The 115,343-nt window shown below is 39.6% G+C and carries 110 protein-coding genes and 5 tRNA genes (2 of these 115 only partly in view); 35 read left to right on the forward strand and 80 right to left on the reverse strand.

Features of this window, described 5'->3' with window-relative positions:
- Nucleotides 1–325 carry the 5' portion of an NAD-dependent 4,6-dehydratase LegB gene (locus PTQ34_RS01585; protein ID WP_273931720.1) on the reverse strand. The gene continues 689 nt to the left of window position 1, outside the view, so 325 of the gene's 1,014 nt are visible here — the first part of the coding sequence; the start codon lies at nt 323–325; its stop codon lies beyond the left edge, outside the window.
- Nucleotides 322–2,214 carry a motility associated factor glycosyltransferase family protein gene (locus tag PTQ34_RS01590; RefSeq protein WP_273931721.1) on the reverse strand — a complete coding sequence of 631 codons (1,893 nt, stop codon included), beginning with the start codon at nt 2,212–2,214 and terminating at the stop codon, nt 322–324. Before PTQ34_RS01590 ends, PTQ34_RS01585 begins: the two co-directional genes overlap by 4 nt.
- A 116-nt stretch (nt 2,215–2,330) precedes the next feature.
- Here PTQ34_RS01590 and PTQ34_RS01595 point away from each other — a divergent pair, with 116 nt between their 5' ends.
- Both PTQ34_RS01595 and PTQ34_RS01600 read left to right on the forward strand, forming a co-directional pair.
- Nucleotides 2,331–2,876 carry an adenylyl-sulfate kinase gene (locus PTQ34_RS01595; protein WP_273931722.1) on the forward strand — a complete coding sequence of 182 codons (546 nt, stop codon included), beginning with the start codon at nt 2,331–2,333 and terminating at the stop codon, nt 2,874–2,876.
- A complete protein-coding gene (locus tag PTQ34_RS01600; RefSeq protein WP_273931723.1) occupies nt 2,866–3,507 on the forward strand; it encodes a class I SAM-dependent methyltransferase in 642 nt (213 codons plus the stop codon). The genes PTQ34_RS01595 and PTQ34_RS01600 overlap by 11 nt, the downstream gene beginning before the upstream one ends.
- A 31-nt stretch (nt 3,508–3,538) precedes the next feature.
- Here PTQ34_RS01600 and PTQ34_RS01605 read toward each other — a convergent pair whose 3' ends face one another.
- Complete coding sequence (locus tag PTQ34_RS01605; RefSeq protein ID WP_273931724.1) at nt 3,539–4,030, reverse strand: hypothetical protein; 492 nt, start codon at nt 4,028–4,030, stop codon at nt 3,539–3,541.
- 284 nt (nt 4,031–4,314) lie between these two features.
- Nucleotides 4,315–6,114 (reverse strand): biotin/lipoyl-containing protein, encoded by a 1,800-nt coding sequence (locus PTQ34_RS01610; protein WP_273931725.1) that lies wholly within the window; start codon nt 6,112–6,114, stop codon nt 4,315–4,317.
- 118 nt (nt 6,115–6,232) lie between these two features.
- Between PTQ34_RS01610 and PTQ34_RS01615 the strand changes: the two genes are divergently transcribed.
- Nucleotides 6,233–6,742 (forward strand): SCO family protein, encoded by a 510-nt coding sequence (locus tag PTQ34_RS01615; protein WP_273931726.1) that lies wholly within the window; start codon nt 6,233–6,235, stop codon nt 6,740–6,742.
- Between the two features lie 434 nt (nt 6,743–7,176).
- On the opposite strand, the gene PTQ34_RS01620 is transcribed toward PTQ34_RS01615, so the two are convergent.
- The 11 genes from PTQ34_RS01620 to murC form a co-directional block, all read right to left on the reverse strand.
- Entirely contained in the window at nt 7,177–7,569 is a 393-nt protein-coding gene (locus tag PTQ34_RS01620) for a NirD/YgiW/YdeI family stress tolerance protein (protein ID WP_273931727.1), read from the reverse strand.
- A 56-nt stretch (nt 7,570–7,625) separates the two neighbouring features.
- Nucleotides 7,626–8,288, reverse strand: coding sequence for a 3-methyladenine DNA glycosylase (locus PTQ34_RS01625; RefSeq protein WP_273931280.1), 663 nt, complete (start codon nt 8,286–8,288; stop codon nt 7,626–7,628).
- On the reverse strand, nt 8,285–9,028 hold the full coding sequence (locus PTQ34_RS01630) for a DUF815 domain-containing protein (protein ID WP_273931728.1): 744 nt from the start codon (nt 9,026–9,028) through the stop codon (nt 8,285–8,287). Before PTQ34_RS01630 ends, PTQ34_RS01625 begins: the two co-directional genes overlap by 4 nt.
- Before the next feature lie 3 nt (nt 9,029–9,031).
- On the reverse strand, nt 9,032–9,895 hold the full coding sequence (locus PTQ34_RS01635; protein WP_273931729.1) for a putative metalloprotease CJM1_0395 family protein: 864 nt from the start codon (nt 9,893–9,895) through the stop codon (nt 9,032–9,034).
- Nucleotides 9,882–12,848, reverse strand: coding sequence for a DEAD/DEAH box helicase (locus PTQ34_RS01640; RefSeq protein WP_404814896.1), 2,967 nt, complete (start codon nt 12,846–12,848; stop codon nt 9,882–9,884). Before PTQ34_RS01640 ends, PTQ34_RS01635 begins: the two co-directional genes overlap by 14 nt.
- A gap of 14 nt (nt 12,849–12,862) precedes the next feature.
- Nucleotides 12,863–13,258 (reverse strand): bactofilin family protein, encoded by a 396-nt coding sequence (locus PTQ34_RS01645; protein WP_273931731.1) that lies wholly within the window; start codon nt 13,256–13,258, stop codon nt 12,863–12,865.
- On the reverse strand, nt 13,204–14,091 hold the full coding sequence (locus PTQ34_RS01650; RefSeq protein WP_273931732.1) for a peptidoglycan DD-metalloendopeptidase family protein: 888 nt from the start codon (nt 14,089–14,091) through the stop codon (nt 13,204–13,206). The genes PTQ34_RS01645 and PTQ34_RS01650 overlap by 55 nt, the downstream gene beginning before the upstream one ends.
- Nucleotides 14,072–15,271 carry a folylpolyglutamate synthase/dihydrofolate synthase family protein gene (locus tag PTQ34_RS01655; RefSeq protein ID WP_273931733.1) on the reverse strand — a complete coding sequence of 400 codons (1,200 nt, stop codon included), beginning with the start codon at nt 15,269–15,271 and terminating at the stop codon, nt 14,072–14,074. Before PTQ34_RS01655 ends, PTQ34_RS01650 begins: the two co-directional genes overlap by 20 nt.
- 267 nt (nt 15,272–15,538) lie before the next feature.
- Nucleotides 15,539–17,086: a GGDEF domain-containing protein gene (locus tag PTQ34_RS01660; RefSeq protein ID WP_273931734.1), complete on the reverse strand. Its 1,548-nt coding sequence runs from the start codon at nt 17,084–17,086 to the stop codon at nt 15,539–15,541.
- 1 nt (nt 17,087) lies between these two features.
- Entirely contained in the window at nt 17,088–17,624 is a 537-nt protein-coding gene (lptE, locus tag PTQ34_RS01665; protein ID WP_273931735.1) for an LPS assembly lipoprotein LptE, read from the reverse strand.
- A gap of 15 nt (nt 17,625–17,639) precedes the next feature.
- Nucleotides 17,640–18,941, reverse strand: a complete 1,302-nt coding sequence (gene murC, locus PTQ34_RS01670) for a UDP-N-acetylmuramate--L-alanine ligase (protein WP_273931736.1) — start codon at nt 18,939–18,941, stop codon at nt 17,640–17,642.
- Nucleotides 18,942–19,052: 111 nt separating this feature from the next.
- Here murC and PTQ34_RS01675 point away from each other — a divergent pair, with 111 nt between their 5' ends.
- Together PTQ34_RS01675 and PTQ34_RS01680 are read left to right on the forward strand one after the other, a co-directional pair.
- Nucleotides 19,053–20,627, forward strand: a complete 1,575-nt coding sequence (locus tag PTQ34_RS01675; protein ID WP_273931737.1) for a class I SAM-dependent methyltransferase — start codon at nt 19,053–19,055, stop codon at nt 20,625–20,627.
- A 522-nt stretch (nt 20,628–21,149) separates the two neighbouring features.
- Complete coding sequence (locus PTQ34_RS01680) at nt 21,150–21,710, forward strand: type IV pilin protein (protein ID WP_273931738.1); 561 nt, start codon at nt 21,150–21,152, stop codon at nt 21,708–21,710.
- A 540-nt stretch (nt 21,711–22,250) separates the two neighbouring features.
- Here PTQ34_RS01680 and PTQ34_RS01685 read toward each other — a convergent pair.
- The 4 genes from PTQ34_RS01685 to PTQ34_RS01700 form a co-directional block, all read right to left on the reverse strand.
- Nucleotides 22,251–23,516 carry an ammonium transporter gene (locus PTQ34_RS01685; RefSeq protein ID WP_273931739.1) on the reverse strand — a complete coding sequence of 422 codons (1,266 nt, stop codon included), beginning with the start codon at nt 23,514–23,516 and terminating at the stop codon, nt 22,251–22,253.
- Between the two features lie 203 nt (nt 23,517–23,719).
- Nucleotides 23,720–24,058 carry a P-II family nitrogen regulator gene (locus tag PTQ34_RS01690; protein ID WP_273930818.1) on the reverse strand — a complete coding sequence of 113 codons (339 nt, stop codon included), beginning with the start codon at nt 24,056–24,058 and terminating at the stop codon, nt 23,720–23,722.
- Nucleotides 24,059–24,669: 611 nt separating this feature from the next.
- Nucleotides 24,670–25,815 (reverse strand): aminotransferase class III-fold pyridoxal phosphate-dependent enzyme, encoded by a 1,146-nt coding sequence (locus tag PTQ34_RS01695; RefSeq protein ID WP_273931740.1) that lies wholly within the window; start codon nt 25,813–25,815, stop codon nt 24,670–24,672.
- A gap of 10 nt (nt 25,816–25,825) precedes the next feature.
- Entirely contained in the window at nt 25,826–26,449 is a 624-nt protein-coding gene (locus PTQ34_RS01700) for a trimeric intracellular cation channel family protein (RefSeq protein ID WP_273930814.1), read from the reverse strand.
- A 119-nt stretch (nt 26,450–26,568) separates the two neighbouring features.
- Here PTQ34_RS01700 and PTQ34_RS01705 point away from each other — a divergent pair, with 119 nt between their 5' ends.
- The 11 genes from PTQ34_RS01705 to flgG all read left to right on the forward strand — a co-directional run bounded on the left by PTQ34_RS01705 (nt 26,569) and on the right by flgG (nt 35,761).
- Nucleotides 26,569–27,165 (forward strand): DedA family protein, encoded by a 597-nt coding sequence (locus PTQ34_RS01705; RefSeq protein WP_273931741.1) that lies wholly within the window; start codon nt 26,569–26,571, stop codon nt 27,163–27,165.
- Nucleotides 27,162–28,343: a molybdopterin molybdotransferase MoeA gene (locus PTQ34_RS01710; protein ID WP_273931742.1), complete on the forward strand. Its 1,182-nt coding sequence runs from the start codon at nt 27,162–27,164 to the stop codon at nt 28,341–28,343. Before PTQ34_RS01705 ends, PTQ34_RS01710 begins: the two co-directional genes overlap by 4 nt.
- Nucleotides 28,344–28,386: 43 nt before the next feature.
- Nucleotides 28,387–28,461: transfer RNA gene (locus PTQ34_RS01715), tRNA-Gly, on the forward strand.
- Nucleotides 28,462–28,589: 128 nt separating this feature from the next.
- The gene (gene flgA, locus PTQ34_RS01720) at nt 28,590–29,096 is read left to right on the forward strand and encodes a flagellar basal body P-ring formation chaperone FlgA (protein WP_273931743.1); all 507 of its coding nucleotides are present in this window, start codon (nt 28,590–28,592) and stop codon (nt 29,094–29,096) included.
- 236 nt (nt 29,097–29,332) lie between these two features.
- Entirely contained in the window at nt 29,333–29,812 is a 480-nt protein-coding gene (coaD, locus tag PTQ34_RS01725; protein ID WP_273931744.1) for a pantetheine-phosphate adenylyltransferase, read from the forward strand.
- Nucleotides 29,809–30,384 (forward strand): dTMP kinase, encoded by a 576-nt coding sequence (gene tmk, locus PTQ34_RS01730; RefSeq protein ID WP_273931745.1) that lies wholly within the window; start codon nt 29,809–29,811, stop codon nt 30,382–30,384. Before coaD ends, tmk begins: the two co-directional genes overlap by 4 nt.
- Nucleotides 30,381–30,701 carry a hypothetical protein gene (locus PTQ34_RS01735; protein WP_273931746.1) on the forward strand — a complete coding sequence of 107 codons (321 nt, stop codon included), beginning with the start codon at nt 30,381–30,383 and terminating at the stop codon, nt 30,699–30,701. The genes tmk and PTQ34_RS01735 overlap by 4 nt, the downstream gene beginning before the upstream one ends.
- Nucleotides 30,702–30,703: 2 nt before the next feature.
- A complete protein-coding gene (hisS, locus tag PTQ34_RS01740; protein ID WP_273931747.1) occupies nt 30,704–31,933 on the forward strand; it encodes a histidine--tRNA ligase in 1,230 nt (409 codons plus the stop codon).
- Entirely contained in the window at nt 31,930–33,768 is a 1,839-nt protein-coding gene (gene speA, locus PTQ34_RS01745) for a biosynthetic arginine decarboxylase (protein WP_273931748.1), read from the forward strand. The genes hisS and speA overlap by 4 nt, the downstream gene beginning before the upstream one ends.
- Before the next feature lie 373 nt (nt 33,769–34,141).
- Complete coding sequence (locus PTQ34_RS01750; protein ID WP_273931749.1) at nt 34,142–34,957, forward strand: flagellar hook-basal body protein; 816 nt, start codon at nt 34,142–34,144, stop codon at nt 34,955–34,957.
- 15 nt (nt 34,958–34,972) lie between these two features.
- Complete coding sequence (gene flgG, locus PTQ34_RS01755; RefSeq protein ID WP_273931750.1) at nt 34,973–35,761, forward strand: flagellar basal-body rod protein FlgG; 789 nt, start codon at nt 34,973–34,975, stop codon at nt 35,759–35,761.
- Between the two features lie 709 nt (nt 35,762–36,470).
- On the opposite strand, the gene tgt is transcribed toward flgG, so the two are convergent.
- Nucleotides 36,471–37,616: a tRNA guanosine(34) transglycosylase Tgt gene (gene tgt, locus PTQ34_RS01760; protein ID WP_273931751.1), complete on the reverse strand. Its 1,146-nt coding sequence runs from the start codon at nt 37,614–37,616 to the stop codon at nt 36,471–36,473.
- 84 nt (nt 37,617–37,700) lie between these two features.
- Here tgt and PTQ34_RS01765 point away from each other — a divergent pair, with 84 nt between their 5' ends.
- From PTQ34_RS01765 to PTQ34_RS01780, 4 genes are all read left to right on the forward strand, one after another.
- Nucleotides 37,701–38,441 carry an SDR family NAD(P)-dependent oxidoreductase gene (locus PTQ34_RS01765; RefSeq protein WP_273931752.1) on the forward strand — a complete coding sequence of 247 codons (741 nt, stop codon included), beginning with the start codon at nt 37,701–37,703 and terminating at the stop codon, nt 38,439–38,441.
- Nucleotides 38,441–39,577, forward strand: coding sequence for a tRNA (uridine(54)-C5)-methyltransferase TrmA (gene trmA / locus PTQ34_RS01770; protein WP_273931753.1), 1,137 nt, complete (start codon nt 38,441–38,443; stop codon nt 39,575–39,577). The genes PTQ34_RS01765 and trmA overlap by 1 nt, the downstream gene beginning before the upstream one ends.
- Nucleotides 39,578–39,661: 84 nt before the next feature.
- Nucleotides 39,662–40,789 carry a glycosyltransferase gene (locus PTQ34_RS01775; RefSeq protein WP_273931754.1) on the forward strand — a complete coding sequence of 376 codons (1,128 nt, stop codon included), beginning with the start codon at nt 39,662–39,664 and terminating at the stop codon, nt 40,787–40,789.
- Nucleotides 40,764–41,417: a sugar transferase gene (locus tag PTQ34_RS01780; protein ID WP_273931755.1), complete on the forward strand. Its 654-nt coding sequence runs from the start codon at nt 40,764–40,766 to the stop codon at nt 41,415–41,417. The genes PTQ34_RS01775 and PTQ34_RS01780 overlap by 26 nt, the downstream gene beginning before the upstream one ends.
- 65 nt (nt 41,418–41,482) lie before the next feature.
- Here the strand turns inward: PTQ34_RS01780 and PTQ34_RS01785 are convergent, their stop codons facing one another.
- From PTQ34_RS01785 to PTQ34_RS01810, 6 genes are all read right to left on the reverse strand, one after another.
- Nucleotides 41,483–42,013, reverse strand: coding sequence for a hypothetical protein (locus PTQ34_RS01785; RefSeq protein ID WP_273931756.1), 531 nt, complete (start codon nt 42,011–42,013; stop codon nt 41,483–41,485).
- Nucleotide 42,014: 1 nt separating this feature from the next.
- Entirely contained in the window at nt 42,015–42,533 is a 519-nt protein-coding gene (locus PTQ34_RS01790; protein WP_273931757.1) for a hypothetical protein, read from the reverse strand.
- Complete coding sequence (locus tag PTQ34_RS01795; RefSeq protein ID WP_273931758.1) at nt 42,530–43,531, reverse strand: hypothetical protein; 1,002 nt, start codon at nt 43,529–43,531, stop codon at nt 42,530–42,532. The genes PTQ34_RS01790 and PTQ34_RS01795 overlap by 4 nt, the downstream gene beginning before the upstream one ends.
- Nucleotides 43,532–43,577: 46 nt before the next feature.
- Complete coding sequence (locus tag PTQ34_RS01800) at nt 43,578–44,195, reverse strand: lysophospholipid acyltransferase family protein (RefSeq protein WP_273931759.1); 618 nt, start codon at nt 44,193–44,195, stop codon at nt 43,578–43,580.
- A 393-nt stretch (nt 44,196–44,588) separates the two neighbouring features.
- Nucleotides 44,589–45,878: a tRNA (N6-isopentenyl adenosine(37)-C2)-methylthiotransferase MiaB gene (gene miaB, locus PTQ34_RS01805; protein WP_273931760.1), complete on the reverse strand. Its 1,290-nt coding sequence runs from the start codon at nt 45,876–45,878 to the stop codon at nt 44,589–44,591.
- Nucleotides 45,875–46,120 (reverse strand): HP0268 family nuclease, encoded by a 246-nt coding sequence (locus PTQ34_RS01810; RefSeq protein WP_273930789.1) that lies wholly within the window; start codon nt 46,118–46,120, stop codon nt 45,875–45,877. Before PTQ34_RS01810 ends, miaB begins: the two co-directional genes overlap by 4 nt.
- A 153-nt stretch (nt 46,121–46,273) precedes the next feature.
- Between PTQ34_RS01810 and nusA the strand changes: the two genes are divergently transcribed.
- A complete protein-coding gene (gene nusA / locus PTQ34_RS01815) occupies nt 46,274–47,368 on the forward strand; it encodes a transcription termination factor NusA (RefSeq protein WP_273931761.1) in 1,095 nt (364 codons plus the stop codon).
- Nucleotides 47,369–48,076: 708 nt separating this feature from the next.
- Here nusA and PTQ34_RS01820 read toward each other — a convergent pair.
- From PTQ34_RS01820 to PTQ34_RS01850, 7 genes are all read right to left on the reverse strand, one after another.
- The gene (locus PTQ34_RS01820; RefSeq protein ID WP_273931762.1) at nt 48,077–48,796 is read right to left on the reverse strand and encodes an NYN domain-containing protein; all 720 of its coding nucleotides are present in this window, start codon (nt 48,794–48,796) and stop codon (nt 48,077–48,079) included.
- Nucleotides 48,797–48,969: 173 nt separating this feature from the next.
- A tRNA-Met gene (locus tag PTQ34_RS01825) sits at nt 48,970–49,045 on the reverse strand.
- Between the two features lie 21 nt (nt 49,046–49,066).
- Nucleotides 49,067–49,141 (reverse strand) — tRNA-Gln (locus PTQ34_RS01830).
- Between the two features lie 149 nt (nt 49,142–49,290).
- Nucleotides 49,291–49,635 carry a hydrogenase maturation nickel metallochaperone HypA/HybF gene (locus tag PTQ34_RS01835; protein WP_273931763.1) on the reverse strand — a complete coding sequence of 115 codons (345 nt, stop codon included), beginning with the start codon at nt 49,633–49,635 and terminating at the stop codon, nt 49,291–49,293.
- Between the two features lie 11 nt (nt 49,636–49,646).
- Nucleotides 49,647–50,651: a hydrogenase expression/formation protein HypE gene (hypE, locus tag PTQ34_RS01840; protein ID WP_273931873.1), complete on the reverse strand. Its 1,005-nt coding sequence runs from the start codon at nt 50,649–50,651 to the stop codon at nt 49,647–49,649.
- A gap of 11 nt (nt 50,652–50,662) precedes the next feature.
- On the reverse strand, nt 50,663–51,217 hold the full coding sequence (ruvA, locus tag PTQ34_RS01845) for a Holliday junction branch migration protein RuvA (RefSeq protein WP_273931764.1): 555 nt from the start codon (nt 51,215–51,217) through the stop codon (nt 50,663–50,665).
- 105 nt (nt 51,218–51,322) lie between these two features.
- Nucleotides 51,323–53,179 carry a flagellar assembly protein A gene (locus tag PTQ34_RS01850; RefSeq protein WP_273931766.1) on the reverse strand — a complete coding sequence of 619 codons (1,857 nt, stop codon included), beginning with the start codon at nt 53,177–53,179 and terminating at the stop codon, nt 51,323–51,325.
- Nucleotides 53,180–53,288: 109 nt separating this feature from the next.
- On the opposite strand from PTQ34_RS01850, the gene PTQ34_RS01855 reads away from it, so the two are divergent.
- Nucleotides 53,289–54,335 (forward strand): dehypoxanthine futalosine cyclase, encoded by a 1,047-nt coding sequence (locus PTQ34_RS01855; RefSeq protein WP_273931767.1) that lies wholly within the window; start codon nt 53,289–53,291, stop codon nt 54,333–54,335.
- 896 nt (nt 54,336–55,231) lie between these two features.
- Here the strand turns inward: PTQ34_RS01855 and PTQ34_RS01860 are convergent.
- The 7 genes from PTQ34_RS01860 to PTQ34_RS01890 form a co-directional block, all read right to left on the reverse strand.
- Complete coding sequence (locus tag PTQ34_RS01860) at nt 55,232–55,543, reverse strand: thioredoxin family protein (protein WP_273931768.1); 312 nt, start codon at nt 55,541–55,543, stop codon at nt 55,232–55,234.
- Between the two features lie 30 nt (nt 55,544–55,573).
- The gene (locus PTQ34_RS01865; RefSeq protein WP_273931769.1) at nt 55,574–56,845 is read right to left on the reverse strand and encodes a DUF2920 family protein; all 1,272 of its coding nucleotides are present in this window, start codon (nt 56,843–56,845) and stop codon (nt 55,574–55,576) included.
- Entirely contained in the window at nt 56,842–57,201 is a 360-nt protein-coding gene (acpS, locus tag PTQ34_RS01870; protein ID WP_273931770.1) for a holo-ACP synthase, read from the reverse strand. The genes PTQ34_RS01865 and acpS overlap by 4 nt, the downstream gene beginning before the upstream one ends.
- Before the next feature lie 2 nt (nt 57,202–57,203).
- Nucleotides 57,204–57,761 carry a flagellar basal body-associated protein FliL gene (gene fliL / locus PTQ34_RS01875; protein WP_273930779.1) on the reverse strand — a complete coding sequence of 186 codons (558 nt, stop codon included), beginning with the start codon at nt 57,759–57,761 and terminating at the stop codon, nt 57,204–57,206.
- 391 nt (nt 57,762–58,152) lie between these two features.
- Nucleotides 58,153–59,352: a methionine adenosyltransferase gene (metK, locus tag PTQ34_RS01880; RefSeq protein ID WP_273931771.1), complete on the reverse strand. Its 1,200-nt coding sequence runs from the start codon at nt 59,350–59,352 to the stop codon at nt 58,153–58,155.
- A gap of 85 nt (nt 59,353–59,437) precedes the next feature.
- Entirely contained in the window at nt 59,438–60,079 is a 642-nt protein-coding gene (locus PTQ34_RS01885) for a flagellar basal body-associated FliL family protein (protein WP_273931772.1), read from the reverse strand.
- On the reverse strand, nt 60,079–61,365 hold the full coding sequence (locus PTQ34_RS01890) for an ATP-dependent DNA helicase (RefSeq protein WP_273931773.1): 1,287 nt from the start codon (nt 61,363–61,365) through the stop codon (nt 60,079–60,081). The genes PTQ34_RS01885 and PTQ34_RS01890 overlap by 1 nt, the downstream gene beginning before the upstream one ends.
- Before the next feature lie 121 nt (nt 61,366–61,486).
- On the opposite strand from PTQ34_RS01890, the gene PTQ34_RS01895 reads away from it, so the two are divergent.
- From PTQ34_RS01895 to PTQ34_RS01910, 4 genes are all read left to right on the forward strand, one after another.
- Nucleotides 61,487–63,592, forward strand: coding sequence for a M15 family metallopeptidase (locus PTQ34_RS01895; protein WP_273931774.1), 2,106 nt, complete (start codon nt 61,487–61,489; stop codon nt 63,590–63,592).
- Between the two features lie 200 nt (nt 63,593–63,792).
- On the forward strand, nt 63,793–65,664 hold the full coding sequence (gene htpG / locus PTQ34_RS01900; protein ID WP_273931775.1) for a molecular chaperone HtpG: 1,872 nt from the start codon (nt 63,793–63,795) through the stop codon (nt 65,662–65,664).
- A 170-nt stretch (nt 65,665–65,834) separates the two neighbouring features.
- Entirely contained in the window at nt 65,835–66,662 is an 828-nt protein-coding gene (locus tag PTQ34_RS01905) for a response regulator transcription factor (protein ID WP_273931776.1), read from the forward strand.
- A complete protein-coding gene (locus PTQ34_RS01910; RefSeq protein ID WP_273931777.1) occupies nt 66,640–67,839 on the forward strand; it encodes a sulfate adenylyltransferase in 1,200 nt (399 codons plus the stop codon). The genes PTQ34_RS01905 and PTQ34_RS01910 overlap by 23 nt, the downstream gene beginning before the upstream one ends.
- Nucleotides 67,840–68,016: 177 nt before the next feature.
- Here PTQ34_RS01910 and PTQ34_RS01915 read toward each other — a convergent pair whose 3' ends face one another.
- The 20 genes from PTQ34_RS01915 to PTQ34_RS02010 form a co-directional block, all read right to left on the reverse strand.
- Nucleotides 68,017–68,652, reverse strand: a complete 636-nt coding sequence (locus PTQ34_RS01915; RefSeq protein WP_273931778.1) for an energy-coupling factor ABC transporter ATP-binding protein — start codon at nt 68,650–68,652, stop codon at nt 68,017–68,019.
- On the reverse strand, nt 68,649–69,296 hold the full coding sequence (locus tag PTQ34_RS01920) for an energy-coupling factor transporter transmembrane component T (RefSeq protein WP_273931780.1): 648 nt from the start codon (nt 69,294–69,296) through the stop codon (nt 68,649–68,651). The genes PTQ34_RS01915 and PTQ34_RS01920 overlap by 4 nt, the downstream gene beginning before the upstream one ends.
- Entirely contained in the window at nt 69,293–69,811 is a 519-nt protein-coding gene (locus PTQ34_RS01925) for a hypothetical protein (protein ID WP_273931781.1), read from the reverse strand. Before PTQ34_RS01925 ends, PTQ34_RS01920 begins: the two co-directional genes overlap by 4 nt.
- Entirely contained in the window at nt 69,801–70,382 is a 582-nt protein-coding gene (gene cbiM / locus PTQ34_RS01930; protein ID WP_273931782.1) for a cobalt transporter CbiM, read from the reverse strand. Before cbiM ends, PTQ34_RS01925 begins: the two co-directional genes overlap by 11 nt.
- A gap of 117 nt (nt 70,383–70,499) precedes the next feature.
- On the reverse strand, nt 70,500–71,258 hold the full coding sequence (locus tag PTQ34_RS01935) for a DUF4198 domain-containing protein (RefSeq protein WP_273931783.1): 759 nt from the start codon (nt 71,256–71,258) through the stop codon (nt 70,500–70,502).
- Between the two features lie 84 nt (nt 71,259–71,342).
- Nucleotides 71,343–72,413 carry a cytochrome b/b6 domain-containing protein gene (locus PTQ34_RS01940; RefSeq protein WP_273931784.1) on the reverse strand — a complete coding sequence of 357 codons (1,071 nt, stop codon included), beginning with the start codon at nt 72,411–72,413 and terminating at the stop codon, nt 71,343–71,345.
- A gap of 98 nt (nt 72,414–72,511) precedes the next feature.
- Nucleotides 72,512–73,060 carry a cytochrome C gene (locus tag PTQ34_RS01945; protein ID WP_273931785.1) on the reverse strand — a complete coding sequence of 183 codons (549 nt, stop codon included), beginning with the start codon at nt 73,058–73,060 and terminating at the stop codon, nt 72,512–72,514.
- Nucleotides 73,061–73,069: 9 nt separating this feature from the next.
- The gene (locus PTQ34_RS01950; protein ID WP_273931786.1) at nt 73,070–73,483 is read right to left on the reverse strand and encodes a DUF1924 domain-containing protein; all 414 of its coding nucleotides are present in this window, start codon (nt 73,481–73,483) and stop codon (nt 73,070–73,072) included.
- Between the two features lie 136 nt (nt 73,484–73,619).
- The gene (gene rplS, locus PTQ34_RS01955) at nt 73,620–73,976 is read right to left on the reverse strand and encodes a 50S ribosomal protein L19 (protein WP_273930761.1); all 357 of its coding nucleotides are present in this window, start codon (nt 73,974–73,976) and stop codon (nt 73,620–73,622) included.
- The gene (gene trmD, locus PTQ34_RS01960; protein WP_273930760.1) at nt 73,973–74,668 is read right to left on the reverse strand and encodes a tRNA (guanosine(37)-N1)-methyltransferase TrmD; all 696 of its coding nucleotides are present in this window, start codon (nt 74,666–74,668) and stop codon (nt 73,973–73,975) included. The genes rplS and trmD overlap by 4 nt, the downstream gene beginning before the upstream one ends.
- Nucleotides 74,665–75,204 carry a ribosome maturation factor RimM gene (rimM, locus tag PTQ34_RS01965; RefSeq protein WP_273931787.1) on the reverse strand — a complete coding sequence of 180 codons (540 nt, stop codon included), beginning with the start codon at nt 75,202–75,204 and terminating at the stop codon, nt 74,665–74,667. Before rimM ends, trmD begins: the two co-directional genes overlap by 4 nt.
- Nucleotides 75,197–75,442, reverse strand: coding sequence for a KH domain-containing protein (locus PTQ34_RS01970; protein WP_273931788.1), 246 nt, complete (start codon nt 75,440–75,442; stop codon nt 75,197–75,199). The genes rimM and PTQ34_RS01970 overlap by 8 nt, the downstream gene beginning before the upstream one ends.
- Nucleotides 75,442–75,669, reverse strand: a complete 228-nt coding sequence (rpsP, locus tag PTQ34_RS01975) for a 30S ribosomal protein S16 (protein WP_273930757.1) — start codon at nt 75,667–75,669, stop codon at nt 75,442–75,444. The genes PTQ34_RS01970 and rpsP overlap by 1 nt, the downstream gene beginning before the upstream one ends.
- A gap of 128 nt (nt 75,670–75,797) precedes the next feature.
- Nucleotides 75,798–77,132: a signal recognition particle protein gene (ffh, locus tag PTQ34_RS01980; RefSeq protein ID WP_273931789.1), complete on the reverse strand. Its 1,335-nt coding sequence runs from the start codon at nt 77,130–77,132 to the stop codon at nt 75,798–75,800.
- Nucleotides 77,133–77,208: 76 nt separating this feature from the next.
- Nucleotides 77,209–78,267 (reverse strand): alpha/beta hydrolase, encoded by a 1,059-nt coding sequence (locus PTQ34_RS01985; RefSeq protein WP_273931790.1) that lies wholly within the window; start codon nt 78,265–78,267, stop codon nt 77,209–77,211.
- A gap of 51 nt (nt 78,268–78,318) precedes the next feature.
- Complete coding sequence (locus tag PTQ34_RS01990) at nt 78,319–78,861, reverse strand: thiamine phosphate synthase (protein ID WP_273931791.1); 543 nt, start codon at nt 78,859–78,861, stop codon at nt 78,319–78,321.
- A gap of 149 nt (nt 78,862–79,010) precedes the next feature.
- On the reverse strand, nt 79,011–79,688 hold the full coding sequence (locus tag PTQ34_RS01995) for a F0F1 ATP synthase subunit A (RefSeq protein ID WP_273931792.1): 678 nt from the start codon (nt 79,686–79,688) through the stop codon (nt 79,011–79,013).
- Between the two features lie 212 nt (nt 79,689–79,900).
- On the reverse strand, nt 79,901–81,742 hold the full coding sequence (locus tag PTQ34_RS02000) for a heavy metal translocating P-type ATPase (protein ID WP_273931794.1): 1,842 nt from the start codon (nt 81,740–81,742) through the stop codon (nt 79,901–79,903).
- An 8-nt stretch (nt 81,743–81,750) separates the two neighbouring features.
- Nucleotides 81,751–82,080, reverse strand: a complete 330-nt coding sequence (locus PTQ34_RS02005; RefSeq protein WP_273931795.1) for an ArsR/SmtB family transcription factor — start codon at nt 82,078–82,080, stop codon at nt 81,751–81,753.
- A gap of 251 nt (nt 82,081–82,331) precedes the next feature.
- Entirely contained in the window at nt 82,332–83,093 is a 762-nt protein-coding gene (locus PTQ34_RS02010) for a TSUP family transporter (protein WP_273931796.1), read from the reverse strand.
- Nucleotides 83,094–83,435: 342 nt separating this feature from the next.
- Here PTQ34_RS02010 and PTQ34_RS02015 point away from each other — a divergent pair, with 342 nt between their 5' ends.
- Nucleotides 83,436–85,118, forward strand: coding sequence for an anaerobic C4-dicarboxylate transporter (locus PTQ34_RS02015; protein WP_273931797.1), 1,683 nt, complete (start codon nt 83,436–83,438; stop codon nt 85,116–85,118).
- A 363-nt stretch (nt 85,119–85,481) separates the two neighbouring features.
- Here PTQ34_RS02015 and dnaK read toward each other — a convergent pair whose 3' ends face one another.
- From dnaK to PTQ34_RS02030, 3 genes are all read right to left on the reverse strand, one after another.
- Nucleotides 85,482–87,362 carry a molecular chaperone DnaK gene (gene dnaK, locus PTQ34_RS02020; RefSeq protein ID WP_273931798.1) on the reverse strand — a complete coding sequence of 627 codons (1,881 nt, stop codon included), beginning with the start codon at nt 87,360–87,362 and terminating at the stop codon, nt 85,482–85,484.
- A 424-nt stretch (nt 87,363–87,786) separates the two neighbouring features.
- Entirely contained in the window at nt 87,787–88,347 is a 561-nt protein-coding gene (locus PTQ34_RS02025; RefSeq protein ID WP_273931799.1) for a nucleotide exchange factor GrpE, read from the reverse strand.
- Nucleotides 88,344–89,144, reverse strand: a complete 801-nt coding sequence (locus PTQ34_RS02030) for an HrcA family transcriptional regulator (RefSeq protein WP_273930742.1) — start codon at nt 89,142–89,144, stop codon at nt 88,344–88,346. Before PTQ34_RS02030 ends, PTQ34_RS02025 begins: the two co-directional genes overlap by 4 nt.
- Nucleotides 89,145–89,353: 209 nt before the next feature.
- Between PTQ34_RS02030 and PTQ34_RS02035 the strand changes: the two genes are divergently transcribed.
- Nucleotides 89,354–89,551 (forward strand): hypothetical protein, encoded by a 198-nt coding sequence (locus PTQ34_RS02035; RefSeq protein WP_273931800.1) that lies wholly within the window; start codon nt 89,354–89,356, stop codon nt 89,549–89,551.
- Nucleotides 89,552–89,718: 167 nt separating this feature from the next.
- Here PTQ34_RS02035 and PTQ34_RS02040 read toward each other — a convergent pair whose 3' ends face one another.
- From PTQ34_RS02040 to PTQ34_RS02055, 4 genes are all read right to left on the reverse strand, one after another.
- Nucleotides 89,719–89,961, reverse strand: a complete 243-nt coding sequence (locus PTQ34_RS02040) for a hypothetical protein (RefSeq protein WP_273930740.1) — start codon at nt 89,959–89,961, stop codon at nt 89,719–89,721.
- Nucleotide 89,962: 1 nt separating this feature from the next.
- Complete coding sequence (locus PTQ34_RS02045) at nt 89,963–90,991, reverse strand: DHH family phosphoesterase (protein ID WP_273931801.1); 1,029 nt, start codon at nt 90,989–90,991, stop codon at nt 89,963–89,965.
- Nucleotides 90,992–91,133: 142 nt separating this feature from the next.
- Nucleotides 91,134–93,347, reverse strand: a complete 2,214-nt coding sequence (flhA, locus tag PTQ34_RS02050) for a flagellar biosynthesis protein FlhA (RefSeq protein ID WP_273931802.1) — start codon at nt 93,345–93,347, stop codon at nt 91,134–91,136.
- On the reverse strand, nt 93,340–93,765 hold the full coding sequence (locus PTQ34_RS02055) for an RrF2 family transcriptional regulator (RefSeq protein ID WP_273931803.1): 426 nt from the start codon (nt 93,763–93,765) through the stop codon (nt 93,340–93,342). The genes flhA and PTQ34_RS02055 overlap by 8 nt, the downstream gene beginning before the upstream one ends.
- A gap of 147 nt (nt 93,766–93,912) precedes the next feature.
- Here PTQ34_RS02055 and rpsO point away from each other — a divergent pair, with 147 nt between their 5' ends.
- Complete coding sequence (gene rpsO / locus PTQ34_RS02060; protein ID WP_273930736.1) at nt 93,913–94,185, forward strand: 30S ribosomal protein S15; 273 nt, start codon at nt 93,913–93,915, stop codon at nt 94,183–94,185.
- Between the two features lie 145 nt (nt 94,186–94,330).
- Here the strand turns inward: rpsO and PTQ34_RS02065 are convergent, their stop codons facing one another.
- From PTQ34_RS02065 to PTQ34_RS02080, 4 genes are all read right to left on the reverse strand, one after another.
- Nucleotides 94,331–94,960, reverse strand: coding sequence for a LutC/YkgG family protein (locus PTQ34_RS02065; RefSeq protein ID WP_273931804.1), 630 nt, complete (start codon nt 94,958–94,960; stop codon nt 94,331–94,333).
- The gene (locus PTQ34_RS02070; RefSeq protein ID WP_273931874.1) at nt 94,953–96,371 is read right to left on the reverse strand and encodes a LutB/LldF family L-lactate oxidation iron-sulfur protein; all 1,419 of its coding nucleotides are present in this window, start codon (nt 96,369–96,371) and stop codon (nt 94,953–94,955) included. Before PTQ34_RS02070 ends, PTQ34_RS02065 begins: the two co-directional genes overlap by 8 nt.
- Nucleotides 96,358–97,119, reverse strand: coding sequence for a (Fe-S)-binding protein (locus PTQ34_RS02075; protein ID WP_273931805.1), 762 nt, complete (start codon nt 97,117–97,119; stop codon nt 96,358–96,360). Before PTQ34_RS02075 ends, PTQ34_RS02070 begins: the two co-directional genes overlap by 14 nt.
- 231 nt (nt 97,120–97,350) lie before the next feature.
- Nucleotides 97,351–98,991, reverse strand: a complete 1,641-nt coding sequence (locus PTQ34_RS02080) for a lactate permease LctP family transporter (RefSeq protein ID WP_273931807.1) — start codon at nt 98,989–98,991, stop codon at nt 97,351–97,353.
- A 267-nt stretch (nt 98,992–99,258) separates the two neighbouring features.
- On the opposite strand from PTQ34_RS02080, the gene PTQ34_RS02085 reads away from it, so the two are divergent.
- Together PTQ34_RS02085 and PTQ34_RS02090 are read left to right on the forward strand one after the other, a co-directional pair.
- Nucleotides 99,259–99,567: a F0F1 ATP synthase subunit C gene (locus tag PTQ34_RS02085; protein WP_273930732.1), complete on the forward strand. Its 309-nt coding sequence runs from the start codon at nt 99,259–99,261 to the stop codon at nt 99,565–99,567.
- Between the two features lie 197 nt (nt 99,568–99,764).
- Nucleotides 99,765–99,850, forward strand: a tRNA-Leu gene (locus PTQ34_RS02090).
- Between the two features lie 411 nt (nt 99,851–100,261).
- Here PTQ34_RS02090 and PTQ34_RS02095 read toward each other — a convergent pair.
- From PTQ34_RS02095 to PTQ34_RS02125, 7 genes are all read right to left on the reverse strand, one after another.
- Nucleotides 100,262–101,302 carry a D-alanine--D-alanine ligase gene (locus PTQ34_RS02095; protein WP_273931808.1) on the reverse strand — a complete coding sequence of 347 codons (1,041 nt, stop codon included), beginning with the start codon at nt 101,300–101,302 and terminating at the stop codon, nt 100,262–100,264.
- Between the two features lie 45 nt (nt 101,303–101,347).
- A tRNA-Arg gene (locus PTQ34_RS02100) sits at nt 101,348–101,424 on the reverse strand.
- Between the two features lie 56 nt (nt 101,425–101,480).
- Complete coding sequence (fusA, locus tag PTQ34_RS02105) at nt 101,481–103,556, reverse strand: elongation factor G (RefSeq protein ID WP_273930730.1); 2,076 nt, start codon at nt 103,554–103,556, stop codon at nt 101,481–101,483.
- A 12-nt stretch (nt 103,557–103,568) separates the two neighbouring features.
- Nucleotides 103,569–104,039: a 30S ribosomal protein S7 gene (rpsG, locus tag PTQ34_RS02110; RefSeq protein WP_273931809.1), complete on the reverse strand. Its 471-nt coding sequence runs from the start codon at nt 104,037–104,039 to the stop codon at nt 103,569–103,571.
- 145 nt (nt 104,040–104,184) lie between these two features.
- Nucleotides 104,185–104,574, reverse strand: coding sequence for a 30S ribosomal protein S12 (rpsL, locus tag PTQ34_RS02115; protein ID WP_273930728.1), 390 nt, complete (start codon nt 104,572–104,574; stop codon nt 104,185–104,187).
- 155 nt (nt 104,575–104,729) lie between these two features.
- Entirely contained in the window at nt 104,730–107,120 is a 2,391-nt protein-coding gene (gene lon, locus PTQ34_RS02120) for an endopeptidase La (RefSeq protein ID WP_273931810.1), read from the reverse strand.
- A gap of 10 nt (nt 107,121–107,130) precedes the next feature.
- Nucleotides 107,131–107,772, reverse strand: coding sequence for an outer membrane protein assembly factor BamD (locus PTQ34_RS02125; RefSeq protein ID WP_273931811.1), 642 nt, complete (start codon nt 107,770–107,772; stop codon nt 107,131–107,133).
- A gap of 190 nt (nt 107,773–107,962) precedes the next feature.
- On the opposite strand from PTQ34_RS02125, the gene alaS reads away from it, so the two are divergent.
- The 4 genes from alaS to maf all read left to right on the forward strand — a co-directional run bounded on the left by alaS (nt 107,963) and on the right by maf (nt 112,219).
- Nucleotides 107,963–110,500 carry an alanine--tRNA ligase gene (gene alaS, locus PTQ34_RS02130; protein ID WP_273931812.1) on the forward strand — a complete coding sequence of 846 codons (2,538 nt, stop codon included), beginning with the start codon at nt 107,963–107,965 and terminating at the stop codon, nt 110,498–110,500.
- Between the two features lie 149 nt (nt 110,501–110,649).
- Nucleotides 110,650–111,165, forward strand: coding sequence for a hypothetical protein (locus PTQ34_RS02135; RefSeq protein WP_273931813.1), 516 nt, complete (start codon nt 110,650–110,652; stop codon nt 111,163–111,165).
- An 8-nt stretch (nt 111,166–111,173) separates the two neighbouring features.
- On the forward strand, nt 111,174–111,638 hold the full coding sequence (locus tag PTQ34_RS02140) for a hypothetical protein (protein ID WP_273931815.1): 465 nt from the start codon (nt 111,174–111,176) through the stop codon (nt 111,636–111,638).
- 8 nt (nt 111,639–111,646) lie between these two features.
- Nucleotides 111,647–112,219: a septum formation inhibitor Maf gene (gene maf, locus PTQ34_RS02145; protein ID WP_273931816.1), complete on the forward strand. Its 573-nt coding sequence runs from the start codon at nt 111,647–111,649 to the stop codon at nt 112,217–112,219.
- A 261-nt stretch (nt 112,220–112,480) separates the two neighbouring features.
- On the opposite strand, the gene PTQ34_RS02150 is transcribed toward maf, so the two are convergent.
- Both PTQ34_RS02150 and PTQ34_RS02155 read right to left on the reverse strand, forming a co-directional pair.
- Nucleotides 112,481–114,271, reverse strand: a complete 1,791-nt coding sequence (locus tag PTQ34_RS02150) for a dynamin family protein (RefSeq protein WP_273931817.1) — start codon at nt 114,269–114,271, stop codon at nt 112,481–112,483.
- Nucleotides 114,265–115,343: the 3' portion of a dynamin family protein gene (locus tag PTQ34_RS02155; RefSeq protein ID WP_273931818.1), read on the reverse strand. It continues 982 nt past the right edge of the window; 1,079 of the gene's 2,061 nt are visible here — the last part of the coding sequence; the start codon falls outside the window, past its right edge; its stop codon occupies nt 114,265–114,267. Before PTQ34_RS02155 ends, PTQ34_RS02150 begins: the two co-directional genes overlap by 7 nt.

Below are 115,343 nucleotides of genomic sequence, written 5' to 3' on the forward strand. Positions count from 1 at the left end.
TTGTATCAAGGTAGCTATCAGGTGCGATATACGAGTAAGGAATAGCAATGAGAGCTGCTAAATGAAAGATAATATCCACGCCTTTTGTGATATTTTTACAAAAATGCGGATCTCTAATGTCGCCGCAAAGCACTTCGATATCTTTCTTTTTCACAGCCTCTATATCTTCAAGCCAGCCCCAGTAATTAAAAGAATTATACTGGCTTAAAGCCCTAATCTTTGCGCCAAAAAAGGGGCTTGCTTCGTTTTTACTCTCTTTGTAAATAAACTCAGTTAAATGCGAGCCAATAAAGCCATCAGCACCGGTAATTAAAATGTTTGTCATACTTTACTCTTTGCTAAAAAATATTTTTCAATGCTCTCATTTATTTGCTTTACAAAGCCACTTACGCTTTTAAAGAGTGCCATATCAAGCTCTAAGGCATTTTTTAGCTTTTCATTTAGCTCTATGTTTTGAACTATGATTTTGGTTAGTTCCATTTCTTTTGTTTTTATTGTAGTGCCACAAAGCTGCATAAAAAAGCTCTCAAAAAGCTTGTTTTCAAAGATTATTTTTAGCTCCCTGGCTAGCTGGGAAGTATTTTTCATCAACTCTACATTATTTGATTTTAAGGCTATTTTTATAGTCTTATCAATATCGCTAGCTTTTTTTACAAAATCTTTGCCTAGTTCTACTGCGCTTTTTAGCTTGGCAGTGTAGCTAAGCATTTTTGAGCTTTGCTCATTTACACTTAGCGGTTTTGGCACTCTAAACTTAGGTTTATTTTCATTTTTTATAATCTCACAAAGCTCTTTAAAAGGCTTTTCTATCGCACCTTCTATCCTAGAACCACCCTCTGTGCAGTTATAGGCTGGGGTTTTATTCTTTTGAAACAAAAGCTCAAACTCTTTTCTAAACACTCCCCAAACAGCAGTGCTTAGCACCTGTCCTTTACCACCATAAGCTAGGGCTTGTTCTAGTTTGTCATATTTTTCATTTGCCACTCTTTTGTATGCGTGACCATCTGCGTGAGTGATATTATCATTTCCAAAGGCTAAATCTTGACCGATAAGCACGATTTTTTCATGCTCTAATGCCACAGCCAAATCATAGCCCAAATGTGCGCACGAATGCCCACCGCTTAGATAACCAAAGTCATTGTCCTTAAATCCTAGCTCAAAATTTAGTGGCTTTAAAACAAGGCTATAATTGCGAGCTTTTACATATTCTACACTTTTTTTATGCGTTAGACTTGAGAGCATAAAAATAGTATCATCATCAAAACTAGAAACTGGACTTTCAAAAAACTTAGATGTAAGCTCTATTCTCTCTAGTGATACCACAAAATCTGGCTTTATGCCGTGTTTTTTTAGTATTTCATAGCTAGAATCAACGCTTATTATCGTGGCTTTATCTTTTATTTCTTTTAGCAATTCTAGCTGTTTTGTTAAACTTGGCCCAGTTGATACTATTATTGCGGTTTTTACTTTGTTTTTTCTTTCTTTTATGATTTTTGATAGTGGTATGCCAGCTAACATATCTGGGATATTAGCCAAAGTTTGATTTATGCCTGTCATCGTATCATCAGCATCTGCTCCATAGCACTCTAGCTTCCATTGAAACATTTGCACAAACTCCTGCCCTACCTTTGCAAAATCCTCTAAAAATACATTATAAGCAGGTGTGTTTATAAGCAGTTCAAAGATATTGCAACTTTTAAACACTCCATCAAGACCGCAAAGGTCGCAATACATGCTAAAATCGCACACATCGCTACTCAAAATCACAAGGCGATTTTTTAAAAGCCACGCACTAAAATCGATGAAGTTTAGCACTATAAAAAGCACCTGGATATCTGGTTCAAAGACGATTATTGTTTTATGGTTTTCATTAGTAAGCAATGCTGAAATAAGCGCACCATTTCCTAGTCCATACATAAAAATCGCAGGATATAAAAAATACTTACCGCCTAGCTCATTTAACCTAGCTTTAATCTCGCTTTTTGGGTCATTATAAAGCCTTGCTCCACTGCCAAAATCTATATTAAGGCCAAGCAAATCATCATCAAAAATTACCTTATAAGTGTGATTCCCCCTAGTTTCTAAAAGCTTTTTAGCCAAAGCCCTTGAGTAGCTATCAATGGCGATTAGGTTTTTCTCAAAAGTATCAAGCGAAGAAAAATCGCCTTTTGCACAGATTTGTTTTATTTGTTCTTCGTATTCGTAGCTGTTCATTGTATTCCTTTTGTGATTTTCAAGCAAAATCCGTGCCAAATTCTAGTTTATAAGCGATTTTAAAGAATTTAAAAGGCAAAATTACTTGATTTTTACAAGACAAACATGGGACAAAAATGGGACAAATAATCTGGATAAATGGTCTAGCTGGTGCTGGTAAAACTACCACCGCAAAAGCACTTTGTGCTAAACTTGAAGAACTTCACGCAAAAGGCGAGCTAAAAAGCAAAGGCGTGATTTACACAGACGGCGATGATTTTAGAGAGGTTTTTGAGCATAGTTTTGGCTACTCAAAAGAAGCTCGCATAAACATAACTAGAAAAAAAATTGCTCTTTGCGTAGCACTAGCCAAGCAAGGCTTTTGCGTGGTTCACACCGCTATTTCACTCTTTAATGAGTGCTACAAGCACAATAGAGAACTCTGCGAAAAAAATCATCTAAAATACATTGAAATCTACATAAAATGCCCGATTGAAGTGCTAGAAAAAAGAGATCAAAAAGGGCTTTATAGCAAAGCAAAAGCTGGACTTCAAAAAGATGTAGTAGGCGTGGATATTGCCTACGATGAGCCAAAACCAAACATAACAATAAATGGCGCAGGCAATTTGGAAGAAAATATAAAAGAAATTTTAAAATTTTTAGGATACTCAAATGATAGATGATAGAGTATATTGGGATAAATTCTATAGCTCAAAACACGATGAAATAAGCAATCCTAGCTCATTTGCTAAATTTGTTTTTGATAATTTTTTGTATGATAAAAGTGGGGCTAGACTTGTGGAGTTTGGCTGTGGAAATGGTAGAGATAGCTTGTTTTTTATAAAAAACAATATAAATGTTACAGCTATTGATAGTTCAGATGTCAGCATTTCAAAACTTGAAATTTTTAATAACAAAAGTGATACAAACTTTATTTGTGCTGATTTTACTTCTGATTTAGAGATATATAAACAAGGTTTTGATTTTTGTTATTCTCGTTTTACTTTGCATGCTATAAATGATGAACAAGAAAAAGCACTTTTTGAAAATATCGCAAAAATGCTAAATAAAAATGGACTTTTTTTCATAGAAGCACGCTCCATAAATGACGGAAAATTTGGTCACGGAGAAGCTGTGGGCAAAAGGGAGTTTATACTAGATGGACATTACAGACGCTTTATAGATAAAAACATTTTAAAAAATAATTTAGAAAAATTAGGTTTCAAAATTGTAAGTTTAGAAGAAAGTTCCGATTTTGCACCAAAAAAAGGCGAAAACTGTGTTTGCTTAAGAACGATAGCAAAGATTTCATAAACCTTACAAGCCTAGCAAAATAACTAGGCTTTTACAAATTTTCCTTATTATTCACCACTTTTTCAAGCACAAATTTTTCTAGTTCGCTGCTTGAGATTTTCTCTTTTAAGGCCTCATTGTAGATATTTTCTATGATTTTGCTGTATTTTTCATACTCAAAAAAAGCAAAGTGTAGCTCCCACGCCTGTCTAATACGCTTAGCTGAGATTTCTTTTCTAGCCCAGCGCTTAAATACATCAAAGCCCACAAACACAGCCGAGGTTATAAGCATCGTGCTTATAATGCTAAAGTGTAAATCAATATTTTTAAAACTACTGTGTAAAACTAGAATTCCAAGTGTTAAAAGCACCACGCAAAGCAAACCATAAATCAAATAAAGCCAAAAGTAATTAAAGCGAAAGTTTAGCTTAGCAGGATCAACTAGCATGCCCTCATTAAATAGCGCATTTGCCTCAAGTAAATTCCCAAAAAGCACCGGCTGGCTAGAAGTCACAAAGATTTTATCAAGTATAAAGTTTTTCATTTTTTATTCCAGTTTTTGTAGCAATATTATTTTTAAGGAATTCTAGAATTCCTTAACAAATTTCACAAAGAATTCTAGAATTCCCTAAGGGTTGTGTCATCCCCCAGCCCCTTTGGGGGATCTCATCATAAATAATCTAAAATTCCGCAATAACGGAATTTTAGAATTCCCTAGCACAGAGATCCTCGGGTCAAGCTGGGGGATGACATAGTATGGAATTCTAAAATTCCTAAGCATAATTCTAGAATTCCCTAGAAAATTTCACAATAGAATTCTAGAATTCCCTATTTTAGTTTTACAAGCACATCGCCTGTGCTAACAGTTGCGCCTTTTTGCGTTAGTATCTCAGCCACTTCTCCATCCCTAGGGCTTTCAATCGGTATTTCCATTTTCATAGCTTCTAGCACGATTAGGCTTTGACCTGCTATTACTTTATCCCCTACTGCTACTTGGACTTTAAAGACATTTGCGCTCATGCTTGCTACTACTTCATTTTCGTTGCCCACAGCCTTTTTGCCCTCTTTTTTAGGCTCAGGTTTTTTGCCCACCGGCGTACCTTTATCAGCCTCTAAATCTACATTATAAGTAGTGCCATTTACGCTGATTTCATTGCCATCTACGCTTACATGGTATTTGTTGCCATTTACGCTTACAAGGTATTTTCCATCTTTTGCGCTATTATTTTTGCGTATCATTACCTTAGCTTCACCTTTTAAAAACGCCACGCCTTTTTGCCCACAAGCTGCTACGATGAAAAGATTTTCATCAGTTTTTTCAATGCCGTTTTCTTCTAAAACTTTAGCAATTGAGCTTAGCTTTTTGCTCTCATCACGGTCAGCTATATCGATAGCTGCTTCTTTTGTAGGCTCTAAGCCAAGCTGCTCACTAGCGATTTTTACGATATTAGCATCAGGTTCTACTGGGGTCTTGCCAAAGTAGCCTAGCACCATTTTTCCATATCCTGGAGCAATTTTCGCCCAATCACCAAACATTACATTATTAAAAGCTTGTTGGAAATAAAACTGACTAACAGGCGTTACGCTCGTGCCAAAGCCACCTACTCTTACTACCTCACGCATAGCCTTTATTACAGCTGGGAATTTATCCAAGATTTTATTATCTCTCATCATTTGAGTATTTGCTGTAAGAGCCCCACCTGGCATAGGTGAAAAAGGTATGAGCGGGCTTACTTGCGTAGCCTCAGGCGGCAAGAAATAATCTTTTAAGCACTCATTTAAAACTTCTTCGTATTTTAAAATCTTTTCAGGCTCTAAGCCGCCTAGGTCATAGTTCTTGCCCTTAACAGCGTGTAGCATTGTAAGTATATCAGGCTGGCTTGTGCCTCCGCTTACTGGGCTAGCAGCTAGGTCTATTCCACTAACTCCTGCTTCAAGAGCTGCTAAGTAGCACGCTACACTAACGCCTGCTGTCTCGTGCGTGTGAAGGCGGATGTGAACTCCATCCCCTAGCAAAGAGCGAGCCATTTTTATAGTTTCATATACTTTTTGTGGGCTGCTTGTGCCGCTTGCGTCTTTAAAACACACGCTATCATAAGGAATTCCAGCATCTAGAATTTCACGCAAAATTCTCTCATAAAAAGCCGCATCATGTGCTCCTTCTAGCCCTGCTGGCAAATCCATCATAGTTACTACTACTTCGTGTTTTGCGCCATGTTTTTTGATACTCCCAGCACTGAATTCTAGATTTTTAACATCATTTAGCGCATCAAAGTTGCGGATTACATCAGTATTGTGTTTAGCAAACATTTTTGCGTGCAAATCTACTATTTCACGGCTTCCAGTATCCAAAGTCACGGTATTTACACCACGGCTTAGAGTTTGAAGCACAGCGTCCTTGCCAGCTGCTTCACGGAATTTATCCATCATATCAAAAGCATTTTCATTTAGATAAAAAAACAAGCTTTGAAATCTCGCACCACCGCCAAACTCAAAGTGGCTAATGCCAGCCTCACGCGCTGCGCTAACTGCTGGTAAGAAATCGTTCATAGCTACCCTTGCGCCAAAGACGCTTTGAAAGCCATCACGAAAAGTAGTGTCCATAATATCAATGTATTTTTTTGCCATATTTTCCCCTTAAAAAATTTTTTGCGAGATTTTAGCAAAAAATTCGCATATTTTCTTAATAATTTGGTAATTTTTTTGCTTTTTGTGTATAATTTACTCAAAACTTCAAAGGTAAATTGTGAAAAAAGTCTTAATTTTACTTTTTTTAGCCCTTATTTTTCTAGGTCTTGGTGCTGTTTTGGGAGCTAGTAAATACGATTTTAGCGCAAAAAGCGTTCGTGGCGAGTTTGCTCTTTCTCGCCTTGATAAGCCTGCTTTGCTCTACTTTGGCTACACAAACTGCCCTGATGTTTGTCCTGCCACGCTATACTTGCTAAATAACGCCCTTGATGAGCTAGGACTTGATGCGCAAATCATCTTTATAAGCGTGGATAAACAAAGAGATAGCCTAAAAGCTTGTGATGAGTACGCCAAACACTTTCGCGCTGATGCTATCTGCGTAGAGCCAAAAAACTTTGAAAAAGTCGCCAAAGCCTACGATGTGAAGTATAAAATAGAGAGCAAAAACGGGCAAATCAGCGTCGCTCACTCGCCCTATGTCTACGCTCTAAAAGACACCCAGCTCATAACTGTGATAGAAAACCTAGCTCAAAAAGCCCTAAAAAGAGAGCTTTTAAAATTAAAGTAGTTTTTTTGTTTCACATCCGCTGGTTGGGATTAGGGGTATTTTTAGGGAATTCTAGATTTTGCTTAGGGAATTCTAGAATTTCCTACTATGTCATCCTCGGGCTTGACCCGAGGATCTTTATATGGAATTCTAGAATTCTCTGTGATGAGATCCCCCGATCAAGTCGGGGGATGACACAAGGCTTGGGAATTCTAGAATTCCTAGTGATTTTTGACTAGGAATTCTAGAATTTTGCTAGAAATTCTAAATTTAGTTTTAGGGAATTCCAGAATTTATTTTGGGAATTCTAGAAGTTATTTAGAGAATTCTAGAATTTATTCTAGGGAATTCTAGATTTTATTTTAGGAATTCTAGAATTTATTTAGAGAATTCTAGAATTTATTCTAGGGAATTCTAGAATTCCTTGGACTTTTATCTAGAATTCCTTAGAGAGTTTAATTTAGTTTTTTTATAAATTTCACATCGATTTCATTTTTGCGATAAATCTCGCTATCAACCTCGCCGTAGATTTCTACTACATCATTTGGGCCGACTGAGAGACCATACCATTTATCATCATCAATCTCTACTATAATGACGCCGGTGCTGTCTTTAAACTCATATTTTTCGTGTGCTACTTGGCGGATGATATTGCCTTTTAGCGTTACCATTGTATCATCCCAAGCTTTTAGCGCGCCTGCTACTGTGTTTGCGCCTTGTGCTTGTGGGCCTGTAAAGCCGCCATAGTTGCCGCCATAGTTGCCTTGATTAGCTGGGGCTTTAGCATCTTGGAAACCTGCTCCAAAAAGACTCAAAACTAAAACTGAACTCAAAAGAACTTTTTTCATTCTTACACCTTTTAAAAAATTTTATGAAATTATAGATTTTTTTTGTTAATTTGGTGTTAAAGAAGAGTTTTTAGAAACTCTTTTGCCTCATTATCAAAAACTTTGCCTTTTAAATGCGCTTTACAAAACTCAGTTGTAAGTGCGTGAAAATGCGCACACAGCAGTGCCTCGCTTAGCTCCTCACCTGCGCCGTCCTTTGCGCCAGTCTCGCTTAAAACCCCTTCTAAAAACTCCCTACCCTCTTCATAGCTCTCAAACTCATAGCCAAGCTCATTTAAAAGCCTTGCGCTATAGCTATCATATACCATATAGGCACGCTCGCAAGCAAAGCAAAGCACGCTATAAACGCTCTCGCTGCCAAGTCCTTTTTGAGAAAAAAGCCACTGCTTGCTAACATTTTGCTTAAAACTCTCAAAATCACCAAAATCAGCGCAAATTGCCTTAGCAAGAGAGTTTAGGCGTTTTGCCTTGGTGTTATAAAAGCCAGCTGGTTTAATAAGCTCTGCTAATTTTGTGGTGGGAATTCTAGCTAAACTCTCCAAGCTATCCACGCCATAATTTCGCAGATTATTTAGGGCTTTTAGAGCGTTTTCAAACTTCGTATTTTGCCCCAAAATTGCGCCTATTACCACCCAAAACGAGCCATAATCAGGCCACCACTGCCTAGCACTTAGGCTGATTTTGCCAGCTAAGGCGGTGTATAGCTCACTAGCACTCACAGCTGTCCGCCATACATCGCAAAAAACTGCTGCGCAGCACGAGGCGAGCGAAGGGCTTTGCTATCACTAAAAGTGCGAGCTAGCTTGTGCATATTTTCTTTTCTATCCTCATCCCAGCTCTGCGCTTCAAAAAGCTCATCGCAAAAGCCGATATAATCGCTAAAATCCATCTCATAAAAACTAATACAAAGCCCAAATCTATCAGCCAAAGAGAGATTTTCTCTCATTCTTTCTTTATTTATAAGAAAATTCTCGCTATTTTCTTCGGTTTTTAGAAAATGCCTGCGGTTTGAAGTAGCGTAAAATAGCGCATTTTGTGGCACTTTTTCAATGCTTCCTTCTAAAAGTCTTTTTAGCTCGCTTACATCACTACCGCTACTCTCAAAGCTCATATCATCACAAAAGATAATAAACTTAAAGCTTTTTGCTTCCCTAACCACGCACAACACATCATAAAGCGAGCCTAGTTCAAACCTGCCAAGCTCTATTAAGCGTAAATTTTTATCCATGTATTTACAAAACACAGCTCGCACCAAGCTAGACTTGCCGCATCCCATCTCGCCCCAAAGTAGCGCATTATTTGCACCCTTGCCTTCTATGAAGCGTTTTGTGTTTTCTTTTAGCAGTCTTTTTTGCTCCTCTATGCCATAAAGGCTTTTTAGCTCTGTGATTTGGATATCATGCACAGCACAAATCTTACCAGAGCGCACAATTGCAGCTTTTATTTTATGCCAGTTCATTTTTTATCCTATTAAAGCAGCTAGGTCCACGCCAGCGCCAATTACGCTTTTTTGGTTATTACTAGCAATTTGCGAGTTTATAGCAGGATCGCTTATAGCTGCGTAGTAGCCACCTGTGCTACTAGGCTGATTTATACTAGGAATTCTAGAATTCTCTGCGGAATTTGTATTAGAATTCTCTGTGGAATTCCCAGCGGAATTCCCAGCGGAATTTATATTAGAATTCTCTGCGGAATTCTCTGTGGAATTCACAGCAGAATTCTCTGCGGAATTCTCTGTGGAATTCTCTGCGGAATTCACAGCATCACCGCTAGTCTCATTGCTATTATTTGTGTTTTGCGAGTTTTGCGCCATTTTTTCTTGCATTATTTGAGCCCTTGCGCTCATCTCCATACTAGCAGCCTGAGCGGCTACTTTTAGATCTTGTGGGCTAGGATCAGCTGGAGCTAGGGCTGCTCTGCGTATAGTCTGGGCTTTATTTAGGCTCTCTTGTGGGGTGTTACCCTCGCCTGTGCTTATACCTACCTCGCCAGCTACGGCATACATTTTGTTATCTGGGCCTCGCTCATAGGTATAGCTAGCAGGACTTGTAAGCCCACCGCCTGCTGCCATATGCGCTGCTTCGTGGGCACGGACATTAGTATCAGCAGCTTGGAGCTCGGTTACTATTCTTTGCTCTTCTAGGCTTAGTTCGCCTATATTTTTTTGCCCTGCGTTTTTATCATTGTTTTGTGTGTTATTTTCAGCATTAGCAGTTTTATCTCCGCTTGAAACTGAGTTATCAACATTATTTTCTACATCATTTGCTTTGTTGTTAGACTGCGCTGGAGTGTTATAATAGTTCATAGCATAGCTAGTTATTTGCATTTTTACTCCTTAGGTGATTTAAAATCGCTTCTATTATATCATCTTCGTCTTTGCTTTTTGCTTTTATTATGGTTTTTTCTCCATTTATAGGCGTAAAGCTGATGTTTTGCTCAAAATTGCTAATAGCTTTTATACCAAGGCCTTTGGCTAGGATTTTTATTATAATTACATCCAAAAACTGCTTTGTAAAGATATCAAGCCTGCCAAAGCGGTCTTCTATTTCTGCGCCTATTTCGTATACTTCATCCACGCTAGCGCATTTACTAAGCCTGCGATAAAGCTCTAAGCGCACTCTATTAGAATCAATTAGCTCGCTATTTATAAAAGCATTTATGCTTAGGCGGATATCGACATTTTGGCTTTCTTTTTGAGTGTTTTGCTCATCATTTTTTAGGGCTAAACAGCGATTTATCTCGCTTTCTAGCATTTTTAGATAAAGACTATAGCCGATTGCTTCTATATGACCGCTTTGAGCATCGCCTAGGATATTTCCACCACCTCTGATCTCTAAGTCATGATGGGCAAGCACCGCCCCTGAGCCTAAAAACGAGTTTGCTTCTAGAGCTAATAGTCTTTTGCTAGCCTCAGCTGAGATTTGGGCATCCTCAGCTACAAGAAAATAGCAAAAGCCCTGAGCTTTGCTACGCCCTACTCTGCCACGAAGCTGATGCAAATCAGCTATGCCAAATTTATTTGAATTATCTATAAAAATCGTATTTGCATTTGGCAAGTGAATTCCACTTTCTACAATGCTAGTACAAAGTAGTAAATCATATTTTTTATCAGCGAAGTTTAAAATCTCTTCTTCGCTAGTTTTGGCATCCATTTTGCCATGAAGTACTAAAATACGCAAGGTAGGCACGATAGCCTTTATCTCTCTTTGCAAGCGAGGCAAATCAGCAATTAGGTTATGAACATAAAATATCTGCCCACCACGGCGCAACTCACGCATGATGGCTTCTTTTATCGCAGTTTCATTCCACTTTAGCACAAAGGTTCTTACATCTTGGCGATCAAGTGGAGGTGTAGTGAGGCTAGAATATGTTTTTACCGAGCTTAGAGCCATATTTAGCGAACGAGGTATTGGCGTAGCACTCATTGAGAGTATATGAGAGTTTTGGCTAATTTGTTTTAGTTTTTCTTTTTGTTTGACGCCAAATTTATGCTCTTCATCTATGATAATCACGCCTATGTTTTTTGCCTCTAGGCTAAGCAGGGAGTGAGTGCCGATAACCACTACTGGCTCTCCATCTGCTAGGGCTTTTTTGGCTTCGTTTTTGTGCTTTGTGCTAGAAAATCTATCTATGCGGTATACTTTTATACCAAAGGGCTCAAAGCGAGCTTTTAGCGTGGCGTAGTGCTGTGAACAAAGCAAAGTAGTAGGCACAAAAAATAATGCTGCTGCCTTGCTAGAAACACTAGCAAAAATTGCATTCATTGCAACCTCAGTCTTGCCAAAGCCTACATCGCCGCTAAGTAATCTATCCATGACTTTACCACTTTTAAGGTCGCTAAAAATCGCATCTACTGCGTTTTGCTGATCTGTGGTGTAAAGAAAGCCAGCCATTTTTTTAAACTCGGCGTATTTATCGCTGGCCTCAAGCACCTTAGCATCTATTAGCTCACGCTTTGCAGCTAGTTCGATGATAGCATTTGCTATGGCAAAGAGTTTTTCTTTTACCTTTTCTTTTATCTTAGCAAAGCCACCTTTGCCAAGCTTGTCTATTTGTGGGACTGAGCCTGAGTTTGCGATGTATTTATCTATTAGATTTAGATTGCCAGCTGGCAAAAGCAGTCTATCTCCACCTTGATAGGTGATTACTACAAACTCTTGCGTGACGCCTAGCACTCTGGCTTGCTCTAAGCCTACAAAACGCCCTATACCATAATCTTCGTGAACTACAAAATCACCTGCGTTTAGCTCGCCTATTACTACGCTTGCTTTTTTCTCTCTTCGTTTGGTATTTGGACGGTTTAAAGATACGATTATTTCATCATCGCTTATGATATTTATCCACGCTGGGCTTTGTTTTGTTTCTAGATTTTTATTTTCATTAAGGTTTAGTGCTCTTATGGCACTATCAGTAGCGCTTAGCAAGGTGATTTTTTTGTTGCTGTGAAAGTCAAAAAAGCCAGCATTTAACTTTGGCTCGAAGTCTTTAAATCTCTTTGGCTCTGGTATAAAAGGAATTCTAGAATTCCCTAACTCTGCGTTATTTTTAGCTATATCCTCACTAGCAAAAATACAGCAAAACTCACTAGTAAAATCAACTAAATCATCAATATACCATAGTCCGTAAGAATTCAAGTTTTGCTCTATAAAATCAGTTTGTAAGTGGGAGATTTGCTCGCTAAGTCTCTCAAACTGCTCACTACTAAAACTAGCCACAAAAGGGGTTATGCTAAACTCTTTTAGCTCATTATCGCTTTTTTGCGTAGCTTCATCAAAGCTTTTAATACTCTCAATCTCATCAAAATCAAGCAAAATTCTCACAGGCTTAGAGCTAGCTACATCAAAAATATCTATTATCTCACCTCTAAAACTAGCCTCAGCCTTATCTTGGACGATATCAACTAGGCTATATCCACAGCGTAGCAGTTTCTCTCTTAGCTCCTTTATATCAAGCTTATCGCCTAATTTTAGCCTAATTTGTTCTAAGTGTTTTTTAGCTGGTAAAGGGTGGCCGATTGTATTTGCTGGGCTTAAAATCAGCTTTTTTTTCTTTTCTAGGTTATAAAAATGACTTAGAGTTTCGCTGATTTTAAGCAGTTCTGCGCAAAATGCCCTTAAATCATCGCCTTTTTTTGCCACAAACTCAGGCAAAACAAAGCACTCATAGCCTAGATACTCTCCTACATGAGCGGCTAAAAGTGCTTGCGCATAAGAGTCATATATAATCACATCAGCACAGCTTTTTTGCTCTTTTAGATACTCAAAAAGCGCTGATTGTATATTTGTCATTTTTTTTACTCTTTATCTGGTTCTATTGTTTGGTAACTAGAGCTTAGCTCTTGTTCTATATACTTACAATGCCCGATAAAACGGCCACTAGGCTCACAGCTAAGCTCGTAAACTTCCATATCACCCATCAAAGTAGCCCCAGCAAGGATTTCTATGCTATCAGCTACTACATTACCTCTAATCTCTCCGTTTATAACGATTTTTTTAGCCTTTACATCGCCTTTTAAAATGCCATTTTTGCCTACTACTACGCTATCAGTTGAGACTACATCGCCTTCTATGGTGCCATCTACATATATCATAGAATTTAGAGTTAAATTTCCTTTGAAAATCGCCCCCATGCCGATTATTGTGCTTTGTTTGTTATTTGAGGCGATAGCAGTTTTACCAAAGATTGCCATTGTATTTGTCCTTCCTTTTGGAATATATCTTTATAGTTTTCTTGTTTCCAATTTACAAAGTTTATAGGATTTAACGCTTTTGAGATAAAGCGAATCTCATAGTGTAGATGTGGCCCTGTGCTAAGTCCGCTGTTTCCACTATAAGCTATTATATCACCTTTTTTCACAAAATCACCTTGTTTTACAGCATATTTTCCATTTAAATGTCCATATCTAGCACCAAAGCCAAAGTTGTGCCTGATTTCTACCATGTGTCCATATCCTGGCTGCATACCAGCACTTAGCACCACGCCATTTGCCGTAGCATAAATCGGAGTGCCTACAGGCATGGCAAAATCAAGCCCTGCGTGCAGTTGCTTATAATGTAAAACAGGATGTGTTCTATATCCATAATGATCGCTTATGCGGCCTTGCCCACCTGTTGGGTCGCCATTTGGAATTCCATCAAAAAGCGCCTTTGTCTCAGCCACTGAGAGCATGATTTTTTCAATATCTTGCACAAAGGTAGCATTTTCTAAGCTAGTGTTTAGATCCACGCCGTATTGCTCGCCTAGTTCGCTGATTTTGCCTTCAAGTCTTTCTAGTTCTAGCTGGCTAGCTTGTTTGGCTTCATTTATCATGCTATTTTGGCGTTGTAAATCGCTCATTAGCTCTTTGGCTTCATTTGTAGTTTCTAGCAAATAGCGAACATAAAAAGTAGTAAGCACGCCAATTAGCACAAAAACAAGCACGATATAAAGCGCAATTCGCTTTATTACATCGCCTAAAACAAAGTTTCTAGACCCATTTAGATCTGTTATGGTGATCATAAATTTATTTTTTCTTAAACCCATTAAAATCCTTTAAAAACTCGCCTACTAGCATAAAAGAACCAAAGACTAAAAAGTTATTTTTCCTTGATTTTAACTCTTTTAAAAACTCTGTTTTATCAAAATCACAGCAAGGAATTCCTAATTCATTTGCTATTTTATGAGCATTTTGCGTGCCAAGTTTGCGCCAGCAGCTCTCATAAGTGTAGAGTAAAATACGCTTTAAGCACGGAGCTAAAATGCTTAGCACGGCTTTTATATCCTTATCATCAAAGCTGTTAAATACTAGCGTTGTTGCCCTTTTACCAAAAGTAGAGAGTAAATGCGTTTTTATAGCCTTTGCGGCGTGTTCGTTATGCCCTGCATCAATTAGCAAGTTTGGATAGATTTTTTGCGCTCTGGCTTGTAGGTCAAACTCGCTCATTTTTGCTAGCACGCTTTTATCCCACTTTGCGCCAAGGCTTTTTGCGCTAAAAAGCGCAAGGGCGAAGTTTTGGCGCAAAAAAATACTTTTGTGTTTTAGATAAATCTTGCTAGCATTGCTAGTAGCGCATTTAGGCGCGATTTTTAGGCTTGCTCCTTTTTGCTTTGCTATATTTTTTGCTATATCAAGCCTAGCAAAAAACGCAGATATTATAGCGTTTTTGCTCATCGCATTTAGCTTGGTTGTAGCAATGCTATCCAAACTATCCCCTAAAAAAGCCCTGTGATCAAGTCCAATGGGCGTAAAAATGCTAAGGGCTTTTGGCAGAGCATTTGTCGCATCATGCTCACCACCAAGCCCAGCCTCAAAAATCCACTCATCACAATCTCTAAAAAGGACGCAAGCTAGCAAAGTCGCCCACTCAAAATAGCTAAGCCCCGCTATAAAATGCTCTGCGCTAGTTTTTTTAAAAATCTCTAAAAGCTCTTTGTGAGCAAGTTCTAGCTCATCATCACTAGCCAAAGCTCCATTAAGCCAAAATCTCTCGTTAAAATCAAAAATATGAGGGCTGGTGTAATGCCCTACTTTTTTGCCATTTGCCTTTAAAATAAGGGCTAGAAAACGCCCAGTGCTGCCTTTGCCGTTTGTGCCTATTATATGTATGATGGGCTTGATTTCTAGCTCATTTTTTATAGCCTCAAAGGCACGAGGAAAGCGACTATAATCAATCTCATCATAATAAAGCGGCTTGGCGTTTAAAAACTCTTTTAGACTTTTCATAAACTTTCTTTAAAATCTTTACAAAACCCTTAGGAATTCTAGAATTTCCTAAATAAAATCTAGAATTCCTAGATAAACTTTTTAAATTCCCTTAGGGAATTCTAGAATTCCGTCTAAAATTCCGTTCAAAATTCCCAAGGTTGTGTCATCCCCCAGCTTGACTGGGGGATCTCATCATAGAGAATTCTAAAATTCCGTCAAAATTCTCTAACACAGAGATCCTCAGCTCAAGCTGGGGGATGACATAGTAGGGAATTCTAGAATTCCCTAGCTTTCTAAAACCTTTACGCAGTTTCGCCCAGCTTTTTTGGCAGCGTAGAGCATTTCATCAGCTTTTTCCATACAGCTTATACGGCTTTTTGTTTGCGTGCGTGAGGCTATACCGCAGCTTATAGTTACATTAAACTTACTTTGTTTGTAAACAAACTCATATGAGTGCACATTATGCAGTATTTCGTTTGCGTATTTTTGCGCCTGCTTTAAATCACAAAGTGGCAAAATCGCTACAAACTCCTCTCCACCATATCTTGCTACCACATCGATTTGGCGCGACATTTTGTGTAGGATACCCCCTATTTTTGCTAGTATTACATCACCTGCGCTGTGTCCGTAAGTATCATTTATATGCTTAAAGTGATCAATATCAAAAAAGCATATACAATATTCTATATCTTTATTTATATAATCTTCTTCAACTCTGTTAAGCTGTGCTTCTAAGGCTCGCTTGGTATAAAGTCCGGTTAAAAAGTCATTTTGCGCTTCTTTGGCTGATTTTTCTAGCTGTTCTTGAAGCTCTCTTATTTGATCTTTAAGCGATTTTATCGCACGCTTTGAGTCATTTAGCTTTACTTCAAAGTCTCTTAGATTTGTGCTAATCGAGTTTGCGACATTTTCTAGTTTGTTTTTTACATTTTTATACTCGCTGCTGCCACCTAGATCCTCTAGCTCTTTGCGTATATCACCTAGCTTGTTATTTTGCTCTAAGCCTAGCTTTTTTGAGTAGGCTTCAAGCTCGTTTTCTATGTCTACTAGAATTTTATCTAGGCCCGAGATTTTGCTTTCAAACTCATTTCTATCAAGCCCTATGCGCTTATTTATGAGATTTTTGATATCGTCTTGCATATTTGCATTTTCTATTAGCTCAGGCATATCACGAAGGCGTTTGCTAAGGCTTTCTAGCTCATCATCCATCTTTGGAGTAATGCTTGGCAAAAGCGAGTGTAAAATTAGCTCAGCTATTAAATAATAATCCTTTGAGCCTGATATTTCAATATTTGAGCTCATTAAAGCATCAATTATGCCTTTTAGATCATCGCTTTTATTTACGCCGTATTTTTTAAGATCATCAATATAGCTATCATCGTAGTTTGCGATAAAGCTTTGCCATTTTTCACGCAGTATTTTTAGGTTTGTATCGCTAGGATTACTCTCTAAAGTGCTCATTGTGCGACTTGCTAGATCGGTTGCGTCTTTGTTTCTTAGCAGTTTTATACTATTTAGTATGCTTTTATTTAGAGAGATTAGATCAGGGGTGATTTTGCCGCCACTCTCGCTGCTAGCTCTATTTAGTCTAGAGATGAGATAGGCGATAAACTCAGATTCTGTTCTCATCGGCATTCTAGAAATTTCATTTTGCAAATGCTCATTAAGGCGAGATATATAGCCTTGTAGCTTTTGGCACTCTGGGCTGCTTACACCCTTGCTAGCAGCTACTTTACAAAAGAGCTGAGCGTAGTTTTCTGGGGTTAGTGTGATTTTATTTAGAGCTGCTTCTTTTATAGTATCTTTGATGACTTCGCCAAGTAAAGTTGCCATCTTAGTCCTTTTTTAGCTTATAGCCTTTTAGGGCTAGTTTTGCGATTAGTTCATCAAAGCTTTCTTTGCTAGCCTCAAAGATAGCATTATAGCGGTCTTGATTTGTGATTACGCTATCTGTGTAGATTGTATCTAGCACTTGACGGTTCATACGAAAGTAGCTTTTGCCAGTGGCTATGATACTTAGTGGCTCGCCGCTGCTTAACTTTACTTTATAGTCTATGCTTACTTGCGCTTCATAGGCATTTACAAAGCCAAATCTATCAAAAGAAGTAGGCACAAAAACTACATTTGCGATATTTGCTATTATCACTGTATCAGCGTCGCTTTGGCTAGAGAGGTCTCTATTAAGGCGCTTTATTACAGCTTCTCTAATGCCATCTTTTATAGCCACAGAGTTTGCTGGGTCGCTCTTTTTTATTACCACATCTACATAGACATTCTCAGCAATTATTTCTTTTGTTAGCACGCTAACAGGCTTGTATCCACAGCCTAGTATCATCAAAACTCCAAAAAATATTATAAGTTTTTTTAGCATTTTTTTTACCTTATTTTATTTGCCTCTAAGCTGAGCTGAGATATCCCCAGCCCCAAAGCCTATTACAAGTCCGTCATTTAGTATATGAGCCACGCCAAAGCTGTCTTTAAAAGCGATAAAATCGCCCTTGCGCTCTATTCTTTCAGCAAAGGTCGCTGTGCTAAACTCTGCTTTTAAATCCACATCATTTGGCTCCTCACCAGCCGCAAAAACTGGCAACACAACTAGCTCATCAGCTCCGCTAAAACACTGCTTAAAGCCATCTAAATTTGCCTTTAGTCTAGTATAGCGATGTGGCTGAAATATCGCTGTAATCTTGCTAAGCCCTAGCAAATCAGCATAAAGCCTAGCTGATTTTAGCGTGGCTGCGATTTCTGTTGGGTGGTGTCCGTAGTCGTCGATTAAAGCGTAATTTGGACTAGCTACAAGTATATCAAAGCGTTTTTTTATGCCTCTATAATTTTTTAGCCGCTCCCTTATAAGCTCTAATCCCACCTCGCAGTTTGCCCCAAGCACTGCTAGTGAGGCATCCACAGCGATATGCTTACCAGCCCCATACGCCTCAAAACGCCCAAGACCTTTTAGATTAAAGCTAGTAAAGGGCTCATTATCACGCAAAATCACCTTTATATCGCTAATATCGCCTTCATTTAGCCGAATGCTATCCATCTTAAGCGTGCCTAAAAACTCATCATCAGTATTTATCACACGCACCTTCGCACGCTCCAAAAAGCCCCTATATGCCGCATGAAACTTAGCCAAGTCATAATCATAATGCTCCATATGCTCAGGTTCTGCGTTTGTAACTATTGCTAGATAGGGATTTGAGTTAAGAAAACTTGAATCACTCTCATCAGCTTCAAAAATCACATTTTCGCTTTGTTCGTATTTCATATTTGAGCCAAACTGCTTTGAGACTGCGCCTATTATCACGCTACCATCAAGCAGGCTTGCTAGCATTGCGCTTGTGGTGCTTTTGCCATGTGCACCAGCTACGGCAAAGACCTTTTTATCTTTTAGCACCAAAGGCAGGGCTTCTTTGCGTGAAAGACACTCTATACCAGCATTTCTAGCAGCTTCTAACTCTATATTATTTGGCTTTATAGCAGCTGAGTATACGACAAAATCAGGACTAGCATCTAGCACGGCTTGTTTACTATGTGGCACGCTTATTTTCATGCCAGCTTCGCTAAGCTCTTTTGTAACTTCGCTTTCTTTTATATCACTGCCACTTACTACAAAGCCTTGTTCAAACAAAAATCTAGCAATAGCTGAAATTCCAATGCCACCGATGCCGATAAAATGGACTTTTTTCATAAACAATCCCCCAAAAATAAAGCCTTAATTCTAGCGCATTTTCTCTAAGTTTTAGCTTTTGTAAGCTAAAATTACACAAAAATCTAGAATTCCTAAGACAAAAGGCAAAAAATGAAGCAAAAAGTAATAGCCACTTATGAGAGCACGCCATATACTAGTAGGGCTTTTAAGGCTAGTTCGCCGCTGCGCTTAGAGGCTATTAGTGCGCTTTTTGGCTTTAAAAGTAAGGAGCTAGGGAGTTGTAGAGTTTTAGAGCTAGGTTGTAGCTTTGGAGCAAATATTATTTATGCTGCATTAAATGCGCCTAGTGCAGAGTTTGTAGGCATTGACATCAGTCCAGTCCACATCCAAAAAGCCCAAAAAATCGCCAAGGATATAGGCGCAAAAAATCTAGAATTCCTTGAAGCTGATATTTGTGAAATCATAGCTGATGAAAGAGCATTAAAAAGTCTAGGAAAGTTTGATTATATCATCGCTCATGGGCTTTATAGCTGGGTAGATGATAGAGTAAAGGACGCTCTTTTTATGCTTATTAGCAAAACTCTTAGCCAAAATGGCTTAGCCTATGTTAGTTTTAATGCCTATCCAGGCTGGAAACAGCGCGATATCTTGCGTGATCTCATGCTTTTTAGCACTTCACATTTAGAGCGTGATGATGAGAGACTAAGTCGCGCAAAAAGCGTCCTAAAGGCACTTTTAGGCTACGCAAACAGCTTTGATGAAAATAGCGAGCAAAGAGCAGTTTTTAGCAAGGCTTTTTTAGAGCATGCAAAAGACATCTGCGAGCTTTATGATGATTTTTACCTTATGCACGAGCATTTTGAGCTCTCAAACGACCCAAAATATTTAAGCCAGTTTGTCACCCACGCTAGCAAGTTTGATCTTGCTTATTTGCTTGATAGCTCACTCTCGGCTAGCTTTTTTGACGCAAGGAATCAGGTCTTGCTTCGCCCTAGCTTAAGCGAAAGGATAAAAGCCGAGCAATACAGCGATTTTCTTAGTATGCGCTGTTTTAGAGCTGCTATTTTATCGCACTCAAAGCTAGCAAAAGCACGTGAGAGCGCACTGCTTGGCAGATTAGAGAGCTTAGAGCTTAAAAGCGTTTATTACAGAGGGGATTTTGATATAGCTCGTCACGAAATAACAGCCAAAAATGGCAGCGTAGTGCTAAATACTAGCGCAAAAGCCCTAGCGCAGGCTCTAAATAATTTTTATCCAAGCTTTGCTAGCATTAGCGAGCTAGCAGACGCTATAAATACTGAGCCTAAAAGTATTTGCGCTTTATTGCTCCAGCTTGTTTTTATAGGTGCTGTTGAGATCAGCGCAAAAAAACTAGAATTCCCAGCTTATGAAAAGGGCAAAACTAGGCTAAAAGAGAGTTTAAGGGGATATTTAGAGTATTTTGCCACTACTTCTAAGCCAAAAATCAGCCTTGCTGGCTACATGGGCGAGATTTTAAGCCTTGAGCCTTATGAGGCACATTTAGCCTTGCTTTTTGATGGTAAGCGTGATATAAAGGAGCTTTGTGATGATTTTATAAGCTATTTAGAGAAAAATAATATAGATTTAAAAGACGAGCAAACAGGACTTTTTGGGCTTAGAAAAGACTATGATTTTATGCTAAATTACACAAAGCAAATAGCCAAAACCCTACAAAACTCCGGCTTTTTTGAGAAAATTGAGTAGAAAAAAAAGATTAAACAATTAAAATAAACTTAAAAATCTAGGAAATTCTAGTTTAGGGAATTCCGTCATTGCTAGAATTCCGTCATTGCGAGCGAAGCGAAGCAATCTCATTCAAAATTCCGTTCAAAATTCCGTCTAGAATTCCATCATTGCAAGGGAGAATTCTAGATTTTAGCGGGGTTTTAGGGGCGGTAGCCCCTAAGGGTTTAGGGCGTAGCCCTTATTAAATTTGCGAGCTGGGCTAGATTTATCTAGCCCAAAAGCGAGCTAAAAAAGAATTCTAAAATTCCGTCCAAAATTCCGTCATTGCGAGGCTTTGAAAAAGCCGAAGCAATCTCGTTCAAAATTCCGTCTAGAATTCCCTAAAATAAATTCTAGAATTCCCTAGAATAAATTCTAGAATTCCCTAGCAAAAATACTTCAACAAAAAAATACTTTAATAAAACTTTAATAAATTTTAAGCAAAGTTTATTAATTAGAATAGTATAATGCGGATACATTTAATATTCAAAGGAGTTAGCCATGAAAAAGGGCTTTACAATGATCGAGTTGATCTTCGTGATCGTTATCTTAGGAATTCTAGCTAGCGTAGCCATCCCTCGCCTAGCTAGCACAAGAACTGACGCTGAAATCTCAGCTGCTGTCGCCAACATACGCACACTAATAGGTGATCTTAGTAGTTACTATGCAGTAAAAGGAAGCTTTACTGACGCAAAATGGGGAGATATCACAAATGTGCCTATACATTTTAGTCGTAACAGACCTGTAAGTAACACTAAAGTTACTGAGGGTGATGATGATGGTGCAGTTTACTTATCAGCTGGTGGCACAGACTGTATAGTGATTCGGGTAAGAGCTAACACTACACCAGTTTGCATTGAGATTGCCAAAGTACGCAACAATGTGGGCAAAGGTATTTGCCCAGAAATTATAGAAGCAGAACCTATAAAAGCTTTTCTTGATGCAAAAGTACCGGGTGTTACTCCTCTTGAAAGAGATGGTGCTGGCATAATAGCTCTCGGCTCAAGCATAAGCATTTATCAAGAAGCAACAACAACAACACCACCAACAACAACACCATAAGCTAAAATATTTAGCTTAAGTAGCTAGGGAATTCTAGAATTCCCTAGCTACTTATGTCATTGTCCGCCTTGACCGCTCTGTGTCATTATCCGGCTTGACCGGACAATCTCAAACCTTTTATCATCCCCCAACTTGCCCCTATGATCTCATCACAAATAATCTAGAATTCCGTCATTGCGAAAATTCCGTCATTGCGAGGAGTGAGTAAAACGAACGACGAAGCAATCTCGTTCAAGGCTTAATAAATGAGATTGCTTCGGCTTTTTTAAAGCCTCGCAATGACGCAGGGAATTCTAGAATTCCAGATAGAGATCCTCGGGTCAAGCCCGAGGATGACATAGTGCGCCTTATTTAGCTATGGAATTCTAGAATTCCAAAAAAAAAGACACCCCCTAACCCCCAGAAAATCTAGAATTCCTAAAACTAAATCTAGAATTCCTAGAGATTGCTTCGCTTCGCTCGCAATGACGAGAGCTCTAGAATTCCCTATAGAGATCCCCCAAAGGGCTGGGGATGACATAGTAGGGAATTCTAGAATTCCTAGCATAGTCTCTCGCTGTGTTCGCTGATATCAAGCCCTATTCGCTCATCTGTGCTACTAGCTCTAAGAGTAAAGAGCTTATCTACCACAAAAAATAGCACCCAGCTTAGCACACCACTATAAACGATAGTTACTAGCACACCAATAACCTGCGCCTCTAAGCTAGCCTCTACGCCCTCTTTGGCAAAAAACGCTACCAAAACACCGCTAATCGCGCCACCTATAGCGTGAATTCCAAAGGCATCAAGGCTGTCATCTAGGCGCAATTTTGGCTTTAAAATCGCCACAAAATAAAAGCAACAAACGCAGGTAATGCAGGCTAAAAACATCGCTGAGAGCGTGCTTACATAGCCTGCTGCTGGCGTGATAGCAACCAGCCCACAAAGTGCCCCAGAACAAAAGCCAAGAGCTGAGGGCTTTTGAGAAAAAATGCGCTCACAAACCAGCCAAGTTATAGCCCCGCTAGCTGCGCTTGCGTGCGTTACGAGCAGTACCATACCAGCCTGGGCATTTGCGCCAAGGGCTGAGCCAGCATTAAAGCCTATCCAACCCACCCAAAGTAGCGATATACCAAGCATTGTTAGCACTAGATTATGCGGCGGCATGGCTTCTTTTTTATACCCCACACGAGCGCCTAGCACCAGAGAGCCAACGAGCCCTGCTATACCTGCGTTTATATGCACCACAGTGCCGCCAGCGTAGTCTAGTACGCCATCATTAGCCAAAAATCCCGCCGGCGACCACACCCAGTGCGCAGTAGGCGCATACACGACCACCAGCCACAGCGCGATAAAAAGCATAAAAGGCACAAAACGCACACGCTCAACGACTGAGCCAGTAATAATAGCGCAAGATATCATCGCAAAAGTCATTTGAAACATTATATACACGCTCTCAGGGATATTTGGCGCAGCGGGGGAGCTCATATCAACAGCCAAAGAGCTAAGAAAAGCCTTGCTAAAATCACCAAAAAACGCATTTTCCCCACCAAAAGCTATGCTATATCCACAAGCTATCCAAAGCACGCTAGCAACGCTAATTGCGCCAAAGTTTAGCATGATGACTGAGAGAATATTTTTCTTTCTAGTCATGCCAGCGTAAAATAAGGCAATGCCTGGTAAGCTCATCATCAAAACAAAAGCAGAACTTACCATCATCCACGCAGTATCAGCTGGGATGATGCTAGTTTGCGCTAGGCTTTGTTCTGTGCTTTGGTTTGCCAAACACTGCGCGAATGTTAAAAGTAAAATTACAAAAAGCTTCATTTTTTATCCTTAAAGTTTTATAAATATATTTTTTATTTTGTCTAAAATTAGAAAGTGTAAAACTAGACAAAATAGCAATTCTAGCATCGCGCCTCAGATGTGGCGAAAGCAAGTGAGTGCGAATGAGGCGCACTGAGCGTGCGCCGCAGTGAAGCACGAGCGAGCTTTCGTCGCAGATGAGCTGCGAGGCGAATTGCTACAGGCTAGATAGCATCATCGCCACTTTCACCCGTGCGAATGCGTATCACTTGTTCTAGATTTCTTACAAAAATCTTACCATCGCCTATGCCGCCGGTTTTTGCGCCTTTGATTATCGCCTCAATCGTTCGTTCGTATTCAGCGTCACTGCAGGCGATTTCTACCTTTATTTTAGGGATATACTCTACTAATACCTGAACGCCACGGTAGTTTTCAGCATGTCCTTTTGTATTGCCAAAGCCTTGAACTTCGCTTATGGTGATGCCCTTTATGCCTATATTCTCTAGCTCACTGCGAACATCTTCTAGCTTGTATGGCCGTATAATCGCTGTTATAAGCTTCATTTTCACTCCTTAATTTAAATTTTTAGAATTATAAAAAAATAATTATAAAAATATTCTTAAATAAATATTTTTTCTAAGAGTTTTAAAAATTAACTAAAAAATCATATAATTACGCCATAATTCTGCGCTAATAGCTTTTTGAAGTTAATGCTAGTTTAGGGAATTCTAGAATTTCTAGAGTTTTTAGGGGTTAGGGGGTATTTTTAAGGAATTCTAGTTTAGGGAATTCTAGATTAGGAATTCTAGATAAAATCTAGAATTCCTAGAGATTACTTCGCTTCGCTCGCAATGAAGAAATTTAGGAATTCAAGTTTAGGGAATTTTAATTAGGGAATTTTAATTTGGGAATTCTAGTTTGGGAATTCTAGATTAGGAATTCTAGATTTTTGCTCGCTTTAGTGGGGCAAGCCCCACTGCTCGCAAATGTTATAAGGGCTACGCCCTGAACCCTTAGGGGCTGCCGCCCCTAAAACCCCACTAAAATCTAGAATTCTCTTGCTTTATCTGCGTTTTTGGAGAAATTCTAGTTTAGGGAATTCTAGTTTAGGGAATTCTAGAATTTCTTAAAAGATACCCCCTAACCCCCAGAAAACTAGAATTCCTATAAAAAATTACACAGAAGCAATGGCTTTTTTAAGCCTTTTAAAGCCCTTTTTCATCTCTTTTGCGCTGATATTTAATGGCGGCAAAAAGCGCAAAGTAGCCTTGCCAGATTTTAGTATCAGCAGACCATTAGCCAAAGCAGCGTTAAAAATCTCTCCAAGCTTACTCTCATCTTTTAGCTCCAGCCCTTGCATGAGCCCAAGCCCCACGCGGCGTTTGATGATGCCCCCAAACTCGCTAGCAATGCTCTCTAACCCACTCTCAAAAGCCCTGATATTCTGCTCTAGCTCGCCACTTTCACGCATGCCCTCAAGCTCATCCAGCACAAAAAGCGCAGCTGCGGTGCTAAGAAAATTGCCCCCAAAAGTGCTACCATGATCGCCAGCCTCAAAAATATCATGCCTACACGCACAAGCCCCTATCGGCACGCCGCCAGCTAGACCTTTGGCAAAGGTAATGATATCAGGATGAATATCATAAAGCTTACTTGTAACAAACTCTCCTGTGCGGTAGCAGCCACACTGAACCTCATCTGTGATAAGCAAAATTTTATTTTGCTGGCAAAATCTAGCTAGATTTTTAACCGCAGTTTTATCAAGCGGATTTATGCCGCCCTCGCCTTGGACTAGCTCGATGATGATAGCTGCTGTGTTTGCAGTAGCCTTTGTCATCATCTCATCTATACTCGCACAAAAGCTAATATCCTCAGGATAAGGCGCAAAATGCTCAGGGTGAAACTTATCTTGTCCGGTTAGCTTTAATGTAGAAATCGTGCGTCCGTGAAATGAATTAGCAAGGCTGATAATGCCGCTTTTGCCGTGCTTGTAGCCCCATTTGCGAGCTAGTTTTATCGCACACTCATTTGCCTCAGCACCACTATTGCCAAAAAACAGCGAATAATCCCCACCAAGCAATCTGCTCATCTTATGCGCTAGGCGTTCTTGCGGTTCTATGCGGTAGATATTTGAGGTGTGAATTAGCGTTTTTGCCTGCTTTGAGATGACCTTAGCAAGCCCTTTGTGACCATGACCCAAAGAGCACACGCCTATACCGCTAGCAAAGTCTATGTATTTTTTGCCACGGCTGTCTTTTAGCACAGAGCCCTTGCCTTTTACAAAGCTTAGATCAACTCTAGCGTAGTTTTTCATTAGCATTTTTTCTCCTTTAATTTTCGTAGTTTATCTTTGGTAATTGCCAGTTTTTATAGTATGCTATAAGGCGCAAAATCACCCCAAAGGCACACAGCACAAACATCGTAATAATGCCATCAAAGCCTAGATGATAAAGCCCAAAATAAATAAGCCCCACAAGCAATGAAACCGTGCCGTAAAATCCAGTATTTAAAAGCCAAGGAATTTCATTTAATAAAACATCACGCAAAATTCCCCCACCAACGCCATTTACAAAAGCGATTAGCACCACACCAAAAATATTTAGCCCAAAACCCAGCGCAACCACAGCCCCAACGATAGAAAAGCTTACTACATCAATAGCGTCAGTTGCTATAAAAATAAGGCTTTTTTCTAAGCCCTTGCGACTAGATTTGTGAAGTCCAAACACAGCTGAAAACAGCATCGCACCAAGCACCAGCAAAACTGGCATATAATGCGTAAAGCTATAAAGTTCACGCCCCACAAGCACATCACGCATAATCCCACCGCCAAGTGCTGTAAGAAAAGCAGCGATAAAAATGCCAAGCAAATCGCAAGCCCTACGCACCGCAAACAAAAATCCACTAATGCTAGCTGAGATAATTCCTATATATTCAACAATTAAAAAGCTCTCCATTTTTTGCTTGCCTTTTAAGGGGTTTAAAAAAAGTTTATTTTATCAAAATTAGCACAATTTTTGTTATAATTTGGCGTTTTTTTAAAAATTTTATATTTTTTTAGCAAAGTTAGGTAAAAATGGATGCAATTGTAAATTTTTTAACAGATATGGTAGCTAGCTGGGGATACACTGGAATCGTGCTTTTAATGGCATTAGAGAGTTCATTTTTCCCTTTTCCTAGTGAGGTGGTGATGATACCAGCTGGAATTCTAGTAGCGCAGGGGCAGATGAGTGCTGTTTTGGCGGTGCTTAGCGGTATTTTTGGCTCGCTTTTAGGGGCTATATTTAACTACTATTTATGCTACTTTTTTGGGCGAAGTTTAGTAGAAAAATATGGCAAATTCGTAGGCATCAGCGAAAAAAAGATGAAAAAATTTGAAGATTTTTTTGAAAAACACGGAGAGATTTCAACCTTTTCTTGTAGGCTTTTGCCAGCAATTCGCCAGTATATCAGCCTCCCAGCAGGTCTAGCAAAGATGAATATTTGGCGTTTTTGCGTTTTTACTAGCCTTGGGGCTGGCATTTGGGTAGCAATTTTAGTAGCACTTGGAATGCTTTTTAGCGCAAATAAGGCTTTGATTGATGAGTATTTGCATTATATAGTAATTATCTTAGCCCTTTTTGTTTTTGTGCTTTGTTCTATTTATTTTTACAAAAAACGAGTGAAATCATGAAACAAGTTAGTGAAGTTTTTGATCTTATTTCTAATCTAGAATTCTTTAGAGATACTGAGACAATCAGCATTTTCAAGGCTTTTGGCAGAGTGAGTTCAAAAGACATTTTTGCTAGGCGTGATTTGCCACTTTTTGATAACTCAGCCTTAGATGGTTATGCTTTTGATTTTGCTAGCAAAGATGAGCCTTTAGAGATTGTAGGTAGCGTTTTTGCTGGCGATGAGCCTAGTTTTGAGCTTAGAAGCAATCAGTGTGCTAAAATCATGACTGGCGCAAAATTTCCAAAAGGCGCAAACTCGGTTGTAGCCTTTGAGGATGCTAGCTTTGATGAGCGTGGCTTTTTGCTAGTGCCAAAAAATACTAAGCAAGATAATGCTAGAAAGCTAAAAGGCGAGGAGGTTAAAAGTGGCGAGCTACTTTTAAAATCTGGCAAAAAGCTAGGCGCAAAAGAGCTAATGCTACTTTCAGCGCAGGGCATTTGCCAAATTAGCGTATTTAAAGAGCCAAAAATCGCCCTACTTTGCCTAGGCAGCGAGATAAAAGAGCCTTGGCAAAGTGCTAGCCAAAATCAAATCTACAACGCAAACGCCGCTGGCATCATCACATTACTTGGCACAAAGGGCTTTGCTTGCGATTATTTAGGTATAATAAAAGATAGCAAAGACGCTCTAAGCCTAGCCCTACAAAAAGCTCTAAAATATGATATAATCATCACCACAGCAGGTGCTAGCAAGGGTGAGGCTGATTATGCAAAAGAGTGTTTGGAAGCTTTTGAGTTCTCTTGTTTGCTTGATAGCATTAACTTTCGTCCATCAAAGCCAACAAAGATTTTTAGGCGTGAAAATAAAATCGCTATTGCCTTGCCTGGCAATCCGCTCTCAGCCTACGCTGCGTGCTTGCTTTTTGTTTTGCCTATTTTGCGTAGGTTTTGTGGCGAGCAAAAGTGCTTGAATAAAAGCTATGAAGCAGTTTTAAGCGAAGATGTGAAGCTAAATCCTGCAAGGGATAATCTGCTAATTGGCAAAGTAGAAAAAGCTGTTTTTAGTCCTTATAATGCTGGGAAATTTAGTCCATCGCAGATAATGCCACTTGTGCGAAATAACGCTATATCCGTCATCCCAGCAGGCACAGCCGAACTAAAAGCAAAAAATTTGATAAAATTTTATAAAATCTATTGACAAAGGTAAAATAAAATGCTACAATTCCACTCACATTTGAATTGCGGGAATAGCTCAGTGGTAGAGCACAACCTTGCCATGGTTGGGGTCGCGAGTTCGACTCTCGTTTCCCGCTCCATTTTTTTACTTCTTTTTTTATTTTCCACCGCTTTTTCAATTACGATTAAAGAAGCTTTAAGCCAGCAACTTAGTGAGCGTTTTGCAGGTATTTCTATCTTTGCTCTAAGCATAGAACAGCCAAGAGATGTGCCAAGCGATATCGCAAGCTACAGACTTGAAAACATAATCATCACAAGCATAAATGGCGCAAAAGGCGGCGCAAAAGCTACTTTTAGCAAGGATGGTGCTGGGCTAAATATCAACTTCAAGTTTGAGATGAGTGCACAAATGCAAGTGCTCTTTGCCACCACTGATATAGCAAAAAACGAAGCTATCAGCGAAGCAAATAGCAAAATCTTGCCAATAGAAATACAAAACTACGACCAAATCATGCTTAAAGAGATCCCAGCTGGCAAGCTAGCCAAAAACAATATAAAAGCCGGTGCGCCGATACGCCAAAACAATATCCTAAGCCCAAAAGATGTGCTGCGTGGTGATGAGCTGATAGTAGAAATAAGAGATGGTGGGGTGAGCGTGCAAACAACAGGCATTGCCACAACTGATGCAAATATCGGCGATGTAATAGAAATCCGCATGGGTTCAGCTCGCCAAAAAGCGCAAATCACAGCCAAAAATAAAGCCGTGATAAAGTAAATCTAGGGAATTCTAGTCTAGGAATTCTAGTTGAAAATCTAGGGAATTCTAGTCTGGGGAATTCTAGTTAAAAATCTAGGAATTCTAGAATTCCCTAGATTTTTGCGCTGTTTTTTGGGGGTTATGTGGGTATTTTTTAAAAAATTTTAGAATTCCTAGTAAAAATTTTCAAAAAACTTATAAAAATATCGCAAAATTTGTGTAAAATTTGGGGCTATAAAAATCAAAGGTGTAATTTGAAATGTATTTATCCTGGGACTTTTGATCCTATTACAAACGGACATATTGATGTGATTAAACGAGCTAGGCGTGTGTTTGATAAGGTCGTGGTGGCTGTGGCAAAAAGCGATAGCAAAAACCCAGCTTTTAGCCTAAAAGAGCGAATTGAATTAGCAAAAATCGCTACGATGAGCATTGAAGGCGTTGAAGTGCTAGGCTTTGATAACTTGCTAGTCGATTTCGTGCGAGCTCAGGGTACAAATGTCGTCGTGCGTGGGCTAAGGGCGGTTAGCGACTTTGAGTATGAGCTACAAATCGGCTATGCAAATGCTAGGTTAATGGAGGATTTTGAGACTATATATTTTATGCCAAGCTTACAAAATGCCTTTATTTCAAGCTCTATTGTGCGCTCTGTGCTGAGCCACGATGGCGATATCAGCTCACTTGTGCCAAGTAGCGTAAATGAAATGATAAAAAAACTTAGGAATGCGCAATGATAGTGTATTTTGAAGGCATTGATGGGGTTGGCAAAAGCACGCAAATAGCCCTTTTAAAAGAGCAGTTTAAAGATGCCATTGCTACTTGCGAACCGGGTGGTACTGAGCTTGGCAAAAAGCTTAGAGAGATGATTTTTAAAGGTAAGATTTGCTCTAAGGCTGAGCTATTTTTGTTCTTAGCTGACCGCGCACAGCACTATGCTAGCGTGCTTGCGCCAAACAAAAATGCTCTTGTTTTAAGCGACCGTGGCTTTGTCTCTGGCATTGCTTACGGCGCGGATAGTGCCCCGATTGATGAGCTGGTTTATCTTAATAAATTTGCTCTAAATAATGATTTTGAAGCTAAGTTTGTGTTTTTTAAAGCTGATGAAAAGCTAATACACGAAAGACTGATGAAAAGAGCCGGCAGCGATAGCATAGAAAAGCGTGGAATAGAATATCTTATGAGAGTTCAAGGCTACATGGAGATTGTGCTAAAAGACCTTGAATTAAATTATATAGAAATAAACGCAAATGATGAAATATCAGCGATAAATGCTAAAATAGTTGATTTTATAAAGGCTAATTTATGACTCCAAAGGCTAGCATTTTTGCTGGTGTAAATGGCGCTGGCAAGACCACTGCTTACTTTGAGCTAGTAAGCAAATCAATAGACCTTGGCAGGCGCATAAACGCTTGTAAAATCGCTTGGAGCATAGGTGATCACAAAGACCCTGCCACGCAGATGAGAGCATCACGCATTGCGCTAACACTGCGCAAAATGTATCTAGATGAAGCTAGAATTTATGATAATAGCGATACTTTTAAACTAGTAGCACAAATAAAAAATTCTAAAATTCTAGAATTCAAACAAACTAAGTGGCTAAAAGAACTAAATATAAAGGAATAAAAATGATAAACTCGCTTCGTGGTATGAGAGATTTTTTAGATAATGATGGGGCTTTGTATGAGCGTGTGGTAGGTGTTTGTGCGAAGGTAGCACAAAACTTTGGCTTTACTTTTATTGAGACACCAAAGCTAGAAGAAACCGCACTTTTTCGCCGCTCAGTTGGCGAGAGCAGCGATATAGTAGGCAAAGAGATGTATGAGTTTAGCGACAAGGGCGGAGAGAGCATTTGCTTGCGCCCTGAGGGCACAGCTGGGGTTGTGCGAGCATTTTTACAAGCCAAGCTTGATAAAGCTGGCGGCATAAAGCGCTGGTTTTACCATGGCTCTATGTTTCGCTACGAACGACCGCAGCGTGGTCGTCAGCGTGAGTTTCATCAGTTTGGCATAGAGTGTTTTGGCATAAGCGACGCGCGCGAAGACGCTGCTATCATCATACTAGCAAAAAGAATTCTAGATGAGCTTGGCATAAAGGCTACTTTGAAGCTAAACTCGCTGGGAAATAAAGAGAGTATGAGCGAGTTTAAAACAAAGCTAGAAAGCTACGCAAAGGGCTGCGCTAACGAGCTTTGCGAGGATTGTGCTAGGCGCATAAATACAAATATATTAAGAATTCTAGATTGTAAAAATGAAAAATGTCAGGCTCTTTTAAAAGATGCTCCAAGCGTGCTTGATAGCCTTGATGATGAGTGTAAAAAGGACTTTGAGCTAGTCCAAAATCTGCTAAAAAACGCTGGCGTAGAATACGAACTAGATGATAGGCTAGTGCGTGGGCTAGATTATTATAGTAAGAGCGCATTTGAGTTTGTAAGCGATGAAATAGGCGCAAAAGCAGCTGTTATCGGCGGTGGGCGATATGATGGGTTAATTAGCGAGCTTGGTGGCAAGCCTACACCTGCTGTTGGCTGGGCTATGGGGATTGAGCGCATAATGGAAATTTTAGGCGCAAAAGAAAGTGCCACTCAGCGTGATGGCATTTATCTTTGCGCCTTGGAACCTACTTTCATTGATGAGATTTTCGCACTTGGCTGTGAGCTTAGAAAAACTCATAAAGTAGAAATCAGCTACGAGGCAAAAGCTCCAGCAAAGCACTTGAGCCTAGCTGATAAAAAAGGCGCAAAAGTCTTTCTCTGTCTTGGCAGCGATGAGAAGGCAAAGGGCGAAATCTGGTATAAAAACCTAGAAAATAAAAGCGAAAAACACATTAAAATTAGCGAGTTAAAGGGGGCATTATGAGAGATGATTATGGATTAAATATTTGGGCAAATGGTGATTTTATCATAGAAAAAGGCAAAATCTGTCTAAATACACCTAGCAAGCCAGCCTTACAAGACATGATAGAAAAAATCCGTGAAGACGGCATAAGAGGCCCTATTTTGCTGCGTTTTCCGCACCTTATAGCTAAACAAATAAGCGAACTTTATACAAACTTTAAAGCCGCTATGAGCGAGTTTGACTATGGTGGCAACTTCTGCGCTGTCTATCCACTAAAAGTAAATCAATACCCAGGCTTTGTAGGAAATCTAGTAGAAATTGGCAAAAAATACGGCTACGGCTTAGAGGCTGGAAGCAAGGCTGAGCTACTTCTAGCCATGGCATACAACGAGCTTGGCTCGCCTATTACGGTAAATGGCTTTAAGGATAAGGAGCTTATTAATCTTGGCTTTATCGCAGCTGAAATGGGGCATAATATCACTATCACAATCGAAGGTCTTGGCGAGCTAGAGACTATAATTGAAACTGCTAAAAACCGCTTTAAACCAAAGCCAAATATCGGTCTGCGCATTCGCTTACATAGCGGCGGCAGCGGTATTTGGGCAAAAAGCGGTGGCATAAACTCAAAGTTTGGACTAACATCAACCGAGCTAATAGAAGCTGTCAAACTGCTTAGCAAAAATGGCCTAATAGAGCATTTTAACATGATTCACTTTCACATCGGCTCGCAAATAAAAGAAATCGGCCCACTAAAAAAAGCCCTACAAGAAGCCGGCAATATCTACGCAGAACTACGCAAAATGGGCGCAAAAAACCTGAGTGCTATCAACCTTGGCGGCGGCCTAGCTATAGAATACTCGCAGTTTAAGCACAAAGAGACCAAAAACTACACGCTAAAAGAATACGCAAATGATGTCGTTTTTTTGCTTCAAAACATAGCCGCGCAAAAAAACGAGCCTGTGCCTGATATATTCGTAGAAAGCGGCCGCTTTGTAGCAGCAAGCCACGCTGTGCTAACTGCGCCTGTTTTAGAGCTTTTTAGCCAAGAATACAGCGAAAAAAAACTCCAGCTAAAAAAGAAAAATCCACCACTCATAAGCGAGCTACACGACCTATACACAAACATAAATAAAAGCAACGCAATCGAGTATCTCCACGATGCTACCTCGCACCTTGATAGCGTGCTTACGCTCTTTGATCTAGGCTATGTAGATTTAGAGGACCGCTCAAATGCTGAAATACTCGTCCATCTAATCGTACGAAAGACAATTAGCATTCTAAATGACAAGGACGACTACGCCGACCTTCGCCGCATCCAAAACGAAATTCAAGAGCGCTATCTAGTAAATTTTAGCATTTTTCAAAGCATGCCTGATTTTTGGGGGCTTAAACAGCATTTTCCTATCGCTCCACTTAAGCACCTTGATGAGCGCCCTACGCTCTCAGCTTCTATTTGGGATATCACCTGCGATAGCGACGGCGAAATCGGCTTTGATAGCAAGGACAATCCGCTTTTCCTACACGATATAGATATCAGCAAAGAGCCGTATTTTCTAGGCTTTTTCTTAGTTGGTGCGTATCAAGAGGTGCTTGGCATGAGTCACAATCTTTTTACCCACCCAACAGAAGCTATAATCGTGCCAACTGAGAATGGCTATGAGATAAAAGAGCTAATAGAAGCCCAAAGCATAATGGATATTTTATATGACCTAGACTACGATATAGACGCTATCCGCAGCGAGCTAAACCGCCGGATAGAAGCCTCAAATAGCGTGAGCGAAAAAGCCAAAAAGCAGATTTTAGGCGAGCTATATCTATTCTTAAACGCAAATGGATATTTGCGAACGGTTCAGTAATTAGGGAATTCTAGAATTCCGTCAAAATTCCCTTGCCTTGTGTCATTCTCGGGCTTGACCCGAGAATCTCTGCTCTAGAGAATTCTAAAATTCTCTGCGTCATTGCGAGGCTTTGAAAAAGCCGAAGCAATCTCATTAAATCGCCGTCAAAATTCCCTTGCCTTGTGTCATTCTCGGGCTTGACCCGAGAATCTCATCACAAAGAATTCTAAAATTCCGTCAAAATTCCCTAGCTTTCTACTGCCGCTGCTGCAAAGCCCAAAGGACAGCGCGAGTTTAGAATTCCCTAGGAATTCCTAGGGAATTCTAGAATTCCCACGACTAACTGGAACACATTTTGCTTGATAAGCCTAAAATATTTTAGGATTTGCTTATGAATAACGGCTATTATCAAGCCACAGGTGCGATGGTTACGCAGTTTAACCGCCTTGATGTAATCACCCAAAACCTAGCAAATGTAAACACCATAGGCTACAAACGCCAAGATGTGGTTATCGCTGATTTTGAGCGGATTTTCAAAGAAACGCGCGATGAGCTGCCACTAGATAATCACACAAAAGACGCCGCAAAGTTCCTAGCTCGCAGCATAGATAGAGTGCCAAATATCAATGATGTCTACACGGACTTTAGCGCAGGTGGCTTAAAAGCTAGCACAAACGCTCTTGATGTGGCTATCGTGCGTGAGGATGCATTTTTACTCGTCCAAACTCCAGCTGGTGAGACTAGACTAACAAAAAATGGAGCACTAACCCTTGATCCTGATGGCTATATAGTCACAAAAGAGGGCTATAGAGTGCTAAATGCAGGCTATGAAGCCCTGCCTGATAACGCTCGTGGCATCCAAGTGCCAAATAATGTTCAAATCGCAATCACGCCAAATGGCGATGTATACGGCGATGAAGTCCAGCTAGGCAGGCTCTATATCGCTCAGCCAAGAGACCTTCGCACGCTAAAGCAAGAGGGCGATAATCTCTACATCCCAGCCTACCCTGAGGATGTAACTGACACTGAAAATAGCGGTGCCTTGCGCCAAGGCTTTGTGCAGATGTCAAATGTAAATCCAGTCACGCAAATGGTAAATCTCATCGAAACCCAGCGCCTAGTAGAGAGCTACCAAAAAGTAATGACAACGCACATGAACGACCTGAACAACGAAGCAATAACAAAACTAGGCTCAATTAGAGCCTAAATAAAAGGATAAAATATGGTAAGATCACTATTTACAGCTGCCACTGGCATGATAGCACAACAAACACAAGTAGATGTTACCTCTCACAACATCGCAAATGTAAATACAATGGGATATAAGAAAAATAGAGCTGAGTTTGCCGATCTAATGTATCAAGTAATGAGCTATGCTGGCACGCCTACAAGCACGACTACCACGCACCCAACTGGCATCGAAGTAGGACTTGGCGTGCGTCCGCAGGCGATAACAAAAATTCACAGCCAAGGGTATTTTAAAGAAACTGGAAATAACCTTGATATGGTAATTGCTGGCAATGGCTTTTTTCAAGTACAAATGCCAGATGGCACCACAGCTTATACAAGAAATGGTGCTTGGAAGCTAGATAGTGATGGAAATATCGTAAATGACGACGGACTACAATTAGTGCCAAACATCACAATCCCAGCTGATGCCACGCAAATCGCTATCGGTATAGACGGCACTGTAAGCGTGCTCCAGCCAGGTGCGCAAGAAATGCAACAAGTAGGACAAATCGAGATAGTAAACTTCATAAACCCAGCCGGACTTCACTCAAGTGGCGATAATCTATTTTTAGAAACAGGCGCAAGCGGCGCGCCTATCATAGGAATAGCCGGTCAAGACGGACTTGGACAGATAAAACAAGGCTTTGTAGAGATGAGCAATGTCCAGCTAGTAGAGGAAATGACCGAGCTAATCACCGGTCAGCGTGCCTACGAAGCAAACTCAAAGGCGATCACAACCAGCGATGCTATGCTCCAAACTACAAATGAATTAAAACGATAATGCTTAAAAATGCTTAAAAATGCGCTTATAAAATTCCTTAGAATTTTTTGGCTTTTTTGGAGGTGCGGGGGTATTTTTACCCCTAGGAATTCTAGATTTATTCTTAGGAATTCTAGAATTCCCTACTATGTCATCCTCGGGCTTGACCCGAGGATTTCATTTAAAATTCCGTCATTGCGAGGGAGCAAAGCGACCGAAGCAATCTCTCTAGGAATTCTAGAATTCTCGTCATTGCGAGCGAAGCGAAGCAATCTCTAGGAATTCTAAATTTATTCTTGGAATTCTAGATTTATTCTTGGAATTCTAGATTTATTCTTGGAATTCTAGATTTATTCTTGGAATTCTAGATTTATTCTTGGAATTCTAGATTTTTGCTCGCTTTTAGGCTAGATAAATCTAGCCTAGCTCGCAAATTTTATAAGGGCTACGCCCTAAACCCTTAGGGGCTGCTGCCCCTAAAACCCAGTAAAAATCTAGAATTCTCTTGCTTTATCTGCGTTTTTGGGGGAATTCTAAATTTTGCTTAAAAGAAACCCCCTAATCCCCCAGAAAACTAGAATTCCTAGAATAAATCTAGAATTCCTAGAGATTGCTTCGGTCGCTTTACTCCCTCGCAATGACGCAGAGAATTCTAGAATTCCATATAGAGATCCCCTATTCAAGCTGAGGGATGACATAGTAGGGAATTCTAGAATTCCTAAGGCAAAATCTAAAATTCCCCTGCTCTATCGCTATAAAACTTCGCTCTAAAAGCATCAAAGCGCTTTTGTATAATCGCAGCTCTAGCCTCGCTCATAAGATTTAGATAAAAATGTAAATTATGCAAGCTTGCTAGGCGGTAAAAGGTAAGCTCTTTTGCTCTAAATAAATGGTGTAAAAACGCCCTGCTATAATGCTTGCAAGTATGACAAGAACAAAGCGGATCAAGCGTACTCTCATCGCTAGCAAAACGAGCGTTTTTAATGCTAAGCTTGCCAAAGCTCGTATAAAGCGTGCCATTTCGTGCGTTGCGAGTGGGCAAAACGCAATCAAACATATCCACGCCACGATAAATATTTTCTATTAAATTCTCAGGCGTGCCAACTCCCATAAGATAGCGTGGACGGCTCTCATCAGTGTGCGGGATAGTGTTTTCTACGCACTCATACATATCATCAGCGCTCTCACCCACGCTAAGTCCGCCGATAGCAAGCCCATCAAAGACTCTGCCATTTTTAGCTCTCATATCAGTTAACTCGCTAGCGCAATGCTTGCGAAGCTCTTTGTCTGTGCCACCTTGGATGATAGCAAAGAGATTTTGGCGAGCGATTTTTTCATCATTTTGCGAGTTTTGGGCGTGATATTCAAGGCTGATTTTTGCCCATTTTAGTGTGCGATCCACTGCTTTGCTAAGTCTTTTTATATCAGCTGGCAAGGCGACTAGATCGTCTAAGACCATCATTATATCGCTACAAAGAGCATACTCCATGTCTAGCACAGAAGTCGGGGTAAAAAAGTGAGTGCTGCCATCAATGTGGCTTTTAAACTTTATGCCGTTTTCATCTGCTTTTGAATTGCTACTTAGCGAGAAGGCCTGAAAGCCGCCGCTATCTGTTAAAAACGAGCCCTTAAAGCCAGTAAAGCCGTGAAGTCCGCCCATTTTTTTCATCACCTCTGAGCCTGGGCGAAGATACATGTGGTAGGTGTTTGCTAGGATTATCTTTGCGCCAAGCGTGTTAATGTCATCTGTATCAAGGCTTTTTACCGCCCCACAGGTGCCAACAGGCATGAAAACAGGCGTCAAAATCTCACTATGAGCTGTTTTGATAACCCCAGCTCTTGCGGCGCCGTCTTTTGCGTTTATTTGAAATTCCATTATTTACCTTAAAATCTAAAAAATTCGCAAATTATAGCGCAATCTTGCTATAATCGCAAAAATTTTTATAAAAAAGGTGAAAAAATGAAAATCGCACTCATAACTGGGGCTAGTTCTGGCTTTGGGCTAAGCCTAGCAAAAATGCTTGATAACGCAGGATTTGCCGTAATCGCCTGTGCTAGAAGATTAGAAAAACTCAAAGAGCTTCAAGCTGAGCTTAAAAATCCAAGCTTAGTTTACGCCCTTGATGTGCGTGATAAAAATGCTGTGTTTGAGGTAGCAAAAAACCTACCTAAACAGTGGCAAAATATTGAAATTTTGGTAAATAACGCTGGGCTTGCCCTAGGGCAAGAAAGCTTTGAAAACGCTAGTTTAGAGGACTTTGAGATTATGATTGATACGAATATCAAAGGACTTCTTTATACCACAAAGGCGTTTTTACCGCACTTAGAGCGTGGCGGAATAATCTTTAATCTTGGCTCAGTGGCTGGGGCTTATCCATATCCTGGAAGTCATGTCTATGGCGGCACGAAGGCTTTTGTGCGGCTCTTTTCTCACACCTTGCGAAATGATCTAAAAGGCAAGGATATAAGAGTTACTACAATAGCCCCAGGTATCGCAAAGACTGAGTTTAGCGAAGTTAGATTTAAAGGCGATAAAGCTAGGGCTGATGCTGTGTATGATGGCACAAAATATCTAAGCGCAAATGATGTTGCTAAGGTAATCTGCGATATCGTAGCCCTACCAAAGCATGTAAATATAAACTACTTAGAGGTTATGCCAGTTTCACAAAGCTGGGCTGGATTTGCCTTTGAGGGCAAGTGATGAATACTGCGCTTTGTAGCTCTTTTGGCTCTTGTGCGAGCTGTGTTTTGGAGCTTGATTACAAAAGCCAAAAAGAGCTAAAAATCGCCCGCACAAAAGAGCTTTTTAGTGGTATTTGGCAGGCTTGCGGTTTTGCTGGTGAGTGCTGTTTTTTTGATACAAATGAGAGTGGCTTTCGCTCGCGCGCTGAGTTTAGGCTCTGGCATGATGAGAGCGGAGTTCATTACGCTATGAATGGGGCGGATAAAAAGCCTGTGATCATAGAGACTTGCTCTATTGTGGATACTAAAATCTCAGCTCTAATGCCAAGGATTTTAGAAAAAATAAATAGGAATTCTAGTTTAAAAGAGCGTATTTTTGGCTGTGAGTTTGTAGCTAGCAGTGATGAAGTGCTAGCGATTTTGCTTTATCACAAGGATATAGAGAGTATAAAAGCCGAGCTTGAAAACCTAGCTAACGAGCTTAAAATAAGCTTAATTGCTCGCTCAAAGGGTAAAAAACTTGTCTTTGGCTCTGAGATTTTAAATCAAAAAATAACTGTGAATTCCAAAACTCTAAGCTATAAAATCAGCCCTGATGGCTTTATCCAGCCAAATGCTAGTGCTAATGAAAAAATGCTAAATTTCGTGTATTCAAAACTTGCTAATCATGATAAAAAGGATCTTTGCGAGCTTTACTGCGGGCATGGTAATTTTAGCGTGGCACTTGCGCCGCTTTTTCGCAAGGCTTTAGCCACTGAGATAAACAAAGCTAGCACTGCTCTAGCAAAGCAAAACGCAGAGCAAAACGGCGTGAAAAATCTAGAATTTGCTAGGCTAAGCGCTGATGAGTTTGCCAAGGCTTTGCGCGCAGAGCGTGAGTTTAAGCGCTTAAAACACTTAGAGCTTAGTAGCTATGATTTTTCACATATTTTGGTTGACCCGCCCAGAGCAGGCTGTGATGAGAGCGTGCTAAATCTAATGATGGAATTCCAAAATATCATTTATATTTCATGTTCTCAGGCTAGTTTAAGGCGTGATTTAGATCTTTTAGTAAAAACGCATAAAATCACAGATTTTGCGCTCTTTGATCAGTTTGCGCATACTAATCACATTGAAAGCATTGTTTTACTAAAAAAAATAAAATTTTTAGCCTAGGAATTCTAGAATTCCTTTTTAAGTGCTAGAATTTAGAAAAAATCAGCAAAAATATGCTAGACTACACTCTTGGTGATTTAAAAAATGGAAAATGTAAAAAAGGCTTTGGTTTGCGACTGGCTTGATGTGTATAGCGGTGCTGAGAGATGCATTGAGCAGTTTAACAAACTCTATGATTTTGATATTTTTGCGCTTGTGGATTTTATGAGTGCTGATGATAGGCAGCTCGTGCTTGGCGGCAAAACTGTTAGCACTACTTTTATCCAAAAGCTTCCTTTTGCTAAGCGTTTTTTTAGGCATTATTTGCCGCTGTTTAGTAGAGCGATTGAGAGCATTGACCTGCGTGAATATGAGCTTGTGCTCTCATCCTCTCACTGCGTAGCAAAAAATATTCTAACAGACGCCACTCAGCTTCACATCAGCTACATGTATAGCCCTACTCGCTATGCTTGGGATATGAAAGAGCTGTATTTAGAAGGACAAAATGCGCTTTTAAGGCCTTTTATCGCTGAGCTTTTATATCGCTTTCGCATTTGGGATGGCAGCTGTGCAAATAGAAGCGACAAAATCATTGCTATTTCGCACTTTATCGCCTCTCGTATCAAAAAAATCTATGGCAGAGACGCAGCTGTAATCTACCCGCCTGTAAACACTGGTGATTTTAGATTACAAGAGAAAAAAGATGATTATTTCATCACTTGTGGGCGACTTGTGGGGTATAAAAGGACTGATTTGCTAGTGCGTGCTTTCAATGAAAGTGGCTTAAAGCTAGTGGTGGTAGGTGATGGAGAGCAAATGAGCGAGCTAAAAGCTATCGCAAAACCAAATGTAGAACTGCTTGGTAAGGTTAGCAAAGATGAGCTTGTAAAACTGCTTGGCAGCGCTAGGGGCTTTGTGTATGCTGGGGTTGAGGACTTTGGAATAGCTGCTTTGGAGGCTATGAGCTGTGGCACACCTGTTATTGCCTACGATAAAGGTGGCGTGGCTGAGAGCGTAAAGGGCTCGCAAAAAGGCGGCTTTGGTAGTTCTGGCGTGCTTTTTAGCGCTCAAAATGAAAGCAGTCTAAATACGGCTATAAAAGCTAGTTTTGAGCTTGATTACGACCCAGCAAAGCTAAGTGCCTATGCTAAAACTTTTAGCAATGAAAACTTTAGAAAAAATATAAATGAATATTTGAAAAAAGAATATGAAATATTTAAAGAAACGCATTAGAGCCATTTTTTTACCGCAAAATCAGCGCAGAAAAAGCCTAATTGATAAGCTTTTGGTGCTAGTTACTAGTCCTGCTTGGCTGCCTGTAATGTTCATAATTTCTGTAATTTTAAAGCTAAAAGAGCCTAAAGAGCCTGTGTTTTTCATCCAAAACCGCCTAGGACAACACGGCAAGGTCTTTAAATGCTTGAAATTTCGCACAATGAGAAGCGATCAGAGCTTTATGGATGAGTTTTTGCGCCAAAATCCAGATGAGGCTGCGTATTACGCAAAATATCATAAGTTTATAAATGACCCTAGGATTAGTGCTTTTGGGGCGTTTTTGCGCAAAAGCAGCCTTGATGAGCTCCCACAGCTTATAAATGTGCTTTTAGGTGAGATGAGCCTAGTAGGGCCTAGACCTTATATGGTAAATGAACGCCACGAAATGAAGGGCTTTTTGTCTGGGATTTTGCTAATTCGCCCAGGCATCACTGGGCTATGGCAGATCAGCGGACGCTCAAACACTAGCTTTCGCTCTCGCCTTAGAATAGACCTGCTTTATATCAAAAACTGGAGCCTGCTCTTTGATTTTGAGATTATGATAAAAACGATATTTGCTGTGCTAAAAAGCAAGGGGGCAAGCTAGGGAATTCTAGAATTCCTTAGAATTCCGTAGCTAAGAATTCCCTAGAATTCCCTAGAATTCCGTAGCTAATTAGTAAGTTTTGATTTGAAAATTTGTAGATTTATTGTGCTCTCTAGGCTTTGTCTTTTTACCCTTACTTCTGCAGGGAATTCTAAAACGACGATGTTTTTATAGTCGTTTAAAAAGTCCATAAACTCATAGAGTTTTTGCGCAGAGTAAATAGTAGAAACTGTATTTAGCCTATAAATGCTTTCTCCATCATCATTTGGTATGCTTATTAGCTCCACTTCGCTAAAATATTTTTTTGCTTGTTCAATAAAGTCTTTTTCGTCAAAGGGCGCCACAGCAGCATTTAGTAGCTTGCTATTTTTGATTTTAAAGTCATTTAGTGCGCCTGCGTAGCTCTTGTAGATCTGCTCAATTTTGTTTAAATTCACAATGCTAGCTTGGTTTTGGATTTTTAGCCTTTTATACTCTTTTATGCTTGGGATTATGAGCAAAACGATAAAAAACACCAAAGCAAAAATAAAAGCCAGCACATACATAATAAGCTTTAAAACATCTATTTCTTTTAGGCTATGGTCTTTTGTCATCATTTTAGTCCTCGCTAGTGCTAATGCTAGTAAAGTTCAGCCAGCCGTTTGGCAGCTGGTAAAATGTGGTTTTTGTCTTGGTAAAAATACTTTTTAGCGGTGCTTCCATAAGCAAGGTAAAGGCCTCTTTGCTAGGCGTCCTACCACGGATTTCTAAAGAGTTTTTATCAAGCTTAACAAAATCAAGCGTAACAGTATCAGGCACAATATCATAGATATTTTGCAAGCTTCGCTTTAATGCTTGGTTTGTAGCTAAAATACTTTCAATCTCATCTTGCTGTTCGCTTAGATTTTTGGTGTGTTCTTTAATGATTACTATTCTGCGGTTATACTCATCATAGCTTACTTGATTTGCGTTTGTGGCTTCTTTTAGGTTATAAGAAAGTATTTTTATAGAAAAGTTCACAATCAAGCAAACCACGCTAATAAAGCCTATAAGCGATATCCAAATCAAGCTAAATAGCGATAAAATAGGCTTTAATTTTGGCTGAATAAAGCTATAAGTAAGAGGGTGCTTTGTCATGGATTTAGCTCTCTTTTTATGATACTTAGTAGGTCTTCGTTGCGATCCACCTTAAACACAGCTGAATCTACAAAAATCTCATGCCCCACAACATCAATAAAGCTTTGTTCATCAAGCACATCTTGACTATCAAAAACCACGATTTTTTCTATAAACTCACTTTGATAGAGCGGATTTCGGTAGTATTCTTTCATAGCTTCTTTGATATTATTTAGCATATTACCGCTGCGGCCTACTTTTTGTAGACTTTCTTCTATTTGAGCTCCGCTACGCTCGACATCTTCTACCTTAGTAATATCGCAAAACTGCCCATTTAGCTCAAAATTATCATCATCCAGGTCGTTTAGTGCATTTAAGGCTGAGAACTTATCATCTTCTTTTGCGATGATATTATCGATATCAGCGATGTTTATAGGTGCGATTGTGTCTTCTTCTGCCATTTTTTCTTCTTCACCCTCGCAAAAGTATGCAGCATAGCGCATCTCCAGCCCAGCAAAGACCATCATCGTACAGCTAGTATCTTGAGCATAAACATACAGCGTGATACGATCATCAGCTCTAAACTCGCAGATTTTTTCATACAGCAGTACATAAGGCGAGTAGAGTAAATCAGGCTTTAAGCCATTTAAAAACTTAGTTTGATTTGCTATTTCATCATTTGAGATAAAAATACTCCAACCACCTGGCATATTTACTACTTGAACTTCATTATAATTTACGCCAAATTGATTATACCCCACACGATCAGCCACCGGCAAAGCCCATTGCTTTTTAGTGCTAAGCAGCAGTGCTACATAGGTAGAGTGGGCTTTTTTGGTATTTTTTTTGATATAGTCGTTAAACTTAAAATCGATGTGCTTTTCAGTTATCTCAAAATCAGCCTCAATAGTGCCTAAATCGCTTTGATTTTTTACAAACTTACCAAAGATAGAACACTCTGTATTATCAACAAATACGCACACATAAAGGTTTTTGATAAAAGAGCGAATAAAACTCACAGTCCCAACCTAAAATTTTTTGGCGCAGATAATATCAAATTTCGCATTAAAAACTCTTTATTTTAGCAAATTCTTGCGCAATTTTTTCTTTTGCCGCATGGGGATCAAGCCCATCAACGCTAAAAGCCTCTCCAATCACAAACTCAACCTTTGAAAAAGGCTTAGGAAGCTCCATCCTATCCCAGCTTTTAAAATGCCACGAACTACTTGAGCTATAGCTTACTGCTACTAGCTTTGCGCCTGTTTTTTGCGGTATAGTTACACAGCCATCGCTAATAGAGTGCCTAGGCCCCCTTGGGCCATCTGGGGTGATTACTAGATTATCGCCGTTTTTTAGCACTTTTAGGGCTGCTATCATGGCTGATACAGCACCTTTTTTGCTGCTGCCTCGCACGGCTTTTATGCCAAAATGGCTAATAATGCGCGTAATCAGCTCGCCATCGCCGTGCTGAGAGATAACTACATAAAAGTCTTTTTGGCAAGTTTTTTGGATAAAATCTTGGCGCAAAAACGGCATAAAAGCTAGGCGGTCGTGCCAAAACAACAAGATAAAGGGCTCACTTGGCGGTGCGCCTTTAAAGGTCTTTTTACAAGTAAAAAATATCAGTCTTAGTAAAGCAGTGATGATGTACTCAGCGATTTTTAAAACAAATTTATTTTTCAACTTTTTACTTTTATATTAAACTCTTAGGAATTCTAGAATTCCCTACTATGTCATCCCCTAGCTTGAGCTGAGGATCTCTATATGGAATTCTAGTTTTCTGGGGGTTAGGGGGTATCTTTTAAGCAAAATCTAAAATTCCTTAAACTTGAATTCCTAAATCTAAAATTCCCGAAACTAGAATTCCTTAAACTTGAATTCCCAAATCAAATTCCTTAGGAATTCTAGAATTTTGCTCGCTTTAGTGGGGCAAGTCACACTGCTTTTTATAAGTGCTATGCCCTAAACACTTAGTAGCCCTAAAATCCCACTAAAATTTAAGGTATTTTTAGTCTTAGGAATTCTAGAATTTTATCCTAGGAATTCTAGATTTATTCTTAGGAATTCTAGAATTCCCTACGCTAGCTCGCCACTTAGCAACATGCGCTGTGCGCTTGTGATGCGAACATCGCAGACCTTGCCAAGTAGCTCTTCGCTACCTTTTACTGCCACAGCAAAGTTATTATCACTTCTGCCAGCCGCCTTACCGCCAGCTCTTAGCTCATCAAAATACACGCTCATCACCTCGCCTACCTTAGAGTTTGTTATATCATCAAGTATTTCATTATGGCGAGATTGCAGGTGGCTTAGACGCTCACTAGCGATTTTTGGTTCTATTTGCTCCATATTTGCAGCCGGAGTTAGCGGGCGAGGCGAGTATTTGAAGCTAAAAATCTGCTCAAAACGCACCTTTTCAATGACATCCATGGTGTCTTTAAAGTCCGCATCGCTCTCTCCAGGGAAAGCCACGATGATATCAGTGCTGATTGAGAGTTTATCACCACAAAGCTCTCTTAATCTGCTAGCTCTATTTAAAAACCACTCTTTGCTGTAGCCTCTTTTCATCGCTTTTAAAATAGCTGTTGAGCCTGATTGTAATGGCATGTGAATGCTTTTGCAGATTTTTGGCTGAGTGCTAAAAACTTCAAGGAATTTATCATCCATGTGAAGTGGATGCGGGCTAGTAAAGCGAATTCGCTCAATGCCCTTTATCTCGCAAAGTTCGCAGAGTAAGTCGCTAAAATCTATTTTTTCTTGCTCGCTAGAAAAACGTTTGCCGTAGTTATTTACATTTTGTCCTAGTAGGCAAATCTCTTTTGCCCCACTTTCAGCCACCTTTCTGGCCTCGGCTAAAATAATGCTTTTTGGCACGCTTAGCTCGTCTCCTCTGGTGTGTGGCACTATGCAGTAGGTGCATTTTTTATCGCAGCCTACCATGATGTTTATGTAGCTTTTGTAAGGATTTGAGCTATACGAGTTTTCAAACTCAAAGTTTGTTTCGTCATTTTCTATGCTCGTTCGCACAAAGCGTGGTGTAGCAACAGCCTCTTTGATAAGGCTTACATTTCTAGCCCCAAGCACGAAACTTACATACGGCGCGCGCTTTATTATAGCCTCTCCAAGGTGAGAGGCCGTGCAGCCACACACGCCAAGCTTCGCTCCACTTTTCATATCTCTGTGAAGTGCGCCTAGTTCGCTAAAGAGCTTTTGAACTGGTTTTTCACGCACAGAACAAGTGTTAATCAGCACTAAATCAGCATCATTTGGACTATCACAAAGCTCATAGTCGTCTTTTAGCTGTGAGATGAAATGCTCTGAGTCTTTGACATTCATCGCACAGCCAAGCGTGCGAACAAATAACTTCAAAGTATATGTACCTCGTAGCAATAGTCGTTTTCGTCAAGTCCATATTTTACTATGCGGTGATATACGCTAAAGCCCTTTTTCTCGAAGTTTTCTACCAAAGAAATTAGCTGTTTATGGGTGTTATCCCTATCAAAATAGTAGATTTTCTCACCTTCTTTTTCTAGGTCTTGTTCGATTTTATCAATGCTAATGCTGGCTTTTGGCTTTGATTTAAGCTCAGTTCTTGCTAGTTTTAACTCCATTTGCCACCCTTTTTTTTAAAATTTTAAAGCGCAAATTATAGCAAATTTGCCTTAAAATTTTATTTAACTTTAATAAAATTAAGCTATAATTGCGCTCTTGCTTTTTAATTGCGTTCTTGCTTTTAAAAATTCCCAAAAATTTTAAGGTGTAAAATGGAAAAAATCGCAGATATAATAGAATCAATAGCAAATGAAAAAGGACTAGAATACGCAGATGTCGCTGAGCGCATAAAAACAGCCTTTATCCAAACAGCCAAAAAAGTAATAGGCGAAGGGCTAGAATACGATGTCCAAATAGACAAAGCCAGCAAAGAACTACGCCTTTATGAGCATATTTTAGTAGTCGCAGATGATGATGAGAGGCTTGATGAGACGCATTTTATCAGCCTAAAAAAAGCTAGGCAAATTGATAAAAGCCTAGAAATCGGCGACTCTTTAAACTACGAACTAAACCTAGAAAACTACGGCCGCACCGCAGCTGCTGCCCTCTCAAAAGAAATAGAATACCACATCGGCAAGCTAATCGATGATAAAGTGTATGAAAAATACACCGCTTTAATAGGCAGCTTAGTAATCGGCGTGGTTACAAGCGTGGGAAATGACGAGACGACCTTTGTAGAAGTTGGCGAGACAAAAACGCTAATGAGCCGCAAAAACCGCATAAAAGATGAGAAATTCAAAGTCGGCGATACCATAAAAGCACTTATTCGCAGCGTGCATTTTGACAAGCGTTTGGGTATCAAAATCGAGCTTACTCGCACCTCGCCAAAGTTTTTAGAAGCTCTTTTAAAAGCTGGGGTACCTGAGATAAAAGAAGGTAGCGTAATCATCCAAAATAGCGCAAGAATTCCTGGCAAAAAGGCAAAAGTAGCGTTCTTTTCAACCAGTCCAAATGTAGATGCTGTAGGCACTGCTGTGGGAGTAAAAGGCGTGAGAATAAACGCTGTTAGCAAAGAGCTAAATGGTGAAAACATAGACGCAATCGAGTATAGCGCAGACCCTGCGATTTTTGTCGCGCGCGCGCTTAGCCCAGCTCGCATCATCAGCGTAAAAATCGAAGATAAAAAAGCTGTGGTAATGATAGATGCTGAACAAAAAAGCAAGGCCATAGGCCAAGCAGGCATAAACATCCGCCTAGCTAGCATGCTCACAGGCTACGAAATAGAGCTTATAGAGAGCGGCAGCAGCGAGCACAAAGACAACGAAGAAGGCCTAAAAAATCTAAAAGCTCTTTTTGGCGAAGAGTGATTTTAGGTATTTTGCTCATTTTGTTTAGGAATTCTAGATTTTATTCTAGGAATTCTAGTTTTTTATTCTAGGAATTCTAGATTTTATTTTAGGAATTCTAGTTTTTATTTTAGGAATTCTAGTTTTTATTTTAGGAATTCTAGATTTTATTCTAGGAATTCTAGTTTTTGCTTTAGGAATTCTAGTTTTCTGGGGGTTAGGGGGTTTCTTTTAAACAAAATCTAGAATTTCTAGTGATTTTGCCTAGGAATTCTAGAATTTTTAACTAGGAATTCTAGAATTCCCTATTATGTCATCCCACAGCTTGACTGGGGGATCTCATCACAAAGAATCTAGAATTCCATAGAGATCCTCGGGCCAAGCCCGATGATGGCATAGTAAGGAATTCTAGAATTCCCTAAAAATACCCCCTAACCCCCAACCAGCGGATGCGAAGCAACCAGCGGATGTGAAGCAACCAACGGATGCGAAGCAAAAAAAAAAAAAAAACAGATAAAGCAATTCTAGATTTTTGCGGAGTTTTAGGGTCCCAAGGGTTTAGAGCGTAGCCCTTATAAAATTTGCGAGCTAGGCTTATCCAGCCTAAAAGCGAGCAAAAATCTAGAATTCCAAGAATAAATTTAGAATTCCCAAAAATAAATCTAGAATTCCCTAAGAATAAATTTAGAATTCCTAGTGGTCTTAGCTTAGGAATTCTAGATTTGATTTTTATATTTTTAAAAGAGCGTTTTCTTTTAGTCGCACGCTCATGCCGGTGTGCTTTTCTTCATCTTCGTAGCAAATATCAAAAAATGCCGAATATAGCTTAAAAAACCTCGCCCAGCTTTTAAAAGAGGTTTTTCTTATCCCCCAGTCTTTGCCAAAATGAGCTATCATTTTTGAGTTGATTTTGTTTATCTCAGTAAAGCCCTCAAAGCCAGCGCAAGCCCAAATAATAGCTTTTAAAAAGTCATCTTGTTCGCTCTTATCTACTTTGTTTTGTATTTTTTCTTTTGCTTGTATTTTTAGCTCAGGTGCTTTTAGCAGATGAAAAGTAGTAAAAATCCCAGCAAAGTCATTATCAGTCTTGCTCTCGCCAAAGCCTAAAACCTCACGCCCCAAATCAAGTAGCTTAAAGACCAAATGCCTAAAATCACTATCGCTAGTAACCAAAGCAAAGTGAGTGATATCAGTCCTTTCATACGCCATTTGCAAACAATCCAAGCTAAGGCGCAAATCGCTAGAGTTTTTAAGCCCTTTGTGAAAAATCTGCACAGGTTCTATGCCAAACTTGTCTAAAATTTGGCTCCAAGGTGTAGAAATCTGCCAGTTTGCATAGGCTTTTTTAGAACACACATTAAAAGGCTCTAAGGCTGAAATAATCTGTGGCAAAAACGATACCGGAACATTTTCACAATCAATAAATAAAGCGCATTTGGAAGTTTGCATTGTGCTTTTACTCCAGTTTTTGCTTAAATTATAACAAAAAAAGAATAAAAATAGCCAAAATAAATAAAAAAACCTCCAAGCCCACAAAGGACTTGGAGGTGGTATTTGACTTATCGAATGTCAAGGCGAATTGTAGCCAATAAAAACTTAAAATTTTCTATAATTTAAAAATTTGGTTGCGAGGGCAGGACTTGAACCTGCGGCCTCCGGGTTATGAGCCCGACGAGCTACCAACTGCTCTACCTCGCGATAAATAAGAAGGATTTTTTGTGGATGGGGTAGGAGGATTCGAACCTCCGAATGTCAGGACCAAAACCTGATGCCTTACCGCTTGGCGATACCCCAACGATGAAAAGACTGAAATTATAATGAGTTTTTTAGCTTTTGTCAATTAAAATTAGCTTAAATTCTTATATTTTAGCTAAAAATGTTTGAATTTTAATCTAGAATTCTTACATTTTAGCCAAAAATGCTTGAATTTTAATCTAGAATTCTCATTTCTCAAGCTCTAAGCGCATCAAAACCAAATCCTCGCCTTTTATCACCACAAGCTCTCTGCTACCACACATCGGGCAGACAAACTCATTTGCCATGATAGTGCCCTCTCTGCCGCACTGGCAGCAACGCACGATGATATCTTGGATTTCTATTATTAGTTCAGCATCACTACAATGCCCACCTACTTTAAAAGCATCAAAGGCCTTTTTTAGATAGTGTGGTTCCACACCACTTAACTTGCCGATTTGGATTTCTACTCTTTTTACAGACGATGCACCTTGTTCTGTGGCATTTGTATCACATACTTTTAGCAGGTCTTGGACTATTGATAATTCATGCATTTTTTATCCTTTTAACAAATTCTAGGCAGTAACTCGCCCTTTGGCTCATCTAAAAATCTTTTTGAGCCATAAATATTTTTTAGCCTAACGCCCTTAAAATCAGCGCAAAACTCACCGATAATCTGCGCAGCTAAATTAAACTCTTTTAGTACCTTTAGCGCAATTTGGCTCTCATCTTCGCTCACAGCTAGCACAAAAGTGCCTTCATTTGCTAGTTCATACGCCTCAAAGCCAAGTAACTCGCAAACCCCCATAACCTCAGCACTCACAGCGACTTTTTCTTCACACACTTCTATGCCACCACGCACCCTAGCCCACTCATGTAAAACAGCACTAAGTCCGCCTCTAGTCGCATCTCTCATCGCTAGTGGTCTAATGCCTGCGTTATAAAGACTTTCAACCACAGCATTTAGAGCAGCGCAGTCGCTACTAAGCAAGCTTTGCAAACCATGCCTACTAGCTAGCAAGGCTGCTCCGTGCCTGCCTATATCGCCACTTAGCAAAATTTTTATCTTTTTTTCAGAGTTTGCTGATTTTAGCCTTTTTGTGCTAGCTGGCAAGCTCTCATCTATTAGCTTGCCAATTGCACTAGTGTTTATAAAAATACCATCACAAGCACCCTTTGGCACGACCTTTGTATCGCCACATACTACGCTTAGCCCAGCGTCTTTTGCCACGCTAGCAAGAGAGCATAAAATACGCTCTAAATTAGCAAGCTCAAAGCCTTCTTCGATGATTAAAGCACAGCTTAGATACAAAGGCTTTGCGCCCATCATAGCTATGTCGTTTATACTGCCACAAGCTGCGATTTTGCCGATATCGCCACCAGCAAAAAATATAGGATTTACCACAAAGCTATCAGTGGTAAAAACTAGCTTTTTAGAGCCAAAATCGAGCAAAGCCCCATCATTGCTTTGGCGCAAAATTTCATTATCAAAGCACTTAAAAATCACATCATTTATAAGCACATTCATTTCTGCCCCGCCACCACCGCAGGCTAGGGATACTGATTTTATCATTATTTATCCTATTTTTTTAGTATTTTTAGTGCTTCTTTTATGAGTGAGACGGTCTCACTTGAACTACATTTTGATAATGCTAGACTGATAGCCTCACGCTTAAAGCCAAGGCTCTCTAGCGCTAAAAGTGCTTCATTATTAGCTGGATTTGCACTAGTAGTAGCTAAAAAGCTAGCATCGCCAAGCTGGGCTAGAAGTAGTTTGGCAGTTTTCTCTCCTATGCCGGGCACTCTTTTAAAGGTAGCTATATCGCCGTTTTTTACAGCCAAGGCAACAGCATCAGGCTCAAGGCTAGAACACACAGCAAGAGCAGTAGCAGGACCTATGCCACTTACTTTTAGCATTAGCTCAAAAATACGCTGTTCGCTAGTGCTAGTAAAGCCAAAGAGCAAATGCGCATCTTCTTTGATAATCTGCGTGATAAAAAGCTCGCAGACCTCGCCTAGCTCAAGTTTAGCACTGGTAAAAAGCGAAACTGCTACGCCATAGCTAACTCCGCTTGTTTTTAACCAAATATAAGTTGGTTCTTTTTTAACAATTTTTCCTTCTATTGCTTTTATCATTTTTTCTCTTTTTTTGATTTTTTTACTTTAGGAATTCTAGAATTCCTACGAAAATTCTAGAATTCCCAAGTAAATTCTAGAATTCCTGCGCAAAATCTAGAATTCCTAGAGCAATTCTTGAGGCATTTCATTGCTCTTTTTAATCTCATAGATATGCTCGCCTGCGATTTCAAGGTGCCTAATAGTAATCACGCGCGCTAGTTCATTTTCTTTTGTTACATAGCATATGCTTTTGCGAGGTTCGATTAGCTCAAACTTTATATCATTTAGCTCCACCCAGCGCCCTTTGTTTACTACCTTGCTATCAAAGATCATATCTTGCATTTTTTGTAGTATTGCGATGACCTCATCGTAGCGTTCTTTTTGGGTGCGGTAGTGCTTGGCGATGGTGTTATATTCGTACACTAGGCTTTGGTAGTCTTTGAGTTTGTTTAGCAGGCTCGCTGGGGCTTCTGTGCCGGTGGCTGAGAGTTCTTCTATTCTTTTTTTTACATATCCTACTGAGCTTGTATTTGAGTTTATTAGCGAGAGTTTGTCTTGGAGATTTGCTTTTAGTTTGTGAAGTTCCCTGCCTAGGGTTTGTTTTTCGTCTGTGTAGACTTTTAGATTTTTGGCGTATTCTGGGGTTTGCATTATATCTATGATGATGCGATTATCTCTACCACGAAGCTGATTTATCACTACTAGCTTGGCTGCTGTTATGGTGCAGTTTGAGTTTAGTTCATTTATATATACTTCCTCGCCTGCGATAGACCCGCCTACTGCGACATTTACATTTACTACGCGCGCCCTTACTGAGCCACCCTCTAGTCTGTCGATTTTTGCCTCACCTGAGCAAGTTAAAGTGCCTAAATGTGTGGCTATATCAGCATCTACGCTCTCTATCGCGGATTTTGCGTGTGTTAAGCCGCCTATGGTAACTGAGCGTGCCTTTATACTAGCGCCCTCTGCTACTGAGCCTTGGACATTTAGCGTGCTTGTCTCTATACTCATACCAGGGCCGATGGCATCTTTTAACACATCGCTTTCAGTTACATTTATGGTAACATCGCTATCAAGACCTGCTTCTATGCTACCTGTGGTTTTTAGATTTACTGAGTTAACTTCTAGCTTTTCTTTTATATCATACACGCCGCCCTCATCGCTTACATAGCCTTGGCTAATAGCGATATAGCGAATGCTCTTATCATCTTCTTCTTTGCGTATTTTTTCTGTGGTTTTTATCTCTACTGCATTTTCGTTTTTAGCTTCTGTTACAGCGATTAGCTCACCTTTTAGATTGCGGCCATTGCGACCTGGCTTTGATTTTACATATTCTATTATGGTTTCATTTTCGCTAACCACTGAGAGGACGCTAGAGTTTGGGTCATCAGCGTTTTCTACCTTATTTTTATAGTGATATATCATAGCATCATCAATCGGCTCTAGCGGTTCTATGCCTTGTGCTACATCAAATATCACATCTTCTATCAAAGCTCCATTTACACGAATTAGACTTGCTACACGGCGAACTTCGTTTTTTAAGTTATTTGAGCGAACGCCTATTAAAAATCCGTATTTTAGCAAGGTTCTATTTATCGCATTTTCTAGTTCGTCTGCTAGATCGGCTGTGTATCTAACCTCGCTATCTGCTAGGATTTTGGCTCTGATTTTGGTTAGAGTTTTGTTTGAGGCGATTGCGATTTTTGGTAAGTGTGTTTTTTCAGTTACGGTTTTATCGTAGTAGCGCACACGATAACTTTGTTCTATGTGAAGTTCTGGGTTTAGAAAAAACTCGTCATTGTCAAAAATGCTAAGATCTTCTACGCTTTGTATCTCGCCCTCGCCTATCATGTATTTTGTATGAACAGCTAGGATATCGACATCCACATCTTTTACAGGGACCCCAGAAGCTTTTGCGGCTACTTCAAGGTCACCGTAGACATTTTCTGTATTGATTATAGCTGATGAAACTTTTCCCATATTCCCACTTTATTTGCCAAATTTGTGCCAAAAACTTAGCAATTATACAAAATTATCCCTTAATTTTTACGATTTTTTGCTAAAATAATTCAAAATTAAAGGATTTTTTATGAAAAGAATAGATGATAAAACTGCCCTTGATTTGCTAGCAAATGCTGATTTAGCCGAGCTTGGTAGATTAGCTGAGAGCGTTAGAAAAGAGCTTCACCCTGATGATATAACCACCTTTATCGTTGATCGCAATATAAACTACACAAATGCGTGCTGGGTGGATTGTAAATTTTGTGCGTTTTATAGGCATGAAAAGGACGAAAATGCTTATATATTAAGTCTAGATGAGATTGATGCTAAGATTGATGAGCTTATCTCAGTGGGTGGCACGCAGATACTTTTTCAAGGTGGTGTTCATCCAAAGCTTAAAATCGAGTGGTATGAAGAGCTTGTGCGCCACATCAGCCAAAAATATCCGCAGATTACCATCCACGGCTTTTCGGCAAATGAGATAGAGTATATCTCACGCCTTTCTCGCATAAGCCTTGAAGAGGTACTAGTGCGGCTAAGAGATGCTGGGCTATACAGCATTCCAGGGGCTGGGGCTGAGATACTAAGCGATAGAGTTCGCAAGCTAATAGCACCAAAAAAGCTAATGAGCGCAAAGTGGCTAGAAGTACACGAAACCGCTCACAAAATCGGTATAAAAAGCACAGCTACAATGATGTTTGGCACGCTAGAAAATGATGAGGATATAACCCAGCATTTGCGTGTTTTAAGAGAGCTGCAAGACCGCACCGGTGGGTTTAGGGCTTTTATTTGTTGGAGTTTTCAAAGCTCTGGCACAGCTCTTATTAAAGAATTTCCGCAGATAAAAAAGCAAAGTCCAGCACGCTATTTGCGCATTTTGGCTCTTGCTCGCATTTACCTTGATAACTTTAAAAATATCCAAAGCAGCTGGGTAACGCAAGGCTCAGCCATAGGGCAGCTCGCCCTTCGCTTTGGCGCAAATGACCTTGGCAGCACCATGCTAGAAGAAAATGTAGTAAGCGCAGCAGGCACAAGCTATCAAATGAGCCAAAATGAAATGATCCGCTTAATTCGCGAACTAGGCTTAAAACCAGCCAAACGCAACACAAACTACGATATTTTAGAGAGATTTTAGTTTAGGAATTCTAGTTTTTAGGAATTCTAGAATTCCTAAAAAATTTTACCTTAGGAATTCTAGAATTCCCTGTCGTCCCCCAGCTTGACTGGGGGATCTCTATATGGAATTTTAGATTGTAGGAATTTTAGAATTCCTAGACTTTTTGGGGGTGCGGGGGTATTTTAGCCTTAGGAATTCTAGAATTCCCTGTCATCCCCCCCCCAACTTGACTGGGGGATCTCTATATGGAATTCTAGATTAAGGAATTTTAGATTGTAGGAATTTTAGAATTCCTAGGCTTTTTGGGGGTTAGGGGGTATTTTTTATCTTAAGGAATTCTAGAATTCCCTGTCATTCCCCAGTTTGACTGAGAGATCTCTATATGGAATTCTAGAATTCCTTAATAAATTCTCTTAGGAATTTTAGATTTTTGCTCGCTTTAGTGGGGCAAGCCAGCCCCGCAAATTTTATAAGGGCTACGCCCTAAACCCTTAGGGGCTGCCACACCTAAAACCCACTCTTTATCTGCGTTTTTGGGGGAATTCCAAATTTATTTGTGATGAGATCATCGGATCAAGTCAGGGGATGACAGAAAACGCAAGGCAAGGGGTGACACAGTGCTATTGAATTTAGAATTCCCTAAAATTCGTCATTGCGAGGCTTTGAAAAAAGAGGGAGCAATCTCATTTATTAAGCCTTGAACGAGATTGCTCCCTCTGCTTTACTCCCTCGTAATGACGAAATTTTAGAATTCTCTGTGGTGAGATCACCCGGTCAAGCCGGGGGATGACACAAGGCAAGTTGGGATGACACAGCCTTGGGAATTCTAGAATTCCTAAGAAATTTTACTAGAAATTCTAGATTTTAGAATTCTAGATTTATCTTAAAATTCTAGATTTTAGGAATTCTAGATTTTAGCTTATTAGTGCTTTTAGAGCGTCATCCACGATTTTTTGTGAGTCAGGTTCAACAAGGCGGCTGCCTACTTCTGAGCCGTTTTTGTAAAATATCATAGTTGGAATTCTGCGGATGTTTAGCACATCTTTTAGTCCCTCTGCGCTGTCAAAATCTACCTCAAAAAAGCTGATTTTGCCCTCATATTCTGGCATAAGGCGAGATAAAATAGGCTTTAGTGCCACGCAGTCTTTGCACCATGGCGCGCTAAAAGTCACCACGCAAGCACCGTTTTTAATGCTTTCATTGTAGTTTTGTTCGTTTAGTTTCATGTTTTCTCCTTTATTTTAGATTTGTTAAAGCTAGATTTTTTCACATTTTGCGATGATTTTTGAACCAAACTCTTTAAAACTATATATCCACTCATCAGTTTTATAGCTAATTTGCTTTTTGACTTTTGATTTTTTTTGCTTTGAGAGCTTTTCTAAAAGTGGCGGTAGTTCTTTTAAAATCAGCATTTTTATACTCATGCCCATGCCGTGACCAAGGTTTTTGATAAACTTACCATCAACTTGACTTTGCTTATTAATAACATGTAATGTCGCATCGTAGCCAAGGGCTTTTAGACTCTCATAAAAGGCAATTTTATCATCTAAATTTGCTAGATTGTCTTCGCTGCTGTGATAGCCTACATAAATAGGCTTACTATTTTGCGCCCCAATAGCTAAATGACCCTTAAAAGCAACATCTCTTATCTCATAGCGAGAGCGAGAGAAGTAATTTGGCGAGCTCTCATCGCTAGTCCATTTGGTGGTATCACTAAAACAAAATAGAAAATTTTTTTCTTTATAGTGGGCTCTGTGAAGTCCTTCATTAGCCATTTCTTTGCCAAAGCTTACCGTGGTAAAAGCTGGATCTCTATACAGCTTTTTATCAAAAATCTCAGTTTTTAGATTCCAAGCAGCATTATCTATCACACCAGCTATCGCCCACGGAGCAATTTTGGCAGCTAGATTTGCGATATATGCGCCATGGCTTGAGCCTACTAGCACGCAAGGCAGTTCTTTTAGCCCAAAGTCTTTTTTTACATATAAAAGCGCATTTATAACATCAATAGCACTCATCACACCAAAGTTTTGATACTCACCATTTGGCGCAGCAAAACTCACGCTTATACTCATGCGAGCATCAGCAGCAATTTCGCCCCTAGCTTTTAGCGAGTTTAAAACTCCGTCAATTTGGTCTATGATTAAATTTGCGTACTCAAAATTCTTTGCTTTTTCTCTAAAATCATCATCTACTCTAAATTTCGCTCTAGCGCAATTTTCTAAAAATATATCTATATCGCGTTCGTCTAAATAAGGCTTTGCGCCCTGAGCGGGATTTAGAGCAACGCAAAAATAATCCACACTTAGCACAGCTACTTGGCCCTTAAAATGCTCTGCTATGCTAGAAGCCAAATGCTCTTTATAGCTACTTTGGGCATCTCCACCAAGCCCAGGGATAATGCTAAGCAAGGCTTTTGGCTCTACCTTATCATCATAAGTACACAAAAATCTAAGTTTGCTTTTTCTTTTGATATTTAATTCAAAATCATCGCAACTAGAGATGAAATATTCTTTTGTAGTAATCATTTTTTACCCTTTATAGCCACCACAGCCACAGCAAAATCGCCATCGTGGCTAATGCTAAGACTAGCTTTTTTGATTTTAAAAAATTTGCGTGTTTTTTTAGAGAATTCTAGAATTGGAGCACCTTTTTTGTTTTTTGAGATTTTAATATCTTTAAAGCCGCAATGCTTACTAATACCGCAGCCTAGAGCCTTTGAGGCAGCTTCTTTTGCTGCCCAAAAGCCAGCTATGCTTTGAGAGTTTTTGCGCAAAATTTTTATCTCGCTTTTGCGTAAAAACTTTGATAAAAACGCAGCTCCAAGCCTTTCATGGCTTTTTTTGATGCGAGCAATACTAGCAATATCAATACCGATTTTCATAGTTACTGGACGATAAAATCAGTAAAGAATACATTTTTGACATAGCCATCACGAAGTGTTTCGTTGATTTTAGCAGCTATTTCATCTTTTAGACGCTCTTTGCCTTTTGTAGTGCTTATGTCTTCATAGGTTTTTGAGCTAAGTATTCTTATTACTATATCACGCAAAAGTGGCTTTTTTTGCTCTATTTCAGGTGTTAGTAGCTCTGAGCTTAGTTCTATGTTTATGGTCATTTTTAGGTATCTTGAGCCAGTTTCGCTCAGTAAATTAACCAAAAACTGATCAAGTGGATACATAGGACCTACATTAAAAAAGTCATTTGAACGCTCTTTTGGGGCACCAGCGGCTGGTTTGCCACCTTGCGCTGCTGGGGTTGCTGCGTGAACCTCTGTTGTAGCTGCGGCTGGGTCTTGTTCGCCACTATCTCCACCGCTAGCAAGAAGCACTACAATAAGTCCACCAAGTAATAAAACCACTACTAGCAAAACTGCTACAATGATGAGAACTAGGCTATTGCCACCTTTTTTGCCTTCTTGCTTTTCTTCTTTTTCGTCTGCCATTTTATCTCCTTTTTAAAAGCTAGGAATTCTAAAATTCCTTAAAATTCGTCATTGCGAGGGAGCAAAGCAGAGGGAGCAATCTTGTTTATTAAGATTTGAACGAGATTGCTTCGTCGCTCGCTACACTCACTCCTCGCAATGACGGAATTTCCGCAATAACGGAATTTTGAACGAGATTGCTTCGCTTCGCTCGCAATGACGGAAATTCCGCAATGACGGAATTCTAGGGAATTCTAAAATTCCCTAGCCAAACTGGCAATTCTAGTATCGTGCATTTAGTGTGGCTAAACGCTTTGGTGGCAGCGCAAGGATAGAACAAATAGTTCATCCTAAGCTGCCGCCTAAAAGCGTTTAGTCGCAATAAGTGTGCGAGACGAATTGCTCCGTTAGCCTATTTTAAAGATTTAAACAAATCTACGCTATCTAACTGCTCCCACGGATAGTAGCTTACTCCCACCTGTCCCTTTGCTGCCACATCAGCGTATAAAAAGCTCTGCGCAGATGGCTTATCAAGCCCAAACTTTTGTGTTATCCAGCGTGGAGTTAGCGGGAATTTTTCTAGCACAAAATCACTTAATTTATCATCACTTACATTTGTAAGGTTTGTCCCCATACAATCCACACTCACGCTCGTTGGTTTTGCCATGCCTATTGCGTAGCTTAGCTGGACTATACACTTCTTAGCAAGTCCTGCTGCTACGATATTTTTGGCTATATATCTAGCTGCGTATAGTCCTGAGCGGTCTACTTTTGTGTAGTCTTTGCTAGATTGTGCTCCACCGCCTATTGGCGAGTAACCGCCAAAGCTATCTACAATTAGCTTACGCCCTGTTAGACCACTGTCGTGAAGCGAGCTGTGATTTACATAGCGACCAGTTGGATTTATGTAGATTATAGTATCATCTGGGCTATATAGCGCACTTGGCAGTCCTGAGCTATCAATTAGCTTTTTAACCTTTGCTCTTACATCATCTATGCTCATGCTCTCCACGCTTGGCACGCTTACTACGATGGTGTGAATTTTCTTTGGCTCGCAGTTTTCAAAACCACTTTTATCGCCGTAGTCTATGGTAACTTGCGTCTTTATATCCACACCAAACTCATCAGGATGCGCTAGAGCATACTCATAAACTCTATCACAAAGCATTCTAGCATAGCTAATTGCTGCTGGCATGAGATTTTCACACTCACAACTAGCAAAGCCAAACATAATTCCTTGATCGCCTGCGCCTATTTCGCCACTTGCTTGATCTACGCCTTGGTTTATATCTGGGCTTTGTTGGTTTAAAAACACATCAACTTCAAGATCACTTGGATGTAAGCACTGTTCGTGGGTAAAATATGGATTGTCATTATAGCCGATTTTTGCTAGGGCTTTTTTTACTATATTTCTGTAGTCTTGGTGGGTGAAGTTTACCTTAGCATTTACCTCGCCACCTACTACTATATGCTTACCAGCTACAAAAACCTCGCTTGCCACGCGCCCATTTGGATCTTGTATAAGTATAGCATCGACTATACTATCAGCGATGATATCAGCGCATTTATCAGGATGCCCTGGGCTTACTACTTCGCTTGTAAAAAGATACATTTTTTGCCTTCTTTGATATAAAATTTAAAAAATAAAGCTCGCATTCTAGCTAATTGTTGGTTAATTTCAGCTTTAAAGACAAATTTTATCTATAAAAATCCACATCACCAAAGTCTTTTATACCATCAAGCATATCACGACTTGCTTTCATTTGTCTCTCTATTAGTTCGTTTGCTTGCTTTTTTTGTTCTTCTATTTTGGTATCTACGCTTAGAGTTTCATTTGAAGTGCCAAAATCTTGTTCCCCAAAGTCTGTTTTAATCTCATCTTGGCTACCATCTTGGCTACTAGGAATTCTAGAATTCCCCATACTTTTATTTTCTTTGTTTGCGCTATTTTTATAGTATTTATCTAGCTGTTTAACAAGCCTTGCTATATCAATATTATCAATTTCTTTTAAAGAGAGAATATACACATCATCGATTTTTATTTTATACTTGCTAGCTGAGTATTTTTTTATCGCTTCTTTAAAGGCTTCTTTACCCTTTGAGCTCATCAAATCCTGCGCATAAAATGAGCTAACAATCACATTTATAGCATCTTTTATGGCTGAGGATTTTGCTACTTCATTTGTAAAAATATGTAAGTCCATTGAGATTTTTTTCATCTCTGAGCTGGTTTTTGAGTATAAATCTACTTCTAAATTTTTTATCTCAAAATCAGCCCCAAAAAGAGCGTGAAATTCTAGAATTCCTAGTAAAAAAAATCCTAAAAATATCTTTTTCATTACATTTCCTTTATAAACTCTTGTCCCGCATAAAACTGCGCCACTGCATCATTTGGGCGGATTTTTGAGCGTAGGCGATTTAGAGTGCTATTTTGCTCTAAAAACAGCCCCTTAGCACTTCTAGCACGAGAGAGTGCGACATAGAGCTGTCCTGAGGCAAAAATATCATTTACATCGCAAATATAATCATCCAAGCTCATACCTTGACTTTTGTGAATTGTAATAGCATAAGCTAGGCGCAAAGGATATTGAACAAAGCTTGCTAGCACCTGCTTTGCTACATTTCCGCCCTCATCAGCATAAGCATTAAGCTCCAAGCAAACAGGCTCGATGCTGCATAGCTCATCATTATGTTTTCGCACTATTATGCCATCTTCTTTTAGCTCTAAAACCTCTGCTCGCTCGCCATTATAGTAGCTGCCTCGCTTGTTTGCGCAGATTATTACCTCTGCGCCTACTTTTAGCTCTAAAACCTTAGCAATATTTATTCCAGCTAGCCAAGATTTTAGCTCAGTCTCGCTTACGCCTTGGCTTGCTTTTATCGCTGCTTCTATATGAAATAATGGAGTTTTTAACATATTTAGCCGCTCTTCATTTAGGGCATCTACCTTAGCATTTGTGCCAAAGAGCCTTAGGGCATTAGCTGGGGGATTTTGCTCTACCCTACTGGCTAAAAAGCCCATAACTTCATCATCACAAACCCCTACTCTAATGCGTTCTAAAATGCTAAAAAAGCCTAAATCGCTAGTGCGCTTTGGTTTTGTTAGCATGAAATTTACAAAACTCATATCGCACCACGCCATACTCTGCCACGCATAAAAGCCGCTAAAAAGGCTGTTTTGCCCCTTTTCATCCCTGCTAACCACAGGTTCTAGCTGATAAAAATCCCCAACAACAAGCAAAGCCCCCTTAAAGCCACCCATACGCAAGCGATAAGCCACCATCTCAAAAGTGCTAGAACGCACCATGGAAATCTCATCAATAATGATAAGATCAAGCTTGCTAAGCACTTTATACAGCTCTTTTAGCTCATTTCTTTGAGTTTTATCGTGCTTAGCAAGTTCGTTTATATCATTTATTCTGCCAAAGCGAAAAAAGCTATGAAGCGTGATCCCACCGATATTTACAGCACTTATACCAGTGCTGCCAAGAGCTACTACATTTTTGCCACTTTTATAAAAATTCTCTATAATACACTTTGTAGTATAGCTCTTGCCAGTGCCTGCCCCACCGGTTAAAAAGACATTTTTTCTAGCTTGTAAGGTTTTTAGAATTCTCTCAAACAAAACGCACCCTTTTTTAACTTTTTTGCCTAGAATAAAGCGCAAAAATAATACTCAAAAGCTATAATTTCAGCAAAATTTGTGCTACAATTATAGCTTTATTTTTAAAATCATGGGATACTTTATGAAAATTTTTAAAAAAATACTGCTTTGTACTTTTGCGCTAGTATTTTTGGCTTGTTCTAGCAAAGATTATAGCCCTAAAATACAACCAAGCAAAGAAAAAACAGAGTTTAACTCACGCTACAATGTAAAAAACAAAGGCAAAGCCCCAACTAGCTTAGATCCCTTTATTAGCCAAAATGCGCAGGATTTAGGGCATTTTGCTTATAAAATCAAGCTTGATGAAAATGTATATTTAAAGCAACTCTTTCGTGCGTGGAATGATGCTATGCCAAAGCCTAGCAAAACTACAAATGCTAATATTTTTTGGGCTGTTAATCACTTCAAAAAAGGCTTTGATGAAAATGGAAACTCTCGCAGCCTAAAATGGATAAAAAGCTTAAAAGCAAATGCTAATGTAGCAGCCTATGCAAGTGTGAGTCTGCCAGCACTGACTACAAAAATAGCTAGCGTTAGAATGCTGCCAACAGATGAGCCGCTCTATCCTAGCAAGCAAGCAGCAAAGCAGCAAAACTTCGATGATTTACAAGGCAGCAGCCTAGGGGCTTTTGCACCTGTTTTTATCTCGCATTATAGCAGAGATGGACTTTGGGCTTTTGTGCGTACAGATGCCTTTTGGGGCTGGATAAAAAAATCACAACTTCTAGTGCTAAGTAGTGATGAAGCAAAAGCGTATCAAAAAAACGACTTTGCTGTGTTTATAAAAGATAATGAAAAAATAAATGTACTAGCTACTAGCACAGCAAACTCTAAAACAACTAGCATAAAAACCAAGCAAAAACTAGCTGCTAAAAAAGGTAAAAAATCTGGCAAAAAATCTGGCAAAAAATCACAAGCTAGTAGCCAAAATATACAAATCAAACTAGATTTTAGCGAAGCTAGCATTACCTCTCGTGTGGGAGCGATTTTTCCATATACTACTCAGGATAAAACTCACTTTTTCTTTGATGGAAAAATCGGTGTAAATAATCTAGAATTCTCTGTGCCAAAAGGCGTTGGCTCACACTTTTTACAAATAAATGATCAAAATCTAAAAAATGTGCTAAATGAGCTAATCGGTCAAGGATACGGCTGGGGTGGGAGCAGAGAGCTTAGAGACTGCTCGCTTTTTACCAAAGATTTCTTTGCTGTTTTTGGCAAGCATTTGCCTAGAAACTCTCAAAGCCAAGGCGCAGTAGGCGGTAAAATAGATATCTCACAACTCTCAAACAAGGAGAAAAAAGAAGTGCTAAAAAATAAAGCTCTAATGCTAACTACACTAATAGTAATGCCAGGGCATGTAATGCTCTATGCTGGAAATGGTGAAGTAGCTCACAATGTCTGGGGCGTGAGAACTGATGATGGTGGCCGCTCAGTCATCGGCAAGGCAGCTATAACCGACCTTGAGGTTGGCAAAGGCTATGATGATGTAAAAGATAGCGCGCTTTTGCTTAGTAGAATAAAAAGCATAAATGTCATCGTAGACCCTAAAAAAATCGCCCTAGAACACGCATATAACGCACAAGTAAATAGCAAAATTCGCTTTGATGATGGCTACATTATGGACTATGATGATAGCATGATGGAGCTAGAATACCCACTTTATGCTCCGCTATCTGCGCCTAGAAGCGATGCTGGTAGGGCTAGAAATACTGAGTTTTTCTCTCATATTTACGGCAGTGATGAAAAAGAAGTTAGCCAAAATCTAACAAAGGTAGTTTGGCTAAAATCTAGCAAAAATCAAAAGCTACTTTTTAACTCCAAAAATGGCGCAGCAAAAGCACTGCAAAGAGTAAGCGACGAGCTTGATATAATGAGCAAAAAAAAGCCTGAGCTTTTAAAATATCTAGATGTTAATGGCACTTTTTCATGGCGAAAAATCGCTAACAGTGATGAACTATCTTCTCATAGCTGGGGAATTTCACTTGATATAAATGTCCAAAATAGCAGCTACTGGCAATGGAGCAAAGAGTATAAAAACACATTGCCACAAGAAATAATCAATGTTTTTGAGCGAAATGGCTTTATTTGGGGTGGGCGTTGGGAGCATTTTGATACTATGCATTTTGAGTATAGGCCGGAGTTTATGATGCTAGGTCAGCTAAAAGAAAAACAGCCCCCTAAGTGACGGAATTTTAGAATTCCCTAAAATTCCGTCATTGCGAGGGAGCAAGGCAAAGGGAGCAATCTCGTTCAAGGCTTAATAAAAAGGCTTAATAAATAAAATTGCTTCGCTTCACTCGCAATGACGAATTTTAGAGAATTCCAAAATTTCCTAGGAATTCCAAATTTGCAGCAGTAAAACAAACCAAAAATGAAAGGATAAACATGAAACACGAATTCTCAGCCCAAGTGGGCGAACTACTAAATCTAATGATACACTCGCTTTATTCAAACAAAGAAATATTCTTGCGTGAGCTTATCTCAAATGCTAGCGATGCTATAGATAAACTAAATTATCTAAGCCTAAGTGATGAGAAATACAAAAATATCTGCGAGAACTGGAGGCCCCGCATAGATATAAAATGCGATAAAGAAGCAAAAACCCTTACAATCAGCGACAATGGTATAGGTATGGATGAAGCCGATCTAATCGCAAATCTAGGCACCATCGCAAATAGTGGCACAAAGGGCTTTTTAGCCAAGCTTAGCGGCGATGCGAAAAAAGATAGCGCACTTATAGGTCAGTTTGGCGTGGGCTTTTACTCAGCTTTTATGGTCGCTTCTAAAATCGAGGTAAAAAGCCGTAAAGCAGGCGAAGATAAAGCCTTTTTGTGGAGCAGCGATGCTAAAAGCTATGATATAAGTGAGTGCGAAAAAGACGGCTTTGGCACAGATGTAATTTTACACCTAAACGATGATGAGTTTGCTGAGAGCTTTCGCATACAAAATATAATAAAAAAATACTCAAATCACATTGCCTACCCGATCTTTGCTGACATAGACGAGTGGGTAGCAGGCGATCCAAACGCAAGCGATGAGAAGCTAAAAGATGGTCATTATGAGAGCAAAAATACACAAATAAACAAAGCCAGCGCAATCTGGCAAATGAACAAATCCGAGCTAAAAGAAAGCGATTATAATGAGTTTTATGCTGGACTTAGCCACGATAGCTCTGCGCCACTTGCTACTATTCATACAAAGGCTGAGGGGACTTTGGAGTTTGCTACCTTGTTTTTTATCCCTAGCACTGAGCCTTTTGATTTATTTAGGGCTGATTATCAAAGTGGCGTTAAGCTCTATGTAAAAAGAGTTTTTATCACAGATGATGCAAAAGAGCTGCTACCTAGCTACCTGCGCTTCATCAAAGGCGTGATGGATGTAGAAGACCTGCCTTTAAATGTCAGCCGTGAAATCCTACAAGAAAACCGCATTCTAGCAAATGTCAAAGAACAAAGCATAAAAAAGATTTTTGCCGAGCTTGAAAAAATGATGAAAAATGATAGGGCAAAATACGAGAAGTTTTGGCAGCTTTTTGGCAAGGTGCTAAAAGAAGGGCTTTATGGCTTTAATCCTCACAAAGAACAGATTTTAAAACTTTGTCTTTTTAAATCTAGCCAAAAAGAAGGGCTTATTAGCTTAAGCGAATATAAAGAGGCTATGGCTGCTGGGCAAAAAGATATTTATTTTATCAGCGGTTCTAGCGAGGGCTTGCTTAGAACTTCGCCTTTATTAGAAAGCTACAAAAAGCGTGATATAAATGTGCTTATCTGCGATGGCGAGATTGATAATATCGTTATGCCGATGGCTGGGGAGTTTGAAGGCTGCGCTATAGCAAATATCGCTAATCAAAAAACTGAGCTTAGCGAAGATGAGAAAAAAGAGCAAGAAAACGCCACAAAAGACGCTGGTGCTATCATCTCTAGCTTTAAAGAAAGCTTAAAAGACGAGGTAAAAGATGTAAAAATCTCAAGCCGTCTTACAGACTCAGCTGTGTGCTTAGTCTTTGATGAAAACGACCCAGACTACGCCACGCAAATGCTAATGCGCCAAATGGGACACGAACCAAAGGATGTAAAGCCGATTTTAGAGTTAAACTGGAATCACGAAATCTTTACTAAGCTAAAAGATAACGCTATCTTAGCCCCAAGTATTGCAAAGGTGCTTTTTGGTATGGCAAAAATCGCAGAAGGTGCTAGCATAGAAAATCCAAGCGAGTTTAACAAAGCCTTAGAAAAAATCCTAAGTAAAGCGTTATAAAGCTAGCAGGAATTCTAGAATTTTAGGAATTCTAGAATTTAGGAATTCTAGAATTTAAGAATTCTAGAATTCTCTACTATGTCATCCCCCAGCCCCTTTGGGGGATCTCTATACGGAATTCTAGAATTCCCTAGCTTTTTGCTAAAATACAAAATACAAAAAGGCAAATAATGCAAATTCTCATCATAGAAAGCGAGACCTACCTAGCCCAAAGCTTAGCTAGAAAGCTAGAAAACGAAGGGCATATTTGCTGTGTGCGTATGCCAAATCAAAATATCCAAGATGATAGCGAGTATGATGTGGTTTTATTAGGTTCCTTTTTTGAGTCTGCAAAACTCATAAAATCCTATCCAAACTCAGTAATCATAATGCTAGCAAACTACCTAAATAGCGATATCACATCAGCACTTAGAGCTGGGGTAAACGACTATATCTTAAAGCCAGTTATCATGGAAGAGTTGCTACGCAAAATCAACATGCACAGCGCATTTTTGCGTGCTAAACAGCTAAATGAGAGCTTTGAAGGCATTTTACAAGAACAAAATAACTATAACCTAAAAGATCTGCTAAAGCTGCGCTTGCCGCTGCGCATAGAGTGTAGTAGCGTTACAAACTGCGATATTTTTGTCTATGCTCTATCTAAGGCAAAAAATCAAAGCTTTTTGCGCCTAAAAAACGATCTCTCAAAACTTAATAGCTCTTTGCAAATTTTGTATTTTTACAACTTTGATGAACTTAGCCAAAAAGAACAAGATAGCATAAAAGAAAGCAAAAACAAAAAGCTAATCATCCGCTCAAGCCAAGAGCTAGAGGGCTTTAGCACCTATGAAATCAGCACTTATAATACAAATATCATGCCTATTGATGATTATATCAAACACTGCATCATCAGCCACCAAGACACACACAACGACACGCAACTAGCTAGTATACTAGGTATTTCTCGCAAGTCGCTTTGGGAAAGGAGACGCAAATATGATATCGCCAAAAAGAAATAAAACGCTAGATATCACCCTTGAAGAGTTTAGCACACTAGAGCTTATTGATAGCGGTGCGCTTGGGAATTTTAGATCTCTTATGGATGAGGAAGAGGCTCTTGAAGTAGAAAGTAGCGGTAGGCTTTGGGGCGTGATTATGCCCTTTGCTTATAGCTTTGCGCCTTCGCTTGAGAGTGCTCAAAACCTGCTAAAAGAGCTAAAAAGCTCTACTAAAAAAGAAATTAAGCTAAATCTAGCCTTAAATGGAGAAATAATCGGCGATATTGATATAAAAAGCTTTTATGAACAAAAAAATCCTGATCTTAGCATTTTTACTGCCAAAAATATTTGCATTTTAAACAAAGATGGCGAACAAAGCGGCAAAATCGCAATTAGTGGCGAGTTTAGCCTGCGCAAAAACGAGCTAATAAGCACAAAAGAGAAAATCCAAAAGCGTATAGCCGAAGTTGGCGCTAGCAAGGTTACAGCTATCATGCTTACAGCAGATCCCCTGCACCGCTTACATGAAAGGCTCATTCGCATGACGATTGACAAGGCTGATTTGGTTTTGATCTTTTTGGTGCGGACCTTTAGCAGCGAGGGTAGGCTTGATTTTGACCTGCGTCTTGAGTGCTTGGAGTATGTCTGCGAGAACTATATCCCAAAAGAGCGAGTTTGCATCGTGCCTTTTAGCAATACCACGCTTTTTAGCGACCATATAAATCCTGTTTTAGAGGCGATAGCTGCTAAAAACTTTGGCGCAAATAAGCTAGTAATTGGACAATCTCACACCGGACTTGGGCTTCATTATGAGCACAACATCGCTAGCACCTTGCTTGATGATTATGCTAGTGAGCTTGGGCTTGAGCTTATTGTGATGCCTGAGATGTTTTACTGCGAGCTTTGCCACACCATAGTAAGCTCAAAATCCTGCCCACACGGAGCGCACCACCACATCAAATACCATGTAAATACGCTCAAAAAACTGCTATTTAAAGGCATAATGCCACCAGCCATGCTCATGCGTCCGCAAGTCTCTGCTATAATTTTAGATAGGCTTTATCCTAAGCGTTTTAACTCACTTCAAAAGCTCTGCGGCGATTTATTCCCAAATGATGGCATAGTAGAGTCTTACTCACAGCGAGATTTTTATGAAAAGCTCATGCGCTTATACCAAACCAGCTCGCTTGGTAGCTAGTTTTCTGGGGGTTAGGGGGTGTCTTTTATTCTAGAGTAATTTTCTAGGGAATTCTAAATTTTTCTAAATTTTAGAATTCCTAAGCTAAATTTAGAATTCCCAAACTAGAATTCCTAAGGCTAAAACTAGAATTCCTAAAAAATACCCCCTAACCCCAAAAACAATTCTAGAGTATTTTCACTCTAGCTTGTAAATATTAGAAGTAATTTTGCTAACAAAGTCTTTGTCATGACTAGCAATCAGCATGCTAGCATCAATGCTACCTAAAATCTCAGCTAACCTAGCAGAGCTACTCTCATCAAGCCCAGCTGTAGGCTCGTCTAAAAACACGATTTTTGGCTCAGTTATCAGCACGCCAGCTAGGGCTACTAGCTTTTTCTCGCCACCGCTTAGATGAAAGCAAATTTTATCCTTTAAGTGCGAAATACCAAGGCTCTCAAGCATTTTTAGAGCCTTGGTATTAGCTTGCTCTTTGCTAGCACAAAGCTCAAAACTAAGCAGACCAAAGCCCACATCATCAAGCACACTAGCCCTTACAAACTGATCATTGCTGTCTTGGAACAAAAAGCCGATTTTACTGCGGTGTTTCTCAAAATCTTTTAGGCTTTTCATCTCATCATCAAAGATGAAAATCTGCCCAGAACTAGCTGGCAAAAGCCCTGCTAAAATCATTAGCAAGGTGCTTTTGCCCCTACCATTTGGTGCTAGTAAGGCTAACTTTTGTTTATGCGCAAGACTTAGGCTAAAATCTCTAAAAAGCTCACGCCCAGCTATCTTAGCGCAGATTTTCACAGCCGATAACGAACAACTCATAAAAACTCCAAATAAGGTAAAATAACGCAGATTATAACGCAAATTAACAAAAATATCTCAGCCCCAAAAGCCCTAAACTTCTGCTCCCACAAAATCTGCGATTTAAAGCCCCTAGCTTTTAGCGTAAGTTCCAAGCTAGCAGACTTTTTTAGCGCCAAAATCACAAGCAAGGCAACGATATTTGCATATGCTTTTAGCCTAAAAAGTCCCCGCCCTGCCCCACGAGACCAGAGAGCAAGTAAGCGAATGCCAAGCTCTCGGCGCAAAATCTCTACAAAAAATAGCGAGAAATACACAAGACTAACAAACTTTGCGCTAAATTTAAGCTCGCTAAAAAGCCCAGCGATTTGCCCCTCTTTTAGCCCAGCAAAAAGCATTAGATTAAAAAGCATAATGAAATTTGCCCGAAGTGCTATAAGCAAGGCTAGTTCGTAGTTTCTAGTTAGCATCACGCTAAAAACAGCAAAAGCTACAAAAAGATTCAAGAAAAATATCTTTTTAAGCAAGTTTAAAACCGCTATTTTTTTAAGGCAAAAAAGTAGCAAAATTGGCAAGGCAAAAATGGGGCTAAACTCTGCGCTAACACCCACACCAAAGCTATAAATAGCCGTGATTATAAGGCTAAGTGCGCCGTGATTTTTCATCTTTTTTTCTTAGCAACATATATCACGCCAAAAATGATAAAAATTGCTAAAATTGAACCAAAACCTTTAAGGAATTCTAGAAAAACCGAGCTTTTTTCATCTAGCTCATTTTGCGTATTTTGGGGCACTGGCGAGTTTTTTAAGCTTTGCGTGTTTTGCGTATTTTGCGGCAGCGGCGCAGAATTTTTGCTGCTGTTATTTTGTTCTTTTTGCGCAAAGTTTGGATTTTTAAACTCTATTTCTTTTAGATGTCCGCCAGCTGCGATAACAGCGATTTTAAAGCTAATTTTATTTGGCAGCGCAGTATTTACCCTGCCCTGTTCATCTAGCTCTAAGCTAGCAAAGGTGCCATTTTCATCTCTTAGTTCTACCACGCAGTCCTTACAGGCTGAGCCACCATAATAGTAGCCTTTGATTTCAAGGGTGTTATCACTAGATTTAGCAAAGACTTTTAGCGAGTGCGCAAACCCCAGCGAGCACGAAATAATCAGTAAAAATAAAAATCTATTTAACATTTAAAAGCTCCGGTTTTACCTTTAAAATAAAGCCAATAGCAAAAAAGCTTATAAAGCCTTCGATCACCATCAAAACAGCATTTGAAGCTAGCAGCACGCCAGAGAGTGCCTCAAAACCCTCGCCATTTAGCAGTAAAACCACGCTCAAAATCACAGCTGAAATAAAAATCGGCACAAAACCAGCCAAAAACCAGTTAATTTTGCGCTCCAAATGCCTAGCAAAAACAGCACCCAAAATCGCAGGCAAGCCAAGCATGAGCGCATTTAGCCCAAGCACGCTAAACCCACCAAAGCCAAAAAGTAGCCCCTGAAAAATAAGCGCTATCAAAATCGCCAAAAAGGCATTTTTACCAGCAAAAACACCAACTAAGCCACTAAGCATAAGATGAATAGAAGTAATCCCAAGTGGCACATGTATAAACGAACCCATGAAAAAAACAGCACTCATCGCAGCTGTGCGAACTATCTCATCACTTTTAAGTCGCCACAAAAAGTATCCTGCCAAGCAAACTGCCGCCACGCTAGTAGGGATGATAATCTCAGGGCGCAAAACCCCTTCGCTAATATGCATTTTTTGCCTTTTATCACAAGGAATTCTAAAATTCCGTAAAAAAAATTGCTAGGAATTCTAGAATTCCGTAAAATTCCCCCGCAACCCCCTAAAAAAATTGCTAGGGAATTCTAGATTTTATTTAAACTCATCAGCCTTAACCCAAATCACCGCACCAAGCTCAACTGGGTATTCTTTGCCGTCTTTTTTCATCTTTTCATCATCATCTAAAAGCGCCGAAAAGCCCCACCAGCCAGCGCGCGGCATAGTGAAGCTAAACTCACCAAGCTCATTTGTGCGAACCTCAAGCGTGATGTGATCCTCGCTAGGCGCGCTAAGCTTTTTGCCCTCGTTCATAAACTCTACTTCAACCACAGCGTTTTTTACCGGCTTACCCTTATAAAGCACACGGCCGCTAAAACTCATACCAGCATAAAGCGCATAAGGGCGAGTTAGCGGGACAATCTCAGCTTTTAGCCCCACAGGCTCGCCCCAGCCATTACCATAGCCATAGGCATTTACCACGCTTTTTGTGATGTGACGGATGAACTTTTCTTCACTAGGCTCAAAATAGCCTTGCGGATCAGCGTAAAACACATATAGCCCAGGCTCTTTTATCTCAAACTCGCTTTGCCAGTATGAGTTTTGCCCATCTTTTTGCTCTTTTAGACTAGGCAGTAGATCAGTTTTTTTGCCGTTTATAAAGACGCCTGCTTCATTAGGTTTTACCATATTCATCATCATTTGCTCAAAAGGATGAGTGAATTTATAAGTGATTTGAAGTTTTGCTTGCTCTTCAACCACATTTGCGCTAGGGATCACCACACCAAAATGCGCTAGCAACGAACTTGCGCTAAAACCAACAGCCATACAACTTTTAAGAAAAAAGCTTTTCATAGATTATCCTTTACTAAAAAATAATCACAGATTGTAACGCAACTTTTCTTAAAGCTTGATTATTTTTATGTTTTAAATAATCAGCTATTTTATATCCTCATATTTTATCAAAGCCTTTGAAATTAGCCCTTTTTCTATATTTTCGTGGCAAGCAGCGCAGTTTGCTTTGCTTTTTATTTTTTCACGCTTAAAGACTTCTTTGTCCAAGCTCTCGTGTGCTTTTTGCCAAAAAGGACTTGAAGTTATTGCTATATCATCATTTTTGGCAAACTTTATCGCCCATTTTGAGCTTGATTTTTCAGCTGAGTTTTGGAGTAGGAATTTTAGAATTTTCTTATTTGTCTCATCATCAATGCTAGCATCATCGCCAAAGTGATTTTCAAGGTTAGCCATGATTTTTTCGTGCTTATCGCTTGTTTGCATAAAAGGCGCATAGAGCGTATGACACTGCGCGCACTCGTGGGCAAAGTCGCTATTTTGCGCTTTGTAATCAACAGGCTGCAGCCCAAGCGCAAATAGCGTATTTTTGGGGCTTAGCAGATAAAAAGCACTTAGCAAAATTCCGAGCAGCCAAAAGGCACTAAAAAGCCTGTGAAATTTATGAAATTCCACATTTTCATAGCTATTTTTATATCCGTTAATCATGCTTTTAGATGCTACGGCTTTATTTAAAACGCAGTCTAAAAAAGCCCCACAAATATGCAGGCAAACTATTGCTAAAAGAGCATTTGCTAGCATTTTGTGCGCATCTTTTATCCACGCAAAAGAGCTGTAATTTTCAAGCATAAAAGCAAAATATCCCACGCCCTCTTCGCTGCCGCTAGCAAGGTAGCCCAAAACTACCAAAAATACGCTAACGCCTAGCATTACTAGCACAAAAAGCGAGCTAGCAGGATTATGTCCTATGAAGTTTTGGTGTTTGGCTTGTAGCACGCTTTTAAGGTAAGCAAAAAGCCCTTTTAGCTCAAAGTCTTTAAAGCGTGAGTATTTCGTGCCAACAAAGCCCCAAATAATGCGCAAAATAACAAGCGCCCCAAAAAGCGAGCCAAAAAAAGCGTGAACAAAACCCTCGCTAAAATACGCCCCAAAGAACGAAATAATCATAATAAAATGCGAAATTCTAAGAGCAAAAGGCCAGATATATACTTTTTTCATTTTCATCCCTTGGATTTTGGAATTCCAAAATTTTTTTAAATTCTAGAATTCTAGAATTCTATAAATTTCGTTAAATTCTAGAATTCCTAAAAACTTCACTAGTCTCTCCAAGCACCATAAGTAGGTATTTCAACCGTTTTTTTGCTAAACACACCATTATCGGCTTTTTTGTGACAGGCCGAACAATTTGCCATTGTTTTTACTTCTTTTTTGGCTATTATACCTTTTGGATTTTTTTCTAGCCAGCTATTTACATCCTCGTGCTTTTTCTTTATATATGGTATTTGCGTGATGCTTGTGTAGAGCTCGCCAGGGCGCAGAGATTTTGCGATTTTTGCGCTTCTTTTGTATCCTTGCGCATACTCAGCTGAGTTTGGCAGGATATACTCGTTTAGCGCCTTGACATCGCTGTTTTCTAGGCTAGCATCCACGCCATAGTGCTTATCAAGCGTGCTCATTATATGCTCCCAGCTAGCCTTTGGCAGCAGGCCAGGCTGATAGCCGAAGTGACAGCTGGCGCATTCTTTTTTGTATAGCTCGTTTGAGACAGGCGCTACTTCTTTTTTGCCCTTTTTTTCACCGCCAAAAAATTCGTCCTTTGCCATTAGACCAGCACAAAGCACCAAAAATATTAGAAAAACTCTCATTTTCTCCCCTTATTTGCTCATTATGTAGTATAGCACATCGCCTTTTTGCTCAGCAGTGCCCTCACGCAAAAAAACATCTTTAAAGTTTCTTTTAAGCCATTTTTTTACTTCTTTTACGTCGCTTAGTCTGGCTTTATTCACGCTCGGCGCAAGCGGGTCTATCTCTTTGCCAGTAAAGATATTTTGCGCTTTTTGGCTAAGGTCACTGCCGTGACAGCTAACGCAAGAGAGTTTTTTGTTTTCTTTGCCGATATTTTCGGTTTTAAATAGTATTTCGCCATTTTTAGCAGAAAAATCTACAAAGCTCGGATTTTGATCTTTTGCCTCTTTTTTTAGCTCATCAATGTAAGCTTTCATTTCAGCATTAAGCTCAAACCCAAAGGCGCACACAGCGCACAGCAAGGTGCTAGCTAGTATTTTCATTTTCACTCCTTATTGATAATGTGAGCGAAAGTTTAAGAAAAACTTGTTAAGACTCTGTTAATTTTTATAAAAATAAAAAAGTAGAATTTTATGTAGAAAAAGTAGAGCTTTGACCCCAAAAGGGGTCAAAGAAAAATTATTTTTTAAGCTCTTTAATACGAGCAGCTTTACCGCGGCGATCGCGTAGATAAAATAGTTTAGAGCGGCGAACACGACCCCTGCGAACTAGAGTGATTTCTTCGATATTTTCGCTATAAATAGGGAAAATTCTCTCAACTCCAACGCTGTTTGCGCCGATTTTGCGAACGATAAAAGTCTCACCAGTACCAGTACCACGGCGTGCTATACAAATTCCTTCGAAGTTTTGAACACGAGATTTGTCACCTTCTTTGATACGAAGTGCTACACGCAAAGTATCGCCAGCACGAAACTCAGGGACTTGTTTGCCTGCGATTTGAGCATTTTCAAAGCTCTCAATGTATTTATTTCTCATTTCTTTTCCTTTATTTTGGCTATTTTAGCATACAGATCTGGTCGAAAATATCGTGTTTTGCAAAGTGCCATTTGATTTTTTAAAGCCGTGATTTTAGCGTGGTTTCCCTTTAAAAAAGCTGAAATTACACTAGAATTTTTATAAATATTTGGCTTTGTAAAGCTTGGAGCTTCTAAAAGCCCACCTTCAAAGCTCTCAATATCCAAAGAATTCTCATTGCCCAAAACCCCAGCAATGTGCCTAGAAATCGCATCGCACAGGCACAAAGCCCCAAGCTCACCTCCGGTTAGAACAAAATCACCTATACTAAAAATTTCATTAACCGCTAGTTCACTCACACGCTCATCAAAACCCTCATAGCGACCACATATAAAGGTTATATTTTCGTGTTTTGAGAGGCGTTTAGCATCATTATTGCTAAAAGGCTTGCCAGCTGGAGAAAGCGCAATAACATGCCCTTTTTTCTCGCCCAAAGAACTAAGCGCATCCATTATAGGTCCAGCTTTCATAAGAAGCCCTGCGCCACCGCCTATCATGTAGTCATCTACTTTTTTGTGCTTATGCTCGCTAAAATCTCTAGGGCTAACGCAATCTACGCTAATCAAACTAGAATTCCTAGCCCTAGCAAGTATAGAATCCTCAAAATAAGGTAGCACAAGATTAGGAAAAATCGTTACAAAATGAAAATTCATGAATTTTCTAGAATTCCAAAAGCATTTTGCGTGGTAATTTTTTTCTCTTTTATATCAACGCTAAGGATGAAATAGTCATTATAGGGGATAAAAAACTCTTTGGCAAAATTATCCTGTAAGCTAGGGCTAGTCTTAACACAAAACAAAAATCCAGCACCTACTTCTAGAATATCCTTTACAACGCCCAAAATTCTAGCTTCTTCACTAACCTCACAGCCTATGATATCAAAGTAAAAATACTCATCTTTACCAAGTTTACAATGCTTGCGAGTATCATCAATGCTACGATAAAGTATGTTATTTACAAGGTTTTTTGCTAGCTCAGGGCTTTCAAAGCCCTCAAAAATAACAAGCGAACGAGAAGGCTCAAAGCTTTTTATTTTCAGCTCTTGGCCGTCTTTAGACTTAAAGACAGCCCCAGCTTTAAACTGAGCTAGAAAATCGCTAAGATTATGTAAGCGCAAAGCACCCTTTAGCCCCACGACTTTACCTAGTTTTGCGACTTCTAGCATATCGCAAGTAGCAGTTTTACTCATCTAGTGCTTTTACTGTTATTCTATACGAAGTTGGTTCTTTGGCTTTGTAGCCTGTGATAAGCGTTTTTAGCGCATTTATCATTTTGCCATCTTTGCCTATTAGCCTACCGGTGTCGTTTTTGCTAGTGCGAACGATGATCTCATCAAAACTCTCGCCTAAATTAACACGGCTTACACTTACATTTTCAGGTTCGCTGGCTATTAGCTTAGCATATTCTTCGATGAATTTTTCAACCATTATTTTGTGATTCTTGCCACTCTATCGCTTAGTTTTGCGCCTACGCTTTTCCAGTATTGCAAGCGCTCAGCATCAAATTTTATAACCTCAGGTTCTACCATAGGATTGTAATAACCGATGCTCTCTATCCAGCCGCTATCACGGCGTTTTCTGCTATCAGTTACTACGATACGATAAAAAGGAGCTTTTTTGCGTCCCATACGAGTTAGTCTTACTACTGTTGCCATATTTTGTCCTTTAAAAATATTTTAGGTATTTTACCTATGTCTGGGCTTGCTTAAGCCCACAAATAGATAAAAATTCTAGAATTCCTACTTAGGAATTCTAGCTTAGGAATTCTAGAATTCCCTAGCTTTTAATGCGGAATTCTAGCTTGACTCATCATAGAACTAAGCGCTTGCATTCCACCTTTTGCGCTAAATTTCTTAGCTAGTTTTGCTGCGTTTTCAAATTGTTTTAAAAATCTATTTACTTGCATTTGATCAAGCCCTGCACCAGCTGCAATTCGGCGTTTTCTAGTATTATTTAGCAGACTTGGGTTTGAGCGTTCTTTTGGCGTCATTGAGCTTATCATTGCTTTTATATACTTCATTTGACCACCGTCAAGATCCACGTCTTTTAGTGCCGAAGCCATGCCTTGCATACCAGGGATCATGCCTATTAGGTTTTGAACATTTCCTAGTTTTTTTACGCTTTCTAACTGGGCTAAAAAGTCATCAAAGTTAAACTCGCCTTTTTTAATCTTTTTGCTAACTTCTTTGGCTGTTTTTTCATCAAAAACATGAGCGGCTTTCTCAGCCAAAGTAGCCAAATCACCCTCGCCCATAATGCGCTGTGCTACACGCTCAGGCACAAAACTCTCAAAATCAGCTACCTTCTCGCCAATACCCACAAAGCGAAGTCCAACGCCTAGCTGTTTTGCTACACCAAGTGCTATACCGCCTTTAGCATCAGCGTCAAATTTTGTAAGAATCACGCCAGTTATGCCAAGGGCTTCGTTAAAGCTAGCTGCTGTTTTTAGAGCGTCTTGTCCACTCATAGCATCAGCGATATAAAAAATCTCATCAGGGCTAAGAGCATCTTTCATCTCTTTTAGCTCGTTCATCAAAGCCTCATCTATAGCTAGTCGTCCAGCTGTATCGATGATAAGAGCGTCATATAGACCTTCTTTTGCTTTATTTAGCGCAGCTTTTGCTACATTTAGAGCCGAGCTCTCACCAGCAATACTAAAAAAATCAAGTTCATTTGCCTCGCACAGCTGTCTTAGCTGCTCAACTGCTGCTAAACGCTGAAGGTCACAAGCTGCTATCAAAACCTTTTTATTGCGAGTTTTAAGGTAATTTGCAAGCTTTGCTGTGCTAGTAGTTTTACCGCCACCTTGAAGTCCGCTCATTAGCACCACAGTAGGTGGCTTAGGTGCAAAAATAAAGCCTGCGCTAGCATTTGGAGCTTCTAAAAACTCGGTTAGATTTTTTTTGATACTATCTAAAAACTGCTTTTGACCGATAACTCCACCTTTCATATCGGCTTCTACAGCAGCTACTAGCTCTTTTGTTACTTTGTGATGAACATCGGCTTTTAAAAGTGCTTTTTTTAGCGTATCAAGCGCATTTTTAAGCGCTTTTTCATCATCTACAAATTTTAGCTTATTAACAGCAGATTTTAGCGATTCACTAATAAACTCAAACAATTTTTTTCCTTAAAATAAAAGGCGCAATTGTAGCTTTTTAATGCTTTAAAATACTTTAAATTTACGCAACTTTAAGCTAATTTCTTAAAAAATTCTCAATTTTGTCAAAAGGAACTTTTTTATCAAAAAGATCTGTGTGACTAGCATCTTTTACTATAAAAAGCTCTTTATTCTCGCCTTTTAGCTTTTTATAAGTCTCTTCGCTAAAAAATAGCGCATGAGAGTTTTGCCCTTGTATAACAAGCACAGGTTGGACTATCTCGCCTAAAAATAAAGAAAGAGGAGAGTTAGCCACGGCAAGCTGGTTAAACACGCTCCACGCTGAGTTTGAATTCACTGATCGAGGATGATAGCCACGCTCGGTCTTGTAATAATCAAAATACTCGGCTATAAACTTTGGCTCATTTCCACTAAGCTTAGATGGCAAAGTATAAACTGAGCGAGTAGGAGATGAGTTAAGAGCATCATCGTAGCGAACCTCGCTTAGATCTTCTTTCATTAGTGTCCTGCCCTCAAAGTTTATACCATCATCATAGCCACTACTATATAATCTACTCATATCATAAAGCGTGCTAGCAACGATTTTTGAGATGCGGATGTCAATAGCAGCAGCATTTAGCCCAAAGCCACCAAAGCCACCTATACCGATAATGCTGATTTTTTTTCTATCTACAAAATCTTGAATTCCTAAAAAATCCACCGCTGCGCTAAAATCTTCTGAGTTTATATCATTTGATGAGATATTTCGTGGATTTCCACTGCTCTCACCTGTAAAACTAGGATCAAAAGCAAGCGTTACAAATCCACGCTTAGCTAGCTCTTGGGCGTAAAAGCCAGCGGCTTGTTCTTTTACAGCTCCATATGGGCCACATACTGCCACGGCTGGTATTTTTGCGCCTTTGCTAAGCTGAGATTTTGGTAAATACAAATCGCCTGCTAGGCTAAAACCATAGCGATTTTTAAAAAGCACTTTTTGATGAAAAACTTCATCGCTTTTAGCAAAAGTCTTATCCCAGTCTTTGCCAAGCTCGATATTTTCTACATTTGGTTCGGTTTTGATGATGATTTGCGCAGCTGATAACTGAGTGCAAAAAACACAAGCAAGCACTAAAAAAGCAGTTTTAGCAAGTTTCATTTTTCTCTCCAAAAAAATAAATTATGAAATACTAGCATAATTTTGCAAAATTTAATCACAAAAATAGCGAATTGAAGCAAAGCCCCCAGCCCCAGTTTCTAAAACAGCTTTTATTTGCTCGGTGCTAATAATTCCGCCTAAGGCAATCACGCCTTTTTCATAGTTTTTTGCGATATTTACAGCGTATTTTAGAGCTTTTAGTCCTTTTGGCTCGCCTTTATTTGGCGAGGCAAAAATAGGGCTAAAAGTAACAAAATCAGCTCCTTTTTCAAAAGCAGCTCTAAGCTCGTATTCGCCGTGCGTGCTAGCAATTTTTATTAGCTCTTTTGGGGTTTGGCTTAGCTTAGAGATATTAGCAGAGCTAAAATGAATACCATTTGCACCTAATTTTAGGGCTAGTTCAAAGTCATTGTGTAAAAATAATTTTGCGCCAAGTTTTCTGTAATTTGCCATAAACTCTTTGGCTCTTGCTTGGTAATTCTCAAAATCTCTAAATAAAATAAAATCGGCTTTGAGAATTCTAGAATTAGCTAAAAAAGTAGTTTTATTCGTTATTGCGTATTGCATATTTGCGTAAAGAATAATAGCAGGCAAAAACCAAAAGCATAGCAAAAATAGAACAAGATATTCTATTTAATAATAAAGTATCAAAAAGTCTAAATGGTGGAAAGAGCATCCACAGCACAAAAATACCCCAACTCGCGCCGAGGCAAAAGCGCAATGAACACTCTACGAAAATATTTTTAATGCTCTTCAACTACGACTGCACCAGCTATATAAACATAGGTTAGAATCATAAAAATAAAACCTTGTAAAAATGCCATAAACGTAAGCAAAGCATAAGCTGGCAATGGTGCTATAAAAGGCGCAAGTGCTAGAACAACAGCTAAAAATAAATCATCACCCTTAATATTACCAAAAAGACGGAATGAAAGTGAGATAATGCGTGAAATGTGTGAAACCATCTCTATAGGAAACATTAGTGGCGCAAGCCATTTATTTGGCCCCATGAAGTGAGCAAAATACTTAATCACGCCCTGTTTGCGTATACCTTCAAAGTTATAATACAAAAATACACAAAGCGCAAGACAAAGAGTAAGATTAAGGCTAGAACTTGGAGCTTCAAAGCCAGGGATAATACCGATAACATTGCTAAAAACAACAATAAGACCGATTGTAGCAACAAGTGGCAAATACTTTCTAGCCAAAGTCTCAGAACCAAGCACACCAGCACCCATACTAGCCACACCTGTTACATAAGCCTCAAAAATATTTTGAAGCCCCTTTGGCAACAAGCTAAGATTGCTAGTAGCAAGCTTAGCAAGCACCAAAATAATCGCAACTACTAAAAACAAGTGAAATAGATAATTGAAAGTATGCGAATGCATAATCAAATCAGAAAAGAGGAACAAATCTTTCATTGCTAGTCCTAAAAGTAAATTTTGGCGCAAATTATAACTAAATAACCTAAAATTAGGCTAAAAAAATCAAGTTTTCTTGCATAAAAACTAGGGAATTCTAGAATTCCTAAGTCAAAATCTAGAATTCCCTGAGCAAAATCTAGAATTCCTAAGAAAAATTCTAGAATTCCTAAGTCAAATTCTAGAATTCCCTAGACAAAATCTAGAATTCCCTACTTTCGCCCAGCCCTTATCGCATTTAGCACACATAGCAGGCTTACTCCCACATCAGCAAAAACAGCCGCCCAAATCCCAGCTAGCCCTACCGCTCCAAGCACCATTATAACGATCTTTGAGCCAAGCGCAAAAGTAATATTCTCCCACGCAATGTCCCTGCTACGCTTTGCTATACCAAAAGCCTTGCTAAGTGCCCTTATATCGCTATTTATTATCACCACATCAGCAGCACTTGCGGCTGCGTCTTGTGCGTTTATCGCTATGCCCACATCAGCCCTAGCAAGCGCAGCTGCGTCATTTATACCATCACCCACAAAGACCACCACACCACCGCCAAGCTCACGTTCTAAAAGCTCTAGCTTTTGCTCTGGCAAAAGCCCAGCATAAAATCTATCAATGCCAAGCTCCTTAGCCACAGCCTTTGCGGCTATTTCATTATCTCCTGTTAGCATGAGTGTCTTTATGCCAGCGTTTTTAAGCCCTTCTATCATCTCTTTTGCGCCACTTTTTAGCTCATCACCAAGCAGCGCATGACCCTTATAGCGTCCATTTAGCGCAAGGTGAATTATACTGCCCTCATGCTCACAGCTATACTCAAAGTCGCTTATAGAGCAGTCTTTCATAAGCTTAGCATTACCAGCTAGTAGCTCATCGCTGCTTGATTTTGCCATTACGCCAAGACCTGAGAGTTCATTGCACTCATACTTGCCACAAAGCTTACAATCAGGCTGCATTTTAGCATGCGCTACGCCTAGGCTCTTTGCTACTGGGTGGTTTGATGAGCTTGTAGCGTGAGCTGCGTGTGCTATAAAGTCTTTATCGCTTAGTTTGTCGCTACATACTGAATTCAAGCTAAAAACGCCTTTTGTAAGCGTGCCGGTTTTATCAAAAATAAAGCTTTTGCTCCTAGCTAGCGTGCTTAGCACAGCTGATGAGCGGATGAGAATTCCACTCTTGCTAGCAGCACCTATGCCAGCAAAAAACGCCAGTGGCACCGAAATCACCAAGGCACAAGGACAAGAAATCACTAGAAAGATTAAAGCCCTATTTGCCCACACCTCAAAGCCTCCAGCAAAGATAAAAGGCAAAATAAAAGCAATTAAGCCTGCTAAAATCACCACCACAGGCGTATAAACACGGGCAAAACGGCTGATAAAACGCTCGTGAGGGCTTTTGTTTGCGCTAGCATGTTCAATGAGCTTGCTTATTCTAGCTAGGGCTGACTGGCTCTCGCATGCGCTAGCCTTGGCTCTAAGTGTGCCATCTTTTAGCACAAAGCCAGCTAGCAAAATATCGCCAGTTTTAACCTCCCTTGGCAGGCTCTCGCCTGTTATAGCAGAGGTATCCACAAAGGCCTTACCACTGATAACCTCGCTATCAAGGGCTACTCTCATACCAGCTCTTAACTCTATCTCATCGCCTATTTTCACCTCGCTTGCTAGCACTTCTTTGCATTTGCCCCCTTTTAGCAGCAAGGCTGTGCGTGGGCGAAGTGCTACAAGCTCTTTTATAGAGTCTTTTGAGCGAGTGATAGCAAGGTCATTAAAATACTCGCCTATCATATAAAATACCATAATAGCAGCTGCCTCAGCCCACTCTCCTAGCGCAAATGCGCCAAAACAAGCAATGCTCATTAGCACATTTTCATCAAAAATCTTGCTAAAACGCCCTTTAAAGATATTTGCAAGGCTTTTTAACCCAGCAAAAACCACGCTATATCCACACAAAATAAACGCTATTAAAAAAGAAATCTTGCTATAAAGCTCATTAAAATTAAAATAGCTTAAAACAAAGCCAAAAATCAGCAAAAATAATGAAATGACAATTCTTTTTAGCATTTTGCCCCCTACTCGCTGATATGCTCTAAGCCAGCTTTAAGTATAGAATATACATGCGCATCGCTTAGAGAGTAAAAAAGCTGTTTGCCCTCTCTGCGAAACTTCACTAAACCAGCGGATTTTAAAATGCGTAGCTGATGAGAGGTCGCTGAGGATGAAAGCCCAACAATCTGCGCCAAATGCGCCACGCAAAACTCACTTTGAAAAAGAGCTAAGAGAATTTTTACCCTAGCACTATCGCCAAAAACCTTAAAAAGCTCAGCCAAATCCAAAAGCTCATCATCGCTTGGGATATCGTCTAAATTACAGCTGTGCTTTTCTAGCATTTCTTTTGTCATTTTTGTCCCTTTTTATTTAAATATATGAATATATTTTCATATGTGAGATTATAAAACTATAAAGATTAAAGTAAGCTGAAATCTAGGGAATTCTAGAATTCCTAATATAAATGTAGAGATTTTTGCTAGGAATTCTAGAACTTTAGAATTCTAGAATTCCCAAGATAAACTAGAATTCCCTAAGGCAAAATCTAGAATTCCCAAAATCTAAATTCTAAAATTCCTTAGCAAAATTAAGCAAGATTAAAAAACTATTTCACCAAATCATAAATAAGCTTACAAATGCTAGCAAAAACAGCGATTAAAAAGACTTTTTTTACAAAATGAACTTCTTTTTTTACCACCATTGCTGCCCCTAGCCTTGCGCCGATTATTTGCGCTATTGCCATTGTGATACCAAGCAACCACAAAATATTGCCACTAAAAGCAAAAACTATAAAAGAAAAAACATTTGAAGCAAGGTTTAAAACCTTGGTTTGAGCCACAGCCTTTTTCATCTCTAAGCCCAAAATCGCAACCAAAGCAAAGGTCCAAAAGCTACCAGTCCCAGGCCCCAAAAATCCATCATAAAAGCCAATAGCAGCACCAAAAATAAAATAAAATATAAAAGGTTTTAGCTTTGCGTCCCTGTCGCTCTGGCCTACTCCCCGGCTAAAAAGCACATACAAAAAAATCGCAATTAGCAAAAATGGAATTACCGCGCGCAAATACTCAGGGCTAATTGAAAGCACCGCTAAACTACCAAGCCCAGAACAGACAAAAACCCACAGCGAAGGGATAATAACACTTCTAAAATCCAAAAGCCCAGAGCGAGCAAAGTGCCAGCTAGCCATAGCCGTGCCCCAAAGGGCTTGGAATTTATTTGTAGCCAAAGCTACGTGCGGTGGCAAGCCCACAGCCATAAGCATAGGTATGGTAATAAGCCCTCCACCACCAGCAATAGCATCTACAAACCCAGCCACAAAAGCCACGCCAAACATCGCTATATAAATCCAGAGTGAGAGATCTTCCATTAGAGAATTCCTTATAACTATTTATTAGCATTTTCAAAGCCAAGCAAAAACTCATTTGTGATTTCATCTATTTTGCAGCACTTCTTTTAGCTTGGCTTCTAGCTCAAAAATCGCTTCAAAGAGCTCTATAGCCCTGTTTTTTACCCCAAAATACTCTTTGTTTTTTTGCATGCTAGACCTTTGTTTTAAAAATTTCTAGATGTTAATTAGCAAAAAATGTTCCCTAATTTTCGCAATTTTTAGCTAAAATTAATAAAAATTGAATTTTTTAAACTTTTAAGTATTTCGTAAAGTAATTTAAACTACAATTAAGCCACACACATTATACAGAAAGGATGATTCATGGAATTTTTAATGAATCTTAGTGAAGGCACGCAGTTTATCATACAGCTTGCCATCGTGCTTATTTGTTTGTTCTATGGTGCCAAAAAGGGTGGTGTTGCCCTTGGTATGCTTGGTGGCGTGGGACTTTTGGTTTTAGTTTTTTGTTTTGGCATTCAGCCTGGCAAACCAGCAATCGATGTTATGCTAGTTATCCTAGCTGTGGTGGTCGCATCTGCCACACTGCAATCAAGCGGTGGTTTGGATGTTATGCTACAAATCGCTGAGAGAATACTCCGCCGCAATCCAAAATATGTAAGCATACTAGCTCCATTTGTTACTAGCACACTTACTATACTTTGTGGTACTGGACATGTTGTTTATACGATTTTGCCTATTATCTACGATATAGCTATCAAAAACAATATCCGCCCAGAGCGTCCAATGGCAGCTAGCACAATCGCAGCGCAAATGGGTATCATCGCTAGCCCTGTTTCAGTGGCAGTTGTGAGCCTTACAGCGTTTTTACTAGCAGCTGATAGCAAGCTTGCTGGCTTTGATGGCTATGTAGATCTACTTAAAATCACTATTCCAGCTACTTATTTTGGTGTACTTTGTGTGGGAATTTTCTCTTGGTTTAGAGGAAAAGACCTTGATAAAGACCCAGAATTCCAAGCAAAAATAGCTGATCCTGAGCAAAGAAAATATATTTACGGCGCTGATGACAACGCTACTTTACTTAACAAAAAGCTACCTGGTAAGAGCTGGGCTGCGATGTGGATATTCTTCGCAACTATCGCAATAGTAGCAATACTAGGATACTGGAGCAACCTACGCCCAAGCTGGCCAGCCACAAAAGATGCTGCTGTGGTAGAAATCATCGCAAATACAGCTGAAAATAAAGTAGTAGAAAAAATCAGTCTAAAAGACGCTAAAATCAGCGTTGGCGGCGTAGATGCTAGCGTAAATGTAGCTGGTGGTAAAATCAAAAACTACTCAGATAATATCTCAAGCATGACTATCACAAACAAAGATGGCAGCACAGCCACTCTAAGCGTAGATGATAATGGTGTAAACTACACTTTGGCTGATGGATCTGTTAAAAACTACCCAGACTCTCACATCAGTCTAGCAAACAAAACAAAAAGCACAAGCAAACTTAGCATGGTTCATGTAATCCAAATCTTCATGCTTCTAGCAGGTGCGATTATCCTTATCGTAACTGGCACAAACGCTGCTAACATCAGCAAAAACGAAGTATTCCGCTCTGGTATGATTGCGCTTGTTGCGGTATTTGGTATTTCATGGATGGCTGAGACTATGTTTGGCGTCCATACTCCGATGATGAAAGCAGTCCTAGGCGATATCGTAAAAGAGCATCCATGGACTTATGCTATTATGCTACTGCTTATCTCAAAATTTGTTAATAGCCAAGCAGCTGCGCTTGTGGCTTTCGTTCCACTAGCACTTGCAATCGGCGTAAGCCCTGCGATTATCCTAGCATTTGCTCCTGCTTGCTATGGATATTATATCTTGCCTACTTACCCAAGCGATTTGGCTGGCATTCAGTTTGACCGCTCAGGCACAACACACATAGGCAAATATGTTATTAACCACAGCTTTATCTTCCCAGGACTAATTGGCGTATTTTTCTCATGCGTGGCAGGATACATCCTAGCTGGTCTTTATGGCTATTTTGCTTAATGCTTAATTTTGCTAGGGCTTAAGCCTCCCTACTCTTAGGAATTTTCCTAAGAGTAGCCTTTTTTAAACCTTACAAATATAATCTTTAATCTTATCTTTATAAGCTCTAGGAATTCTAGAATTCTTAATCAATTTTATAAGAAAATCTAGAATTCCTAGATTAAAAGGTAGCAAAAATCTAGAATTCCTAAAATGCACTAGGAATTCTAGATTTTCTAGATTAAAAAAGAGTAGATTAAAGATAAGGAATTCTAGATTTTATATTGCTTTAAAAAATTTTAAAAAAATAGTGAAATAAAAAAAGGGAATTCTAGAAATAATCTAGAATTCCCTAAGGTTTATGCTAAGATTTATGCTAAGCTATTATTCTACCTCAGCGTCGATTACATCATCGTCTTTTTTCTTTTTGTTATCAGCACCAGAGTTTGCGCCCTCGTTTTGTTGCTTATACATAGCTTCTGCTAGCTTGTGGCTAGCGTCGTTTAGAGCTTTTACTTTTATATCAATTTGCTCTTTGCTAGCACTCTCATCTTTTAGCACATCTTTTAGATCATTTAATGCGCCCTCTATTTTTGCTCTATCTTCGCTAGCGATTTTCTCGCCAAGCTCGGCTAGGCTTTTTTCTGTTTGATGAGCTAGACTATCGGCTGCGTTTCTAGCCTCTACTGCTTCTTTGCGCTTTTTATCTTCTTCTTTGTGGGCTTCTGCGTCATTTACCATTTTGTTTATTTCTTCTTCGCTTAGACCGCTTGAGCCTGAAATAGTAATGTTTTGCGCCTTGCCGCTAGCTTTGTCTTTGGCTGAGACGGTTAAGATTCCATTTGCGTCTATATCAAAGGTTACTTCGATTTGTGGCACGCCACGCGGTGCTGGCATAATGCCCTCTAAGTTGAAATTTCCAAGTGATTTATTATCCCTAGCAAACTCTCTTTCGCCTTGAAGCACATTTATAGTAACTGCACTTTGGTTATCTTCTGCGGTTGAGAAGGTTTGAGATTTTTTAGTTGGGATTGTAGTGCCTTTTTCTATTAGCTTACTCATAACCCCACCAAGCGTCTCAATACCAAGGCTAAGTGGCGTAACATCAAGCAAAAGTACATCTTTTACATCGCCTTTAATTACAGCGCCTTGGATAGCAGCACCGATTGCTACTACTTCATCAGGATTTACGCTTTTATTTAGCTCTTTGCCAAAGGCTTTTTTTACTTCTTCTTGAACTAGTGGCACACGAGTTGAACCGCCTACCATTACTACTTCTTTTATATCGCTTTTGCTTACATTTGCATCTTTTACTACTTCATTGATTTTGCTGATTGTTTGGCTTACGAAGTTTTCTATAAGCCCTTCAAACTTCGCTCTACTAATAGTCTTTGTAAGGTGCTTTGGACCTGTAGCATCAGCTGTGATAAAAGGTAGATTTATATTTGTCTCCATAGCAGAGCTTAGCTCTTTTTTAGCATTTTCAGCGGCTTCTTTTAGACGTTGAAGAGCCATTACATCGCCTTTTAGATCGATTCCGCTCTCGCTTTTAAACTCACTAACCAAAAAGTCAATTAGCGCATTATCAAAGTCATCACCACCTAAAAACGCATTACCACCAGTTGCTAGCACCTCTACTACATTATCGCCAGTTTCTAGCACAGTTACATCAAAGGTTCCACCACCTAGGTCATAAACTACGATTTTCTCAGCTTCTTTTTTATCTAGTCCATACGCAAGCGCAGCTGCTGTTGGCTCGTTTATGATGCGAAGTACATTAAGCCCAGCGATTGTACCTGCTTCTTTTGTAGCTTTTCTTTGGCTGTCGTTAAAATACGCTGGCACGGTAATAACAGCATCTACTACCTTTTCGCCAAGATACGCCTCAGCATCTTCTTTTAGCTTCATTAGCACTTTTGCGCTAATTTCTTGTGGGGTGTAGGTTTTGCCTGCGATTTCTACTGCGCATGCGCCATTTCTATCTGTGATGTGATACGGCAAGCGTGATTTTGCTTCTTGTGCGTTTTTTTCGTTCATCATTAGACCCATGATGCGCTTGATTGAAAAGATTGTTTTTTCTGGGTTTGTTACTGCTTGGCGTTTTGCTGTATCGCCTACTAAAATCTCGCCTTTATCAGTAAAAGCCACTACGCTTGGAGTTGTGTTTTTACCTTCTTTATTTGGTATTACTTTGCTCTCGCCTCTCTCATATACGCTTACGCATGAGTTTGTTGTTCCTAGGTCGATTCCTATTACTTTTGCCATTGTTTATCCTTTTAAAATTTTATTTTTTGTGTCGGTTCAGTTTTAGGGTAAATTTCGCTAAATACAGCTTGGGCAGCCCAAAACCTTACAAGCGAATTTTCGCTGTTTTCCTGCGGCTATCGCCTTGAGCCAACGGATTGCGAAGCAAAAAAATTCAGCGAAAATTTGCTTGAATGCTACCGCTACGGCATCCCACGGCTAGTCCTGCGCTGTATTTAGTGAAATTTACCTCAAAACCTTAGAACCGATTTAATTGTTTTGAGAATTCTAAATTTTAGAATTCCGCCTAGCAAATTTTATAGTGGGCGTAGTGTGCCAAAAGCGTGGGCGGTGCTCCGCAGAGATAGAATACAAAATTCATCCCAAGGCGTGCCGCCCGTGATTTTGGTGCAATTCGTCCGCTATAACAATTTGCCCCTAATTATTACTTAGCTATTAGCACCATCGCTGGGCGCAAAATACGCTCATTATACATATAGCCATTTTGATAGATTTGCGCTATAAACCCACTTGCTATGCTATCACTTTCTACATAGCTCATAGCATTGTGAATTTCAGGGTTAAACTCGCCTCCAACGCTAGTTTCTATCATCTTTACGCCGTGCTTAGCAAGGGCAGCTTTAAAGCTCTCAATCGTAAGGCTTACGCCTTCTTTTAAGCTTTTTGCCTGCTCGTTTTCTTCGCTAATTTGCGTATTTAGCGCCATTTCAAGGGCATCAATCACGCCAAGTAAATCCCTAGCAAAGCTTTCATTTGCGAAATTTACAGCTGTGATTTTCTCCTTTTCAAGGCGTTTTTTTATGTTTTCAAAATCAGCGTGAGCCTCGATCAGCTTTGTTTTTACATTTGCTAGCTCTTCCATAGCAATAGCCAAAGCCTTAGCATCATCTTGTGCTACTTCTTGGTTCTCAGGCTGATTTTGTTCTTTTTGCTCATCTTTTAGAGCGTCAAAATTTACTAAATCATCTTTGTTTTCTTCTTTCACGAAGCCTCCTTTATAGTATTTAAAAACTTCTCATAGTCGTTATACACGCTACCTGCACAAATCATAGTAGCAGGCTTGCCCAAAAAGCTCACACTTTGCATAAAGCCCATAAAACCATCATCAAAAAGTGGCTCAAAGGCTATTTTACTTTTAAATGAACGAGCAAAAATAGGATCAAGCGCAATTTTTATACGCTCATCACCAAACATCTTAAAAGCTACTTTTTCATTTTCTTGAAAATAAATTAGAGAGCGTTTAAACTCTTTAATCTTAGCCCTTAGCTGAGAAAGCCCCACTTGAATGCTGACAAGCTCTAGCTCATCAAGGCTGGAGCCAAGCAGCGAGCTAAGAAACTTCTCCACCTTTGGCGAGTAAGTTATGCTAAAGCTTTCATTTTCAAGCTCAAGTAGCAAAAACTTATCATCTATTTTGTGAAGTTTGGTAAATTGCGGATTATTCGCCCCAAAAATCATACAATAAATATCAAAGCGAGAGAGCAAAAAACTTAGCACTTCATCATCATCAATGCTAAGATTTTCATCTGAGACTAGATTGTTTTGCCAGTAGTATTTCATCGCTAGCGAAGTAGGAATTCGCCCACCGCTTATGTGAAGCTGAGTGATAGCACCCTCATCGCTAAGACGCTTAAAATACACTCTTATCGTGCTTGCTGGTATGTTTTGAGAGAAAATATCAGCGATTTTACTCTCCAAAACAGAGCTACCTACTGGAGTGTTTTGCTCTAGATACGCTTGGATAATGCTTTGTAAAATTATGTCTCTTTTATCTATTTTCATTTTATGCTTTTTTAGTTTTTTAGCACTCTACTACTTCAAGTGCTAAGTGAATTATACAACTTGAGCGAAGTAATGTCAAGGGTATTTAGAAAAAAAATTATTTTATATATAAAAATATTTAAAATTTTATGTAAAATTTAATAAATGTTTAAAGAAAATTAAACTAAAATAACGACCTTTAAATAACTTGATAGATTTTAGGGATGAATATGACAAGCTTAACTTTACAAGAAAAAGCAGATTTGAGTGATTTGTTTGCAAAACTAGAATACGCTCGCAAACCACTAGCTTTGCGTACATTTTTGGCAATCAAAGCTTTTAGCAAAAATTATATCAATAAGCTAAGTTCAAATAAAAAAATTTTAGAATTCCTACATATAAAAACTATCAATTCTAAAAAATTCTAAAAAGACTTAAATAATCATACTTTAAGCTACAAAAGACCAAGCAATTTTATAAAATCACTAAAAATTTCTTAGGAATTCTAGAATTCCCAAGAAAAATCATAACCAAAACTAGAATTCCTAGACAAAAACACCTAGGAATTCTAGATTTTACTAAGCCAAAGCACAGATTATTTGCCAAAAAGCTCGGCGTGATTTTTACGCAGGTATTCTACCACAGCTAGTATTTCATCTACGCCGTCCACGCTCTTATCAAGGCTTGCAAGCACATCATCTATGTTTTCTACATACAGCTCGCAAGCCTCTTCAAGCTTATTTCGCTTAACCCCAGCATTTAGTAGCATTGCCTCAAGCATCACATCAAGCTCGTAGCTTAGCTCTTCAAGACTAACTTCTTTTTCATAATCTTTCATTTTATTCTCCTGTTCTTTCTTTTATGAGATTTTCTATTTGTGCTCTAATCTCTGCGTAGTCGTATCCATCTCTAAAGCCAGCAAAAAACCCACCGCTAGCATTAGCATGACCACCCCCGCCTACTAGCTCGGCTGCCATTTTGCTTACATCTACCTTGCCATTACCACGGAAGCTTAGCGTCTTTTTGCTCGTTACATTGATAAAAAAATCATACTCACTATTTGCCATCAAAAAGTCATTGCCGATAACTGAGACATCGCCTATGTTTGTGCTAACTAGCCCTTTGTGACCTCTGTATTCTACGCTCATTTCATCCTTTGCCTCACTTAGAAGCCCTACCATATAGCGCGAGACTAGATTGCTTAGAGTATCGTCGCTACCTTTTCTAAAAAAGTCCTTTTTTATGCTATGCAGCGCATCATCAAGGGCGATATGGCCATTTGCCACCCCACAAAAATCCCCAAAACGCTCAATCATATAAAAAATATAGCTCATACCCTGGACATTAAACATAACTTTATTTATCTCTTTTGCGCTTGAAATCGCACCCATGCAGACCTTGCCAAGCTCAAAGCGTGGATCATCATCCAGCCAGATATCAACAGCATTTATAGTATCAACAATTGCGCTAAGTCTTTCATTGCCCCCAAAAATACCGCTAAAAAAATCATAGCAAATCTTAGTCGCACAGCGGCTATCATCAAGGTAATACCACGTATTTTCTCTCTCACAAACCTCACCTGTGATGTGATGGTCAAGCAGCACTAGCTTTACGCCGCTTCTCTCTCTAATAGCTGCAGCAAAGCTATCACACTGCGCTGGGGTAAGATTAAGGTCGCTAATTATTATCATGGCTTTTTCATTACCGCTGTCAATCTCAGCTAAGATCATATCAAACTTTTCTTCAATCTCTTTACCATAATTTGAGTTATAAAAGCTCATCTCATAACGCTTGCTAAGAAAAAATCTGCTTACATACTGACAGCCGTAGCCATCTAAATCCGTGTGGCTTAAATGTATAATTTTCATTTTTATCCTTTAATTTATCTTTATTTTAGCGGGAATTCTAAAATTCCGTCTAGAAATTCTAGAATTCCGTCAAAATTCCGTCTAGGAATTCTAGAATTCTTTACAAAAAACTACAAAAAACCTCAAACAAATCTAGAATTCCTTATAACCCTGGCACTTCTATCATACCAAGAGTTTCCCACTGCGAGCCTTTGGCAATCTCAGCAAAGCTAATCACCACAATTCCAAGGCTAAAGTTTATGCTCGCATCGCTTAAAAAGCGCCTTATACTAGGGTCTACGCACAGCACCATCTCGCCCTCAGCACTCATCGGTCTTGCCTCTTTTGCTACCCTTAGAGCATTTACTAGGGCTGTTGTTTGCGCTGCGCTTATTGCGATTTTATACTTGCCGTCTTTGTAAGTCACGCTCTCAACTAGCTTTTGCTGTGCGCTAGCTTCTAGGATGTAGAAGTTTAGCTTGCCATTGCTGTCTTTGTATAGATCGGTGATTACACGGCTTAGAGCACTTCGCACATGCTCGCTTATTATCTCAGCATCTTTGATATTTCGCTTGGTTAGGCTATCAATTGCATCAACTATACTTAGCATATCTTTTATAGGTATATTATCTTTTAGCAGAAGCTGGAGGACATTATACACAAGTCCCACATCACAGCTTTTCATTGCTTCTTCTACAACTACTGGATAATCAGTCTTTAGTCTATCAAGCAGATTTTGCGTCTCTTGTTTGGTTAAAAGCTCGCTTGCGTTTTGTTTGATTAGCTCACTCATATGCGTGCTAATCACACTGGCTGGATCAACCACAGTGTAGCCATTTAAAATAGCATCTTCTTTGCTTTTGCTATCTATCCACAGCGCATCAAGGCCAAAGGCTGGCTCTTTTGTAGGAATTCCATCTATATTTGCGCTCACATAGCCACTATCCATAGCCAAAAACTTATCAGGATAAATCTGCCCAGAGCCAATAGGCACGCCTTTTAGCTTGAATATATAATCATTTGGCGGCAAGCTTAGGTTATCACGGATGCGGATTTTTGGCATGATAAAGCCTAATGCGCTAGCGATATTTCTGCGCATACCACGAATTCTCTCTATTATCTCACTCTCAGCAAGTTTTAGTAGACCATAGCCTAGATCAAGTTCTAAAATCTCTATTTTTAGTATATCATCGATTTTACTTTGTTCTTCTTTTGCTATTTGCTCATCACTTTTCTTTGGCTTAGCAGCTGATGCGGCTGCGCTACTATCTGGCGTAGCACCTGGTTTTGTCCCACCAGCACTTGGTGGGCTAACTTTTGCCTTAAAGGCATTTAGCATCTCAAAGCCACCATTTTGGCTTTTATAAATCACAAAACCTATACCTAAAAACACCAAACCCATAAAACCAAGTGAGAGCGTAGGTAGACCTGGCACAAGGGCAAACAAAAAGAGAATTCCGCCCACGATAAATAGCGTCCTACTCTCGCCAAAAAGCTGATCAACCACGCCTTCTGCGAAGTTTTTCTCATCATCGCCACCACCGCTTGAGCGAGTGATGATGATGGCAGTAGCAGTTGATGTTATAAGTCCTGGTATTTGGCTTACAAGGCCATCGCCGATGGTTAGGATTGTGTATGTGCTAGCTGCGTCACTTGCTGCCATGCCATGCTGAAACACGCCTATAGCAAAGCCACCGATGATATTTACTATTGTAATGATAATACCAGCTACAGCGTCACCTTTTATAAACTTAGAAGATCCATCCATCGCTCCATAAAACGCAGCTTCGCTTTGTATATCTTGGCGGCGTTTGCGAGCAGTGGCCTCATCGATTAGCCCTGAGTTTAGATCAGCATCTATTGCCATTTGCTTACCAGGCATCGCATCAAGCGTAAAGCGAGCTTGAACCTCACTTACACGCGTTGAGCCTTTGGTTACAACCATAAAGTTTATAAGCACCAAAATACAAAAGATAATAACGCCTATAACGAAATTTCCACCCACCACAAACTCGCCAAAGCTAGCGATGATCTCACTTACAGCGCTTGGGCCGTTTTGTCCATTGCTTAAAATCATTCTGGTTGTAGCGATATTTAAAGACAGCCTAAATAGCGTGATAATAAGCACTAGCGTCGGAAAGGTGCTAAGATCAGTTGGCTTTGGTATATAAACTGCAATTAGGATAATAAGCACAGAAAGCGAGATTGAAAGTGCCAAAAAAAAGTCTAGCACCGCCGTAGGCAAAGGCACAATGATAATTGTCAAAATCGCCATAATAACAAAAACAATAGTAAGACTCTTGCTTTTCATAACAGGCGCCAAAATAGGCGCTAGATATGGAGCGATGAGTTGTAAAATTGATTGTTTTTTAGGCATTATTTTCTTTATTCTCTTTGCATCCAAGATTAGCTAAGGTAATAGTGTCTAAAAAATTATCCACCACAGCTTGAAGCGAGGCAAAAAGATGCCAAACATCACAGCTTTGTGCTATGCCTCTAGGGCAGTCTTTAAGATCACCTGAGCAGAGAAAAACGCTTGCATCGTGCTTTTCAGCTGATTTGATGATACTTGTTATTTTTATCTCATTTGCATCTTTTGCTAGGCAAAAACCTCCATTTGCGCCTTTTGTGGAATTCAAAATTCCATCGCGCGCTAAGCATTGTAAAATCTTTGCTAGAAAGGACTTTGAAATATCAAGTTCCTCTGCGATTTGCCCTACATCTTTTGGTTCAGTTTTATCACGCAAATAAATACTTGCTAATAGTGCATACTCACTAGCTCTGGTAAAAAGCATATTTTATCCTTATAATTAAAAGCGAGATTTTAGCACAATAAGGTTAAAAGCACTTGAAAATTTTAAAAATTTAAGCTGAAATTTTGAAATTTTTGCTAAAATGCCGACTTCGTTTTACGAAAATATATTACCTATCAGGAGGCTACTATGGCTTTGGATACGGCGAAAAAATCGCAAATTATCGCAAAATTCGCTAGAAAATCAGGTGACACCGGTTCTACCGAGGTTCAAATCGCACTACTTACTGCTCGCATTAGTGAGCTTACAGAGCACCTTAAAATCAACAAAAAAGATTTTAGCTCTCGCTTAGGTCTACTTAAACTAGTAGGTCAAAGAAAACGCCTACTTCGCTACCTAAAAGCTACTAAATACGACACTTACGCAAAAGTAGTTAGCGAACTTGGTCTAAGAGATAAATAAGCTCTTATTTTAAATAAAAATCTAGAATTCCTGTACTGGGAATTCTAGATTTTTTGCCTTATTTTTTAAATTCACAGCATTTTTTTAAATAAATCTAGAATTTCTTATATCTAGAGCGTAACTCATACAAGCCACGCTCAAAAAACTACACTAAAACTACATAAAAAATCTGTGAGCCATGCACTCCAAGGACAAGCTGAAGTTCTATATCGCTAGTTCTGCTTGGCCCTGAGATAAAGACCACATTTGTAGGCAGCCTGCCATCTTCTGCTTTGATTTTATTTAGTTGTTCGCTTAGTGATTTTACTATATTCTCACGCTTTAAAATAGCCACGCAAATCTTTGGCGCAAGGCTAAGTAGTCTAGGTGCATCGGCACTACTTACGCAAGTTACACCGTGGCTTGATACCCCACCACGAGCATTTATCACGCTGATATCATAGTCAAATATACGCTCTTTAAAGCTCTCTATATCATTATCAAAGGCAAATTTACTCTCTATTTCAAGCTCACTGGCAAGAGAAGCTAGATTTTGGGGATAGATGAGATTTTTAGCATTTTCTTTGGCGATGATTTCATTTATGCTATCTTTTAGCCTTTGTTCGCTACTTTCTATAATGATACTTTTATTCGCACTTGCCCTTGCGATAAACTCAGCTACAATATCACTATCAGCACCCACAATAAACTCTTTTGGATCAGGGGTCGCACCGCTAAAAAGCGTCTCGTGTTTAGCTCCATTTTTTAACGCATTAAAAATCTCTGCTTTACTCATAAATCACCCCCTCAACTTTTTTGATATTTGCGTCTAGGTCGTATTTTAGACTAGGTAGTTCTTTGTATTTGCTCCACGCTTTTAGCATAGGCACAAAGCTCATTTTTGGCACAAAAGAGTGCATTTTGTGAGCTAATGAGATCATAAAGCGCCATTTTGCCCCAGAAGTAGCTAAGCTAGCAAAGCCTTTAAAGGCGATATTTTGCGCCATTTTTGGCTTGGCTTTTGTTTTTAGAGTGCTTTTAGATGGATTTGCTCTTTCGCGGCGCAGTTTGCGTATGAGATCAGCTAGAGGTATTTTTACAGGACAAACCTCAGAGCAACGCCCACAAAGCGAGCAAAGATCAGTAATATCACCGTATTTATCCATACCAAAAAGCTGAGGGCTAATAACCTCTCCAATAGGTCCTGGATAAGTAGCGCGGTAGCTGTGGCCGCCGATTTTTTCATACACTGGACAAAAGTTCATACAAGCCCCACAGCGAATGCATCGCAGTGCCTCGCTAAACTCAGGATGAGAGAGCATATCGCTTCTGCCGTTATCTAGCATGATGATGTGGCATTCTTTTGGGCCATCTTTTTCGCCCTCTCTTCTAGGGCCACTGATTATGTTATTATAGTTTGAGATAAATTGCCCAGTAGCACTTGGACAAAGCAAGGTATCAATGGTAGCTGCGTCTTCTATGCTCTCAACTACTTTTTCAAGTCCGCAGATTGCTACATGAATATCGGGCATAGTGGTACTCATCCTGCCATTGCCCTCATTTTCTATAAGCCAGATCGCTCCTTCTTTACTAAGGGCGAAATTCACGCCACTTAGTCCCATTTGAAGCTTTTTAAACTCAGCTCTCATCTTAGTTCTTGCGATTTCATTTAGCTTTTCTGGTTCGCTTTCTTTTTGTACGCCCCAGCTTTTAGCAAAAATCTCGCCTACTTCATAGCGGTTTTTGTGAATTGCAGGCACTACGATATGCACAGGTGCTTCATCAAGCAGCTGGATAATAACCTCTCCAAGATCAGTCTCAAGCGGCCTTAGTCCGTGCTTTTGGAGATAATGATTTAGCCCTATTTCCTCGCTAGCCATAGATTTGCCTTTTAGTATGGTATCTATGCCATTTGACTCCATTAGATCAAGGATAATAGCACAAGCCTCATCACCATTTGCGGCAAAATGAACCTTAAAGCCATTTGCGCTAGCATTGCTAACAAACTCTTCAACACGCTCACCTAGGCTATTTAGCGCATTTTGCTTGACATTTTTGCCTCTCTCTCTTAGCTCTTGCCAATTTGTGAAGTTTGCTGCGATTAGATTTTTGCGGTTACGCTGTAAGGTGTGCATTGCGCTATCAAGGTTAGCGCGCATTTGCGCATCATTTAGTTTTTCTTGTATTAGCTCATTATTTGCGCTCATCGCTAACTCCTTTATCATCTATACTCTGCCCTTCTAATCTAGCAAGCAAAAAGTCGTATAAATGAATGCATTTTATATCTTCATTATTGCGTCTTAGCGTGCCATTTATGTTTAAAAGACAGCCGCCATCGCCGCTGATTAGGTATTTTACACCGGTTTTTTTGATATCAGCGATTTTTGCTAGTGCCATTGCGTTTGAGATTTCTGGTTCTTTTATACTAAAAGTCCCGCCAAATCCACAGCACTCTTCTTCACGCTCAAGCTCGATTAGTTCTACATTTGAGAGTTTTCTTAGCAGGCTTTTGCTAGCTTCTACGCTTTTTGCTATGCGCAGGGCGTGGCAGTTTGAGTGCCAGCTGACCTTTACAGGCTCGCCTTTATCGACAAGCTCTAAATGCTCGTTTAAAAAGCTACTTACTTCTTTACAGCGAGAAGCAAAGTTTCTAGCTTTTTCTTCATGCTCGCTACCTTTAAAAAGCTCTATATAATCATGCCCCATCATACCAGCGCATGAGCCAGCCGCTACTAAAATCGGCTCATCTCCATCGCCAAAAAGGCTTATATTATAAAGCGCAACTTCTTTTGCCTCGTCAAAATATCCTGTATTAAAAGCAGGCTGACCACAGCAAGTCTGGTCTTTTTTATATACAACCTGAGCGCCACAGCGAGTAAGTAGCTTAGCAGCACTCACAGCCGAGGCACCAAGTGTGGCTTGTCCAAGACAAGTGCTATATAGATAAACTTTCATCCCTAACCTTTGATTAAAATTCTCCCGTGATTTTAGCAATAATTTCCTAAAATTACGGCAAAGTTTTTAGATAAAATCTCTAGGGAATTCTAGATTTACTTAGAAAAATAAACACTAGAATTCTAGAATTCTAGAATTCCCTAGAAAAATAAACGCTAGAATTCTAGAATTCCCTAGAAAAATAAACTCTAGAATTCTAGAATTTTCAAGCTCTAGAATTCCTAGCAAAATCTACCCAGCTAGTGGTATCCAGCTGTATAAATAATGAGCATAAACCCAAGTCAAAGCACCGCAGAAAATCACAAAGGCAACCGAGTATTTGATAGTAAATTTAAATAAATCACTCTCTTTGCCCACTAGTCCAACTGCTGCGCAGGCAATAGCTATGCTTTGCGGGCTAATCATCTTACCAACAACGCCACCAAAGCTATTTGCAGCTAGGAACAAGGTATCAAGACCTTCTTTTACAGCAGCATTTGGAGCAGCCATGATAACCTTAGCAGCTTCTACTTGAAGTGCGCCAAATAGCAAGTTTGAGCTAGTATCAGAACCTGTTAAGAACACACCTAGCCAGCCGATAATCGGGCTAAAAAACGCAAATGCATCGCCAGTTTGCGCTAGGCAGGTGCCTAGAATCTTAGCCTGTCCGCTACCACCTGCTATGCTAGCATAAGCCACAACTAGACCTATTGTTAGCACTGGGATTTTCATATCATTTAAAGTCTCACCAGCTGCGCCCCACACGGTTTTCATGCCAATTTTGCGCTGCAAAAGTAGCATAATAGCAGTTATCACGCCAGCTAGCAAGATCGCTGTGCCTGCGCTTTTAAATAGATCAAGCGTCCATTTTGTAGCGATTTCAGAGTTTCCACCAGGAGCAATGCTAAATATAATATTTGTGTAGTGTAAAGCTCCACCTGGTGCGAACAAAGCCTTAAATGCTGGTATCTGCCAGATAACCACAGTTATAATTAGTGTTAAAAACGGAGCCCAAGCAATAAGCGTTTCTTTTGCACTGATTTGCTCGCCATTATCAACTTCGTTACCATCAACTCTAAAAATCTCACTTGGTTTCCAAAACTTTAAGAAAATAGTAGTAACCACCAGTGAAACCACAGCAGAAAGAATATCAGGTAATTCTGCGCCGATGTAGTTTGAGCTGATAAACTGCGTAATAGCAAAGCTAAAAGTAGCTACTGCTACTGCCGGGAAAGTCTGCTTAACGCCTTTAAATCCATCCATCAAAAACACGATAAAAAATGGAACAAAAAGTGTAATAGGCACTATCATGCGTCCTACCATTGCTGAGATTAGGTTTTGATCAGTATTTGAGATGTTTGCTACGCTTTGAGCCATAGCGATGATAGGAATTCCCACCGCACCCCACACAACAGGCGCGGTATTTGCTATCATACAAAGACCTGCTGCGTATAAAGGACGAATTCCAAGCCCTACAAGCAGCGCAGCAGTAATAGCCACAGGACCACCAAAGCCGATGGCTCCTTCTAAAAACGAACCAAAACAAAATGCTATCAAAATAACTTGGATGCGATGATCTGGCGTGATGCTAATAACACTATGCTTTAAAATCGCAAAATAGCCACTTTTATCGCTTAATTTGTATAGGAAAATCGCAGCGATAATAATCCACGCAATCGGCCACATGCCTTTTAAAAAGCCCTCTAAAAATAGAGCAAATGAGCGTGCAAGCGTAATATCGTTGTAAAAAATCGCAATCAAAGTAGCGATAAAAACTGTCAAAGCAGCAGCTAGCCAGCCTTGAAGCTTAAACCACACGAGCGAGGCGAAAAACACGATTATAGGGATAAGACAGATCCCAAAACTCAGCCAAGAAACATTTGCTTCTTGCATAAACCCTCCTTAAAAAAAATTGCCGTGCTTGAATTTTATAAAAATATTTAGTAAATTATAAAAAAATAGCAAGAATTTTTTATGGAGTGTTACGATTTTTCACACTTTTAGTAAAATTCTAGATATTTGCTAATATTTTAGTTAAAATTTTAAAATTTTTATAAATTTTTGCAAAAAAACAGCAAATTTTTTGCTACAATTTTGTCAGCGTTTCTAAGTAGGGAATTTATCCGAACTAAGCGCAAATATATTTTTAAAGGACTTCTTATGAAGAAAATTATTCTTCTTGCTCTAGCTTTTGCTAGTTTCGCATTTGGTGCTGAGGGCGATGCCACAGCTACGATTCAAGCATTCTCAGTGCTTGCAGCAGGCGTTGGTCTAGGAATTGCCGCTCTTGGTGGTGCTGTTGGTATGGGTCATACAGCAGCAGCTACTATCCTAGGAACAGCTAGAAATCCAGGCCTTGGCAGCAAGCTTCTTACTACAATGTTCATTGCTCTTGCGATGATCGAGGCGCAAGTTATTTATACACTTGTTATTGCGCTAATCGCACTTTACGCAAATCCATTCCTATAGGATTTTGATTAAAAGCGGCTCTTATTGCGGCACTATTGCGGCTGGGGCGAGCTTAGGTGAATTATATATTCTACCTTTAGCTCGCCCCAGCCACACTAGCGCCACAGCCGCTTGGGGAATTCTAGATTTTTACTAGGAATTCTAGAATTCTCTAATTTAAAAATTTACTACTTAGGAATTCTAGAATTCCCTAGCTTGCGATCATGGTGGAATTGGTAGACACGCTATCTTGAGGGGGTAGTGGGCTAAGCCTGTGCGAGTTCGAGTCTCGCTGATCGCACCATTTATTTTCATAACTTTGTTAGCTTTTTAAAGCCTGTTATTTCATGCTTTTTAGCATTTTTATCTTTTTTAAATTTCTTAGGTTCTGGCAAATCAAACCAAAAAAAAATAAATACTTAAATCAGCGACATTATTTAAACAAGTTTAACTACGAAAATATAAAAAAACAAAAAGAGCCAAAACAACGCTCAATTCGCTCTAAAATTGACTTGGAAACCAAATAAAGAATTAAGCAGTGAGTATGGGCGCAAGACTACATACGAACTATCAAGTTTAAAAAGACCAAAGCTAACACCGCTAAATCTAGATATTTAAATTTTAGATGTTTTGTTTTAAAAAGTTTTGCTAGGTTTTTACTAATCTAAGTAAATAAAAACACAACTAGCAAAAGAGAGTTAAAAACACCAAAAAACTAGCCCATTTTGCCTTTCTGGCCGTTTATTTCATTTATAAAGTTATACTCTACTTTGATTTGCTTTGGCTTTGGCAGGTGCTTTGCTAAGCACTCAATCTCGGCTGTAAAATCAGCAAAAAGATAGTTTGCCAGCGAGCCTGGATTTGGATTGATTTCATTTAGATACACCTTGCCCTCGTGGTAGAAAAAATCGCATCTTATAAGCGCACCATCAAAGCCGCCAGTCTCATAAATACGCCTAAATGCGTCTTTTAGCTCACTTTGTGTGTTAGCATCAATGTCTGCGCTACGCTTCCCACTCTCTCCTGAAAAGCTAAGGTATTTTTGCTCGAAGTCTAAAAATGCTGTTTTTTTAGGCTCTTCAATCATGCTAAAATGAAACTCACCTTCAGCCTTAAAGCCAGCTAGATTAAACTCTCTAATGCCCTCTATAAAAGGCTCAGCTAGCAAGGTATCATCAAACTCAAATCCCACATCGCAGGCGTATTCTAGCTCGCTAGGTTCGCGCACGATTTGTACGCCTATGCTAGAACCCAGCCTTGCTGGCTTTAAAATCGCAGGCAGGCTAAGGCTTAGATTACCCCCTCTTTTTAGCACTTCGTAAGGCAGACTAGGCACAGCGCAAAGCTCGCAGAGTTTTTTGGTAAGAACTTTATTAAAGCTCATCACAGATGCCTCTAATCTAGGACCGATGAAATTAATACCGTAGAATTCTAGAATTCCAGCTAGCTTACCATCCTCGCCGTCCATACCATGAACGAGATTGATATAGCAATCCACATCAAGCTTTTTAAAGCCAGTTAGCGAGTGCTTGCCAAAGCCGCCTGTGGTAATCATCAAACGCTTGGCTTTTTTATACTTGCCAGTGGCAAAATACACAGCTTTCATATCGCTTGGCGCAATCTCATAAAACTCACGCTCGGGGCTAATAAAAATAAAACAAAGCTCGGCGTTTAGCACTTTTTTCATAACCACAGCTGAAACAATGCTGATTTCATGCTCCCAGCTTTGTGCACCAAAAATAACTGCGTATTTCATAATAATCCTTGCAAAATAAAAAGAAGTCTTAAAAATATTGTATCGTGGTATCCCCGACAGGGTTTGAACCTGTGGCCTCAGAATTAGGAATTCTGCGCTCTATCCAGCTGAGCTACGAGGACAAAAGGGAATTCTAGAATTTAGAATTCCCTATACTCTGAGCTAAAAAGCTTGGTAATTAGCCATTGCGACTTTTGATAATCTCATCAGCCACATTGCGTGGAACTTCCTCATAATGGTCAAACTCCATTGAGTAAGTAGCACGGCCTTGAGTTTGGCTGCGAAGGTCAGTAGAGTAGCCAAACATTTGTGAAAGTGGGCAGAAGGCTGTAACGATTTTGTTACCGCTTCTTTCATCCATTGAGTTTACTTGGCCACGGCGTTTATTAAGATCGCCGATAACATCACCCATATACTCTTCTGGAGTTTCTACTTCAACTTTCATCATAGGCTCTAGGATAGCTGGATTTGCTTTTTTTGCACCTTCTTTAAAGCCCATTGACGCAGCAAGCTTAAATGCCATTTCAGAGCTATCAACTTCGTGGTAAGAACCATCAAATAGTGTGATTTTCACATCTTCAACAGGATATCCTGCCAAAATACCATTTTGAAGTGCCTCTTGGCAGCCTTTTTCTACTGCTGGGATATATTCTTTTGGTACAACACCACCTTTGATGTCGTTTACAAAAGTAAAGCCGCTACCAGCCTCAACTGGCTCTATACGCAAGAACACATGTCCGTATTGACCACGACCACCAGATTGTTTTGCGTATTTGTATTCTTGCTCAACTGCTGATTTAATAGTCTCGCGGTAAGCAACTTGAGGTTGACCTACCTCTGCTTCAACCTTAAACTCTCTTAGCATACGATCAACGATGATCTCAAGGTGTAGCTCACCCATACCAGAGATGATTGTTTGACCACTTTCTTCATCAGTACTAACTCTAAATGATGGGTCTTCTTGCGCTAGTTTTTGTAGAGCTAAGCCCATTTTTTCTTGGTCAGCTTTTGTTTTTGGCTCAACAGCTACGCTGATAACCGGATCTGGAAAGTCCATTTTTTCTAGGATTACATGGTCTTTTTCGCCAGTTAGAGTATCACCTGTGAAGGTATCTTTTAGGCCTACAACTGCGCCGATTTCACCAGCGTAGATTTCTTTTACTTCTTCGCGTTTGTTTGAGTGCATTCTAAGCAGACGGCCTATACGCTCTTTTTTGCCTTTTACGCTGTTATATACATAGCTTCCACTCTCCAAGCAGCCACGATATACACGAACAAAAGTAAGCTGACCAACAAATGGGTCAGTCATAATCTTAAACGCAAGTCCAGCAAACTCGCCATCATCGCTATTTGCTACGCTTACTTCGCTACCATCGTCATAAACGCCTTTTATCTCAGCAACTTCGTCCGGTGCTGGTAGGTAGTCAATAACAGCATCAAGCAGTGGTTGAACACCTTTATTTTTAAACGCAGTTCCGCATAGCATAGGAATGATAGCCATGCTTAGGCAGCCTTTTTTGATACCTTTTTTGATCTCATCTTCGCTTAGTTCCTCACCAGCAAAAAACTTCTCCATCAAAGCATCATCAGTCTCAGCTATAGCTTCGATCATTTTTGCTCTATATTCTTCAGCTTTGTCTTTTAGTTCAGCTGGGATTTCACCGATATCTGGCAAGCTTGGACCTTTTGCATCGTCCCAAGTAAGCGCTTTCATAGTTACAAGGTCAACTACACCTTTAAAAGTATCTTCTGCACCGATTGGGATTTGAATTGGAACTGGATTAGCTTTTAGACGGTCTTTGATTTGTTGTTCTACACCAAAGAAGTTTGCACCGGTTCTATCCATTTTGTTTACAAATACCATGCGTGGAACACCGTATTTGTTAGCTTGGCGCCAAACGGTCTCGCTTTGTGGTTGAACACCACCAACAGCGCAAAATACAGCCACAGCACCATCAAGCACACGCATAGAACGCTCAACTTCAATAGTAAAATCAACGTGTCCTGGGGTGTCAATAAGATTTATTTGATGATCTTTCCAAAAACAAGTTGTAGCAGCAGATGTGATAGTAATACCACGCTCACGCTCTTGTTCCATCCAGTCCATAGTAGCAGCACCTTCGTGAACCTCGCCTATTTTGTGGCTAACGCCTGTGAAAAATAATATACGCTCACTAGTAGTTGTTTTACCAGCGTCGATGTGAGCTGCGATACCGATGTTTCTAACACGGTTAAGTGGAGTTTGTCTAGCCATTTTCTCCCCCTATTACCAGCGGTAGTGAGCGAAGGCTTTGTTTGCCTCTGCCATTTTGTAAGTGTCTTCTTTTTTCTTAAATGCTGAACCACGAGAGTTTGCAGCATCTAGTAGCTCGCCAGCTAGTTTTTCTATCATTGTGTGCTCGCTTCTTTTGCGTGCGAAGCTGATGATCCAGCGGATTGCAAGCGCTTGTTGACGTGCTGGGCGAACTTCTACTGGAACTTGGTAAGTAGCACCACCCACACGGCGTGATTTTACTTCCATTACTGGTTTTACATTGTCTATAGCGTCGTTAAAGACATCTATGCCTTTTACTTCTTTATTCTTGCTCTCGATTGCTTTTAGAGCACCATACATGATTTCTGTGGCAACTGATTTTTTGCCATCATACATAAGTGAGTTGATAAATTTTGTAATGATCTTGCTTGAATAAACTGGATCAGGCATTACTTCCCTAACGGGAGCTTTTCTTCTTCTCATTGTTTTTCCTTCAAATTTTTGTAATTTTACTCAGGCTGCGAAAAGCACACTTGATAGTCTTAGCAGTCTGCGTCTGAGTAGATTATTTGACAATATAACCGCACTTTGCGGCAACTTTAAAACTAGAATTCCAAAGAATTCTAGATTATTTTTTCGCTGCACCCTCTTTTGGTCTTTTTGCACCGTATTTAGAGCGAGAAACTGTTCTTTTAGCAACACCAGCAGTATCCAAAGCACCGCGAACGATATGGTATTTAACACCTGGTAAGTCCTTAACACGACCGCCACGAACTAGCACGATGCTGTGCTCTTGTAGGTTGTGTCCCTCACCACCAATGTAGCTAATAACCTCAAATCCGCTTGTTAAGCGAACTTTGGCAACTTTACGAAGCGCTGAGTTTGGTTTTTTAGGTGTAGTTGTATATACACGAGTACAAACTCCACGTCTTTGCGGACACTCTTTTAGCGCAGGTGATTTGCTCTTGCTAATCACTTTTTTGCGCTCTTTGCGAACTAATTGATTGATAGTAGGCACGCAAAATCCTTTCTTGAAAAAATTTAAAAAAGACTGAAATTATATAAAAATAAGCTTAAAATACATTGAAAAAGAATAAAAATCTAGGGAATTCTAGATTTTTTTATAAAATAATTCTAGAATTCCCTAAAAAATCTAGAGAATTCTAGAATTCTCTATTTATTTAAAGCATGTTTTAGCACATCAGAGATGGTATTTACTGCTATGATCTCCATGCCGTTTTTTACTTCATCAGGGATATCTACTAGATCTCGCTCGTAGTTTTTAGCAGGTATTAGCGCTGTTTTGATTTTGGCTTTAAAAGCTGCGATTAGCTTTTCTTTTAGCCCACCGATTGGTAGCACTTCACCACTTAGCGTTATTTCGCCTGTCATTGCCACATCGTGGCGAACGCTTTTGTTACTAAAAATACTAGCAATAGCCGTGCTCATTGTAATTCCAGCACTTGGGCCATCTTTTGGCGTGGCGCCTTCTGGGACATGGATGTGCAAATCATAGCTATCATATACAGGCATAGGTTTACCCTCTTTGTCATTTCTTATAAGCTCTTTTGGCACTTTTAGCTTACCTGAATCAATTAGCGTTTTGATTAGCGATCTAGCAATTTGCGCACTTTCTTTCATCACATCGCCTAGCTGACCTGTGATTTCTAGCTTGCCGCTGCCTTTTATGCGAATTGCTTCTATGCGTAGCACATCGCCACCTACACTAGTCCACGCTAGACCATTTACGATGCCTACTTTATCGCTTTTAGGTGCTGGGTTTATTTCATAGACTTTTTTATCTAAAAACTCGCCTAGATTTTTTGGCGTTATGTTTATTTTATAGCCTTTTTGATCGCCGTTTTCTAGGATTTTTAGGGCTGATTTGCGCAAGATATTTGCAGTTTGGCGGCGCAGATTTCGCACTCCGCTCTCACGGGTGTATTCTTCTATTAGCATCTGCACAGCCGCTTTGCTTATGTTTATTTCGCTAGCTTTTAGGCCGTGATTTTCTAGCTCCCCAGGTAGCAAGTATTTTTTGAAAATCTCCATTTTTTCTTGTGGAGTGTAGCTATTTAGCTGGATAAACTCCATTCTATCCCTAAGTGGCGCAGGTATCGGCGCTACTTCGTTTGCGGTGGCTATAAAAACGATTTTAGCTAAGTCAATATTAAAGTTTAGATAATAATCTCTAAACTTGCTATTTTGCTCTGGGTCTAGGATTTCAAGCAAAACCGCAGTTGGATCACCACGATACGATCTAGCAAGCTTGTCAATCTCATCAAGCACTACTACTGGATTCATAGTCTTTGCTTCAATCAGCCCTTGGACTATGCGACCTGGCATTGCGCCGATGTAGGTTCTGCGGTGACCACGAAGCTCATTTACATCCTCTAAGCCTCCTAGTGCTATGCGGACTAGCTTGCGTTTTAGTGCCTTTGAAATGCTATTTGCTAGGCTAGTTTTTCCCACGCCTGGAGGTCCTACAAAGCAAAGAATAGTGCCTTTGTTTGCCTTGCTTTCGCACTTTCTTTTTTCTAGCAGTTCTCTTAGAGCAAAATACTCTATAATACGCTCTTTTGGCTTTTTTAGCCCATAATGATCGCGGTCAAGCTGCGTAGCTACCATATTTACGCTAAGATCAGCGTGGCTTAGCTTTTCAAAGGGCACATCCAAAGCCCAGTCTAGATATCCTTGCGTCATGCTCGCCTCGCTGCCATCAGGATGCATGCGTGAAAGACGCTCGATTTGCTTATTTATTTCTTTATAAGCATCTTCGCCCATAAAATCTTTTTTCTTTGCTAAGCGTTTTCTATACTCTTCAAGCTCTTCATCACGGTTAGTATCACTGCCTAGTTCTCTTTGTATTTCTTTTAATTGCTCTTTTAAGAAATATTCTTTATTTACCTTATCAATCCTGCTATGAACTTTTGATTTTATTTCTTTTTGTAGTTTGCTAGCTTCTATCTCGCCATCTATATAATCGCTGATTTTTATAACTTTTTCTTCTATATTTGTTACTATAAAAAAGTTATATGCTAACTCTTTTTTTAGCTTCAAAGCCGAACAAACAATATCACAAATGCGCTCTAAATCACTGCTATCATTGATAGTGCGGAGCAAATCATCGCTGATTGCCTGAGAGACTTTGCCAAGGGCTTTAATTTTTTCTTTTAAAATTCCTAGCAAGGCTTCACATTTTTGCTCATTTGGGATTTGTATGTTTAGAGTCTCCAAGCTTGCTAGCATAGGTTTTTGGCTGATTATCTCGCAGATTCTAGCCTTTTTTTCGCCTTGAAATAGTATTTTTATCTTGCCATCTGGCATAGTGCTACGGCGCAAGATATTGCCTACCACACCTGCTTTATAACAACCATCAAAGCCACTTGCTTGGTTGTTTTTGCTTGGCATGATGGCTATTTGCATGTCTTTTTTCATCGCAAGCTCAACAAGCTCAAGCTCGTCTTTTGATGAGAGAAAAATTGGCGTGATCATAAAAGGATATAAAAAAAGATCACTTTCTACAAGTACAGGCAAAACCTGAGAATTACTAGTTATTTCCACGCTTTCCCCCCTATTCAAATGGACGCATATACCAAGGCAAGGTTGGACGCACAAAATCATCTGTGCCTATGCCGCCTTGCTCTAGCCTATCACGGTAGATCTGTGCGCTATCTTCTCTGCCTCTGCGCTCGTATAGACTAGCGATTTCTTCGTGTAAATAAGTCTGCGCAAGATGAAGTTTTGCTAGCATAGTCTCTATAAGTGGGCGATACTGCGAGTTTGGATACTGAGCTAGAAATTCACTAATCTCATCAATGCTTTTTAGCATCAAAGTTTGATTGCGATTTGGCTTAGCAAAGCTATCAAAATTTGCTTTGATTTTAAGAAATTTCGCATACTCAATGCCCTGCGTATCACCAAAACGCTTGATATACTCATCAAGGTAGAAGTTTGCCATAGTATAGCGCTCCTCTGCGGTGTGAGCAGCTGAGAGGATAAGCACAGTTTGAGGTAGATAATCAGAGTTTATATGCTCGCTTGCAAAGCTGATATAGTGTTCATCAGCGTTATCTAGGTTTTTATCACGGATATCACTTAAAATCTGCGCAAACCACTCACTAGGCGTGAGATTAAAAAGTGCGTCGTCTTTTTTATTAAAAGTGCTACAAGCACTAAATATTAGCGCAAAAATCAATATAAAAGTATATTTCATAGCTGGCTCCAAAAAAATCAAATGCGATAATTCTACAAGCTTTTAGTTTAAAAATCAAGTCTTTTGCCATAAAAATAAAAATTTTATTTTCTAAATCTAGAATTCCTAGAATATTTTTACTAATTTCTTGTAGGAATTCAAGTTTATTGTGCTATAATCGGCGGTTAAAATTTATTTTTAGGATTACAAAATGGATGTAAGAGCTGAATATTTAAAGTATTTTAAAAATCTTGGGCATGAAGTAATAGAGAGTGCGCCGCTGGTGCCTGATGATGCGACTTTGCTATTTACAAACGCTGGTATGGTGCCATTTAAGAGCATTTTTACAGGTGCTGTGCCTCGCCCTATTCCACCCATACGCACTAGCTGTCAAACCTGCATAAGAGCTGGTGGCAAGCATAATGACTTAGATAATGTAGGCTACACCGCACGCCACCATACTTTTTTTGAGATGCTAGGAAATTTTAGCTTTGGCGAGTATTTCAAAAAAGAAGCAATAGGCTATGCGTGGGAGTTCGTAACTGGCGTGCTAAAACTGCCAAAAGAGCGTCTTTATGTAAGTGTATATGAAAAAGACGATGAAGCTTATGAGCTGTGGAAGGCTTATGTGATTGATGAGAGCCATATTTACCGCTTTGGCGAAAAAGATAATTTCTGGGCGATGGGCGATACTGGGCCTTGTGGGCCATGTTCTGAGATCTACTACGACCAAGGCGCAGAGCATTTTAAAGGCGAAGAAGACTACATGGGCGGCGATGGCGATCGCTTCCTTGAGATTTGGAACCTTGTATTTATGCAATACGAGCGCTCAAGCGATGGCACGCTAAGCCCACTACCAAAGCCTAGTATAGATACTGGTATGGGTTTAGAGCGTGTTCAAGCGATTTTAGAGGGCAAGTTTAGCAACTACGATACTGAACTTTTCATGCCTTTAATAAACCATGTAGCAAAATTATGCGGAATTCCGTATGAATATGAAAAAGGCGCAAGTTATAGAGTAATCGCTGATCATATTCGCTCGGTTAGTTTTTTACTAGCTCAGGGTGTAAACTTTGATAAAGAGGGCCGTGGATATGTGCTTAGACGCATTTTGCGCCGTGCTGTACGCCACGGATATTTGCTTGGCATAAAAGAGCCATTTATGTATAAGTTAGTTGATACTCTTTGCCAGATTATGGGCTCGCACTATACTTATTTAAATGAAAAGAAAGAAAATATTAAAGAGCTAATCCGCCTTGAAGAAGAGAGATTTCTAGCTACTATTTCGGCTGGGCTTGAGCTATTTAACGCTGAGCTAGCAAATACAAAAGATGTATTTTCTGGCGAGGTGGCATTTAAGCTATATGATACTTACGGCTTTCCGCTTGATCTAACTGCTGATATGCTAAGAGAAAAAGGGCTAAGTGTAGATAGCGCAAAGTTTGATGAGCTAATGAATGAGCAAAAAGCAAGAGCTAAGGCTAGTTGGAAAGGTAGCGGCGATGCGAAGGCTGAAAGTGGCGATTTTAAAGAGCTTTTAGAAGAGTTTGGCGAAAATGAGTTTGTAGGATATGATAATTTAAGCTGGAATTCTAGAATTCTAGCCCTTTTAGATGAGAACTTTAAGCGTGTAAGCTCTCTTAACTCAGGTGTGGGTTATGTTCTGCTTGATAAAACTCCGCTTTATGCTAGAAGTGGTGGGCAGTGCGGCGATACGGGCTTTGTAGGCAAAAATGAAGTGCTTGATACCACAAAGCACTTTGGGCTAAATCTAGCGCAAATCAAGGTCAAAGAGCCACTAAAAGTGGGCGAAAATGTAGAAGTAAAAGTAAATGAAAGCGCAAGACTTCAAACTCGCCGTCATCATAGTGCTACGCACTTGCTTCACGCCGCACTTCGCAAATTCCTTGGTGAGCATATCGCTCAAGCTGGATCTAGCGTGGAGCCAAATCGCTTGCGCTTTGACTTTTCGCATCCAAAGCCAGTAACTAGCCAGGAATTAGAGCAGATTGAAAGCTGGGTAAATGCACAAATCCAAAAAGGAGCAAAGGCAAAAACTGAAATAATGGACATTGAGAGTGCTAAAAACTCAGGTGCAATCGCACTTTTTGGCGAGAAATACGGAGAAATGGTGCGTGTGCTAACGCTTGGTGAGAGCAAGGAATTTTGCGGCGGCACGCATGTAGAAAATATAAATGAAATCGGCTCATTTTTCATCACAAAAGAAAGCGGTGTAAGTGCTGGCGTTAGGCGCATCGAAGCCATTTGTGCTAGTTCTGCTACGCAGTATACAAACGAGCTAAGACATGAGCTTGGCGAGTGCGAAATAGAGCTGAAAAATGCTGATTTGCTAAGTGCTATTAAAAAACTAAAAGCTGAGCTAAAAGCAGCCAAAGACGAGCTAAAAAATGCTAGTTCTAATAGCAGTTTAGAAAGCTTTGATATAAAAGGCGCAAAGGTTGTAATCAGCGAGTTTGGTGGCGATATAAAAAGCAAAATTGACGAGCTAAAAAATGGAGCCGATAAAGTAATAGCCGTGCTAGCAAATGTAAAAGACGGCAAAGTAAGCTTAGCTGTGGGCGTAAAAGGCTGTGAGCTAAAAGCAGGTGAAATAGTGAGCAAAATCGCACCTATAATAAATGGTGGCGGTGGTGGCAGAAGTGACTTTGCCACAGCAGGTGGCAAAGACCCAAGCCGCTTAAATGAAGCTTTTAAAAGCGCAAAAGAGCTAATAAGCGCAAGTTTGTAATCTAGAATTCCTATATAAAGAATTCTAGAATTTAGCTTAGGAATTCTAGAATTTATTGCTAGGAATTCTAAAATTTGGAATTCTAGAATTTAGGAATTCTAGATTTTAGGAATTCTAGAATTCCTAAATAAATTTAAAAAAGAAAAAAAATGAAAAAAATATTTTTAGCTTTATTTTTGCTGGTATTTTGTGCTTATTCGCAAAATGATAGTGATGAAAATCAAAGCGCAGAAATCTCTGGGAGTATGAAAGCACCGAGCATTGGTGAAGCTAAAAAAGCCTGCGAAAATAAAGAAAAACTCGCTTGTATAACAGCAGTTAGCATGATGATGAGCGAAGCAAACTCTAGCGCAGATGAGTTAAAAGAAGCCTACAAACTAACCCAAAATCTCTGGCCAAGCCAAGATCTAGTGCGAGAAAAAAGCCTAAAAACCTACGAGTTAGCAGAGGTACTAGATGGCGTTGCTTTGGATATAACTCATTTTTTTACTGGCACGCAAGAAAAATTAGTCTGCGATGAGCTACCACTTATTCTAGCACTAGCTAGAAATAACGCTACCCAGCCACTACAAGAGCGCATTTATGGCATAAGCGGCGGCGAGCTTATGGAGCTATTTAGAACATACAAAATCAGCCCAAAAATCGCTGAAATTTTCACAAAATAAGGCAAAAAATGGCAGAAGCAGCTTTTATGAAAACCCAGCAATTACTGCCCTTTTTGCTTAGTTCTTTTGGCTCGCTTTTCATAGCTGCGCAAGTTGGGCTAATCGTCTTTTGCCACTATCAAAAAGAAAATAAAATCGCCCTTAGAGAGCTAAAACGCTTTTTTGGAGCGATTTTTTTCTTGCTTATTTGTTTGATAGCTTTTGGGCTTATTGCTTGGAAGCAGCAAGAAAACATCTTTTTTGACCCTATGAAAGAGGCGATAATCACTACAAAAATCGCCGTAAGCCTTTTTATAGCTGTAAATCTTTGCTATATGTATTATAAGTTTATCAGCGCAAAAAAAGCCTTTAGCAAAAACGAAAGCATTGAAATACGCGAAAATATAGTGCTTATTGCTTATTATTTCACGCCTTTAAATATAGTGCTTAGCATGCTTAGTATTTATCTTGGCATTGCTTTGCGTGATTTTTAGGGGTTTGCGTGGTATTTTTAGCTTCTAGTTCGGCTTCAAGGGCTTTGCTTTTAAAGCAAGCTGGCATTGCTTATGAGCAAATAGCATTTGATTACGATGAGAGCAAGATCTGCGCTATAAAAACTGCGCCAGTTTCTTACAGCCAAGCTGTAGTGGAGCAAAAGGTCTTGCAGTTTAAAGCGCATTTTGGCTCACAGTTGGGGCAGTTTTTGGAGCGTGGGGCAATAATTTTTGCTGATTCTAGCGTGATTTGTAAGGGGCAGATTTTAGGCAAGGCAAAGGATGAGAGCCACGCAAGGGCTATGTTAGAATTACAAAGTGGAGCAAAAGCTAGCGTATATGCCGCAATGTGTGTGCTAGCAAAGGATTTTACACTCTGGGCCCTAAGCGTGGCTAGCTATGATTTTGCGCCTTATCCTAAGCGTGAAATTGATAAATATATAGCAAGTGGCGAGTATATAGGCAAGGCTGGAGCGATGATGATAGAGGGTTTTTCTGGGCGGTATATTTTATCTCAGCACGGCGATATAAGCACAGCTATGGGTCTTGATGTGCCTTTGCTAAAAGCTTTTTTGGGCTAAAATGAGTGTTTTAAATATTTTAGCCGCACTCGTTTTTTGATAGCTGGGGTTTTGGGCGGATTTAGCGTTTTCTATATTTAGCTTTGAAAACATGCTTTTATTACAACACCCTAGCCTTTTTAAATATCACTCTTAGCGTAAACTAGAATTCCTAAGCTAAAAATACCCCCTAACCCCCAAAAAGCCTAAGAATTCTAGAATTCATAAACTAGAATTCCTAAACTAGAATTCTCAATCTAGAATTCCTAGGCAATTCTAGGGCTAAAAACTTAGAGCTAGAATGCTTTTTAGGCTGTTTTCTTGCTTTGTTTTAAGGGCTGTGATGTAAGCAATATTTTGCTCTTTTATCTTAGAAAAGCTTTCTTTAAGGCCTAGCAAAAACTTCGTGCTAAAAGGAGCCGTGCTAGTAATATCGCCCTCAAACTCATAGTAGCAAAGCTCGCCTAGCACACGCTCACGCACATACTCTAAGCTAGGATAAAACAGCGCAAAACTAAGCGGGTCGCTCTCATAACTTTTTCTTTGCGTGGCGATTTTGCTACTTAGGTGCGAAAGGCTTAGGCGCACGGCTGAGGCGTAGTTTGTGGCGATTTTGATATTTAGTCTTTCAAAAAACACATCAAGCCTAGCAAATTTTGCCTCAAGCTCACGCTCGTATGCCAAAAAAAACAGCCCATAAGTATCGCAACTAAACTCTCTAATATGCGCAAAAAGTATATCAGAGTGCAGGGCATCATCCTTTCGCACGCTCTCAAACCTAGCCTTGTAGTCCAAAGCCTGATTTTTAAGCTCATCAAAAATGCTTTGCAAATCACCTTTAATGCGCTCTTTTAGCTCTATTAGCCCTCTTTTTAGCTTGTTAAACATTTTGGCTAGTTTATCATCATTGTAAATAAGTGCTAAAAGCGCAGCGTCCTCATCTAGTAGTGGTGCTTGGTAGCTAGCACGCTCGATTTTTTTGCCAAAAATACCACTGCTAGACTTGAAATACTCGCATTCTTTTGGCGTAATGAAGCTTAAAATCTGCTGGGCAACAAAGCTAGCATTTTGCTTTAACTCATCAAAAATTAACAAAAAGCTCTTTTTATACTCGCTCTCAAGCTCTTTGATTTTTTCCTTAAAACTTATATCAAAACTCTCTAAAATCTCTGTAAGCCCCTCTAAAACCCCAAGGGCAAAGTGGTTTTGCTCCACTAAGGAATTCTTAATTTGCGCTAGATTTGCCTTTATAAACTCATCAGCACTAAAACTATCCAAAAAGCTAAAAATCTGCTTAAATCCACTCTCATCGCTCTGCCCTACCCTTTGCATTTTAGCTGAGATTGCACAAACATCGCTAAAATACTCATTATAAGTGATTTTGCTGTGATTTAGCACGCGCTTTATTTCTTCATCATTTAATTTGTCTTTTTGATTTAGCGCACAGATTGCGTGGTTTTTTAGCGTTTTTGGCACAAGTGAGAGCTCATTTAGCTCCCCAGCACGAGCAGCATTATCTATAAGAGAAAGCCAGATTAGTCCGCTACACTCTTTTAGTATTTTCATGGTCTCTGCTGTATCCTTAGCACTTCTAGAGTTTAGCCCTGGGGTGTCTATGAAGCTAACTTTTTTTAAAATCTCGTTTGGTAGATGAATATACAAAGCTTTTACGGCTTTTATATCCTTTCTTTGATCTACAAAATCACCAAGAGCATCAAGGCTTAGATACTCCTCTCTACCATCTTCATAAAGTGCTTTTAAGAAAGATTGCGGGGCGTATTTGATAAAAGTAGGCTTTGCTGTTACTGGTATGATGCCAGTAGGCAGTATATCTGCGCCTAAAATTGCGTTTAAAAAACTTGATTTGCCACTACTAAACTGCCCCACCACAGCCACACTAAGTGGCTCATAAAATAGCGTATTTAGCGCATTTAGCCGCTCTTTTAGCTCTGCGCTAGGCAGCTGCGAAGGCTCCAAAACAGCAGCGCAAAATCTCTCAAACTCGCCCTTAAAACCATCACTAAATGTGCGATCAAAACGCTCTGCGTATTCTCTTATAAAGGTTTCTAGCATTTTTCTAACCTTTCTTTTAGCTCTTTTGCTTTGTTTAAATTTTGCGCACAAAGCTTAGAATTTTGGCTTAAATCTGCGCTTTTTTGCTCATTTTTGCTAAGGAATTCTAGAATTTTTTCATTTTGGCTAGCAAAATGCTCTTTTAGCTCTTTTAGCGAGTTTTCAAGCGAGCTTTTAAAGTCTTTTGCACACTCGCTAAGCAAAGAAATAATCTGTCCCTCCAAATCTAGCGAGCTTAAAAACTCGTTTAAAGCACTTTTTAGCGCACTAGAGTTCTTGCTTAGATCCGAGCTTTTTAATGCTTCTTTTATGGCATTTTTAAGACTCTCTTGCTCTATTTTTAGCTCTTTGCTACCAATATATTCTTTAAAATCAGGCATTTTAAAGCTAAAATCATTTAAAAGCTCTTTTAAATTAAGCGCAAAACTTTCTAATTTAAGCTCTAAAATGCGCCTTTTATCCCTAAATAAATCAATCAAAAAGTCGCTAATTGCGCTATTTGCGATAGCAAAAAGCAAGTCATTATCGGCCTTTTGTTTTTTAGCGCTTCTGTATTTTACCTCATTCATCACCCTATCAGCAATCTTGCTTGAAATTGCGCTTATTTCATTTTGTGTGCTGATTTTCTCATCTTTTAAAGAGTTTGTGATATTTGCGATTTTTTGTTCGCTATCATTTAGAGCTAGTTCTAGCTGGCTAGCTTGCGCTTTTAGCTTTGATATTTCATCATTTGCTTTAGCTCCACTAGCATTTAGTGCCCTTAGCTCGCTCTCAAACTCACTAAAAAGCGCACCAGCAATAAGTCCAAGCTCTTTTTTATAAGCATTTAGTATAATGCTAGCCTTTTTAGAGCTCTCTCCAAAAAAGCTAGCAAAAAGATGTGCTTTAAGCTCGTTTATACCGATATTTGCAGGTGCTGAGACTAGAAAATATTTTATATTTTTTGCTAGCTCCTCATTTAGCTCTCCAAGTTCTTCAAGCACGCTTCTTTGCGTGTATTCAAGCACACTTAGTCTCTCAGCCTCGCTAAGCTTGTCAATGTGTGTAAGAAGCACGAGAATTTCAGAATTTT

The organism is Campylobacter magnus, assembly GCF_028649595.1.
Classification (GTDB): Bacteria; Campylobacterota; Campylobacteria; order Campylobacterales; family Campylobacteraceae; genus Campylobacter; species Campylobacter magnus.

Excerpts from the sequence above, each read along its gene's own strand:
- PTQ34_RS01950 (WP_273931786.1), bottom strand. The coding sequence starts at position 73,483 with ATGAAAATACTAGCTAGCACCTTGCTGTGCGCTGTGTGCGCCTTTGGG.
- PTQ34_RS01810 (WP_273930789.1), bottom strand. The coding sequence starts at position 46,120 with ATGGAGTTAAAACTAGCAAGAACTGAGCTTAAATCAAAGCCAAAAGCC.
- PTQ34_RS01775 (WP_273931754.1), top strand. The coding sequence starts at position 39,662 with ATGGAAAATGTAAAAAAGGCTTTGGTTTGCGACTGGCTTGATGTGTAT.
- htpG (WP_273931775.1), top strand. The coding sequence starts at position 63,793 with ATGAAACACGAATTCTCAGCCCAAGTGGGCGAACTACTAAATCTAATG.
- PTQ34_RS02045 (WP_273931801.1), bottom strand. The coding sequence starts at position 90,991 with ATGAAAATTATACATTTAAGCCACACGGATTTAGATGGCTACGGCTGT.
- PTQ34_RS02070 (WP_273931874.1), bottom strand. The coding sequence starts at position 96,371 with ATGAGCGCAAATAATGAGCTAATACAAGAAAAACTAAATGATGCGCAA.
- ruvA (WP_273931764.1), bottom strand. The coding sequence starts at position 51,217 with ATGATAAAAGCAATAGAAGGAAAAATTGTTAAAAAAGAACCAACTTAT.
- PTQ34_RS02095 (WP_273931808.1), bottom strand. The coding sequence starts at position 101,302 with ATGAAATACGCAGTTATTTTTGGTGCACAAAGCTGGGAGCATGAAATC.
- tgt (WP_273931751.1), bottom strand. The coding sequence starts at position 37,616 with ATGGAATTTCAAATAAACGCAAAAGACGGCGCCGCAAGAGCTGGGGTT.
- alaS (WP_273931812.1), top strand. The coding sequence starts at position 107,963 with ATGGATGTAAGAGCTGAATATTTAAAGTATTTTAAAAATCTTGGGCAT.
- PTQ34_RS02030 (WP_273930742.1), bottom strand. The coding sequence starts at position 89,144 with ATGAAAATAGATAAAAGAGACATAATTTTACAAAGCATTATCCAAGCG.
- PTQ34_RS01850 (WP_273931766.1), bottom strand. The coding sequence starts at position 53,179 with ATGGGAAAAGTTTCATCAGCTATAATCAATACAGAAAATGTCTACGGT.
- rplS (WP_273930761.1), bottom strand. The coding sequence starts at position 73,976 with ATGAGAAATAAATACATTGAGAGCTTTGAAAATGCTCAAATCGCAGGC.
- trmD (WP_273930760.1), bottom strand. The coding sequence starts at position 74,668 with ATGAATTTTCATTTTGTAACGATTTTTCCTAATCTTGTGCTACCTTAT.
- PTQ34_RS02065 (WP_273931804.1), bottom strand. The coding sequence starts at position 94,960 with ATGAGTAAAGCAGAGATTTTTAATGCGTTAAAAAATGGAGCTAAACAC.
- PTQ34_RS02150 (WP_273931817.1), bottom strand. The coding sequence starts at position 114,271 with ATGCTAGAAACCTTTATAAGAGAATACGCAGAGCGTTTTGATCGCACA.
- PTQ34_RS01620 (WP_273931727.1), bottom strand. The coding sequence starts at position 7,569 with ATGAAAAAAGTTCTTTTGAGTTCAGTTTTAGTTTTGAGTCTTTTTGGA.
- PTQ34_RS01645 (WP_273931731.1), bottom strand. The coding sequence starts at position 13,258 with ATGGCAATCTTTGGTAAAACTGCTATCGCCTCAAATAACAAACAAAGC.
- PTQ34_RS02085 (WP_273930732.1), top strand. The coding sequence starts at position 99,259 with ATGAAGAAAATTATTCTTCTTGCTCTAGCTTTTGCTAGTTTCGCATTT.
- fliL (WP_273930779.1), bottom strand. The coding sequence starts at position 57,761 with ATGGCAGACGAAAAAGAAGAAAAGCAAGAAGGCAAAAAAGGTGGCAAT.
- PTQ34_RS01995 (WP_273931792.1), bottom strand. The coding sequence starts at position 79,688 with ATGAAAGATTTGTTCCTCTTTTCTGATTTGATTATGCATTCGCATACT.
- murC (WP_273931736.1), bottom strand. The coding sequence starts at position 18,941 with ATGAAAAAAGTCCATTTTATCGGCATCGGTGGCATTGGAATTTCAGCT.
- PTQ34_RS01855 (WP_273931767.1), top strand. The coding sequence starts at position 53,289 with ATGAAAAGAATAGATGATAAAACTGCCCTTGATTTGCTAGCAAATGCT.
- PTQ34_RS01680 (WP_273931738.1), top strand. The coding sequence starts at position 21,150 with ATGAAAAAGGGCTTTACAATGATCGAGTTGATCTTCGTGATCGTTATC.
- PTQ34_RS01765 (WP_273931752.1), top strand. The coding sequence starts at position 37,701 with ATGAAAATCGCACTCATAACTGGGGCTAGTTCTGGCTTTGGGCTAAGC.
- rpsO (WP_273930736.1), top strand. The coding sequence starts at position 93,913 with ATGGCTTTGGATACGGCGAAAAAATCGCAAATTATCGCAAAATTCGCT.
- PTQ34_RS01635 (WP_273931729.1), bottom strand. The coding sequence starts at position 9,895 with ATGCAAATAACTAGCTATGCTATGAACTATTATAACACTCCAGCGCAG.
- metK (WP_273931771.1), bottom strand. The coding sequence starts at position 59,352 with ATGTATCTTTTTACAAGCGAAGTAGTAAGCCCAGGGCATCCTGATAAA.
- PTQ34_RS01865 (WP_273931769.1), bottom strand. The coding sequence starts at position 56,845 with ATGATTACTACAAAAGAATATTTCATCTCTAGTTGCGATGATTTTGAA.
- PTQ34_RS01935 (WP_273931783.1), bottom strand. The coding sequence starts at position 71,258 with ATGAAAAGCTTTTTTCTTAAAAGTTGTATGGCTGTTGGTTTTAGCGCA.
- PTQ34_RS02075 (WP_273931805.1), bottom strand. The coding sequence starts at position 97,119 with ATGAAAGTTTATCTATATAGCACTTGTCTTGGACAAGCCACACTTGGT.
- PTQ34_RS01790 (WP_273931757.1), bottom strand. The coding sequence starts at position 42,533 with ATGACAAAGCACCCTCTTACTTATAGCTTTATTCAGCCAAAATTAAAG.
- PTQ34_RS01600 (WP_273931723.1), top strand. The coding sequence starts at position 2,866 with ATGATAGATGATAGAGTATATTGGGATAAATTCTATAGCTCAAAACAC.
- PTQ34_RS01710 (WP_273931742.1), top strand. The coding sequence starts at position 27,162 with ATGAAACAAGTTAGTGAAGTTTTTGATCTTATTTCTAATCTAGAATTC.
- trmA (WP_273931753.1), top strand. The coding sequence starts at position 38,441 with ATGAATACTGCGCTTTGTAGCTCTTTTGGCTCTTGTGCGAGCTGTGTT.
- dnaK (WP_273931798.1), bottom strand. The coding sequence starts at position 87,362 with ATGGCAAAAGTAATAGGAATCGACCTAGGAACAACAAACTCATGCGTA.
- PTQ34_RS02035 (WP_273931800.1), top strand. The coding sequence starts at position 89,354 with ATGACAAGCTTAACTTTACAAGAAAAAGCAGATTTGAGTGATTTGTTT.
- PTQ34_RS01785 (WP_273931756.1), bottom strand. The coding sequence starts at position 42,013 with ATGATGACAAAAGACCATAGCCTAAAAGAAATAGATGTTTTAAAGCTT.
- acpS (WP_273931770.1), bottom strand. The coding sequence starts at position 57,201 with ATGAAAATCGGTATTGATATTGCTAGTATTGCTCGCATCAAAAAAAGC.
- PTQ34_RS01655 (WP_273931733.1), bottom strand. The coding sequence starts at position 15,271 with ATGAAAAGTCTAAAAGAGTTTTTAAACGCCAAGCCGCTTTATTATGAT.
- cbiM (WP_273931782.1), bottom strand. The coding sequence starts at position 70,382 with ATGCATATTAGCGAAGGGGTTTTGCGCCCTGAGATTATCATCCCTACT.
- PTQ34_RS02080 (WP_273931807.1), bottom strand. The coding sequence starts at position 98,991 with ATGCAAGAAGCAAATGTTTCTTGGCTGAGTTTTGGGATCTGTCTTATC.
- nusA (WP_273931761.1), top strand. The coding sequence starts at position 46,274 with ATGGAAAAAATCGCAGATATAATAGAATCAATAGCAAATGAAAAAGGA.
- PTQ34_RS01860 (WP_273931768.1), bottom strand. The coding sequence starts at position 55,543 with ATGAAACTAAACGAACAAAACTACAATGAAAGCATTAAAAACGGTGCT.
- PTQ34_RS01595 (WP_273931722.1), top strand. The coding sequence starts at position 2,331 with ATGGGACAAATAATCTGGATAAATGGTCTAGCTGGTGCTGGTAAAACT.
- PTQ34_RS01905 (WP_273931776.1), top strand. The coding sequence starts at position 65,835 with ATGCAAATTCTCATCATAGAAAGCGAGACCTACCTAGCCCAAAGCTTA.
- PTQ34_RS01650 (WP_273931732.1), bottom strand. The coding sequence starts at position 14,091 with ATGGGTTTAAGAAAAAATAAATTTATGATCACCATAACAGATCTAAAT.
- PTQ34_RS02125 (WP_273931811.1), bottom strand. The coding sequence starts at position 107,772 with ATGAAATATACTTTTATATTGATTTTTGCGCTAATATTTAGTGCTTGT.
- PTQ34_RS02015 (WP_273931797.1), top strand. The coding sequence starts at position 83,436 with ATGGAATTTTTAATGAATCTTAGTGAAGGCACGCAGTTTATCATACAG.
- PTQ34_RS01660 (WP_273931734.1), bottom strand. The coding sequence starts at position 17,086 with ATGGCAACTTTACTTGGCGAAGTCATCAAAGATACTATAAAAGAAGCA.
- PTQ34_RS01695 (WP_273931740.1), bottom strand. The coding sequence starts at position 25,815 with ATGCTAATGAAAAACTACGCTAGAGTTGATCTAAGCTTTGTAAAAGGC.
- PTQ34_RS01700 (WP_273930814.1), bottom strand. The coding sequence starts at position 26,449 with ATGGAGAGCTTTTTAATTGTTGAATATATAGGAATTATCTCAGCTAGC.
- PTQ34_RS01910 (WP_273931777.1), top strand. The coding sequence starts at position 66,640 with ATGATATCGCCAAAAAGAAATAAAACGCTAGATATCACCCTTGAAGAG.
- PTQ34_RS01985 (WP_273931790.1), bottom strand. The coding sequence starts at position 78,267 with ATGAAACTTGCTAAAACTGCTTTTTTAGTGCTTGCTTGTGTTTTTTGC.
- PTQ34_RS01675 (WP_273931737.1), top strand. The coding sequence starts at position 19,053 with ATGAAGCAAAAAGTAATAGCCACTTATGAGAGCACGCCATATACTAGT.
- PTQ34_RS02005 (WP_273931795.1), bottom strand. The coding sequence starts at position 82,080 with ATGACAAAAGAAATGCTAGAAAAGCACAGCTGTAATTTAGACGATATC.
- flhA (WP_273931802.1), bottom strand. The coding sequence starts at position 93,347 with ATGCCTAAAAAACAATCAATTTTACAACTCATCGCTCCATATCTAGCG.
- PTQ34_RS01630 (WP_273931728.1), bottom strand. The coding sequence starts at position 9,028 with ATGAACTGGCATAAAATAAAAGCTGCAATTGTGCGCTCTGGTAAGATT.
- PTQ34_RS01940 (WP_273931784.1), bottom strand. The coding sequence starts at position 72,413 with ATGAAAAAAGTATATATCTGGCCTTTTGCTCTTAGAATTTCGCATTTT.
- hisS (WP_273931747.1), top strand. The coding sequence starts at position 30,704 with ATGATAAACTCGCTTCGTGGTATGAGAGATTTTTTAGATAATGATGGG.
- lptE (WP_273931735.1), bottom strand. The coding sequence starts at position 17,624 with ATGCTAAAAAAACTTATAATATTTTTTGGAGTTTTGATGATACTAGGC.
- PTQ34_RS02140 (WP_273931815.1), top strand. The coding sequence starts at position 111,174 with ATGGCAGAAGCAGCTTTTATGAAAACCCAGCAATTACTGCCCTTTTTG.
- PTQ34_RS01685 (WP_273931739.1), bottom strand. The coding sequence starts at position 23,516 with ATGAAGCTTTTTGTAATTTTACTTTTAACATTCGCGCAGTGTTTGGCA.
- speA (WP_273931748.1), top strand. The coding sequence starts at position 31,930 with ATGAGAGATGATTATGGATTAAATATTTGGGCAAATGGTGATTTTATC.
- PTQ34_RS02055 (WP_273931803.1), bottom strand. The coding sequence starts at position 93,765 with ATGCTTTTTACCAGAGCTAGTGAGTATGCACTATTAGCAAGTATTTAT.
- PTQ34_RS01885 (WP_273931772.1), bottom strand. The coding sequence starts at position 60,079 with ATGAAAAAGATATTTTTAGGATTTTTTTTACTAGGAATTCTAGAATTT.
- PTQ34_RS01735 (WP_273931746.1), top strand. The coding sequence starts at position 30,381 with ATGACTCCAAAGGCTAGCATTTTTGCTGGTGTAAATGGCGCTGGCAAG.
- PTQ34_RS01970 (WP_273931788.1), bottom strand. The coding sequence starts at position 75,442 with ATGGTTGAAAAATTCATCGAAGAATATGCTAAGCTAATAGCCAGCGAA.
- PTQ34_RS02135 (WP_273931813.1), top strand. The coding sequence starts at position 110,650 with ATGAAAAAAATATTTTTAGCTTTATTTTTGCTGGTATTTTGTGCTTAT.
- PTQ34_RS01925 (WP_273931781.1), bottom strand. The coding sequence starts at position 69,811 with ATGTTAAATAGATTTTTATTTTTACTGATTATTTCGTGCTCGCTGGGG.
- PTQ34_RS01605 (WP_273931724.1), bottom strand. The coding sequence starts at position 4,030 with ATGAAAAACTTTATACTTGATAAAATCTTTGTGACTTCTAGCCAGCCG.
- tmk (WP_273931745.1), top strand. The coding sequence starts at position 29,809 with ATGATAGTGTATTTTGAAGGCATTGATGGGGTTGGCAAAAGCACGCAA.
- PTQ34_RS01780 (WP_273931755.1), top strand. The coding sequence starts at position 40,764 with ATGAAATATTTAAAGAAACGCATTAGAGCCATTTTTTTACCGCAAAAT.
- PTQ34_RS01690 (WP_273930818.1), bottom strand. The coding sequence starts at position 24,058 with ATGAAGCTTATAACAGCGATTATACGGCCATACAAGCTAGAAGATGTT.
- PTQ34_RS01820 (WP_273931762.1), bottom strand. The coding sequence starts at position 48,796 with ATGCAAACTTCCAAATGCGCTTTATTTATTGATTGTGAAAATGTTCCG.
- PTQ34_RS02040 (WP_273930740.1), bottom strand. The coding sequence starts at position 89,961 with ATGAAAGATTATGAAAAAGAAGTTAGTCTTGAAGAGCTAAGCTACGAG.
- rpsG (WP_273931809.1), bottom strand. The coding sequence starts at position 104,039 with ATGAGAAGAAGAAAAGCTCCCGTTAGGGAAGTAATGCCTGATCCAGTT.
- PTQ34_RS01750 (WP_273931749.1), top strand. The coding sequence starts at position 34,142 with ATGAATAACGGCTATTATCAAGCCACAGGTGCGATGGTTACGCAGTTT.
- rpsP (WP_273930757.1), bottom strand. The coding sequence starts at position 75,669 with ATGGCAACAGTAGTAAGACTAACTCGTATGGGACGCAAAAAAGCTCCT.
- PTQ34_RS01590 (WP_273931721.1), bottom strand. The coding sequence starts at position 2,214 with ATGAACAGCTACGAATACGAAGAACAAATAAAACAAATCTGTGCAAAA.
- PTQ34_RS01705 (WP_273931741.1), top strand. The coding sequence starts at position 26,569 with ATGGATGCAATTGTAAATTTTTTAACAGATATGGTAGCTAGCTGGGGA.
- fusA (WP_273930730.1), bottom strand. The coding sequence starts at position 103,556 with ATGGCTAGACAAACTCCACTTAACCGTGTTAGAAACATCGGTATCGCA.
- PTQ34_RS02000 (WP_273931794.1), bottom strand. The coding sequence starts at position 81,742 with ATGCTAAAAAGAATTGTCATTTCATTATTTTTGCTGATTTTTGGCTTT.
- PTQ34_RS01610 (WP_273931725.1), bottom strand. The coding sequence starts at position 6,114 with ATGGCAAAAAAATACATTGATATTATGGACACTACTTTTCGTGATGGC.
- PTQ34_RS01915 (WP_273931778.1), bottom strand. The coding sequence starts at position 68,652 with ATGAGTTGTTCGTTATCGGCTGTGAAAATCTGCGCTAAGATAGCTGGG.
- flgG (WP_273931750.1), top strand. The coding sequence starts at position 34,973 with ATGGTAAGATCACTATTTACAGCTGCCACTGGCATGATAGCACAACAA.
- PTQ34_RS01945 (WP_273931785.1), bottom strand. The coding sequence starts at position 73,060 with ATGAGAGTTTTTCTAATATTTTTGGTGCTTTGTGCTGGTCTAATGGCA.
- PTQ34_RS01895 (WP_273931774.1), top strand. The coding sequence starts at position 61,487 with ATGAAAATTTTTAAAAAAATACTGCTTTGTACTTTTGCGCTAGTATTT.
- rimM (WP_273931787.1), bottom strand. The coding sequence starts at position 75,204 with ATGAGTAAAACTGCTACTTGCGATATGCTAGAAGTCGCAAAACTAGGT.
- PTQ34_RS01920 (WP_273931780.1), bottom strand. The coding sequence starts at position 69,296 with ATGAAAAATCACGGCGCACTTAGCCTTATAATCACGGCTATTTATAGC.
- PTQ34_RS01835 (WP_273931763.1), bottom strand. The coding sequence starts at position 49,635 with ATGCATGAATTATCAATAGTCCAAGACCTGCTAAAAGTATGTGATACA.
- PTQ34_RS02010 (WP_273931796.1), bottom strand. The coding sequence starts at position 83,093 with ATGGAAGATCTCTCACTCTGGATTTATATAGCGATGTTTGGCGTGGCT.